Origin of the sequence: Nocardiopsis terrae (assembly GCF_014651695.1) — a bacterium.
Taxonomy (GTDB): Bacteria; Actinomycetota; Actinomycetes; order Streptosporangiales; family Streptosporangiaceae; genus Nocardiopsis; species Nocardiopsis terrae.
In genome coordinates this window covers 432101-547443 of sequence record NZ_BMXJ01000005.1, presented here as the reverse complement: position 1 = coordinate 547443, position 115343 = coordinate 432101, and the positions used below count along the sequence as shown (strand labels likewise).

Here is a 115343-nt window from a genome sequence, read left to right as displayed (position 1 = left end):
TCACCAACTGGATGACCATCAACGAGCCCTGGTGCTCGGCCTTCCTCGGCTACGAGAACGGCCACCACGCCCCCGGCCGCAGGGACGCCGCGGCGGCCCTGGCCGCCACCCACCACCTGCTGCTCGGCCACGGGCTGGCCACCGAGGCGATCCGTTCCACCGGGCACACCGCCACGGTCGGCCTGGCCCACAACCAGGCGGTCATCCGGCCGCACGGGGCCAACGCCGCGGACGCCCGGGCGGCCCGCCGCGCGGACGGTGTGCGCAACCGCATCTTCACCGACCCCCTGTTCAAGGGCGCCTACCCCGCCGACGTGGTGGAGGACCTCGCCGACATCAGCGACTTCTCCTTCGTCCAGGAGGGGGACCTGGCCACGATCAGCGCGCCGATCGACTTCCTGGGCGTCAACTACTACTCGCCCGAGTTCGTCGCGGGCTCCGCCAAGGGGATCGACCCCGCCCTGGTCAGTGGAGAGGGCGAGGCCTGGCTGGGCGCCGGACCCGAGGAGGTGCACGTCTCCCAGGGGCTGCCCGTCACCCACATGGGCTGGGAGATCGACCCCACCGGCCTCTACGACGTCCTCCAGCGCCTGGCGGGGGAGAGCGGCGGCATCGACCTGTACGTGACCGAGAACGGCTGCGCCTTCGAGGACACCGTCAGCGAGGACGGGGCCGTCCACGACCCCGACCGGACCTCCTACTACGAGGGCCACCTGAGGGCCGCCAAGGAGGCCATCCACGCCGGTGTGCCCCTGCGTGGTTACTTCGCCTGGTCGCTTCTGGATAATTTCGAGTGGGCGTGGGGTTACTCCCGCCGGTTCGGGATCGTGCACGTGAACTACGAGACGCAGGAGCGCATCGTCAAGGACACTGGGCACTGGTACGCGGAACTGGCGAGGACCAGCCGCTTCCCAGTGCGGTAGACCACGAGTGCTCGTGGGGCGCCCCGGCGGGGCGCCCCACACGCGTTCGCGGTGAACCCCGCGCGACCGTGTGCACAACCATCCGCCGTCCGGTCAGCCGGCGGCACAACGTCCAAGGAGCCTCGAAGTGGCCAAGAGCGGCGGTCGGCAGCGACCGACCCTGGAGATGGTGGCGGAACGGGCCGGGGTCGGCCGCGGTACCGTCTCCCGGGTGATCAACGGATCGTCCCAGGTCAGTCCACGGACCCGAGAGGCCGTGCACACCGCGATCGAGGAACTGGGCTACAGCCCCAACCAGGCGGCGCGCACCCTGGTCACCCGACGGACCGACACCATCGCGCTGGTCGTCTCCGAGGCCAGGGACCGCCTGTTCGCGGACCCCTTCTTCGCCGACATCATCCGCGGGGTCAGTTCGGTACTGCACGAGCGGGACCTCCAACTCATGCTGACCACCGCCCGGGGGGAGGCCGAGCACAAGCGGGTGGGTGAGTACCTCAGCGGTTCGCACGTCGACGGCGCCCTCCTGGTGTCCCTGCACCGGGACGACCCGCTGACGGCGCGGCTGGCCGAGTCCGGCGTACCGGTGGTGCACGGCGGCCGTCCCTACTCCGAGGCCCAGCCCGCGCCCTTCTGCGTCGACATCGACAACGTCAACGGCGCCCGGGCGGCCACCGCGCACCTGCTGGAGACCGGGCACCGCAGGGTCGCCACCATCACCGGACCCCAGGACATGAACGCCGGCGTCGAGCGGCTCCGCGGCTACCGCGAGAGCATGGCCGCCGCCGGTCGGGAGATCGACGAGCGCCTCGTCGTTCAGGGCGACTTCAGCGTCGAGGGAGGCGCCGGGGCCATGGCCCGCCTGCTGGACCGGGGCGGCGAGCCCGACGCGGTCTTCGTCGCCTCCGACATGATGGCCGTCGGCGCCGTCCGCGTCCTGCGCGAGCGCGGTCTGGCCGTACCCGACGACGTCGCCCTGGTCGGGTTCGACGACACCATGATGGGCAGGCACACCGATCCGCCGCTGACCACCGTCCACCAACCCACCGTCCAGATGGGCCAGGAGATGGCGCGGCTGCTCGTGGACGTGGCGATCCCCCGCACGGCCGACTCCGAGATGGTCCTGCTCCAGACCCACATGGTGGTGCGGGACTCGGGCTGAGGCCGGTACCCGGTACCCGACACATCCGCTGACCCGGACGTTTGCCCCACGGTTACCTCTGGACGCACGTGTGCCGCCTGTGCCAGGCTGGTCGCGATTTCGCGGGAGGCGGTGGGGCGCATGGATCCGACGCGGGAACCGACACACACCAGGTGCGCGATCTCCGCGTGCGGATGGTGCGACCGGGACGGTGTCGACTGCCGGTTCTGTTCCGGGACGGGGTGGTGGCGGCCGGAGCAGCCGCACCGCGACGGCAGCGGGGTGATCGTCTGGCTCCGGGTCGACGAGCCCTGCCGGGGCTGCGCCGGGACCGGTAAGGAGCACAGCCCCGTCGTCGCGTCCTAGAACGCCGCCGGTCACCTTCTGCGCCCGAATCTGCGAAGAGGGAGTAGGAACATTGCGCTGGGTCACCTACCTGTCGCCGAGCGGTGGCGGCACGCGTGTCGGCGCCCTGGACGACGGTGACGTGATGGGCAGCCCCGGAGGGGCGAGCCTCGACGAGCTGTTGGCCGGCGGTCACCGGTCCCTGACCGCCGCGTACGAGCGGGCGGTGGAAGGCGCGATCGAGATCATCGTCGAACCCGAGGCGCGCACGTGCGCTCCGGTCACGCCCTCGACGCCGGTCCCGGTGCGGATGGGGGAGCGGGAGCTCCAGGTCCATCCGGAGCTGGTGTGGGGCGTCGACGACCCGGTACCGCCCGAGGCGAGGACGGCCTGCGTGGGGGTGGCGGCGCTGGCCGGGGGAGAGGGGCCCGCGAGCGCCTACACCCCGGCCTGCCTGTGGCTGGACGAGACAGGCCTGGCCGTCCAGCTGAGCCTGGGCCCCGTGTTGACCACCGCCGACGAGGTGGTCGGACGGACGGTGGAGCTGAGCACCTCGGTGGACGAGAAGGAGAACGGGCGCGGCCTGGCCGACTCCGGCCACGGTTGGCTGCTCTCGGGGCCAGGGAGTGTCCGGGCCCTGCTGCCGGTCGCCACCCCGGTGCTGCAACCCGGGGACGAGCTGTTCGTCGACGCGGGGGAGTTGGGCGCCTTCGAGGTCAGGGTCGGGTCCCAGGTCTGACCGGCCGTCCCGGCCGGCCCCGTCCGGCAACTCGCCGGGTTCAGCGGGTGAACTCCCAGTGCCAGGGCTCGAAGCCGCCCCGAGCCCAGTCGGGGTTGTCCCAGCCGTACGCGGGGCCGTGGTCGAGCATCCACCGGTGCTCGGCCGTGCCGAGCTCGTGCACGCCGCCGCACAGGTCCACTGCGACGCCGAGCCCGTGCGCGCTGGTCCCGGGCCGGGCCGCCATACCGGGCAGCATCTCCTGGAAGAGCCGCACCTGCTCGTGGTAGGGCCGGTAGGAGTCGGTGACACACATCGGCCGGTCGAACTCGGACCGGAAGGCCCCGTCGAGTTCGAGGAAGGCTGCTGCGGCGTCGGCGCGCAGCCGCTCGCCCGGCTGGGGCAGGGGGCACAGCACCGCCTCGGGGAGCCGGCCGTTCGGCAGGCCGCCGAGGTCATCCCGGGCGCAACCGTCGCCCGTGCGCGCCTCGTCCACGTCGGCCGGAGCCTCCTCTGCGCCGGCCCCCTCGGCTTCCGGGGCCGCCCGTGCCGCGTCCGGTGGAGCCGGTTCCGCAGCCCGGTCCTGCTCGGCCGGGGCGGCCGCGCGCGCGTCGGTGAGGGTCTCCTCCAGGCGCTCCTCGTCGAGCTCACGGTCCCGGGCCCCGGCCAGTTCCTCCTCCAGCAGGGTCTGCTGCCGCAGCAGCTCCTCGGCCCGCTCCTCCTGCTCGGCTATGGCCTCCAGCGCCGCCTCGCGGGCGGACTCCGCGGATTCGGCGGCCTCGGCCTGTTGCTGCTCCGCGGTTCCGGCGGCCTCGGCGAGCGTGTCCGTGGCGACCCGTGCGGCCTGCGCCCGGGTGAGGTCGGCCGAACGGTGTTCGCCGAGCAGGAAGAGGTAGGAACCGCGCTCCAGGGCCTCCGCCGGCCCCTCGGGGCCGGTCCAGGCCTGCACCATGCCCAGGTCGGCGCCCTTGTAGGCGCTCGCGGCCTGGCGGGCCGCGCGCAGCCGGCTGCTCTCGTGGTGTTCCCCGGCGCTTCGCGCGCGTGAGTCGGCCTCCTGCCGGGCCTCGGTGAGCTCGTCGAGGCGCTCGTTCTCCTCCTCGTAGTCCCGGATCCGCTCCGCCGCGAGCTCCCGCAGCGCGGTCACCTCCGCGCGTGCCGACGCCAGCTCCACGCGCAGCTCGTCCGGTCCCCGCTCCTCCAGGACCGCGGCGCCCTCCCCGTTCCCGGGGCCGCCTCCGGAGGTGACCCGGGCTGCTCCGGGCGCGGCGTAGGTGAGTACGAACAGCAGCGCGACGCCCAGTGGGATCAGGGTGTTGACCGAAATGCCGGAGACCGTGCCGGGCTTCCGTGAGCTGGGCAGAAGTCCTTCAGTGACAGGAGCGTGGCTTTGTGTAGCCACATCTGGGCGCGGCGAGGTGTACATTTCCGCTTCCCCCTCAGGACCTGCGTGTACGTCGTTTCACGATGTCACGGAGAGTGGGCCTTGAGGGGGAAGCTGGCGGTGTGTCCAAATAGTTACCTCGATGTCTGCCCGGTTTTCGGTCCCCCTGTCTGACCTGGGGGATTGGTCATAATGCGGACAGGGGCGGCATTATGGGCGCGGGCCAACCAAGATGATCTTGCCGATCGGTGCCAAACGCCCGAAGCGAGACCTTCTCGCCCATTGGTACGCTATCCACCGCACGCGCACCTCAACAGTGATCGGTGCGCGGCGCCTCTCCTCCCAGGCGAGTCCGGCGGACAGTCTTTACATCTCCCCACATTCCCACCGCTTCCTGTATCTGGTGGACCACTGTGGTCTATACCGATTTTCGGTCCGGAGCGGTCCGATCCCTGGGTTCAACAGCCGTTCGAGGCGGTGACACGAAAGGTTGCGAGGGTCCGTGTCGACACGAGCGACGAAAAACGGGGCCAGCGCGCAGAGCGAGGCAGCGCAGGCCGATAACGCCGATGCCACGCCCCGGCGCAGAGCCAATTGGTGGCGGCCACGTAACTGGCGGGTGCGCTCCCGACTGGTGGCCCTCATCGTCATCCCCACTGCCGTCGCGCTAGCGCTCGGCGGACTGAGGGTCTACGAGGCCTCGGTCTCCACGGTCACCCACGCCCATATCGAGGACAGAGCCCAAGTCGGCGTCCTCATCGTGGACCTGGCCAACCAACTCGGCCGTGAGCGCACGGCCAGCGCGGTCTACATCTCCGACGACGCGGACCCGGGCAAGCGCTCGGACGACCTCCGCCAGGAGCTGGAGACCGAGCGGGACGCCTCGCGCGACCTGCAGAGCACCCTGACCGCCCGTCTCGACGACATGGGCGAGATGGACGGCGACCTGGCGCAGACCCGTCTGTCCGCGATGCGCAGCCAGCTCGCCACACTCGAGGCACTGCGCACCGAGGTCGACGAGACCCGCATCACGGTCCTGCCCGTGGTCACCAAGTACCGGACGATCGCCCGAGCGCTCTCCGACTTCAACCAGACGATCGCGGACGAGACCGACGACACCCAGCTGCGGGAGGGCGTCCGAGCCCTCACCGCCCTGTCGAACGCTCGTGACCAGCTCTCCTACGAGACCGCGCTGATGGGGCACTCGCTGTCCCGCGACACGATGACCGGCGGTATCTCCGAGGCCATCGACTCCAGCCGGGCCCGCTACGAGAACGAGATCTCGAACTTCATCCAGGCGGCCTCCCCGGAGCAGCGGGCGGTCTTCGACGAGAACTTCACCGGCCTGGAGGTCAGCCAGGTCTCCACCATGCGTATGCGCGTCATGTACCGCGCCGACCGCGATGACGACCTGACCGGGGTGACGCCCAACGACGGCCCCGAGGACTACGCGGCCATCGCCGACGTCGCCCTCGACCGCCTCCAGACGGTCGAGTCGACCCTGGCCGAGGGCATCGCCGACGACGCCAACGAGCTGCGCGCCGAGTCCCTGACCCGTACCGTGATCGACCTCGTCATCGTCGCGGCCCTGCTTCTGGCCGTCTTCGTCCTCACGTCCCTCGTGGTCCGCTCCCTGGTGCGCCCGCTGCGCACCCTGGAGGACGGTGCGCGCCGCGTCGCCGAACGCGACCTCCCCGAGGCGATCAACCGGATGCAGGAGGCCGGAACCGTCCCCGAGTCCGTCCGGGTCAGCCCCATCGAGGTGCACACCCACGACGAGATCGGCGAGGTGGCACGAGCCTTCGACGACGTCCACCGGGTCGCCCTGACCCTGGCCTCCGACGAGGCCGCGCTGCGCAGCAACGTCAACGCGATGTTCGTCAACCTCTCCCGCCGAAGCCAGACCCTGGTGGAACGGCAGCTGCGTCTGATCGACGGTCTGGAGCAGTCCGAGCAGGACGCGGACCGCCTCTCCGACCTCTTCCAGCTGGACCACCTCGCCACGCGTATGCGTCGCAACAACGAGAACCTGCTGGTGCTCTCCGGCCAGGACAACACCCGCAAGTGGGCCCAGCCCGTCCCGCTGGTCGACGTCCTCCGCGGCGCCGTCTCCGAGGTCGAGCAGTACGAGCGCGTCAACGTGCGCGCCCCCTCCCACATCTCGGTGCTCGGACGCCCGGTCAACGACGTCATCCACCTCGTCGCCGAGCTGGTGGAGAACGCCACCTCGTTCTCCCCACACGACACCGAGGTCCAGGTCGGAGCCAAGATCCTGGACAGCGGCGCCGTCCAGGTCGACGTGACCGACAGCGGCATCGGCATGGCCCCGGAGGACCTGGCGGCGGTCAACGCCCGTCTGGCCGCTCCGCCGGTCATCGACGTCGCGGTCTCGCGCCGGATGGGCCTGTTCGTGGTCTCGCGCCTGGCACACCGCCACGGCATCCGGATGAGCCTGAAGGAGGCGCACGGGGGCGGCACCACCGCCAGCGTCGTCTTCCCGCCGGACCTGCTCATCACCCCGGTCGAGGGCCAGCACGCCCTGGGCGGGGTGGACAGCCGGCCCGAGCTCGCCGCAGGGGCCCCGGACACCTTCGCCGAGGCGGAGGCGGCCTTCGCCGCCAGCCCGGCGGCCGACGAGCCGAACGACCCCTGGCAGACCCAGGAGAGCGGCACCGCCGCCAGCGACATGGGCGGCCTGCCCAAGCGCAGGCCGGGGGGCGGCCGCTCGGAGGAGCACCCGCCCAGCGGCCAGGACCTGTGGAACACCACCAGCACCGGTTCGGTCTGGGACCCGCCCAACCGCGCCGAGGGGCTCTCGCCCAACAACGGTGCCGCCGCCAACGGCCCCGGCCCGGTCGTGGACCCCTACGACGTTCCCGAGGAGGACGAGCCGGAGCAGAGCACCGGCCGCAGCCTGTTCGACCCGGCGCCCCGGAAGACCTCCGACACCGGTTCGTTCAGCGCCCCGGACACCGGTGCGTTCCGCCGCCCCTCCGACACGGGGGCGTTCAGCCGACCCGCGTCGGACACCGGGGCCTTCCGTCGGCCCACCGAGGCCGAACACCAGGAGAGGGACTCCTACGACGCGTTCGGTACCGGCACCGGTGCCCCGCGGACCGGGTCCTTCGACAACAGCTCCTTCAACAGCGGCTCTGCCAGCACCGGCTCCGCCAGCACCGGCGCCCAGGAGAGCCAGCCGGCCCCGGCCCGCGGAGACGACAGCACCGAAACCTTCCCGGCCGTCTCCTGGGACACCGGAGCCCAGCAGCCCCAGCAGCCCAACCCCGGCGAAACGGGGAACTGGCGGTCCGGGGGCAACGACTCCCGGGAGGGGTACGGCTCCACGGCCTACCTCTCGCGCCGCTACGGCGGAGCCCAGGGTCCGAACAACACCGTCGTCCCGCCGACCCCGGCGGGTGAGGGCGCCGACTCGCTGCCGATCTTCGACGCGATCGAGTCCAACTGGTTCAAGCGCCGCTCCGGTGGTCCCACCGTGGACACCACCGAGACCGGTCCGATCCAGCAGGTGTCCTCCTCCCAGGGGGCCCAGAGCCCCCGCAGGGAGCCCGTTCAGCAGCCCGACCCGAACCCGCGGTCGGAGCAGGAGTGGGACTCCGCGGCGGACCGCGGATGGCAGGCCGCGCGGACCGCGGCCGAGCCGCTCGCGGGCGGTCTGACGACCTCGGGCTTGCCAAAACGGGTTCCCAAGGCAAACCTTGTTCCAGGGACCGCACCCAAGCCGGAGAACTTCAAGCAGATGCCCACCCGTAGCGCGGACCGTGTCCGGAACCGTTTCTCGGGCTTCCAGAAGGGTGTCCGTGACGGTCGGAACCGGCTTGGCGACAGTTCGACGGAGGAGTGAGCCAAGTGGCCAGTGGTGGGACGGGGTCCCCCTTATTCGCGGAAGCTGGATGCAATAGCATCTACCGAGCTTCTCGGACGCACCACACCCATCGCTTGACGAGAGCGGAACACCAGACTCCCGGCCACCCCCGCGGGCGGGGCCGGGCAGTTCGCAGAGGCAGTGCTGTCACATGCCGTGCCGGCGGTAGCAGTGCCAAAAGATCGACCGGCGAACTTGGACAGGAGATCAGATGAGTCGACAGGTGAATGAACTCAACTGGTTGATCACTGACTTTGCGGACCGGGTCCCCGACGTGGCCCATGCGATCGTCGTCTCCTCTGACGGCCTTCCGTTGGCTTCGTCCGCGGGATTCCCGGCCGACCGGGCCGACCAGTTGGCCGCAATCGCCTCTGGTCTGTCCAGCCTGACTCAGGGCGCGGCCCGGGTGTTCGAGGGTGGAGCGGTCGCCCAGACCGTCGTGGAGATGGAGCGGGGGCTGATGCTCATCATGGCCATCAGTGACGGCTCCTGCCTCGCGGTCCTTGCGGCGGCCGAAAGCGACCTGGGTCTGGTCGCGTACGAGATGACCCTGCTCGTCGAGCGGGCGGGGCGGGCGCTGACACCAACGGCGCGCACCTCGGGAATCCACTGATCCACCACCGACAGGAGGAAGTGGTGGCACCTCACAGTAGAGATGCCGGGAGCGCCTCGTGGTTCGGTCAACAGCCGGGCAACCCCCCCACGGGAGGGATGCCGGCAGTGCCGGGCGGCGGAGATGTTCCTCGACCAATCCAACAACCGTATGACCAACGACCCGCGCCGGGCAGCGCACCCAGTTCGCTGGTGCGTCCCTACGCGGTCACCAAGGGCCGCACCAAGCCGAAGTCTCAGCTTCCCCTGGAAGCGCTGATCTCGGCCACGGCGGCGGCTCGGAACGAGTCAGGGACGCTGACACCTGAATGGCAGGCGATCAGCGACCTGTGCCGGGAATGGCGATCCGTGGCGGAGATCTCCGCGCTGTTGCGGATGCCGCTCGGCGTGGCGCGGGTGCTTGTGGCGGACATGTCCGAGCAGGGACTGGTCCAGATCAGGTCTTCGCTCAACAACGATGCTCGCCCCAACACCAACCTGCTTGAAAGGGTGCTCAGTGGACTTCGCAAGCTCTAGCCCAGCCGAGGAAGGCGGTGCTGGGGGGAACGCGATGACGTCGGTCAAGATCGTCGTCGCCGGGGGCTTCGGTGTCGGGAAGACGACATTCGTTGGCTCTGTCTCCGAGATCGTGCCGCTGACGACCGAGGCGGTCATGACCAGCGCCAGCGTCGGGGTGGACGACCTCGCCAAGACGCCGGACAAGCAGACCACCACCGTCGCGATGGACTTCGGCCGTGTCTCCCTCGACTCCGACCTGATCCTGTACCTGTTCGGTACCCCCGGACAGCACCGGTTCTGGTTCATGTGGGACGACCTGGTCAAGGGTGCCATCGGTGCCGTCGTGCTGGTGGACACACGTCGTCTGGCCGACTGCTTCCCAGCGATCGACTACTTCGAGGAGGCGCGTCTCCCCTTCATCGTCGCGATCAACGGGTTCGACGGCTACTACCCCCACGCCGCCGACGAGGTCCGGGATGCGCTCACGCTCAGCCCGGAGATCCCCATCGTCCAGGTGGACGCCCGTGACAAGGCCTCCACCAAGTCGACGCTCATCACCCTCGTCGAACACGCGATCACGGTGGGGGACCCCGAGGGCGCGGCCGGGCAACAGCCCACCTCAACCGGAGGTCAGAACTCCTGGCGCTGACCAGGACCTGACCCGGGCCGGGGTCCCGCACAGAGCACGGCCCGGTTCCCGCCAAGCGGGAACCGGGCGTCCGTGCTGGCACCGTGCGGGGGCTGGCATCATGGCGGGATGAGCTCTTCCTCCCACGAGATGACCCGACGGTTCCGCGAGGTGGCCGAGCGGGTGCTCGACGCGCTCCTGGCCCAGTCCCCGGAATGGGCCCTGGACCTGGGAGACCCCCGGGGCGCCCACCGGCTGACCGACCACTCGGTGGAGGCCGACGCCCACCGCGTCGCGGTCCTCACCGACGCACTCGGTTCCCTGGACGAGATCGACACCGACCTCATCCCCGCGGACGACCTGGTGGACCTGGAGATGCTCCGGACCAGGGTCAGTGCTGACCTGTGGCACACCACCGAACTGCGCCCGCACACCTGGGACCCGCTCCACCACTCGCCGGGCGAGGCCGTACACGCGCTCCTGGAACGTGACACCCTCCCCGCCCCCGAACGCCTGGAGGCGCTGGCCGCGCGCTGCGCGGCCCTGCCCGCCTACCTGGACACGGCGCGCGCCCGCCTGTCGGAGGGGCCCGGCATGCCCCGCGTGCACGTGGAGACCGCCCTGGGACAGCTCAGGGGCGCCCGTGCCATGCTCACCGACGACCTGCCCGCCCTGGCCGCCCGGCACCCCGAGGCGAGCGCCGGAATCGAACCCGCACGCGAGGCCGCCCTGGCCGCTCTGGACGAATACGCCTCCTGGCTGCGGATCGAGGCCGAGTTCGCCACCGCCGACCCCCGCCTGGGCGCCCGCCGGTTCGCCGCCCAGCTCTGGTACACCCTCGACTCCGAACTCTCGCCGGAAGCCCTGCTGGTACGCGCCGAGAGCGACCTCCTGGCCACGGAGGAGGCGATCGCGGAGACGGCCGCCGAGTACGCGGGAGAACCCCGCCGTGCCGGACAGGTCGCCGAGGTGCTGTCCGGCCTGGCCGACGAGTACGCCCTCGGCGCCGACGGAGTCGCCCCGGCGTGTACCGACTCCCTGGAGCACCTCCGTTCCCGGGTCCGGGAGCTGGACCTGGCCACGGTGTACGACGATCCGGTGCGCGTCATCCCGATGCCCGAGTCCCGCCGCGGCGTGGCGGTCGCCTACTGCGACGCCCCCGGACCGCTCGACCCGAACGCGCCCGACCAGCCCGCCCGTCGCCCACCACCACCCTCAAACGAACACCTCCGGCGTCAGCCACCGCCCGCCCGTCGCCCACCACCACCCTCAAACGAACACCTCTGGCGTCAGCCCACCTTCATCGCGGTGGCCCCGCCACCCGAGGACTGGCCCGCCGAACGCCAGGCCTCCTTCCTACGCGAGTACAACGCGGGCATGCTGCGCAACCTGATGGCCCACGAGGCGATGCCCGGGCACGCCCTCCAGCTCGCCCACGCCGCCCGCCACCGGGGCCGCACCCGGGTGCGTTCGGTGCTCGGCAGCGGCACCTTCGTCGAGGGCTGGGCGGTCCATGCGGAGGAGGTCCTCGCCGGGCACGGATGGACCGGGGACACCGGCCCCGCGGACCGCCGCGCCAACCTGGCGCTGCGCCTGGTCCAGCTCAAGATGCGGCTGCGCGCCATCCTCAACGCCATCCTGGACGTGCGCGTGCACGCCGGAGACCTCACCGAGGCCGAGGCGATCTCCCTGCTGACCGAGCGAGGCCACCAGGAGGAGGGCGAGGCGGCGGGCAAGTGGCGGCGCGCACTGCTCACCAGCGCCCAGCTGTCCTCCTACTACGTCGGTTACGCCGAGGTCTCCGACATCGTCCGTGACCTGGCCCGGGAACGCCCCGGAGAGCCGCTGGGCCGGATCCACGACGCCGTGCTCGCCCACGGCAGCCCCTCCCCGCGCCACCTGCGGACCCTGCTCGGGCTCTGACCCGTCCGCCCCGGGCGGTCGGCGGGGGAGCGCCCGGGGCCTCCGCCACCCCGGCCGACCGTCCTCCGGTGCTTTTCCCACCCGGCGCTTCTATGCTGGGACCCGCAGCACGAAACAGTCATGCGACGAAACGGACGAGCCCATGCGCGGTGCCGACAACGAGTCCGGGAGCGGCACGAACCCTCCCGGACCGGGAACCGGGGAACCCGACGGTTACGAGCGGCTCTGGACCCCGCACCGCATGGCCTACATCAAGGGGGAGGGCAGGCCCACCGGCCCCGGGGCCGGGGACGACTGCCCCTTCTGCCGGGCGCCGGGCCTGACGGACCGGGAAGGGCTCGTGGTCGCCCGCGGCAAGTCGGCCTACGCGGTTCTCAACCTCTACCCCTACAACAGCGGCCACCTGCTGGTGTGCCCCTACCGGCACGCCTGGGAGTACACCTCACTGGACGAGGACGAAACCGCGGAGGTCGCGGCACTCACCCAGGCGGGAATCCGGGCGCTCACCGAGGCGTACCGCCCGCAGGGCTTCAACGTCGGCATGAACCTCGGTACCGTTGCCGGTGCCGGGATCGCCGCCCACCTCCACCAGCACGTCGTGCCCCGGTGGGGCGGCGACGCCAACTTCATGCCCGTGATCGGCCAGACCAAGGTCCTGCCCGAGATGTTGGAGCAGACCCGGGCAAAACTGGTCGAACACTGGCCCGGGGAGTGACGCGGCGCCCCCGACCCACGCCCCGGGGCCGACGCCACCCCCAGAGGGTGCGGCTCTCTCCCCCCACGACCGTCCCCGCCCTACGATCACAAGAAGACATGCTGAGAATCCTTCGCCCCTTGACCTCCCGGGTCACCGCGCCGCTCGGCCGGAGCCTGGCCCGCCTCGGCCTGACACCGAACATCGTCACCCTCATCGGTGCCGCCGGCGTCGTCGTCAGCGCCCTCTACTTCTACCCGCGCGGTCAGCTCTACGCGGGCTCGGTGGTCATCACCGTCTTCGCTCTCTTCGACATGCTCGACGGTGCGGTCGCCCGGGCCAACGACAGCGCCAGCGCCTTCGGCGCCTTCCTCGACTCCAGCCTCGACCGGGTCGCCGACGCCGCCATTCTCGCCGGGCTCATGTGGTGGTTCATGGGCGGGGGCAACGACCCCCTGCTCGCCGGACTCACCCTGTTCTGCCTGATCAGCGGCTTCATGGTCTCCTACATCAAGGCGCGCGCGGAGGGTCTGGGCGTCAACTGCGACGTCGGCGTGGCCGAACGCACCGAACGCCTGATCATCGTGCTGGTGGCGGTCGGGCTGAGTGAGTTCGGAGTGCCCTACATCCTCGCCGGCGGCCTCTGGCTCCTCGCCGGGATGAGCCTGCTGACCGTCCTCCAGCGCCTCGTGGAGACCCGGGCCCGCCTCAACGGCCCCGAACACACCGAGGACGAGGACAAGCGGACCAGCAACGGGGCCTGAGTCCACCGCCGCCGGCACGACAGCACCACCGAGTACGAGGACAGGGACACGAAGTGGACGAACGCATGGCCGACCTGGCCTACTCGGCCGGGTGGACACTGGTCCGCCGCTCACCCGAGAGGGCGGGCCGGGCGGTGTTCCGGCGGCTGGCGGACCGGTCCTGGCGCACCCACGACGGCGGCACCCGGGGGCTGGAGCGCAACCTGCGCAGGCTGCTCGGCCCGCACGCGGGCGACGCCCAGCTGCGCGCCCTGTCCAGGGCCGGGATGCGTTCCTACATGCGTTACTACTACGAGATGTTCCGTCTGCCGGCCATGGGCCGCGAACACGTCCTCGCCAACACCCGCCAGAGCGGCATCGAGGTCCTGGAGGCGCACATCCGCTCCGGGCGCGGGGTCGTGGCGGCCCTGCCGCACATGGGGAACTGGGACCACGCAGGGGCGTGGATCGCGGCCCGCGGCACCCCGCTGACCACCGTCGCCCAGCGCCTGAGCCCCGAAAGCCTCTTCCAACGGTTCACCTCCTACCGGGAGTCCCTGGGCATGGAGGTACTGCCGCTGACCGGCGGTAGCGCCAACACCGTCGGGACCCTGGCCCGGCGGCTGCGCGAGGGCGGGCTGGTCTGCCTGCTCGCCGACCGCGACATCAGCGGCACCGGCCTCGAAGTGGACTTCTTCGGGGAGAAGGCGCGCATGCCCTCCGGCCCCGCGGCACTCGCCCTGAACACCGGGGCCGCCCTGATGCCGGTCTCCCTCTGGTACGACGGCCCGCACTGGAACATCCGCGTTCACGACGAGATCCCCGTCGCCGCCGGTGCCAGCCGCTCCGCGCGGATCCAGGACACCACCCAGGAGCTCGCCCGGGTGTTCGAGGGCGCCATCGCCGAACACCCCGAGGACTGGCACATGCTCCAGGCCGTCTTCAGCGCCGATCACGAGGCCGACCGCGCCCGCCACCGCGAGGCCGAGGCCGCGGAGCGGGAGGCCCGGGAACGGTGACGGCGACACGGAGACCGGGAAGAACCGCGCCGGAGGCGTCCGTTGAGGGTGGCGGCGGGCGACGGGTGGGCATTGTGTGCCCCTACGCCTGGGACGTACCGGGCGGAGTCCAACAGCACGTCGGGGACCTCGCCGAGACGCTGATCCGGATGGGGCACGAGGTCTCGGTGCTGGCCCCGGTCGGCGACCCCGGACACCTGCTTCCCGACTACCTCGTTCCGGCGGGCCGTCCCGTCCCGGTGCCCTACAACGGTTCCGTGGCCAGGCTCAGCTTCGGCCCGCGCACGGCGGCCCGGGTCCGCAGATGGATCGCCGAGGGTGGCTTCGACGTCCTGCACATCCACGAACCCGCCGCTCCCAGCGTGTCCCTGCTGGCGTGCTGGGCGGCGGACGGCCCCCTCGTCGCGACCTTCCACACCTCGAACCCGCGCTCACGCGCCATGTCCGCGACCTCCACCGCCCTGCGGTCGGTCCTGGAGAAGATCAACGCGCGCGTGGCGGTCTCCGAGTCGGCCCGGCGCACCCTGGTCGAACACGTGGGCGGTGACGCCGTACTCATCCCCAACGGCGTGTCCGTCCGACGATTCGAGCGGGCCGAGCCGTTGCCGGGATGGCCGGGCCAGGGGGGTTCGATCGGCTTCCTGGGGCGTCTGGACGAACCCCGCAAGGGGTTGGCCACCCTGCTGGCGGCCTTCACCCGGCTGGCCCCGCACCGGCCCGGGCTGCGTCTGCTCGTCGCCGGGCCGGGCGAACCCGACCTGTCCGGTGTCCCCGAGAGCCTGCGCGAGCGCGTGGTCCTCCTCGGCCGGATCGACGATGCGGACAAGGCCCGCGCCTACCACTCCGCGGACGTCTTCTGCGCACCCAACCTGGGCGGGGAGAGCTTCGGTATCGTGCTGACCGAGGCGATGGCCGCCGGAGCAGCCATCGTCGCCAGCGATATCCCCGCCTTCGCGGCGGTCCTCGCGGGCGGCGGGGCCGGGGACCTCTTCCGCGTCGGCGACCCCGACCACCTCGCGGAGCGCGCCGGAGCCCTGCTCGACGCCCCCGGACGCCGAGCCGAGCTGTCCGAGGCGGCCCGCAAGGCGGTGCGCGCCTACGACTGGGAGACCGTCGCCGCCGACATCGCCCACGTCTACGAGACCGTCCTGATGGGGGACGGCCGGGACGGGGAGCGCCCCGGAGGCGTGCGGGTGGACAGCGGAAGCCGGGCTGCCGCCCTGCTGCGACGGGGTGAACGGCCCTGATCGAGGACGTCCGCTTCGTGGCCCTGGTCGCCGCGATCCTGCTGGTGCTGGTTCTGCTGGGTTTCTACCTGTCCTGGCGGGCCACCAGGCTCGACCGCCTCCACCACCGGGTGGAGACCGCGCGTGCCGCTCTCGACGCGGCCCTCCTGCGCAGGGCCGCGGCCGTCCTGGGCCTGGCGGCGGCCGACGGCCTCGACCCCGCCGTGGCCCGGTCCCTGGCGGCCGCGGCCAACAGCGCGCGCCGCGCGGGGGAGGGGGACCGGGAGCTCGCGGAGAGCGAACTGTCCCGCACCCTGCGCGGTGCCCTGGATGGTGCGGAACCGCCCGACACCCTGGTCCCGCACCTGGACGAGGTGGCGGTCGCCGCACGCGGTGTACACCTGGCCCGCGTCTTCCACAACGACGCCGTCGCCGACACCCGCCGGGCCCGCCGCTCCCGCCTGATCCGCCTTCTGCGCCTGGCCGGAACCGCCGGGCTGCCGGAGTACTTCGAGATGGACGACCGGCCGCCCCGGCGCTGACGGCGGCCCTCCGACGCCAGCCTGGCGCAGGGCGAACAGCCCAAACTCCGATCTGGCCAAACGTTCCCAAAAGGGTGGAACTAGGATAGGAGGCTGGTCGACCAGGGTGCGCGGCGCCGCCGGTGTCCGCGAACCCACGTGCGACGCCACCGAGCCCGCTGCCCGGAACACGAACCAGGCCGTGTTCACGCGGGAGGCAGTACCTCTCCGGAGAACGGGGCCTGGCCCCACACCAGCAGAAGAAACGGGAGCCCACCACCGTGGCCACCAACGCATCGAACACCTCCGACAACGCCGTCGGTACCCAGCGCGTCAAGCGAGGCATGGCCGAGCAGCTCAAGAACGGCGTCATCATGGACGTCGTCACGCCGGAGCAGGCCAAGATCGCCGAGGACGCCGGTGCCGTCGCGGTCATGGCCCTGGAGCGCGTGCCCGCCGACATCCGCAAGGACGGCGGCGTCGCCCGCATGTCCGACCCGGACATGATCGACGGCATCGTCGAGGCCGTCTCCATCCCGGTCATGGCCAAGGTCCGCATCGGCCACTTCGTCGAGGCCCAGGTCCTGGAGTCCCTCGGCGTGGACTTCATCGACGAGTCCGAGGTCCTCACCCCGGCCGACGAGGCCTACCACATCGACAAGTGGGCGTTCACCGTTCCCTTCGTCTGCGGTGCCACCAACCTCGGTGAGGCCCTGCGCCGGATCGCCGAGGGCGCTGCGATGATCCGCTCCAAGGGCGAGGCCGGCACCGGCAACGTCGTCGAGGCCACCCGCCACATGCGCTCCATCAACGGTGAGATCAAGCGCCTGGGCACCCTGGACGAGCCCGAGCTGTTCGGTGCCGCCAAGGAGCTGCGCGCCCCCTACGAGATCGTCAAGGAGGTCGCGGGCCTGGGCAAGCTGCCCGTGCCGCTGTTCTCCGCCGGTGGTGTGGCCACCCCCGCCGACGCCGCGCTGATGCGCCAGCTGGGCGCCCAGAGCGTGTTCGTCGGCTCGGGCATCTTCAAGTCCGGTGACCCGGCCAGGCGCGCCGACGCCATCGTGCAGGCCACCCTGCACTACGAGGACCCCGCCGTGATCGCCCGCGTCTCGCGCGGCCTGGGCGAGGCCATGGTCGGCATCAACCTGGACGAGCTGTCCGAATCCGAGCGCTACGCCGGCCGCGGCTGGTAGCAGCCAGGCAGCCGGCGGTTCGCGACGGGCGGCGGGTCATCAGGTACCCGCCGCCCGCCCGGACCGCCCACCCAGCAGCCAGTCCCACAACGAGTGAGGCCGTACTTGACCGCCAGACCCACCATCGGCGTCCTCGCCCTCCAGGGGGACGTCGCCGAACACACGCACGTCCTGGAGGGCTTGGGCGCGCACACCGTGAAGGTCCTCTCCGTCGACCAGCTCGACGCCGTCGACGGCCTGGTCGTCCCCGGCGGGGAGTCCACCACCATGTCCAAGCTGGCCGTCCGGTACGGCCTGCTGGACCCGCTGCGCAAACATGTCGCGGCAGGTATGCCCGTCTACGGGACGTGCGCGGGAATGATCATGCTGGCCGACCGCGTTCTGGGTGGCACGGCCGACCAGCAGACCGTCGGCGGCATCGACATGACGGTGCGCCGCAACGCCTTCGGGCGCCAGACCGAGTCCTTCGAGGCCGGGGTGCGGATCGACGGTATCGGTACGGACCCGTTCGACGCGGTGTTCATCCGCGCCCCCTGGGTGGAGTCGGTCGGCCCCGGGGTCACGGTCCTCGGGAGCGTCCCCGGCCCTGACGAGGCCGGTAGGATCGTCGCGGTACGACAGGGCGGCCTGATGGCGACGTCCTTCCATCCCGAACTCACCGACGACGCGCGCGTTCACCGCCTCTTCGTCGACATCGTGAAAGGACTCGAATGAGCGGCCACTCCAAGTGGGCCACCACCAAGCACAAGAAAGCCGTCATCGATGCCAAGCGCAGCAAGCTCTTCGCCAAGCTGATCAAGAACGTCGAGGTGGCCGCGCGTACCGGTGGTGGGGACCCCGAAGGGAACCCGACGCTCTTCGACGCCATCCAGAAGGCGAAGAAGAACTCGGTGCCCGCCGACAACATCGAGCGCGCCCGCAAGCGCGGCTCCGGTGAGGAGGCCGGCGGAGCCGAGTGGCAGACCATCATGTACGAGGGCTACGCCCCCGGCGGTGTGGCGCTGCTCGTGGAGTGCCTCACCGACAACCGCAACCGCGCCGCCTCCGAGGTGCGTGTCGCGGTCACCCGCAACGGCGGCAACATGGCCGACGCCGGTTCGGTGTCGTACCTGTTCAACCGCAAGGGCGTCGTGATCGTGCCCAAGGAGGGCACCACCGAGGACGACGTGACCCTCGCGGTCCTGGAGGCCGGCGCCGAAGACGTCGAGGACCTCGGCGAGGTCTTCGAGATCGTCTGCGAGGCCACCGACCTCGTCGAGGTCCGCACCGCCCTCCAGGCGGCCGGGATCGAGTACGACTCCGCGGACTCCAGCTTCCTGCCGACCATGGAGGTCCCGGTCGACGCCGAGGCCGCCAAGAAGGTCATGCGGGTGGTGGACGTGCTGGAGGACTCCGACGACGTCCAGAACGTCTACACCAACGCCGACATCCCCGACGAGGTCATGGCCGAGCTGTAGGGCTCGGTACCCGAACGGGAGCACACGTCGACGCCTGTGGCCGCACCCCGACAGGGGCGCGGCCACAGGCGTGCGTGCCGTTCGGACGGCCGGACGGGTGGATGAGTACAGTACGTGGTGGCTGCCGCCTGTTCCCGGACGGCAGCGCGGACACGTCCGACGAAACCCGGCGATGAGGAAAGTACGGCCATGAGCAACCCCCCGGAATACCCCCAGGACCCCTCGCAGCAGCCCTACGGACAGCAGCCGCAGCAGCCCTACCAGCAGCCCCAGTCCGGCGGCTACCCCGGGGCGGCCTCCGGCGGGCAGTACTACCAGCAGCCCGGGGTCCCGCCCCAGCAGCCCCAGGGCGGCTACGCCCAGCCCGCGTCCACCGGGTTCTTCGGCGCGCTCTTCGACTTCTCCTTCCGCGAGTTCGTCACCACCCGGATCATCAAGATCCTCTTCATCCTGTGGCTGGTCCTGATCGGGTTCTGGTTCATCGGCGGGTTGGTCGCCGCCATCGCGATGATGAGCGAGGCCTTCTTCGCCGGGTTCCTCGCGCTGCTCGGCGTTCTGGTCGGCACCGCGATCTCCGTGCTGCTGAGCCGGGTGGTCCTCGAACTGCTCATCGTGGTCTTCCGTATCAGCGAGGACCTCACCGCCATCCGCCAGCGGGGCGGCATGTAGGACTCCGGGGCGGCGCCGCACCGCCGCCCCGCCACCGGGCGGACCCGTCCGCCGGGGCGGGGCCCGGGCCGGCCGTGTCCGGTTCGTCAGTCGGTCATGTTCATGGCGGCGACCACCCTGGTCGGGCGGAGCCGCACCACGAGCTCGCCCGGGACGCCGTTGCGGCGGCCGAACTCCTCGGCCTGCTCCGGGCCCATGTACCGCCGGGCGATCGCGGTCGCGGTGCGCAGCAGTTCGGCGGGGTCCTCGGAGACCTCGGCCACGCCCTGGACCTGCACGAACCCGAACGGCGGCTCTTCCAGGTCCACCACCAGCGCCAGTCGGGGATCGCGGGCCAGGGCCCGGCCCTTGGCGCTGTCCCCGCCGGTGTTGAACACCAGCCCGTCGTCGTCGATGGTGAACCAGACCGGCGCCACCAGAGGGCGGCCGTCCGCCGCGGTGTAGGCGACCTTGCCCGTGCGTGTGCCGTGGAGCAGGAAGTCGCGGACCTCGGGGTCGGAGAGTGAGCTCATCGCCCCAAACTAGATCGCCCTCCACCGCTGTTCGAGCCCGACACGCTCAGACCGGTGCACCCCGGAGCAGCGCCCCCGCACCGGAGGGGCGGTGTGCCGGGATCTGGGCGTCGGCCCTGGTCGGGCCGGTGAAGACCGCCTCCAGGGGCAGGTCCAGAGCTTCGGCGACGCTCGTGGGGGCCTCACCCGGGACCGGACGCAGTACCGGGTGGGCGGAAGCCAACAGTCCGGCGATCCGTGCCTGGCGGGCCAGGTCGGGGGAGTCCCCCGGGGCGATCCGCAGCGGGGTCCCGTCGGAGAGCTCGTAACCCACGCACCACCGCAGCCCCCGGCCGAGCCGGGCGGGGGCGTCGGCGTGCGTGACCACCAGCGAGTCCACCCCGCCGGTGGCCTCCAGCGCGTACCTGGCCGCGACCAGGTCGAGGTGGCCCACCCGGAACCCGCCCTGCCAGGGGTGGGCGCGGTTGTGCCGGTCGGCCAGCCGTGCGGTGAGGAACGGGTCCTCGGTGACCAGCGGCCCGGCGCCGTGCCGGGTGGTGAAGGTGCGCGTCACCCCGATCCGGCGCGCGTCGCCCGCCGGCCCGGCCTCCGCCAACAGAGCGAGCGGGTTGACGGTGGTCGTCGTGGACCAGGTGGTGTACGGGTGGAAACCGTGCCACTCGTCGAGCAGGACGCCCTGGGCGCCCTCGAACACCACCGGGCCCCGGGCCAGCAGCCGGGGCAGGTACCGCTCGTCCACCAGCCGGACCCGCCCCGCGAAGGCCCGGTAGGCGGCCAGGCACCCCTCCAGCTCGGGGAGGGGGTCACGCTCCGCCGCGTCGGCGCTCCCCGCTCCCTCGGCTCTCCGGGGGGCCTCCTCGGCCAGTACCGACGCCAGCCGGTCGGCCAACAGGCCCAGCTTGCGGCGGAGCAGGTGCGGGCGGGCGCAGTCACCGACGGTGGGCGCGTCCTCCGGGTGTTCCAGGGCGTAGGCCATCGTCTCGCCCACCCCCATTCCGCACGAACCGTGCCGCTCCCGGCCGCGGGCCCGTTCCCGGGCCCGGTTGGCCGCCGCGTGCCACGGCGTGCTGATCAGCGCCCGCCGGTCCACGGTGACCAGGGAGAACGGGTCGGCCACCCCCAGGGCGGCCAGGTGCTGGGCCTCGGCCGCCAGAGCGAGGGGGTCCACCACCATGAAGCGGGACAGGTGCGTGGGCACCGGGCGCCCCGGGGCGAGCGTGCCCGCCCCGAACTGGGCGAACGTGTGGTGCCGGCCGTCCGGTGTGACCACGTTGTGCGCTGCCTGGGCGCCGCCGTTGGCCCGTACCACCGCGCCGAACCCGCCCTGTGCGCACAGCAGGTCCACGGTCACGCCCTTGCCCGCGTCACCGAACCCGAGGTCGACCACGATCGCGTGTTCCCGGGCGCCCCCGGCGGCAGCGGCCGCCCCAGCGGCCCCGGGCGTTCCGGTACGTTCCGGTGCCCGCGCACCCGTCCGTCCGCTCACAGCCGCTCCACCCCCGGGCCGTCACCGGCCAGCCCCTCCACCTCCGAGGACACCGCGACCGTCCCGCGCTCGCGCACCAGCGGCCGGAGCGCCCTGCCGACCACGTCGGCCTGGTCCGAACCGGTGTCGGCCAGGTCCCGCAGCCCCTCCTCCAGGTCGACGGCCTCCTCGCCCAGGCCCACCGTGACCGCGATCGTCTCGCAGACCGCGTCCAGGTCGTCCAGCAGGACGAGGTTCTGGCCCATGTGCCGCTCCCAGAAGTCCCGGACACGGTCGTCGCGGAAGTGGTAGCTGCCGGTCGGCATGATGAAGTACACCTCGAACTTGCGCCGCAGCTCGTCCAGGACCGCCGGGAACGCGATGTTCTCGTCCAGGTCGTCGCCGATCACGTCGCGGACCTCGCGCGCCTTCACCGCGCCGTAGGCCGTCTCGTCGCCCACCACGAACAGGTAGCCGCGCCGTCCCCGCTTCTCCAGGCAGTCCAGGGCGGTGTGCCGGGCCATGAAGTACATCGCCAGTTCGTAGGACTCGGTCATCTGACCGCCGCCCCCGCCCTCCAGCAGGATGTTGCCCAGGTCGTCCTCCAGTTCGTTGCCGGACTCGAACTGGCCGACCTGGAGCGGCACCCGGTCGCAGGTGGCGTCGCCGATCGCGCCGAACAGGATCTGCGGGTCCTCCACGTACCCCTTGCGCAGGAGCAGCCCGAACAGGTCGGGGAGCTTGGACTGGAGGGTGCGCGGCGCCCGCCCCATGGAGCCGGTGACGTCGAAGAGCACCGACACCGCGAGCGAGTTCGGGTGGGCGTCGGAGTCGCGGCTCTCCCGTACGGCCACGCCGTGCGGGTCGAGCGAGTGGTGGGCCTTCCACTCCTTGCGCGGGGACTTGGCGGCGACGTCGTCGTGCTAGCCGAAGCTGCTGATTCCGGCGGAGTTCTGGTAGGCCTGCCGGGCGCGGTAGGCGTCGGTGGACCAACTGCTGCTTCCCATGGTGTCTCCGTGAGTCGTCGGGTGCCCCGTGAGGGGGCGGTCGGGCATCAGGCCGGTCGGGTCCGGTCAGGAAGGCGGAAGGGGCGGAAGCGGCGCGGCCCGAAGCACCGCTCCAGCACCTCGTCCAGTTCGCCGAGCAGCGCGAACGCGTCGCCGGGCCGCCGCTCGGGCGCAGGCAGCGAACAGCCGCGCGCGAAGGCCCGCAACTGTCGCGGGAGTCGTCCGCCGGTCACGAACTCCACGCACCTGGTGGCCATGTACACGTCGGTGGCGGGCACGGCGGGGCGGCGGGCGGTGACCTCGGGCGGATACGTCTCCACGCGGTGCTGCACCATCGCCGGGATGTGCGGTGCGGTACGGGGTTCGGCGAAGGTCACCGAGTAACACCAGTCCACGAGGACCAGCCCGTGCGCCTGCGGATGGATCAGGACGTGTTCGGGGACGACCGCTCCGTGCACGACCCCGGCCCGGTGCGCGTTGCCCAGGGCCACCAGCAGCCGGCGCCACATCCAGGCGGCGTCGCGGGGGTCGATCCCCTCCGGCTGGGCCCGCCGCACCTCGGCCAGGCTGTGGAAGCCGGTCAGCCGGCCCAGCACGTTGCCGCGCCGCTCCACTCCGGTGGCCGCGTCGCGGTGCCGGACCGACTCCACCAGCCCGGGGACGAAGGCGCGGTAGCGTTCGGCCCCGCGTTCCCGGACACGGCGCAGTGCGGTGGCCTCGGCCAGGATCAGGTCGTTGTCGCGCGGAGCGCGGGGCAGTTTGAGTACCCCGTCCCGCCAGGCCCCGCCCGTTCCCGGCCCCCGGGCCCCCTCCCGCCACCGCACCGCGTGCAGGTCCGCGACGTCCCCGCTGGCCAGGGCGCCGTCCCGGCTCACGTGGTAGGTCCGCTCCCGGGTCGTGAACGTGATGTCGTCGAGCCCCGGACCGCCCTCGGCGGCCTGCCGGTAGTGCCGCCACGCCTCGGTGAGTCGTGCGAATCCGGCTTCGGCCTCGGCAGCGCGGTCGGCGGGCGCGGTGTCGGGGTGGAGCAGTCGGGCCAGACGCCGGTACTCGGCGGTGGCGACCGGGGGCACCGTGACGCCGTCGGCGGGCAGGGGGCCGAACAGCGCGGCCGGGTCCGCGGCGAGGCCGAGGGCGTGCAGGGCGGCGTCGAAACCGCCTGGGACGTGCTGCTCGTTACTCATCCGCTCTCCACTGGGGTCGGGGCGCGCTGCTCACCGGGTGACTGCTCATCGTGTGCCTGCCGCCGGGTGCGGGCTACTGGGTGCCGCGCAGCAGCGGCGGGTGGAGCAGGGCCGCGCCGCCCGCCCGGTACAGCCGGGCGCGTCGGCCTCCCCCCGAACCTCCGCGGTCGGCCAGTTCTCCGGTGTCCTCGACGAACCCCGGGGTGGCGAGGATCTTGCGGTGGAAGTTGGCGGCGTGCAGGGTGCGCCCCCACACCGCCTCGTACACCCCGCGCAGCTCGGTGATGGTGAACGCGGGTGGGAGGAAGGCGGTGGCCAGGGCGGTGTACTCCAGTTTGGAGCGGGCGCGTTCGACGGCGTCGCCGAGGACGCGCGTGTGGTCGAAGGCGAGTTCGTGCCCGGTGTCGGCCCCCTCGCCGTAGCCCAGGGCGGTCCAGGGCACCCACGCGGCCTCCGCGGTGTCGCGGCCGGTGCGCGGGTCGGGCAGGTCGGGTGCCAGCACCATGTACGCCACCGAGATCACCCGCATGCGGGGGTCCCGGTCGATCGCGCCGTAGGTGCCGAGCTGCTCCAGGTGTATCTCGGCGGGCAGGGGGGTCTTCTCCGTGAGCACGCGCAGGGCGGCGTCGGGGAGGTCGGGGTCGGCCGGTCCGGCAGCGCTGTCCCGGGCCCGGACGAACCCGCCTGGTAGGGCCCACCGGCCGCGCTGGGGGTGCCGGGCGCGGCGGCCGAGCAGGACGTGGGGGAGTCCGTCGCGGATGGTCAGCGCGACCACGTCCACGGTGACCGCGGCGGGTGCGAACGCGTTCGGGTCGTAGCCGGCCAGGAACCTGTGTTCGTCGGTCGCGTCGTACCCTCCCGCGGCCGGTCGGCCGTCCCCCCGTCGCCCGTCGATCCCTTCGGACACCGCTTCCCCCAGTTGTTCTCATGGTGAGTTTTTCTCTTCCTGAGTTGAACTTAGCACCGGTGTATCCTCCCGTCCACCCCCTCCGGCCAACACGCCTCGCCGGGCGACGGGGCGCGTCGCCACCCACCGCTAGCATGGTGCGAACGAACGTTCGAGAAGAGAGTCGGGTGGCGACGTGCGCGTGCTGGGAATCGATCCGGGGCTGACCCGCTGCGGTGTCGGCGCCGTCGAGGGGGCCATCGGCCGTCCCCTGCGCCTCCTGGCCGCCGACGCCATCCGCACCAGCTCCGACACCGAGCTTCCGCAGCGCCTGGTCGCCGTCGAACGCGGAATCGAGGAGTGGCTGGACGAGTACGACCCCGACGCCGTCGCCGTCGAGCGGGTCTTCGCCCAGCACAACCTCAGCACCGTGATGGGCACCGCCCAGGCCAGCGGTATCGCCCTGGTGTGCGCCGCCCGCCGCGGGCTGCCCGTCGCCACCCACACCCCCAGCGAGGCCAAGGCCGCCATCACCGGCAACGGCCGCGCCGACAAGAAGCAGGTCGGCAGCATGGTGGCGCGTATCCTCGGACTCGACGGGCCGCCGAAACCGGCCGACGCCGCGGACGCTGTGGCCCTGGCCATCTGTCACATCTGGCGGGGCGGGGCCCAGGCCCGGGTCGCCCAGGCCCAACAGGACTTCGCCCGCAAGGTGGAACTGGCCCGCCGAGCGCGCGGCCGCTGATCCCGCCGGACCGGACAGCACGGGAAGAAACAGCCAGCAGTACCGCCCCCAGGAAGGAGACGGGCACCCCTCCCGGTGCCCATACGACATGATCGCGTTCCTCACCGGCCGGGTGGCCGCACGCGGCGCGGGCAGCGCCGTGATCGACGTCGGCGGGGTCGGCATGACCGTCCAGTGCACCCCCTCCGCCCTGTCCCGCCTGCACGTGGGGGAGGAGGGCACCGTGGCCACCAGCCTCGTCGTCCGCGAGGAGTCCCTCACCCTCTTCGGGTTCGCCGACGACGACGAGAAGAACCTCTTCGAGCAGGTCCAGACCGCCTCCGGCATCGGCCCGCGCATCGCCCTGGCGATGCTCGCCGTGCACAGCCCCGACAGTCTGCGCCAGGCCGTGGCCACCGAGGACACCGCGGCCCTGACCAGGGTGCCCGGCATCGGCAAGAAGGGCGCCCAGCGCATCGTCCTGGAACTGCGCGGCAAGCTCGACGCCCCAGCCCTGAACGAGGGCACCCTGCCGCCCGCCGACGCCCCGGACAGCGCCCAGCCCAACGGGGCCTGGCGCGGGCAGGTCGTCTCCGGCCTGGTCAACCTCGGCTGGTCCGCCAAGGACGCGGAGGCCGCCGCGTCCTCCGTCGCAGCCGAGGCCGAGGACACCAGCGACGTCACCGTCCTGCTGCGCAGCGCCCTGCGCAGGCTCAGCCGCGCCTAGACCGCCCAGGACACAGGAAAGGGGTGCCCCGTGTACGAGCGCGACGCCGTCTCACCCGAGGCCGACGTTGAGGAACACCAGATCGAGGGGGCGCTGCGCCCCAAGGCCCTGAGCGAGTTCGTCGGCCAGCACCGGGTGCGCGAACAGCTCTCCCTGGTCCTGCACAGCGCCCAGCGGCGCAACCGCGCCCCGGACCACATCCTCATGTCCGGCGGGCCCGGCCTGGGCAAGACCACCCTGGCCATGATCATCGCCGCCGAACTCGGTGCGCCCCTGCGGATCACCTCCGGGCCCGCGATCGAACGCTCCGGCGACCTGGCCGCCGTGCTCTCCACCCTCCAGGAGGGGGAGGTCCTCTTCCTCGACGAGATCCACCGGATGGCCCGCCCGGCCGAGGAGATGCTCTACGTCGCGATGGAGGACTTCCGGGTCGACGTCATCGTCGGCAAGGGGCCCGGGGCCACCGCGATCCCGCTCGACATCGCCCCGTTCACCCTGGTCGGCGCGACCACCAGGGCCGGCATGCTCCCGGCGCCGCTGCGCGACCGCTTCGGTTTCACCGCGCACATGGACTTCTACGAGCCCGCCGAGCTGGAGCAGATCCTGCACCGTTCCGCCGGGCTCCTCGGGGCGCCGCTGGAGGCGGCGGCCGCCGGCGAGATCGCGGGCCGTTCCCGGGGCACACCCCGTATCGCCAACCGGCTCCTGCGCCGCGTGCGCGACTACGCCGAGGTCCGCGGGGACGGCCGCCTGACGCTGGCCAACGCCCGGGCCGCCCTGGAGCTGTACGAGGTGGACCCCCTGGGTCTGGACCGCCTGGACCGGGCCATCCTGGACGTGCTCCTGAACCGTTTCCGCGGCGGACCGGTCGGCCTGTCCACGCTGGCGGTGTCCGTGGGGGAGGAGGCCGAGACCGTGGAGGTCGTCGCCGAACCCTTCCTGGTCCGCTCCGGCTTCCTCGCCCGCACACCGCGCGGCCGGGTCGCCACGCCGATGGCCTGGACCCACATGGGCCTCACCCCGCCGCCCGACGCCGCCTTCGGGGCCGCCATGGGCGCCTCCGGCAGGAACCCGGGCTCCTCCGCGGGTAACAACGGCGGCCGTGGAAACGGTCGGCAGGCCGACGGGGAGCAGGGCGAGAACAGCCCCTGAACGGGGCGCGGAGCCTTCACAGAGGGCTCCGGCCCGGGCACAATGAAGCGCGTGCGCGTGAACCGGGGCCGAACCGTTAGCCCCCTGATCTCTGCCGGTGGGGTAGTGGTGACCAGCGCCACGTAAACTGTGACGAACACAGCCAAAGCGGGGCAACAGCCTCGTATGGTGTCGTCCGACGCCGGCGGAACGAGTTCGTGCCCCCGCGCGTTGTACCCACCGGGTACGCTTCCGGCCGCCTGGCCGGAGCTGCCTGAGAAGGTGGTCGTCGCGGTGTCCGAGCCGACAGACGTCGGCCACAGGAAACGTCAGGAAGGACGCCCCCGTGCAGGGCACTTACATTCTCGCCGACGCTGCCCAGGGAGAGGGCAGCCTCATCGGCATGATGCTCCCGTTCGTGCTGATCCTCCTGGTCTTCTGGCTCCTGTTCTGGCGCCCGAACCAGAAGCGCCGCCAGCAGGAGACGCAGATGCAGAGCTCCCTGCAGCCCGGGGTCGAGGTCATGACCAAGGCGGGTATCTTCGCCACGGTGGTCGAGATCCACGAGCAGGACGTACTGCTGGAGATCTCCCCCGGCACCCGTATCCGGATGCTCAAGGCCGGCGTCGGGGAGGTCATCACCCCCGCCGCCGACGACACCCCGGTCGAGGACCGTCCCGACTTCGGCGACGACGACAAGCCCAAGGGCTGACCCCGGCCGCCCCCCGGCGCACCACAGACTTCGGTACCGGCCCCCACCCGGGGCCGGTACCGCTGTTCTCGGCCCCGGCCGAACAGCACAGCCGATCGAACCACCAGAAGAAGGCCCCGCCAGCCATGCCCAACGACACCGCGGTCCCGGACGTCCCGGACACCGCCGAGCTCGCCCTCATCGAGGCGAGCATCCGCGACATCCCGGACTTCCCGCAGCCGGGAATCCTGTTCAAGGACATCACGCCGCTGCTCAACGAGCCGGAGGCCCTCGCGGCCACGGTGCGCGGGCTCGCCGCGCCCTTCCGGGGAGCCGGGATCGACCACGTCGTCGGGTTGGAGGCTCGGGGGTTCATCTTCGGAGCACCCGTCGCCATGGCGCTGGGCGCGGGTTTCGTCCCGGCACGCAAAGCCGGGAAACTGCCCTCGGACATCATCGACCAGGCCTATGATCTGGAGTACGGCACCGCGACCGTCGAGATCCACGCCGACGCGATCACCCCGGGCAGCCGTGTGCTCGTCGTCGACGACGTCCTCGCGACCGGCGGCACCGGCAGGGCCGCGGTGGAACTGGTCCGCAAGGCGGGTGGTACGGTCGTGGGATTCTCCGTCCTGATGGAGCTCTCCGCGCTTCAGGGGCGCGGGAAGATGCCCGACGTGGAGCTGCACACCCTCCTTTCGGTCTGAGGCCGAACTCGCCGCGCCTGTCGCACCCCGCGGGGAATACCGCGACAGGCCGTCCTTGTTGACGTACTCCAGCACTCGGTGTGACGTACCTGGTGACCTGTGTCACTGCGTGTACCTCCGAGTCGGTACCAGGGGACACGAGGGGGCCGGATCGCTCCCCGCGCAGGTGGGGGCGGTCCCACTAGACTGGTGGGAGAGGTGACCGCGGCGGCCGCGTCGACGACTGGCCCTGATGACACGCACGTGCACCGGAGGCGAGCCGGACGGTCACGTCGGCTCCACCGGGCGGATCCGCGGGAGGTAGGCATGCCAAGCGAAGTGGTCTCGACCGGGGCGGTGTCCGAGCAGGGGCCGGGCAGCGAGGCCCCCGGGGTTCCGACGGCCGCCGCCTCCCGTGCCGACGGGCCGGGAACCACCGGTGTTCCGGGTACCGGCACGCCTGGAGGGCGCGCGGACGGCCGCGGTGTACCGGCCGGAAAAAGACCACAGCAGGACCGCCCGGAGGGCGCCGCGGACGAAGCGGCGCCCTCCGACGTCTCGGGGCCGGGGGCCCCGGGAGGCCAGGCGGCCTTCACCACACCCTCCACCGTGCGAGTACGCAGAAGGCTCGCCCGACTCGGGGCCCAGCGGGGAGTGACGATGAACCCGGTGCTCGAACCACTGATCAAGACCGTGCGCGCCACCCACCCGAAGGTGGACGTACGGCTGATCGAACGCGCCTACGAGGTCGCGGCCCACCACCACCGTCACCAGAAGCGCAAGAGCGGCGACCCCTACATCACCCACCCGCTCGCCGTCGCCACCATCCTCGCCGAACTGGGCATGCAGGAGGCCACCCTGGCCGCCGCGCTCCTGCACGACACCGTCGAGGACACCGAGTACTCACTCGACGAGCTCCGCGCGGACTTCGGCGACGAGATCGCCGAACTGGTCGACGGCGTCACCAAGCTGGACAAGGTCAAGTACGGCGAGGCCACCCAGGCCGAGACGGTCCGCAAGATGGTCGTGGCGATGGCCCGCGACATCCGCGTCCTGGTCATCAAACTGTGCGACCGCCTGCACAACATGCGGACCCTGCGCTACCTCCCGGCCAAGGCCAAACGGGAGAAGAAGGCCCGCGAGACCCTGGAGATCTTCGCCCCCCTCGCCCACCGCCTGGGTATGAACACCATCAAGTGGGAGCTTGAGGACCTGGCCTTCGCCACCCTCTATCCCAAGCGCTTCGACGAGATCGCCCGCCTGGTCTCCGAGCGCGCCCCCCGCCGCGACGTGTACCTCCAGGAGGTCATCGAGGCGGTCTCCGGCGACCTGCGCGAGTCCAAGCTCAAGGCGACCGTGCGCGGGCGGCCCAAGCACTACTACTCGATCTACCAGAAGATGATCGCCCGCAACGTGGGCTTCGACGACATCTACGACCTCATCGCGGTGCGGGTCCTGGTGGACAGCGTCCGGGACTGCTACGCGGCACTGGGGACGATCCACGCGCGGTGGAACCCGGTGCCCGGCCGGTTCAAGGACTACATCGCGATGCCGAAGTTCAACATGTACCAGTCGTTGCACACGACGGTCATCGGCCCCTCCGGTAACCCGGTCGAGCTGCAGATCCGCACCCGTGCGATGCACCGCCGCGCCGAGTACGGCATCGCCGCGCACTGGAAGTACAAGGAGGACCGCAACACCTCCGCCGGTGAGGCCAAGTCCAAGGGCACCGCCGACATGCAGTGGCTGCGCCAGCTCATCGACTGGCAGCAGGAGACCAAGGATCCGGGCGAGTTCCTGGAGTCGCTGCGCTTCGACCTGTCCGTGCAGGAGGTGTTCGTCTTCACCCCCGGCGGTGACGTCATCTCCCTGCCGCAGGGCGCCACCGCCGTCGACTTCGCCTACGCCGTGCACACCGAGGTCGGCCACCGCACCGTCGGAGCCCGCATCAACGGCCGCCTCGTGCCGTTGGAGAACGAACTCCACAACGGCGAGACCGTCGAGATCCTCACCTCGAAGGACCCCGACGCCGGCCCCAGCCGCGACTGGCTCAACTTCGTCAAGAGCGCACGGGCCCGTAACAAGATCCGGCACTGGTTCACCAAGGAACGCCGCGAGGCCGCGATCGAGCGGGGCAAGGACGAGATCGCCAAGTTCATGCGCAAGCAGGAACTACCGGTCAAGCGCCTGTTCAGCGGCGAGACCATCATCGCCCTCTCCAGGGACCTGCGCTATCCCGATGTCGACTCCCTCTACGCGGCCGTGGGCGAGCGCCAGGTCAGCGCGCAGAGCGTGGTCAGCAAGCTCGTGGACTCCATGGGCGGCCTGGAGAGCCACACCGAGGACATCGCCGAGTCCGCGCTGCCCTCCAAGGTCGCCACCACCAGGCAGCGCTCCGGGAACCCGGGGGTCGTCGTGGCCGGCGGCGACGCCGACGTCTGGGCCCGCCTGTCCAAGTGCTGTACGCCCGTGCCCGGTGACGACATCGTCGGTTTCGTGACCCGGGGCAACGGGGTGTCGGTGCACCGCCAGGACTGTGTGAACGCCGCCAGCCTGGACCGCGAACGCATGGTCGACGTCGAGTGGCGGCCCACCGAGGACTCGATGTTCCTCGTCGCCCTGCACGTGGAGGCCCTGGACCGCTCCCGGTTGCTCTCGGACATCACCCGGGTGCTCTCCGACCAGCACGTCAACATCCTCTCCGCGACGGTGCAGACCAGTCGGGACCGGGTGGCGCAGAGCCGGTTCACCTTCGAGATGGCCGACCCCACCCACCTGGGCAGCGTCCTGCGGTCGGTTCGCGGCGTGGACGGCGTCTACGACGTGTTCCGCGTCCGCAACTGAGGAGGCCGACCGGGTCCCGGTCGCGGTCGTGCAGCAGCCGCGCCCGGCCGCTGACGGCGGAGGCGTCAGCCCTCGGCCCCGGTGAGCAGCCGTCGGGTGCGGTCGGGGACACCCGGCGCGAGGGTGCCGACGACGTCCGCCAGGGTGACCGCGGCCAGGCTGGACCGCCACGCCTGGTGGGCCCGGCGCATCGTCACGGCCAGGACGCACGGTTCCCGGCAGTCCTCCTCGGGCAGGGCCCCGCGTCCCTGCTGCCGGATCTCGCGGCACCGGTACGGGTCGGCGGCGCCGTCGACCGCCTCGATGACGTCGAGCACCGTGATCCGGGAGGCCGGACGGGCGAGCCGGAAGCCGCCCCGCGGCCCCGTGGTCCCGGCCAGCACACCACCGCGGACCAGGTGCGCGAGTTGCTTGGCCAGGTAGGGGGCGGGGACCCCGAAGTGCTCGGCGAGGCGGCGCGTACCGACGGTGTCCTCCGGGGCGAGCTGGGCCAGGGAGGCGGCGCAGTGCAGCGCCCACTCGGAACTCTCGGGAAGTTTCACCTGTCCAGTCTATCCGATTAGCGCTATTGTGGATCCCTGATATCCATAATTGATCGGAAGGTCGGCGTATGCGTGTTGCGGTGGTCGGAGCCACGGGCCGGATCGGGGCCCTGACACTGGCGGCTCTGCGCGGGGGCGGTCACGACGCCGTCGCGATCAGTCGCGGCCACGGCGTGGACGTACTCACCGGGCAGGGGCTGGACGAGGCCCTGACCGGGGTCGACGCGGTGATCGACGTCCTGAACTGCACGTCGGGGGAGGAAGCCGGGAACGTCCGTTTCTTCACGACCGCCACCGAGCGCCTGATGGCCGCGGGACAGCGGGCCGGGGTGGGTCATCACGTCGTGCTGTCGATCGCCGCCGTGGACAGGGTCAAGGGGAACCCCCACTACGCGGGCAAGCGTGCGCAGGAGGCCGCGGTCGAGGCGGGGCCGGTTCCCCACACGATCGTCCCGGCCACCCAGTTCCACGACTTCGCGGCCATGGTCGCCTCCTGGACCGAGACCGACGGTGTCGCCAGGATCGCTCCGCTGCTGGTGCGGCCCATCGCCCCCGAGGACGTCGCGGACATCCTGGTGCGCGTCGCCGCAGGCGAGCCCCTGGGGCGGCACCGGGACGTGACCGGGCCCGGCCCCCAGGACCTGGTCGACATGGCCCGACGCACCCACGCGGTCCGCGGTCACCGGGTCGAACTCGTGCCGACCTGGGAGAACGGGATCTTCGATGCCGCCATGGCCGGCAACGTGCTCCTGCCCGCCGCGGACGCCGAGGTGGCCCCGACCTCGTTCGAGGACTGGCTCGCCGCCCAGGCGGAATGAGCCTCCCGGGCCCGGTCACCGCTCCGGGCCGGTTCTCAGCTCTGCCGGTCGGCCCCCTTCTCGGGTTTCTTCTGCGCCTTGGCCTCCTTGCCCAGCAGGAAGGCCATGGCTGCGAAGACGATTACGCAGGCGATCAGCATCGGAGTCCGCAGGGCCGGGACCGGGTCGACGGCTGAAATGATCGCGACCAGGGCACAGAACAGCCCGGTGACGGCCATGTAGCTGTTGACTCTGCTGTTCTTCTCGGACATGGGGGGCGCACGCTTTCTGTGTGGAGGGCGTTACGCAAGGAAGTTACCACCGTGTCCCGTCGGGGCAGCGTGTGCCGGAAAACCAGTGGTACGCCCGGATCGGTGGCGGTTAGTGTGCGTCTGCCGGGATCCCGAGAGAAGGCAGGTCTCCGTGCTCGAACTCCACCCCCTCCGGGTCAGGGACAGTCGTCCCCTGGAACTGCTCGCCCAACGGCTCTGGCCGCTGAGCCCGCACCCCGGCGGGCTCGGCTGGCAGCTGGCCACCGGGCAGCTCTCATCCGACAACACGCTCCTGGCCCACCGCGGCGGTGAACCCGTGGCCTGGGCCGCGGCCGAGGAGCCCAACGTCCTCTTCCCCCGGAGCCAGATCACCCTCCAGGGCGCCTCCGCCGACCCCGGGGCCGGGTCCGCGCTCCTGGACCGGGCGATGGCCCGGGTCGGTGGCGCCGCCGTGGACCTGCTGGTCCTCGACGGCGACGACGAACTCCGCTCGCTCGCGGAGAGGACCGGTTTCGCCGTGGCGGAGGAGAACGTCTTCGGTGAGTGGATGTGCCGGGCCGCCACCGAGGAGGACGTCGTCCTGCCGGAGGGCTACCGGCTCCGCCCGGTGCGCGAGGGTGAGCATGAGGCCCGGGTGGAGTGCCACCGGACCGCCTGGAAACCCGCCGACCTGCCCTGGCCGGAGCGTGTGGGCCAGGTCGATCCGGACCTGACCAGCCGCTTCAGCCGGGAGCGCTACGACAGCACCCGCGCCGGGCTGCTGTACGACCGTGAACTCGACCTCGTGGTCGAGGCCCCGGACGGCTCACTGGCGGCCTGCTGCGTCGTGTGGTGGGATCCGAGGAACCGCTGTTCCGAGATCGAACCCCTCGGCGTGGTCCCCGAACACCGGCGCAAGGGCCTGGCCAGCGCCATGGCGCTGGAGGCCTGCACCCTGACCGCCCGGCGCGGCGGGGACCGGGTGTTCATCAACACCTCACCCGACGAGGCCTACCCGACCCCGGCCAGGACCTACGCCACGGTCGGCTACGAAACCGTCGAACGCGGCACCGTGTACACCCGGCCGGCCCGCTGACACGGAGGAACGGGACGGGCGGCCCCGGGTCGCCGTCCGGACACACGACAGGGCCCCGGCCCGCGGCGGATTCAAGCGCCCCCCGCGGGGTGAGCCGGGGCCCGTCGTGTATCCGGTTCAGAGGCGGATCGTCGTGGACCGCATGATCTGGAACACCGGGTGCCGGTCGGCCTCGGCCTCGAACGCCTCGTCCGGTGCCTCCGGCGGGGCGTCGAAGTACGGCCCGACCACCGCGGCCCTGGGGTGGTTCAGGTACTCCCTGAGCAGCGGTGCCGCCTCGGCGGAACCCAGTTCGCGCACGCTCACCAGCTCGATCCAGCCGCCCTGGCGCAGCGTCGCGAAACCGTCCTTGCGCAGGTTGCGCACCCAGTCGGCCTCCCCGTAGGGGGAGACCAGGTACCGGCCGCTCTCACTGTCCAGGACACTGAGCGGGATGGTGCGCAGGAAACCGGACTTGCGCCCGCGCGTCGTGAGCAGGTGCAGCTCCGGCGGGCAGGCCCCGTACTTGACGAAGCCGCTGACGAACGCGTTGGCGGTCCGCCGCAGCTTCGTCATCTCGAACCGCTTCGTCGGTTCGTTCACCATCTTCGGCAACTCCCTCACTCGGATGCTCCCATTGTGATGGTTGTCGGCCTTCGATGGCACCCGTGGCGTGCCTCCTCCTACCGGAACGCGGAGATACCCGTCACCGCCTGGCCGATGCTCAGCGCGTGGATCTCCTCGGTGCCCTCGTAGGTGGCCACCGTCTCCAGGTTCACCATGTGCCGCATCACCGGGTACTCCAGCGTGATCCCGTTGGCGCCGTGGATCCCGCGGGCCGTCCGCGCCACCCGCTGCGCCGCCGCCACGTTGGCGAACTTGCCGAAGCTCACGTGGTTGTGGTGGCAGTCCCCCTCGTCCTTCAGCCGACCGATCCGCAGCGCCGCCATGTTGGCGTGGTTGACGTCCACCACCATGTCGGCGAGCTTGCGCTGGGTGAGCTGGAAACCGCCGATGGGCTGTCCGAACTGCTCACGGGTCCGCGCGTAGTCCAGCGCGGCCTCGTAACAGGCGCGCGCCGCACCCGCCGCGCCCCACACGATGCCGTAGCGGGCCTCGTTCAGGCAGGAGAGCGGGGAACCCAGGCCTCCGGAGCCGGGCATCACGGCGTCGGCCGGCAGGCGCACGTCCTCCAGCACCAGCTCCGAGGTGATCGAGGCGCGCAGCGACAGCTTCCGGTGGATGACGTTCGCGGAGAAACCCGGGGTGTCGGTCGGCACCACGAAACCGCGGACGCCGTCCTCGGTGGCGGCCCACACCACGGCGACGTCGGCCACCGAGCCGTTGGTGATCCACATCTTGGTGCCGTTGAGGACCCAGTCCGACCCCTCCCTGCGGGCACGGGTGCGCATCGAGCCCGGGTCCGAGCCGGAGTCGGGCTCGGTCAGGCCGAAGCAGCCGATCGCCTCGCCCGCGGCCATCCTCGGCAGCCACTCGTTCCTGTGCTCCTCGGAACCGAACTTGTGGATCGCCGCCATGGCCAGGGAGCCCTGCACGGAGACGAAGCTGCGCAGCCCCGAGTCCACCGCCTCCAGCTCCCGGCAGGCCAGACCGTAGGCGACCGCGCTGGAGCCGCCGCAACCGTACCCCTCCAGGTGCATGCCGAGAACCCCCAGGTCGCCGAAGGCCTTGGCGAGGCCGCGCGGGTCGGGGATGGTCCCGGCCTCGAACCAGTCGGCGACGTTCGGCAGGAGCTCACGGGAGGAGAACGCGCGGACGGCGTCACGGACGTCGCGTTCGGTGTCGGACAGTTCGGCGTCCACCGCCAGGAAGTCGAGGGGGTCGGGGGCGGCGGCCCTGCGCTGGGAGTCGCTCATGGTGTGTGTCCCTTCGTGGTGCTTCGGTGACGTGTGTGAGGTCTGTGGGGTGCTGGTCCGCCGGACCTAGCGGGTCTCGGAGCTCCGGACGTCGGTCTGCTGTACGGCCCCGCTCCTGAGCAGGTCCTCGATCCGCTCCGCGGTCAGGCCCAGCTCGGCGAGCACCTGCGCGGAGTGCTGTCCCAGCAGCGGGGGAGCGGTCATCGGGGCGGGTGTGTGCTCCATCCGGAAACCCGCCCGTACCTGCTCCAGGAGCCCGGCGGTGGGGTGCTCGACCGTGCGCAGGACGTCGTCCCCGCTGGCGTCGGCGGTGCGCAGCGCGTCCAGCACGCCCCGCACCCGGCCGACCGGGACCCCGGCGCCGACCAGGACCTCCATCCAGTGCTCGGCGGGCCGGGTGCGCAGTGTCGCCGAGAGTTCCCCCACCAGCTCGTCCCGGTGCGCCACCCGGTCCGGGTTGGTGGCGTAACGGGGGTCACCGCCCAGGTCGGGGCGGTCGATGGCGGTACACAGGCGCTGGTACAGGGCGTCGTTCCCCGCGGCGACCACGATCTCCGCGTCCTGGGCGGGGAACGCCTGGTACGGCACGATGGTGGTGTGCGCGTTGCCCACACGGGCGGGTTCGGTGCCGGTGACCAGGGCCTGCTGGGTGAGGTTGACCAGGCTGGACAGGGTGGAGTTGATCAGCGAGACGCTGATGTTCTCGCCCCGCCCCGTCGCCCGGGCCCGCATGAGCGCGCCGAGGATGCCCACGGCGGCGTTCAGCCCGGTGAGGACGTCGGTGAGCGCCACCCCCACCTTGCTGGCCGGGCCGTCGGCGGGACCTGTGGTCGCCATCAGGCCGCTCTCCGCCTGCACGACGATGTCGAAGCCCGGGCGGGTGGCGGGCTGGTGTCCGGGGCCGAAACCGCTCACCGAGCAGTACACCACGGCCGGGTTGCGTCTGCTGATCTCCTCGTAGCCCAGGCCGAGCCGGTCGATCACCCCGGGGCGGAAGTTCTGGATGACCACGTCCGAGGTGGCGCACAGCTCCTGGACGGCGGCCAGCCCCTCGGGGTCCTTGAGGTCCACGGCCAGGCTGCGCTTGTTCCGGTTCACGGACAGGAAGTAGGCGGCCTCGCCGGGGGAGTGGTGTTCCCGGTGCTCCTCGGCCGGTTCGGCGTAGGGCGGCCCCCAGGACCGGGTGTCGTCGCCCCGGCCGGGCTGCTCCACCTTCACCACCTCGGCGCCCATGTCGGCGAGGAGCATGGTCGCGTACGGGCCCGCCAGGACCCGGGACAGGTCGGCCACCCGTACCCCGGCGAGGGGCAGGGGCGGGTCCGGTTCGGGGCCGGTTTCCGGGCTGGTCGCGCTCATGTGGAGGTCACTCCTTGCCGTCGTGGTCGTTGGCGGGGCCGCCGGGCAGCTGGTCGCCGTCCCGCAGCTGGTAATAGGTCTCCAGGCAGCGGCGCAGCGCGGTGGTGAGGGCGGCGCCGGAGTGGCCCGCGTACCGCGTCTGGACCCGCTGGACGATCTCCGCGATGTCCTCGGTCACCGAGGCGCCCTCGACCAGGGCCCGGAAGAAGTCCTTCGCCAGGTCGGTGAGCAGGGTGGTGTCCGCGGCGACGATACGGCCGTCCGCGGAGTCCACCGCGAGTACGACGCCGAGCCGCTGGTACTGGGAATGGCTCGCCACCGAGTCGGGGAGGCGGGCGTAGCCGGAGATGAGGACAACCCTGGGGTTGCGGAAGATCTGCTGAATACGGTCGTCGCCGTACAACGGAAGGCACCTCTCGTCTGCGGGCATGCGAAAACTCCAACGCACTGGAGTCTCGCGCCTGAAGGGCGGCCGGGGGAACCGGACACCCGCGACATGAGGGCAGTTCGGGATCAGTATGGCCCAGCCGTGGCGGCGGGTGTCAAGCGGGGTCGTGGTCCAGGACACAGGGACACGCGGATGCGTCCCGGGCGGACCCTGTGTTAGATTTCGGCACAGGTCACGAGTACCAGCGACAAGCCCCGGCTAGCTGGTCGGCAACCCTCCTTCCGCGGTGGGGTGCCCCGGGTGAGGACCAGGTCCCGACACGACCGTGTCAGACAAGCGCGGACCCCTGAGGTGAAGCCGTCATCCGGCGTACCCCTGTGGGTCCCACGACTCGCAGAAGAGGTGCCCCATGACCACTGTCGTCCCGTTCGACCCCACCCGCTCCAGCCGCTCCGCCGCCCGCACGGCCCACGCCGCCGACCGGGCCGCGGCCCGCGAGTGCTCGATCGTCACCGCCGAGGGCGGGGTCCCGCTGGTCACCGGGGAGTACGCGGAGTACGCCAACTTCGACTACGCGGCCAGCGCCCCCTGCCTGACCAGTGTGGCGGAGGCCCTCTCCGAGGCCCTGCCGTTCTACGCCAGCGTCCACCGCGGAGCCGGACACCACTCACAGGTCAGCACCGACGCCTACGAGCGAGCCCGCCGCAGCGTCGCCCGCTTCCTCGGCGTGCGCACCCAGGCGGACCAGGGCGGTTCCGCCGACGCCGTGGTGTTCGTCCGGGGCACCACCGACGCCGTCAACCTGCTGGCCCGGGCGGTGCCCGAAGGGTGCACCGTGGTGGTCTTCGAGTCCGAGCACCACGCGAGCCTGCTCCCCTGGGAGCACCCGGCCTCACGTGCGGCGAAGGTGGTCCGGCTGCCGCTGCCGGAGAGCCCGGAGGCCGCCGTCGGGGCCGCCCGCGCCGCTCTGGCGGAGGCACCCGAGGGTCCCAGGCTGCTCTGCGTCACCGCGGCCTCCAACGTCACCGGTGAGATCTGGCCGGTGGAGGAACTGGTCGAGGCCGCGCACGCCGAGGGCGCCCGGGTGCTGGTGGACGCCGCCCAGTACGTGCCGCACCTGCCGTTCAGCCTCACCGGGACCGGTGCGGACTACGTGGCCCTGTCCGGGCACAAGCTCTACGCGCCCTTCGGCTCGGGCGTGCTCGCGGGCCGGGCCGACTGGCTGCGCGAGGCCACCCCGTACCTGGCCGGCGGGGGAGCGACGCGGAAGGTCACCGAGCACGACGTCGTCTGGAACGACCTCCCGGCCCGCCACGAGGCGGGGAGCCCGAACGTGCTGGGGGCCGTGGCCCTGGCGGCGGCCTGCGAGACCTTCACCAACCGGACCCTGTCCCTGCAGCACATCCGCGAAGCCGCTCTGTTGGAGCGCCTGCGGGCCGGGCTGGCGGAGATCGACGGTGTGCACGAGCTGACCCTGTGGGGGGCCGAGCACGCGCGGGTCGGGATCGTCTCGTTCGTGGTCGACGGCCTGCCCGCCGACCTGCTCGCCTCGGCGCTTTCCGCGGAGTACGGGATCGGCGTCCGGGACGGCCTGTTCTGCGCCCACCCGCTCACCGGCCACCTGTTGCCCGAGGGGCACACGCAGGCGGTGCGCGCGAGCCTGGGTGTGGGAACCACCGAGGAGCACGTCGACCGTCTGGTGGGCGCCGTCGCCGACCTGGTCGCGAGGGGACCGCGCTGGGAGTACGCCGACTGCGACGGCCGTCTCGCCCCGGTTCCGGACCCGCGCAACGTCCTCTAGCCGAGCCGGTGCCCCACCAGGGCCAGGCCCCAGACCAGGGCGGGCAGGGCGAGGGTGAACAGTGTGACCGTTGACGTCCTCTTCGGGCGGAGGACGAGGTGGCACAGTGCCACCTGGACTCCGAAGCCGAACAGGGCCAGGAACAGCGTGAGCACCACGGTCGACGGACTGGGCTCCCACGACACCAGGGAGATACCGAACAGAGCGTAGAGGACCGTGCTCGGTACGGCCCCGATCACGGGCAGCGTCGGGTGGGTGACCAGGCGCCTGCCCCTGCCCAGGGTTCTCACCACGAGGAGCAGCAGCGCGAACGGCAGCGTGTGGGTCACCAGCACCAGACCGTAGAAGACCGCGACGGGGTGGGGGAGTCCTCCGGTTCCGTCCAGCGCGCTGTCCGCGATGGGGAAGACCAGGAGGAGCACCGCGACGTGCGCCGCCCCGGCTCCGCTGAGGCGAGCCACGGCTGAGGCCGGGCCGAACGCGGGCTCGGGCGCGGAAGGGGGTGGGGGCACCGGTACGACTCCTGAACAGTCGGGGGCTGCTGCTGCGGATCGGTTCTCTCCTCTCCCAGTATCGGTGTGCCCGTTTCGGGGGAGAGTCCGGGGCGCCGCGCGGTGTTCGGAGCGAGAGCCGGGACCTCGGGCTCACAAAAGCTTGCGACGCACGACCCTACATAAGGCGCAATAAGGCACATTTCACCCAGGTGTGTGCTGGGAATCACGTTCACAAGCTGTACTATCAGGCCCTGACGGCAAGGCGCGCCGTCGCCGGACCCGACCGGTCCGCCCCGACGGAGCGTCCTGCCTCCCGCGAGCGAACCGGCTGGGGGAGCGTGATCGTGACGGACGTCCGAGGACCCAAGGCAGGTCCCCTCACGGCCGTGTTCCGAGAACGGAAACCCCCGCACGTACCGGGGCGCAAACCCCGTGTCGTCAACCTCGACGGGAGCTCCTGCGCGCCGCCGGACCCGGACCGGGTCGAGCAGACCCGCCTCCACCAGGCCTTTCTCGGCCGGGTCATCGACTACCTGTGCGCCGACGCCGGCGTCCGCCAGTTCGTGGACTGGGGGTGCTCCGTGCCCGGGACCGCCGAGCGCGTGCACCGGGCCGACGCCGAAGCCGCGGTCGTGCACGTCGCACCGCACGGGACCGCCGGGATACTCGCCGCCGCGGACGACGCGGCCGTCCTGTCCGGTGAGGCTTCCGGTACCGGGGACGGGGCCCTGCTCCGCCGCCTCCACACCAGCGGGCTCGTCGACTTCGACGAGCCCGTCGCCGTACTGATGACCCGCCCCTTCACCGAGGAGGCCCCGCCCACCGGGCTCGCCGCCCTCCACTCGGTGATGCGCGGCGGAGGTTACCTCGCCCTCACCTCCACGGCGCCCCGAACCGTGGCCGAACGGGCCTTCGATCCCTTCCTTCCCGTCGAACCGGTGGTCGCCGATCTCACCTGGTGGCCCTACCCGGATGACGACGTGCCCGCGCCGGGATGTGGAACCCTGGGCGGACTGGGCCGCGCGCCCGAGCGAGGAAGGGGAGTGCGCCGATGGCACTGAACTGGAACGGCGAGATCCTGGCCCAGATGCGGTTCTACTGGGACTTCTCGCTGTGGCCCCGGCTGGAGGGGCTCACCGACGCCGAGTACTACTGGGAGCCGGTCCCGGACAGCTGGACCGTCCGCAGACTGCCGGACGGCCGCCACGCGCCCGACGGCGCCTACCCCGCACCCGAACCCCCTCCGGTCACCACCATCGCCTGGCGCCTCGGCCACATCGTGGTGGACCTGTTCGAGACCCGCATCAACTGGCACTTCGGCGACCGCACGGCCAACCGCGACACCATCGACTGGCCCGGCAGCGCCGCCGAGGCCAGGCAGCGCCTGCGCAACGCCTACCTCACCTGGTCCGACCACGTCCAGGAGCTGGACGACGACGCCCTGGCCGTCCCCGTGGGCGACGCCGAGGCATCCCAGTGGTCCGACTTCCCCCTGGTCGTGCTCATCCTGCACCTGAACCGCGAGTTCATCCACCACGGCGCCGAGATCGCCCTCCTCCGGGACCTCCACCGGGCCCGCTTCGGTGCGGAGCCAACGGACTAGAGCACGTGCAGCGGGTCCACCCGGACCTGGGCCAGGTGCTCGTCCCGGCGTGCGCTGCGCGCCGAGGCCGCCGTCTTCAACGCCCGGGTGAGCTCTCCGACCGACCCGCGCGGCACTCGCAACAGGGCGCGTTCGGTCTGGTCGGTGCTGCTGTCGGTGCGTTCCGGACCGACCGGCACCGGCCCCAGCAGCTCGGCCCGTTCCGGGAGCTCGATCTGGTCCAGCAGCTCGCGCACGTGTTCGGGGGCACCGGTGACCGAGGCCATCGACACCGCAGGGGGGAACCCGAGCTCCCTGCGCTCGGCCAGTTCGCGTTCGGCGAAACCACCCGGATCCCATCGCACCAGTGACTGCACCACTGGCAGTGAGACGTCCGCGGACACCACCACCGCGCCGCCCGGCCGGACCAGAGCGGACGCGTTCAGCCAGCGCCGCAGGGTCTCCTCAGAGGCACGCAGGTCGGCCCGGTTGAGCAGCGCCCACCCGTCCAGCAGCACCGCCGCCGCGTACCCGCCGCCGGTGACCGCCGGCTCGGCTCCGGGGGTGGCCACCACCAGCGACGGTTTGTCCGGGACCTCGGAGAGCACTTCCTCACGGCCGGAGGTACGAACGGTCAGGGAGGGGAAGGCCCGGCCCAGCTCCTCCGCGGTCCGGCGGGCGCCCACCACCACCGCGCGCATCCGGCTCGCCCCGCACCCGGGGCACGCCCACTGCCCCGCCACCCGGCCGCACCAGCCGCACGAGGGCATGGCGTGTGATCCGCGCACTGCCAACGGCCCGTTGCAGGCGTCGCAGCGCGCGGGTTCACGGCAGCCCGCGCAAGCCAGGGTGTTGAGGTAACCCCGGCGCGGAACCTGGAACAGCACCGGACCGCTCTTGGCCGCCTCGCGTGCCGAACGCAGGGCCACGCTCGGCATCCGCGCGGACCGGGCGGCCCCGTCCCGGGCGAGTTCGCGGTCGTCACCGGCGGGTTTGACCAGCGGGGCGCGGCTGCGCAGCGTCGCCCGGTCGGCTACCAGCGGGCGCGCCCACCCGGACTCCACCAGCAACTGGGCGTCGGTGGTACGGGTGTGTCCGCCGATCAGCGCCGCGGCGCCGGCCCGGTGTGCCCGCATCGCCAGAACCGTGCGCGCGTGCAGGTAGGGGGCGTGCGGGTCCACGTGCACGTCATCGCCGTCGTCCCACAGGACCACCAGCCCCAGGTCGCGGACGGGTGCGAAGACGGCGGCCCGGGTGCCCACCACGACCCGCACCTGGCCGCGCAGCACGGACAACCAACTCCGGTACCGTTTCGCGGGTCCCAGGTCGGCTGTGAGCGCCGCGTGGCGGCCCTCGCCCAGGTGCCGGGTGAGCGCCGCGTCCACCGCGGCCACGTCGCGGCCGTCGGGCAGCACCACCACGGTGCCGCGCCCCGCGCCCAGGGCGGCCTCGGCCGCCACCGCGATCGCGTCGGTCCAGTCGCCGCCGGGCAGGGCGTTCCACACCGCGCGGGCCGGGCGTCCCGCGTGCAACGCCCTGATGAAGGCGGGGCCCTCCGGGTAGGCGTCCCAGGGGCCGGGGTCCACCTCCAGTACGGCCGCCTCCACCGTCTCCTGGACGGGGGCGCCGTCCTCGGGCGGGAGCGCGGTCTCGGGGGTCTCGGGAGGATCCTCGTCGGCGGGCTCCACGCCCTCGACGTCCTCCTCCCGGGCCCGCTCCTCGAGCGCGGCCTCCTTCTCCACCCGCGCGTGCCGGGGAGGTACCGCCAACCGCAGGACGTCGCTCAGGGTGCCCGCGTACCGGTCGGCGACGGCCCTGGACAACGACAGGATCTCCGGGGTGAGCACGGGTTCGGGGGAGACCACCGTCTCCAGGTAGGCCAGCTGTCCGGCGAACTCCGAACTCTCCACCCGCTCGGCGAGGAACCCCGCGAGCAGGCGGCCGTTGAAACGCACCTTGACCCTGCACCCGGGCACGGCGGCCTCGTCCATGTCGGCCGGTACCCGGTAGTCGAAGTAGCGGTCCAGGTGCGGCAGCGGGGTGTCGACGATCACGCGCGCCACGGGGAGCCGGTCGGCGGGCCGACGCTTGGCCGGGCGACGGCTCCTCGCTGTGTCGGCCTTTCCCCTGGCCGGTTCCTTCCTCTCCTGTCCGGGCAGGTCGAAGAGGACCTCGTCGGGCTGGCCGGGCTGCGCTGTCATCACTCCTGGTTTACCAGAACCGTCCGACAACACCGCTCTTTCCGGGGGGAGCCCCGGCCGGGACTGGTAGAACAGTGACCCGTAGGCGCAGCGGAGGGGGATCCGAAACATGAAGCTTGTCTTTGCCGGAACACCTGAGGTGGCGGTGCCCTCACTCCGGGCGCTGATCGACTCCGAACACGAGGTCGCGGCCGTGGTCACCCGGCCCGACGCCCGCTCCGGGCGCGGCCGCAGGGTCTCCGCCAGCCCCGTCGGCGCACTCGCCGAGAGCGAGGGCATCGAGGTCCTCAAGCCCGCCAGGGCGGGGGACCCCGAGTTCCTGGAGCGCCTCGCCGAGATCGCCCCCGACTGCTGCCCGGTGGTCGCCTACGGTGCCCTGCTGCCCCAGTCCGCGCTGGACATCCCCGAGCACGGCTGGGTCAACCTGCACTTCTCGCTGCTGCCCGCCTGGCGGGGTGCGGCCCCGGTCCAGCACGCCGTCCTGCACGGGGACGACGTCACCGGCGCCTCCACCTTCCGCATCGTCAAGGAGCTCGACGCCGGGCCGGTCTACGGCACCCTCGCCGAGGCGGTCCGCCCCACCGACACCAGCGGTGAGCTCCTCGAACGCCTCTCCGTCTCCGGGGCCGGGCTCCTGGCCCGCACGATCGACGGCATCGCCTCCGGGGAGCTCAGCCCGGTCCCGCAGCCGAACGCCGACGTGTCCTACGCGGGCAAGCTCACCACCCTGGACGCCGAACTCGACTTCACCGCGCCCGCCCAGCGCGTGGACCGGGTCGCCCGGGCCTGCACGCCCGCGCCCGGCGCCTGGACCACCTTCCGCGGTATGCGTCTGAAGGTCGGCCCGGTCCGGCCGGTGACCGACGCCGACCGCCCCGACCTGGAGCCCGGTCAGCTGCACGCGGACAACAAACGCGTCCTCGTCGGGACCAGCACCCACCCCGTCGAGCTCGACCGGGTCCAGCCCCAGGGCAAGAAGGCCATGGCCGCCGCGGACTGGGCGCGCGGGGTGCGCCCCACCGAAGATGACCGACTGGGCCGTTGAGCTGCCGTACTCTCGGACCTGGCGGGCGTGATCGCGCGCCGGTACATGTCCCCGGTTTGTTGAGGCAGAGCACACGTTGAGCGAGCAGTCCCGGTCCCGGCAGCAGCGTCCGCGAAAGGGCGGCAGGCCCAGGCAGGGCGGTGGCCAGCGGTCCGGGCCGCCCCAACCCCGCGACCCCGCACGCCGGGTCGCCTACGACGTGTTGCGCGCGGTCGAGCAGCGCGACGCCTACGCGAACCTGCTGCTGCCCTCCCTGCTCAACGAGCGCGGTATCCACGGCCGGGACGCGGCGTTGGCCACCGAGCTCACCTACGGGACCCTGCGCCGCCAGGGCACCTACGACGCGATCCTGGAGACCTGCGTCGACCGCTCGCTCTCCTCGGTGGACGAGGAGGTGCTGCCCCTGCTGCGGCTCGGCTCCCACCAGCTGCTGTCCACGAACATTCCGCCTCACGCGGCGGTCAGTGAGACCGTGGACCTGGCCCGCCGTGTGGTGGGCCACCACCGCGGCCGGTTCGTGAACGCGATCCTGCGCAAGGTCAGCGCCCGGGACCTGGAGGCGTGGACCGAGGTCATCGCCCCCGACCGTGAGCGCGACCCCAGCGGTTACCTGTCCGTGGTGCGGAGCCACCCGCGCTGGGTGGTCAAGGAGTTGGCCCGCGCCCTGGGGGAGCGGTCGAAGGACGGTCTGGTCCGGACCGAGGAGCTGTTGATCGCGCACAACGAGCGCCCCAAGGTCACCCTCGTCGCCAAACCGGGCCGGGCCAAGGTCGCGGACCTGGAGGAGTCCGGTGCCGTCCCGGCCCGGTACTCGCCCTTCGCCGCCCACCTGCCCGAGGGCGACCCGGGTGCGATCCGTGAGGTCCGCCAGAACCGGGCCGCCGTCCAGGACGAGGCCAGCCAGCTCGTCGCCCTGGCGCTGTCCCGGGTGGACGCGCACGGCTCCGACGGCCTCTGGCTGGACATGTGCGCGGGCCCCGGCGGCAAGGCCGGCCTGCTGGCCTCACTCGCCGGTCAGGGTACGGCCCGCCTGGTCGCCTCCGAACTCCAGCCCGCCCGTGCGGGCCTGGTGGCGAACGCCGTACGCCGCGCCCCCCGCGACGCCGGCCGCGTCATCGCCGCCGACGGCACCAGGCCCGCCTGGAAGCCGGGTTCGTTCGACCGGGTCCTGGCCGACGTGCCGTGCACCGGTCTGGGAGCTCTGCGCCGGCGCCCCGAGTCCCGTTGGCGGCGCGGTCCCGAGGACGTCGCCCGGCTCGCCCCGCTCCAGCACGAACTGCTCACCCGCGCCGTCGAGGCGGCACGCCCCGGCGGTGTGGTCGCCTACGTGACGTGCTCGCCGCACCTGGACGAGACCGACGTGATCGTCCGGAGGGTCCTGGGTGAACGCGGGGACCTCGAACTCCTGCGCGCTCCCGACTACCTCGACGAGGTCCCCGACCTCGCCGCGGGGCCGGAGGGCAGGTACGTCCAGTTCTGGCCGCACGTGCACGGTACCGACGCGATGTTCCTCGCCCTGTTCCGGAAGAAGTCGGACTAGGTACGTTCCCGCCGGGCACGCCCTGGCTGCACGCACGCCCTCGGGCCGGGAGCTCCCCCAGGGCCGCGGTCAGTTCCGGGTCGACGCGCTGTGCCGTGCGTTCGTGCGCGGGGCCCGGTGGAAGAGCACCCAGAAGGGAAGATTCGGGCAAAAGGGAATCTACTTCGTAAAGGTGGTGGTTATTCGGCGCCGAGCGCGACCACCACGCAGATCATGCAGGAGTTCCCCGCCTCCCTCAGCAGGTAACGGTAGGACTCGGCCCGGAGCTCGGCTCCCGTCCCGTCGAGGTAGGACCAGCGCACGTCCGCCCACACCAGCCTCGACGTGAGCTCCTCCATCCGGCGGATCTCGGGCACCGCGCCGACCACCCCGTGCTCCCGGTACCGCTCGGCCGCCCCCGTGAAAGCCCCCTTGACGTCCGCGGGGGAGGCCACCGGGATGCTCTGTGTGTCCCCCGCGACATAGGCGGGGTAGCTGTGCCGGGCGGCGATCCCGTCGAGGTCCCCGCCCACGAGTTCCCGGCCGTAGGCCTCCAGAAAGTCCTGCAGCCCCTCCTGGTCGAGCATGACGCCTCCCCGTGTCACCTTCCCCCCCCCACCTGCCCAAGGCCCACCCTGGCTACACTGCTGACGTGGCAATTCAGATCTCTCCCAGCATCCTCAGCGCCGACTTCGCGCACCTCGCCGACGAGGCGGCGGCCGTCCCCACCGCGGACTGGCTGCACGTCGACGTCATGGACGGACACTTCGTCCCCAACCTCACCCTGGGCCTGCCCGTGGTGGAGTCCCTCGCCAGGGCGGCCGCCACCCCGCTGGACTGCCACCTGATGATCGAGGACCCCGACCGCTGGGCGCCGGCCTACGCCGAGGCGGGCGCGGGCAGCGTCACCATCCACGCCAAGGCGGCCAGCGCCCCCGTGCGCACCCTGCGCGAGATCCGCAGGCAGGGCGCCCGCGCGGGGCTGGCGCTCAACCCCGCCGAACCGGTCGACCCCTACGCGGACCTGCTCGGCGAGATGGACATGCTGCTGCTGATGACCGTCGAGCCCGGTTTCGGCGGCCAGAAGTTCCTGGACCTGGTGCTGCCCAAGATCCGCAGGGCCCGGGAACTCATGGACGAGCGCGGCGCCGCGGTCTGGCTCCAGGTCGACGGCGGGGTGAGTGACGAGACCATCGAGCGCGCGGCCGAGGCCGGGGCGGACGTCTTCGTCGCCGGTTCCGCCGTCTACGGCGCCCAGGACCCGGCCGGGGCGGTCGACTCCCTGCGCGCCCAGGCCGAGCGGGTCAGCAAGCTCGCCTGATCCGGGCCGCCACGGCCCCGGCGGATAACGATCGCGGTGCGGCATCCCTGTGGGCCTGGTCACAAAGACCCCGTGCGCCCTATGCTGCCCGCTGTAGTCGTTGATTTCCGCTTGGTCGCGGCTCCGTCTTCCCCTGCGCGCGCCGCACGTGCCCGTGTCCGGGGGAGCGGCGCGGCGTGAGCGCGTTGCCAGGCGCGGACCCGTGGAGTACGCGTGAACGCTTGGACCACCGAGCACCTGGCCATGGATGCCCTCCGGGAGACGGAGAGCACCGCCGTCCGCTGGTTTCAGGGGTGGGGCGACTGGCTCGCCCACCCGATGGGAGTCCTCACCCTCCTGGGGTCCCAGGGCCTGATCGTCGTCCTGTTGGCCGCCGTCTTCTGGAGCGTCCACGCGGGCCTGGGGGCACGCCTGTTCGTCGCGGTCGTCGCCTCGGGTGTGGTCAACAACCTGCTCAAGGCGGTGTCCTACACTCCCCGCCCCTACTGGTTCGACGCGCTGGTCACCGGCCACAGCCACCACGGCAGCTTCGGGATGCCCTCCGGGCACACCCAGGCCGCGACGGTGACCTACGGCTACCTCGCGGCGAAGTCCGGGCGCAGAGCCCTGCTGGGGGCGGCCGTCGCGGTGATCGCGCTCGTCGCCCTCTCCCGGATCTACCTGGGTGTGCATTTCCCCAGCGACGTCCTGGCCGGTCTGCTGGTCGGCGGTGCCCTCCTGTGGGCCGTCCTGCGCTGGGAGGACCGCGTGCTGGCCTGGTGGCGCTCGCTGGACACGGTGCGCTGGGTGTCCTACCTGCTGGCCCTCACCCTGGTGCCGTGTGCGGCGGCCACCGCCTGGCAGTTCGGCGTGCGCGGCGACTGGACGGTCCCGGCCGCCGAGTGGATCGGAGCCACCCCCACCGACCCCGCCGGGCACACCCTGGCCGGGCTCTACACGGCCGGCGGCGCTCTCCTGGGCGGGGTCCTCGGGCTCACCCTGCTCCACCGCCGCGGCTGGTACAGCGCTGCGGGCGCGGTCACCGCGAGGGCCGCCCGCTTCGTCCTCGGCATCTCGGTGGTGGTGCTCATCCTGGTCCTGGAACAGGTCCTCTTCCGGGGCCTGTCCGGGTTCCCCGCCGCGCTCGTGGCCTTCGCGGTCTACGGGGTGACGGCGTTCTGGGCCTGCTACGGGGCTCCGGAGATGTTCGTGCGCTCAGGCCTGGCCGGGCGTCCGAGGGACACACCGGAGGAGGTCCCCGCGGAAGGGCCCGAGGACCTCGATCGGACATGAATCAGGTCACACCGACTATGCGGTCGGCCGACCGAGGGGATAGGATCGTGCTCGTTTAGACAACAGTCAAACGCGTGCTCCGGGGTCGGTGAAAGTCCGAACCGGCGGTGACAGTCCGCGACCCGGCCGAGTCCATCGGTCGGTTGAACCGGTGAAATTCCGGTACCGACGGTTAAAGTCCGGATGGGAGGCAGTGCGCGTTGAGGCGGATCTGAGCCTTGTCGACCCTTGGTGTCGGCGCTCAGCGTCGGCCTTGTCGTGGACCCGTTCTCCACACCCCTTTCCCCGGAGCCGCACCAGGCGAAGGGACGTGGGGCGTGTTCACTGGAATCGTGGAAGAACTCGGCGAGGTCATTTCCGTCGAACCGGCCGGTGCCAACGGCGAGGCGGTTCTGCTCACCCTCCGCGGCCCCCTGGTCAGCTCCGACGCCAAGCACGGCGACTCCATCTCGGTCAACGGCGTGTGCCTGACCGTCGTCGGCCGGGGCGAGGGCACCTTCACCGCCGACGTGATGAAGGAGTCCCTGAACCGCTCCTCCCTCGGCGCCCTCGCCCCCGGCTCCCCGGTGAACCTCGAACGCGCGGCCCGCACGGACAGCCGCCTGGGCGGCCACATCGTCCAGGGCCACGTCGACGGCACCGCCACCCTCCTCTCCCGGAATCCCGGTGACAACTGGGACGTTCTACGTTTCGGCATGCCCCCGGAGCTCTCCCCCTACGTGGTGGAGAAGGGTTCCGTCACCGTGGACGGCACCAGCCTCACCGTCTCCGCAGTGAGCGCCCCCGGCGCCGAGGAGGAGTACTTCGAGGTCAGCCTCATCCCGGCCACTCTGGAGGCCACGACCCTGGGCGGACTGGAGGTCGGCGCCACCGTCAACATCGAGGTGGACGTGATCGCCAAGTACGTGGAGCGCATCACCGCGGTCGCCCGGGCCCGCAGCAGCGACAGCGCCCCGGCCCGCACCCGCGCCTAGCGCGCGGCGCTCCGCCGACGCCACCACCCACCGAACCACCCACCACGCACCTTCAGGAGCGGGAATGACCGTCACCGACACCACCCCGGCCGCCGACCCCGAGCAGAACGAGCAGACCGTCGCCCTCGACCGCATCGAGGACGCCATCGCCGAGTTCGCCGCCGGCAAGGCCATCGTGGTCGTGGACGACGAGGACCGCGAGAACGAGGGCGACATCATCTTCGCCGCCGAGCTCGCCACCCCCGAACTGCTGGCGTTCATGATCCGCTACACCTCCGGCGTGGTGTGCGTCCCCATGGAGGGCCGGGACCTGGACCGCCTCGACCTGCCGCTGATGACCGCGCGCAACGAGGAGAGCCTGCGCACCGCCTACACCGTCACCGTCGACGCCCGTGAGGGCGTCAGCACCGGCATCTCGGCCGCCGACCGGGCGCGCACCATCCGCCTGCTCTCCTCCGCCGAGAGCCGCCCCGTCGACTTCGTGCGCCCCGGCCACATCCTGCCGCTGCGCGCCCGCCCGGGCGGTGTCCTGGCCCGCCGCGGCCACACCGAGGCCTCGGTCGACTTCGCCCGCCTGGCCGGTCTGCGCCCCGCCGGCGTGCTGGCCGAGGTGGTCAACGACGACGGCACCATGGCCCGCCTGCCCCGGCTGCGCGAGTTCGCCGACGAGCACGGCCTGAAGCTGGTCTCCGTCGAACAACTGGCCGCGTACCGCGCCGCTCTCGGCCAGACCCTCTCCGAGGAGGAGGCCAACCCCGCGCTGGTCACCCGGATGGTCGAGACCCGTATGCCCAACCAGCACGGGGAATGGCGCGCGATCGGTTTCAAGGGCACCGCGGACGGCGCCGAGCACGTCGCCCTGGTCCACGGCGACCTGACCGACGGCACCGACGTCCTGGCCCGTCTGCACTCGGAGTGCCTGACCGGGGACGCGTTCGGTTCGCACCGCTGTGACTGCGGCGCCCAGTTGGAGGCCGCCATGGCCGACATCGCCGCGGAGGGGCGCGGGGTCGTCGTGTACCTGGGCGGTCACGAGGGCCGGGGGATCGGCCTGTTGCACAAGCTGCGTGCCTACAGCCTGCAGGACCAGGGCGCGGACACCGTCGACGCGAACCTGCGCCTGGGCCTGCCCGCCGACGCGCGTGAGTTCGGTGCGGGCGCGCGGATCCTCACCGACCTGGGGGTGTCCTCGGTGCGGCTGCTGTCCAACAACCCGGCCAAGGCCGAGGGGCTGGAGCGCCACGGGGTCCGGGTCACCGAGCGGGTGGCGATGCCGACCTTCGTCACCGACGACAACCTCTCCTACCTGCTGACCAAGCGCGACCGGATGGGCCACGACCTGGCCGGTGTCGCCAAGTAGCCGGGCTCCCCGCGACCCGCACCCCCACTCCAACCCGTTTCCCGAGAACCTCAGAAAGGCCGGTCATGAGCGGCACAGGACGCCCGGACGAACACCAGGTCGACGCCTCGGGGCTGTCGGTGGGCATCGTCGTCACCCGGTGGAACGAACCCATCGTGGAGCCGATGCTCGCCAACGCGCTCGACGTGGTGAAGGCCTCGGGGGCCGGTGAGCCCGTCGTGGTGAAGGTCGCCGGGGCCGTGGAGATCCCGGTGGTCGCCCAGGAGCTGGCGCGCAAGCACGACGCGGTGATCGCCCTGGGGGCGGTCATCCGCGGCGGTACACCGCACTTCGACTACGTGTGCCAGTCGGTCACGCACGGGCTGACCGAGGTCGCCCTGCGTGAATCCACCCCCGTGGGTAACGGTGTACTCACGTGTGACACCCTGGAACAGGCGCGTGACCGCGCCGGCCTGCCGGGAAGCGTCGAGGACAAGGGCGCCGAGGCTGCGCTGGCCGCCCTGGACACGGCGGTGGCCCTGCGCGGGCTGCGCCGCTGACCCCACCCTCCTGTCGCACGCCCGCTGGAGCAGGACGAGGAGCCGGGAGCGCGCCCGAGCGTGCGAACACGGACGGAGCAGTTGGTGCGGACGAGGGAACAACCTGTGGACGAGGCGTCGGGGAAGCCGGTGCTGCCGAGGACCTGGCGGCCCCGTGCGGTACGGCTGGTCGCCTACGGCCTGGGGGCGCTGATCGTGGCGACCATGGTCGCGCTCGCCGTGAGCCTGCCCGCCGACTGGCGGTTGATGGACCGGGTGCTGGTGGTCGGCCTGGGCCTGGTGGTGGCCGCGGGGCTGCACATGCTCGCCCGTCCCCGGCTGATCGCCACCGGGCGGAAGGTGATCGTGACCAACGGGATCCGCACCCACCACCTTGCGTGGCCGGAGGTCCTGGACATCCGGATGCCGGTCGGGGAACCGTGGCCCTCGCTGGACCTGTCGGACGGTACGTCGCTGCCGGTGATGGGGATCCAGAGCGCCGACGGTGAGCTGGCCCGCCGCAACCTGGCGGAGTTCCGCTCGATGCTGGACCGCGGCGAGGGCGAGGAGCCCGAACACCCGTGAACGGAAACCGGACACCGGTGGGACGGAACCCGCCGCCCCGGATCCGGGGCGGCGCCCGGCACCGCCCCCGTTCGTAGACGAAACCGAATCGAGCCCTCGTTTCCTGGAGGAACGGGGGCTCTTCTGTGTCGTCCGGGGCACATAGGTTGTACCGGGGATCACAGAGCCGGGGCGGCCCGGCCGTAGGGAACTCAGGAAGAGGTGCCGAGTGCGTGATATCCGAGCGACCGTGTCCGAGCTGTACGCCTCGGGGGAGACGTTCGCGGTGGCCACGGTCGTCGACACCTACAGGAGTGCCCCCCGTGACGCGGGCGCGGCCATGCTGGTGACCGCCTCCGGTGAGGTCACCGGCAGCGTATCGGGCGGTTGTGTGGAGGGCGCGGTCTACGAGGAGGCACTGGAGGCCATCCGCACCGGCGCCCCGGTGCGCCGCACCTACGGCGTCAGCGACGAGGACGCCTTCAGCGTCGGACTGACCTGCGGCGGAACCCTGCACATGTTCGTCGAGCCGATCAACCGGGACACCTACGCCCAGCTGGGCGCGGTGATCGGGGCCATCGACGAACACCAGCCCGTGGCGGTGGCCACGATCGTCGCCGACCCCTCGGACTCGGGCCGGGTGGGCCGTCGCCGTGTGGTGTGGCCCGGCAACGCCGAGGGAGACCTGGGGCCGGGCGGCGAGCGCCTGGCCGCGGCCCTGGACGACGACGTGCGCGGCATGCTCGCCCAGGGCAGTACCGGGCTGCTGCACTACGGGGTGGACGGGCAGCGGCGCGGTGACGAGCTGGAGGTGTTCGTCCAGTCGTTCGCCCCGGCTCCCCGCATGCTGGTGTTCGGCGCCATCGACTTCGCGGCCGCTGTGGCGGACCTCGGCTCCTACCTGGGCTACCGGGTGACGGTGTGCGACGCCCGGCCGGTGTTCGCCACCGCGAAGCGGTTCCCCACCGCCGAGGAGGTGGTGGTCAAGTGGCCGCACGTCTTCCTGGACGAGATCGCCGAGGAGATCGACGAGCGCACCGCGGTCTGCGTGCTCACCCACGACCCCAAGTTCGACGTCCCCGTCCTCAAGCGGGCGCTGGCCACCAGTGCCGGGTACATCGGTGCGATGGGTTCCCGGCGTACCCACCAGGACCGCCTGGAACGGCTCCGGGAGGCGGGTGTGGACGAGGCGGCCCTGGAGCGGCTGCACTCGCCGATCGGCCTCGACCTGGGGGCCCGCACCCCGGAGGAGACGGCCGTGTCCATCGCCGCCGAGCTGGTGCAGAGCCGGTGGGGCGGCAGCGGCCGGGCCCTGCGCGAGACCCGGGGCAGGATCCACCGTCACACGCCCGACAGCCCCCTTGTTCCGGCCGGATTCGGTCAGCGTCAAAGGTGAACCGAAACCGGGTCTTCAAGAAAGTGCCAGTTCAGAGCCTTGGTCGTGGTGGCATGCCCCGATTCTTGTGTGCGGGCTGAACCAGGCGGGCCATCCGGGAGACCGGTCCGTGGCATCATCGCGTCATGGGTACTGGGGAGCCGGAGAACAGGGGAGCTGATCGTACGGGCCTGGTTGCGGGTCTGCTGTTGGCGGCCGGTTCGGGGAGCAGACTCGGCCGTCCCAAGGCCCTGGTGGAACTCGGCGGTGAACGCCTCGTGGACCGGGGCGCGCGCATCCTGGGCCAGGGCGGTTGCGCCCCGGTCATGGTCGTGCTGGGTGCCGCGGACACCACCGTGGCCGGCGCCCTCACGGTGAACAACCCCGACTGGTCCACCGGAATGGGCTCCTCGGTCCGTGCCGGGATCGATGCCGTGCCCGACACCGTCGACGCCCTCCTCGTCGCCCTCGCGGACCAGCCGCTGGTCACCGCCGAAGCCGTCCGCCGCCTGGTGGAAGCCTACGAACAGGGTGCCCGCGTCGCCGTGGCCACCTACAACGGCAACGCCCGCAACCCGGTGATGCTGGGACGTGAGCACTGGTCCACGGTTTACTCGATGGCCGAACAGGACGTGGGCGCCCGCCCCTTCCTGCGCGCCTACTCCCACCTGGTCACCACGGTGGCCTGCGACGACGTCGCCAGTCCCGAGGACATCGACACCGTGGAGGACCTCGCCAGGTTGAGCGAGATGCTCAAGGGCGTCTGAAACCGCTCCCGGAGGCGTCGAGTGCCTCGCCCAACACCCGGACGGCCTTGGGGCCGACCCCGTGCATCGCCTTCAGTTCGGCCTCGGTCAGCGCCGCCACCCGGTCGAGGCTGGTGATCCCCGCGTTGACGAGCGCCCGGGTGGCGGGGCCGCCGATGCCCCGGGGCAGGTCCCCGACCTCGCCGGGGACCGCCCTCTGAGCGGCGAGCGCCCTCTCGGCCAGCGACGCGGGGGCGTGCGCCATCCAGGCACGCCGCACCCAGTGGTTGAGCCGTTGGCCGTCGATGTCGGCCAGCGGCACCCGAACCTCCGCTCCCGAGGCCTGCGCCCCCGGCTGGGCGGAGAGGACCTCGGTGGCCTCCGCCTCGGGGAGGCGCAGCAGCACGCCGCCGTCCTCGTCCTTCGTCGCAAAGGCGGTCCCGTTGACGGTGAAGGCGATCACCCCGGGACGGACGGACCGCTCGGCGGTCCCAGGGTGGGACAGGGCCGTCCGCCGAAGCTGGGAAAGGGTCGTCATGGTCCCACTGTGGCATCCACCGGTGACGAACCGAAGGATCCCGGTGCCCTGCCGGGCACGGGAGCGGCGCCCTCCCCGACCTCTCAGAGCTGTTCGGCGAGGATCCCGAAGGCTCGTTCGACGCTCTCTCCAGGGCCCAGGACGAGCAGGTCCCGGCCGCTGTTCAGGGCGTCGGGCGGACAGGTCATGGGTTCGGCGGCCAGGTGGGCGCGGTGGAGCCCGCCGCCCAGGGTGTCCGAGGTGAACAGCTGGAGCCACCCGAAACCCGGGCCGCACCACAGGGACACCCGGTGCCCGGGCCCGCCGAGCCGCACCCAGGCGCACCCGTCGGCGTCCCGTTCGAGGTCGGTGAAGGCGGTGTCCAGCACCGTGCTCCCCAGTTCCCGGGCGGGCGGGCGCAGGTCGAACCCGCTCCCGGCGACCGGTACCGGGTCGCCCGCGGGCAGCAGCCGGGAGTCGGTCGGCTGGTAACTGCCGACGGTGGCCTCCACGGTGACCTCGCCCCGCTCGGCGAGCTCGTGCAGCGGGGTGCCCAGGGTGAGGTAGGGGTGGAAGCCCAGGCCGAACGGGGCCTCGGCGGCGCCGGTGTTGCGCGCCGCGGTGGTGACGGACAGCCCGTCGACGCCCAGCCGGTAGGTGACGGTCAGTTCCAGCGGGAACGGGTAGCCGGAGGTCCCGGCGAAGTCCAGCCGCAGGGTCACCGCCTCCTCGGACTCCTCCAGCGGAACCCACTCCAGGTCGTTAACCAGGCCGTGGATGGCCGAGCCCGTGGCGTCGTCGTTGACGTCCAGCCGGTACCCGGTGCCCTGGAAGGTGTAGCGGCCCGAGCCGACCCGGTTGGGCCAGGGGGCCAGCAGCTGGCCCTGGAAGGCCAGGGGCCCCTCCCCGCGGGTGTAGGGCCAGACCAGGTCGCGTTCACGCCAGGTGAGCTCCTGTAGTCCGGCCCCGATCCGGTCGATGCGCGCCCGGTACTCTCCGGCGCGCAGTGCGAACACTTCGCCCACCTGTTACTCCTCCGCTCGTCGCTGGACCGGGTGATCTTAGCGCGCCCGCGCCCCGCAGGGGCCGATCAGCCGAGCAGACCGTCCAACGGGATGAGCACACCGGAGCCCAGGGCCAGCAGCCCCGTCGAGAACACCACCACGAGCATCAGCAGTGAACCCGCGACCGCCAGACGGAAGGCGCCCAGCCGGCGCCGCGCCTTGACCGTGGACCTGGCAGCGGTGCGGCCCAGCACCAGGAGCAGGACCGCCAGCAGCACCGGGAACCACCAGAGCGCACCGATCCCGCCGGGCAGCAGCCCGGTCAGCGTGGCGGCCCCGTCGGCCACCGGGCTGTCGCTGAACTCCAGGAGCCCCGTGTAGGCGTCGGTGACGAACCCGCTCTCGGGGAAGAAACCGGCCTCGGGCCGCAGCGCCCGGCCCAGACCGTCGACCAGCCCCAGCAGGGCGGCCGGGTAGGCGAAGCGGCGGCACCTGCCCGCCCTCATCGCGCGCTGGATCTGGCCCATGGTCTTCTCCACCCGGCGGGCGGCCCGGTCCTGTCGGCGCCGTTCTCCGGCGGTGACGGGCTCCTGCGGCCGAGTGGGGTCCTCGGACCGCGCCGGGTCGTCGGGCCGGGTGGCCGCGGCCTCCGCGCGCCGCTGTCTGGCGGTGGTCACCTTCTCCCGGGCGCTTCCCCAGCGTTCACGGGCCGAGCCGGCGAGGGAGGCCCACCGGTCCTGTCGGCGCGCCCTGCCGTCGGCGCGCTCGCGTTCGGCGATCGTGCCGCCGATCCGGGCGGCTTCGGGCAGCAGGAGGAGCGCGGTGAGCATCGCGCCCCGGCTGGCCAGTTGGTCGCCGCCGTCACGTAGGGCGGCCCTGCGCTGCTCCAGCCACCAGGGCGCGTTCGGGGCGGCGCTGCGCTGGCTGGGGTGCCAGGACTGGCGGCGCAGCAGTGACCGGTGCCGGGAGGCGGTCTCGGGGACCAGTACCAGCTCCACGGCCCGCGCCCAGGTGGAGTCGAGTTCGTGGGCGGCGGGGCGCCGGGGTGCGTCCGGGCCCGAACCCGCGACGCGCTCCAGGGTCTCGTGCACCCGTGCCATCAGGAGCGGGACCTCGTGCTGGACCCGTTCCAGCAGTGCGCACCGCCCCGAACCCCCGGAGCGGCAGCCGGGGTGCGGACACCAGTGCTGGGAGCCCAGGCCCACCACACCGGACTCCACCGCCTCGCGCACCACCGCGTGGCGGCTGGCCTCGCCGGTGGCCAGGGCCAGTAGGCCGTCCGCGCTGATCTCGTGGCCGCGGAAGCGCGGTGGCATCCCCGGTACGTAGCGGGCGGCCAGGGCGCTGATCGCGACGTGCGCGAGGTCGGGCCGGGCGTCCAGACCGGTGAGGTAGGCCCGGTCGAAGGTGTAGTCGTTGACCTCGCGGTCCAGCCAGGTCCGCAGCTCGGGCCAGTGGCTGCGCAGCCACATCGCGCCGGTGTCGGAACGGTCGATCAGGTCGAAGGCGAGACTGGGCGGGTCCTCGTGGAGGGCACCGGCGAAGTTGATCGGACGCATCCGGTGCGCGGTGCGGATCTGCGGGCGCTCGCCGGCCAGCCAGGCGGCGACCTCCTCGTGGCCCCATCGGGCGGAGGGCGCGAGGGCGAGCAGTCCGCGGGCGAGCAGGCGCCAGCGCTCGTCGGTGATCGCCGAGATGTCCACCTCGGTGTTGCGGGCGGTCAGCCAGTTCCCGCCGCGTTCGGGGCGGCGGCCGGTGACGAGTTCGTGCACCATCACGCCCAGGGACCACCAGGCGGCGGGAGCCTCGCGGCGGCCCTCGATCACCTCGGGGGCGGCGTAGTCCTCGGTGACGGCCTGGCCGCCGTAGACACGGCTCATGGTGGCGCGCACGGCCCCGCCGAAGTCGGTGAGGGCGACCACCGGCGGGTCCAGGGAGCGGACCAGGAGGTTCTCGGGTTTGACGTCGGTGTGGTTGTGCTGGAGTTCGCCCTGCCAGTGGTGCAGGCAGTCGGCGACGGCGCGGACCACGGCCTCGGCCCGTGCGTCGTCCACGGGCGCCTGGTTGATGACCTCGCGCAGGGTGCCCAGGGAGAAGTACTCCTGGGCCTCCCAGGCCAGGTCCTCGCCCCAGGAACTGGCCGCGGTCCCGTACCCGTGGATCGCCGGCGTGTACGGGGAGGCGGTGCCCCGCGCGCGCAGGCGGTCCAGGAGTTCGCGGTTGATGTCGTGGCCGGGCCGGTACACCTTCAGCGCGAGTCTGCGCCCGGGGGAGTCGGTGGGTTCTGCGAGGTAGACGACGGCCTCGCCGCCCGCACCGACGTGGTCCAGGACCTGGTACCGGCGGCGGAGTTCGGCGGGGACCGCGTAGTCGAGGTCGCCCGCGGGTCCCACGACCACGCGTGAGACCAGGCGGGCCATCCAGTCCAGGAGGGGACCGAACAGGACCCGCCACCACGGGGGGCGGGTCCCGGGCGCGCCGTGGTCGGCGGTGGGCCGTGGCGAGGGGCGGCCTCCACCCAACGGTGTGGTGGGCGGGGCGGGCACCCTGGCCCGGGTGCCGTCGGCGGTGTCTCCCGGGAGGACGGTGGTGCGGTCGGCCCCGGGGCCGGTACTCGGGGGGACGACGCGGGTGGGTGCTCCGTCGGGCTGCGCGCCGGGCTGCGGTTCCGGTGGGGAGGCCCCCGGCCGGAGCACACGGGTGACCCAGCGCGTGGCCCCCGCCGCCGGGTTGGCCCGGGTGGCGGGTCGGGCGGGGTCGATCCGTTGGGTCGGTGCGTTCTCGTCACCGGGGTCGGGCGTGACCATCGGGGCCGGGGCCATCCTTCGGATAGGCGGTCGTTTGCGGACGTCCGGGAGCCTGGGGGAAGGGGCGGACCCTTACAGATTAGGTCGTGCGCGTGCCGGATCGGAGTGGTGGAGCCACTCCCGTCCCGGGGCGTCGGCCTATTCCCCTGGTAACCCCTTCAACCGCGTTGGACTCCTCCGGTGCCGCTCTGGTTCCGGTTTCCGTCACCCGGCGTCACCGGCTTCCGTCCGGTGACGTCGGCGGGGCCGCTGCCCTCCCGGGGCGTCTCAGTGCTGTCCGCGCGGGGTGGTTCCGAGTTCGGCGCAGGCCTCCTGGTACATGCGGACGACCTCGGCGCGGATCTGGGCGCGTTCGGTGAGCGGTTCGGCCCAGGGGATGCGCACATGGTGTTCGGTTCCCCCGACGGTGACCGCGTAGTCGCCGCCCTCGCCGTCCAGGCCGGTCATCCGGGCGGCGCTGGCGTCGGGTCGGCCGCCCAGCGCGCGGCAGATGAGCAGGGTGTCCTCGGGGTGGTCGCGGTTCATGTGGGCGGTGACGGCGGTGACGATCTCGGGAGAGAAGGGATTGGACGGCACGGTGGTGCTCTCCTGCGGTTCTCGGCGCACGGGGCTGTCACATGCGCGTGCGGGCGCACGGTTCGGAAACGTGAAACGGGGGAGGGCCGTGTGGACCCTCCCCCGATGACGATATCCGAGGCCTCACATATTTTATGACGGGGTGTCGTCAAAAATCGGGGCGGTGGTCGTTCCCCCCGGGCGGCCACGCTCGGACACCGTCTCCCGCCGAGGTCCTCCCCAGGTCCTCGGAGGTGTCCCGGCCGGGCGGTGGTGGCGCCGCGCCGGGACGATGCGCTGCCTAGTCCTGTCGGGTGAACTCGGCGTCGATCTCGATGTTGATCCTGTCGCCGACGACCACGCCGCCGCCGTCCATCGGCATCTCGATGTCGACGCCGAACTCCTTGCGGCTGATGGTGGTGGCGGCGGAGAACCCGGCGCGGTCCAGGCCGTAGGGGTCCACGGTGGAGCCGTTGAACTCCAGGGCCAGCTCGACCGGGCGGGTGTTCTTCTTGATGGTCAGGTCCCCCTTGAGGACGAAGTCCTCGCCCTTGGCCTCCAGGCCGGTGGAGCGGAAGGTGAACTCCGGGTGGCTGTCGGTCTCGAAGAAGTCGGCGGACCGGATGTGGTTGTCCCGGTCGCCGTTGTCGGTGTTGATCGAGCCGGCGTCGATGGTGGCTTCGACGGAGGCCTTGGTGGGGTCCTCGGGCACGATCAGCGTGGCGTCGAACTTCTCGAAGCGACCACGGACCTTGCTCACCATCATGTGGCGGACGGAGAAGCCGACCACGCTGTGGGCGGCGTCGATCTTCCAGGTGCCGGGCTTGAGTTCCTGAACGGCCATGGTGTCTCTCCCTGTGTGTGGACGGCCCGGATCGCGGGCCAACTCTCTAACTGAGAACAAAGTGCCTTAGAAGTATCTTCCTGGGAAGGAGTTTAGGTCTTCGGGTTCCAGGACGCAAGACCCCCTCGTTAGAATCAGGCCATGGAGAAGGCCTGGCTCGAGCCCGACGAACAGGACGTCTGGCGTGGGTTCCTGCGCATGAACGCCTGGATCTACGACGAACTCGAACGCGACCTGCGCACCCGTGACGGTTTCTCGCTCATCGAGTACGGGATCCTCGCCCACCTCTCCGAGGCACCGCGGCAGCGCATGCGCATGCGGGTCCTCGCCGAGACCGTCATCGTTTCCAGAAGCCGCCTGTCCCACCAGATCGCCCGGCTCGAACGCGAGGGCCACGTGCGGCGGGAGCACTGCGAGGACGACCGGCGCGGACTGTGGGCGGTCCTCACCGAGCGGGGCGCGAGCGCCCTCGACCGGGCGGCGCCGGGCCACGCGGCCCGGGTGCGGTCCCTCATGTTCGACCGGCTCTCCGACAGCCAGGTCGACCAGCTCAGGGGGATCGTCGACACGCTCGGCGGCGGGCGCCCGGAACAGGGCGGGGAACCCGAGTAGCCCGGGCGGGACGGCGACCGCGTTCCTCCGCGGGGCGGGGGCGGGCCCACCGTCCTGTCCGGGAAGCGGTCGCACGGCGGACGCCCGCCCCGGGTAGGCTCGGACCCCGTGAGCAGACCATCGATCATCGGCGCCCAGAACTTCCGCGACGACGACGGCAGTGCCGACCCGGAAGTCGAGGCCCGCCTGCGCGACCACGCGGCGGGCAGGATCGGCGACCGCCAGGTCCTGGCCGCACTGAGCGGATCCCGCGTGCTCGTGCCGGTGGTCGCCGTGGCCACCGAGACCGAGGAGGGCGCGGGCGGGCTCACCAGGGACAAGAACAGTGAGGTGGCCATCCCCGTCATGACCGGTAAGGACGGTCGGCGGGGGGTGTTGGCCTTCACCTCCGTGGACGCCGTCCGGCGCTGGCGCGCGGACGCCCGACCGGTGCCCTTCACCACCCAGGACGCCTGCCGGGCCACCCTGGAGGAGAACGCCGACGCCCTGGTCCTCGACGTGTCCGGGCCGGTGCCGTACACCGTTCAGGGGCGCTTCCTCACCATGTTCGCCGAAGAGGGCGCCGTACCCGAGCCCAAGGACGACCCGCAGGTCCTGGCGCTCATCTACCGGGTGACCCACGCCGAGTTCGGAATCGAACGCGTACGCATCCACCCCTCCGAGCGCGGTGAGATCGGCATCCGCCTGGAACTGGACGAACGGGACGACGAGTCGCTGCGCCGCGTCGCCGAACGACTGAGCACCGAACTCCGGCACGTCCTGCCCGGAGGGGTCGAACTCAGCGCCGTGGTGCGCGCCCGGCGCGACGGGGAGTAAACCCCCGGCGGCCCCGCCCCGTCGGGAGGGGACCGCGGGAGCGGACGCCGGGACCGGGGCGCGGGGCCCGGACCGCGGGGTTGTCCACAGGTGACCGGAAGCACTGTCGCGGAGCGACCCCAAGGGGTAACTTCCGAACATGCCCACCCCCTTGGCCTTCACGCTGTCCCCGCTGTTGTGGGCGGTCCTGGCTGCCGCCGCCCTCGGTGCGCTCGGCATCGTGGTCGGCCGTACCTCCGGCCGTCTCGTCCACCTCTTCGGCCCGGCCCGTCCGCCCGGGGCCGCGAGCACGGTAGAACCGGGGCCGCCCGCCCCCGGGACACCCGGTTCGGGACCCGATTCCGGGCAGGGAACCCCGCCCGACCCGAGGACGGACGGGCGGGACCGGGTTCCGACAGGTGGCGACCCCTCGGCGCAGACCACGCCGGGCCAGGCGTCACGTCGGCTCCACCCCGCTCAGGAGAGTGCCACAGGCGTACGCGCGGACCGGGAAGGCGCGCCTGACACCCCGACCGCCGTCCCCCCGGCCCTGCCCTCCCACACCGCTTTATCCCCTGACCCGGAGGAGGACGAGGACGGGCCGCCGCCGCCCTGCTGCCCGCACTGCCGAGCCGAACTCCCCTTCGTCCGCGGACTCCCGCTCGTCGCGGCCCGCCCCTTCCGCCAGCGCGGCGCCTGCCCCCACTGTGAACAGCGTGTCCGTCCGCACACGGCGGTCGTCCTCACCACTGCCCTGCTCTTCGCGCTGGTCGGAGCCCTCACTCCGTGGCACGTCTGGACGTGGTCGCCCTTCGGCCTGCTGGCGGTGCTCTGGCTCGTCGCGCTCGGAGTCCCCCTGGCCGTCATCGACCTGCGGGTCATGCGCCTGCCCGACGCCCTCGTGGCCCCCGCCTACCCCGCGGCGGCCCTTCTCCTGGCCGCGGCCGTACTCCTCCCGCCCGCCGGCCCCGACACCGAACGCGGCGCCCAGGCCCTCGTCGGCATGGCCCTCATCACGGTCCTGTACTGGTTGATGTGGCGGATCAGACCGGGCGGGCTCGGTTTCGGCGACGTCAAACTGTCCGGGCTCACCGGCCTCTACGCGGGCTGGGCCGCCGGGCCGGTGGGCGCACTGGTCGCTGCCTTCTGGGCCTTCACGGCCTTCTCCCTGATCGGTCTGGCCCTGCTGGCCCTGCGACGGATCACCCGGGCCGAACCCCTGCCGCTGGGTCCGTTCATGCTCTGCGCCGCACTCACCACCGTTCTGGCAGGGCAACCGCTGCTTCCGAACACGTCCTAACCGTGATCCCGGTGGCGACCCCGGGGGCGATCCGTGGGAGTATCGTGCACATGTTGCGTTGGCTGACCGCGGGGGAGTCCCACGGACCTGCACTCGTCGCGATTCTGGAGGGCCTTCCGGCCGGTGTGTCCGTCACCTCTGACGACATCGCCGCCGCACTGCTCCGCCGCCGCGCCGGGTACGGTCGGGGCGCCCGGATGAAGTTCGAGAAGGACCAGGTCTCCGTCATCGGAGGCATCCGGCACGGCATCACCCAGGGTGGGCCGGTCGCGATCGAGGTCGGAAACACCGAGTGGCCCAAATGGGAGAAGGTGATGTCGCCGGACCCGGTTCCCGCCGAGGAACTGGACGGCGTGGCGCGCAACGCGCCGCTCACCCGGCCCCGCCCCGGTCACGCCGACCTCGTCGGCATGCAGAAGTACGGGCACACCGAGTCCCGGCCGATCCTGGAGCGCGCCAGCGCCCGCGAGACCGCGGCCCGGGTCGCGGTCGGCGAGGTCGCCCGGCAGTTCTGCCGCCAGGCGCTCGGCGTCGAGATCCTCAGCCACGTGGTCTCCATGGGGCCCGTCGCGGTTCCGGAGAACGCTCCCGAGCCGCAGCCGCAGGACCTCGCCGCGATCGACGAGGACCCGCTGCGCTGCTTCGACGCCCAGACCAGCGCCCGCATGGTCGAGGAGGTCGACGACACCAGGAAGTCCGGGGACACCCTGGGCGGCGTCGTCGAGGTGCTCGCCTACAACCTGCCGCCCGGACTGGGCAGCCACGTCCACTGGGACCGCCGTCTGGACTCCCGTCTGGCCGGGGCCCTCATGGGCATCCAGGCCATCAAGGGCGTGGAGGTCGGTGACGGCTTCCGCACCGCGGCCCGCCGCGGCTCCGAGGCCCACGACGAGATCGAACCGGGCCCCGACGGCGTGCGCCGCCGCACCAACCGCGCGGGCGGTGTCGAGGGCGGCATGTCCACCGGCGACCCGCTGCGCGTGCGTGCCGCGATGAAGCCCATCGCCACCGTGCCCAAGGCACTGGACACCGTCGACATCGGGACCGGTGAACCCACCAAGGCCAACCACCAGCGCAGCGACGTCACCGCCGTCCCCGCCGCCGGTGTGGTCGCCGAGGCCATGGTCGCCCTGGTCATCGCCGAGGCCGCCATCGAGAAGTTCGGCGGCGACTCGCTCTCCGAGACCGCCCGCAACCTCCGGGGCTACCTGGACTCGCTGGAGATCCGCTAGAACGACCGGCCCGTCCTCTCCGGGGGGCGGGCCGCCCTTCTCCCCGGCCCCCGGGGGCCTCGCTCCGCCGCCGTCCGCCGGTACCCGGCCGACTCCGGGCCGGTGGAGACGGGGTTTCTGCTAGACAGGGGGGCACACGGTAGAGATTTCCTCCCCGCCCCCGTGGGGAGCGGCACCCCCAGAGGTAGGCAGAGCGTGGCAAGAGCGATCGCGGTGCTCATCGGTTCGCCCGGTTCGGGCAAGTCCACCGTCGGTGAGGCACTGGCCCGCCGCCTCGGCGCGGACCTGTTGTGCACCGACACCGAGATCGAGAAACGGGCGGGCAAGCCCATCAGCGACATCTTCATCCAGGACGGCGAGGAACACTTCCGGGCCCTGGAACGCGAGGTGGTCGCCGAGGGACTGCACGCCTGGGAGGGCGTCATCGCGGTCGGCGGCGGCGCGGTCCTGAACGAGGACACCCGCAGGGACCTCGCCGACCACCACGTGGTCTACCTCCAGGTGGAGTTCGGTGAGGCGGCCAAGCGCGTCGGGATGGACGTGGCCCGCCCCCTGCTGTCCGGGAACCCGCGCACCCAGCTGCGCAAGCTCCTCAACGAGCGGCTGCCCGTCTACGAGGGCCTCGCCACGGTGACCGTGCCCACGACGGAGTACCACCCCGAGGAGATCGTCGACAGCATCGTGTCCTCCCTCCCCGAGGGGCCCCAGGCCACTGGAAAGGCCGAGAAGTGACCGCGACCCGGATCGGTGTGGGCGAGCCCACCGGACGCTACGACGTGGTGGTCGGCAGCGGAGTCCTCTCCGAACTGCCCTCCCTGGTCGGCGACGCCGCACAGGTGGCGGTCATCCACCCCGAGGGGCTGGGCGAGATCGCCCGCCCCGTGGTCGGCGCTCTGGAGGAGGCCGGCTACCGGGTGCTGCCCATGCCGGTACCCGACGGCGAGGCCGCCAAGACCGCCGCCGTCGCCGCCGACCTGTGGTCGCGTCTGGGCGGGGCCAACTTCACCCGCAGCGACGCCGTGGTCGGTGTGGGCGGAGGGGCCGCCACCGACCTGGCCGGGTTCGTCGCCGCGACCTGGCTGCGCGGGGTCCGTTCGGTGCTGGTGCCCACCACCCTGTTGGGCATGGTCGACGCCGCGGTCGGCGGCAAGACCGGTATCAACACCCCCGAGGGCAAGAACCTCGTGGGCGCCTTCCACCCTCCGGCCGGGGTGCTCTGCGACCTCGCCACCCTGCCGAGCCTGCCCGGAGCCGACTACATCGGCGGACTGGCCGAGATCATCAAGGCCGGGTTCATCGACGACCCCGCCATCTGTGACCTGGTCGAGGACGACCCCGAGGGCGCCACCCTCCCCGAGGGCAGGCACACACGCGAACTCATCGAACGAGCCGTCCGGGTCAAGGCCGACGTGGTCTCCGGGGACCTTCGGGAGAGCGGCCGCCGTGAGATCCTCAACTACGGCCACACCCTCGGGCACGCCATCGAACGGGCCGAGAACTACACCTTCCGGCACGGCTACGCGGTCTCCATCGGCATGGTCTTCGCCGCCGAACTCGCCCGCCTGGACGGCCGGATCGACAACGCCCTGGTCCAACGGCACCGGTCGTTGCTCACCTCGGTGGGTCTGCCCGTCAGCTACGCCGCCGAGTCCTGGCCCGAGCTGCGCGCCACCATGGCCGTGGACAAGAAGGCCCGCGGAGCCACCCTGCGCTTCGTCGTCCTGGACGGCCTGGCCGCGCCCGCGATCCTCAGCGGGCCCGCACCTGAGCTGCTGGACGAGGCCTACCAGGCGGTCGTGAACGGTTCCTGAGTCCCCGGGACCCACTAGACTGACCGGAGGCGAGGAGTGTCCGGGGCCGTTTTCGGCACAACCGACCGCCCCGGGAACCGCGCCTCGCCCCACTGACCACCGACCGGACCAGCGAGTCCGGTCTCCGACGTGTCACACCCCTTGGAGAGACGACCGAAGTGGCCTCGACGAACGACATCAAGAACGGCACGACCCTGCGGCTCGACGGCGGCGTTCTCTGGAACGTCCTTGAGTTCCAGCACGTCAAGCCGGGCAAGGGCGGCGCGTTCGTCCGCACCAAGCTGAAGAACGTCCTCACGGGCAAGATCGTCGACAAGACCTTCAACGCCGGTGCCAAGGTCGAGTTCGCCAGCGTCGACCGCCGTGACATGGAGTACCTGTACCACGACGGTGACTCCTTCGTCTTCATGGACACCCAGACCTTCGACCAGATCCCGGTCTCCGAGGCCGTGGTCGGCGACGCCAAGGGCTTCCTCCTGGAGAACACCAAGGTCACGGTGGCCATCAACGAGGGCAACCCGCTCTACATCGAAATGCCCGCCGCCGTCGAGCTGGAGATCACCCAGACCGACCCGGGCGTGCAGGGCGACCGCTCCACCGGCGGTACCAAGCCCGCCACCCTCCAGACCGGCGCCACCATCCAGGTGCCCCTGTTCGTCACCACCGGCGAGCGCGTCAAGGTCGACACCCGCACGGGCGACTACCTCGGGCGTGTCAACTGATGAGTGGTGCACGGCGTAAGGCCCGTCGGCGCGCGGTGGAGGTCCTCTACGAGGCCGAGGTGCGCGGCACCTCGGTGGAGGACGTCATCAAGCGACGCCGGGCCCAACCCGAGCCGCCGATCAACGAGTTCACCGAGCGGCTCGCCCGCTCCGTCGACGAACGGCGTGAGCGGATCGACGAGCTCCTGGACAGCTACGCCATCGGATGGACCCTGGAGCGGATGCCGGTCGTCGACCGCAACATCCTCCGAATGGGCGCCTACGAACTACTGTGGGCCGAGGACATCCCCGACGGTGTGGCGATCGCCGAGGCCGTCGGCGTGGCCAAGGAGCTCTCCACCGACGAGTCGCCCAACTTCATCAGCGGACTTCTGTCTAGGCTGATGGAGAACAAGTCGACGCTCTCGCTCTGAGGCCTCGCCGAGGCCGGGGCGTGCGGACCCAGCCCCCTTCGGGGCCGGGCACTAGCTGATTGAGGGAACGCAGGTGACTGACAGGAGCGGCACGTCCGCGACCGCGGCAGGCGGTTTCGGTACGAGCGGTGTGACCGGTCCCGCACGGGTGGCCAACGCCGCTCGGACCGCCGTGGTGTGGGACGCGCTCTCGCAGCTACTGGCCCGCCTCTCCGACGGCGAGCCCCTGGAGATCGTCGACGCGGGCGGCGGCACCGGCGGCGCCGCCGTCCCGCTCGCCGAACTCGGTCACCGCGTGACCGTTGTCGAGCCCAGCCCGGACTCCCTGGCCGCCCTGGAGCGCCGCGCCGCCGAAAGCGGTGTCGCGGTGCGCGGCGTCCAAGGGGAGACCCGGGACCTGGCCTCGCTGTTCCCGGCCGACAGCGCCGACCTCGTGCTGGTGCACAACGTGCTCGAGTATGTTGACGAGCCCGCTGCCGCGCTGGCTGACGTCGCCGGTATCACGCGCCCCGGCGGTGCGGTCAGCCTTCTGGTGACCAACGCCGTCGCCGGTGCCCTGCACCGTGCCCTGGCCGGACACGTCACCGAGGCACAGCACCTGCTCTCGGACCCCGACGGGCGCTGGGGTGAGGCCGACCCCATGCCCCGGCGGCTCACCCGCCAGCAGCTCCTGGACCTGATCAACCACTCCGGTCTGACCGGGGAGAGCGTCCGCGGGGTGCGCGTGTTCGCCGACGTTCTGCCCGGGCACGCCTGGGAGGGCGACGCCCAGGCCGGGCAGCACCTGGTGGAGCTGGAGAAGGCCGCCGCGGACCATCCCGAGCTGATCGGCATCGCCACCCAGTTGCACGCCGTCGCGTTCAAGTCCTAGGTCCCGCGGACCCGGGGCAGGGGTGGCCGGTCCCGGACCCGTTCCGGAGGGCGTGCGGCTCCGGGCAGGACATAACCTGGGCTCATGAGCCGACGTCAACTGGAACGCGGTGCCGCCCTGCGCGGCATGGTCGCCCCGGACGGCATCGCGCCGTTGGGCGCGGACTTTCCGGTGGACGGTTCCGGCCCGGATGAGGACTGCCACATCCTGCACCTGGACATGGACGCGTTCTTCGCGAGCGTGGAACAGCTGCGCCACCCCGAGGCGCGCGGCCGCCCCGTGATCGTGGGCGGCACCGGCCCGCGCAGCGTGGTCTCCTCCGCCGACTACATCGCCCGCCGCCACGGTGTGCACTCGGCGATGCCCATGGCCCAGGCGACGCGGCTGTGCCCGGACGCCCTGGTCTACCCGCCGGACGGAGCCGCCTACCGGCAGGCCTCCGAGGCGGTTATGGACATCCTGCGCTCGGTGACGCCCCTCGTTCAGCCGCTGTCGCTGGACGAGGCGTTCCTGGACGTCTCCGGTTCCCGCCGCCGTCTCGGCGGTCCCGTGCGCATCGCGGCGATGATCCGTGAACGGGTCCGGCGGGAGCAGCGCCTCACCTGCTCGGTCGGGGTCGCCGCCACCCGGTTCGTGGCCAAGCTCGGCTCCACCCACTGCAAACCCGACGGGTTGCTGCTGGTTCCCACAGCCGCGGTGCACGGCTTTCTGGACCCCCTGCCCGTCGGGGCGCTGCCCGGGGTCGGCGACAAGACCGAACGCACACTCGCCCGGCTGGGGTTGCGCACGGTCGGCGCCCTGGCCCGTGCCGACACCCAGCTGCTGCGCATGGAGCTCGGTGAGAAGGCCGGTACCCGCCTGGCCGAGCTCGCCCGGGGCGAGGACCCCAGTCCGGTCCTGCCGGAGACCCAGGACAAGAGCGTCGGCGCGGAGGAGACCTTCGCGGAGGACGTCGTCGACCCGGGTCTGATCGATCGGGAACTGCTGCGTCTGTCCGAGAAGGTGGCGCACCGCCTGCGCGTCTCCGGACAGGTGGGGCGGACGGTGAGCGTGAAACTGCGCAGGGCCGACTTCTCCACGATCACCAGGGCGAGGACCCTCTCCGAGAGCACCGACGTGGCTCGGGAGATCAGCACGGTGGCGCGTGCGCTCTACGCGGCGTCGGGGTTGAAGGGGTCACCGGTGCGCCTGGTGGGGGTTCGGTTGGAGGGGGTCGCCCCTGTGGAGCACGCGTACCGGCAGTTGGCCCTGGGGGAGGAGGACACCGGTTGGCGTGACGTTGAACGGGTTATGGACCGAGTGAAGGCACGTTTCGGTCCAGGCGCGATACAGTCGGCCGTATTGGCCAAGCGTGACGAAAACGACGTATGATGCGGCAACTTCCGGGGGCCTCCGAGCGTTGTCGGAGTAGAACCGGAGTCAGGGTAAGAAGAGAGGCATGGAAGCCGGTGTTTCCGATACAGGGCGAGGGTATCGTGGCCGTAGTGGGTCAGGTACACACGCAGCTTTTCTTTCCACCAGGCGCTAGTGCACCGTATTCTGGGCATACCACTGACCAAGAGACTGTTCATCAGTACCCGTCACCCCAACCGGGGACTGCAGTAGGGAGGCGCCGTGCCGCTCTCTGAACACGAGCAGCGCATGCTCGACCAGATCGAGCAGGCGCTGTATGCCGAGGACCCGAAGTTCGCGAACACTGTTCGGCAGACGAACCCGGGAGTCCATTACAAGCGCTGGATCATCAAGGCCGGAATCGGCTTCGTACTCGGCATGGGACTGCTGCTCCTGGGCCTGCTGTTGAGCAACCCGGACTCGTCGCTGGCGATTCCGGTCACCATCAGTGTCCTCGGGTTCATCTTCATGCTGGCCTCCTTCCTGCTGGGCGCCAACGCCTGGCGCAAGTCCGCAGGCGGCGGTGCGGAGGCGATGCTGGCCGAGGCCGAGGCCGAGCCCAGACACAAGCGCAGGGGCGGCAAGCGCCCGGGCATGATGAACCGCTTCGAGGAGCGGTGGCGTCGCCGCCAGGAGGGCGAGGAGTAGGAGCTCGCCCCTGTCGGGCCCCGGCCCCTGTAGCCAGACGGGTACCGTGAACACTCGTGTGTTCCGTGACGGTGGGGCCCGCACACGATTGCCGTGTGCGGGCCCCACCGTTCTTTCGCGTCAACTTCTCCCGGGCCCTCTTCCGCGTACCCGCACGTCTCGCGCCCCGGGCCTGACCGGGCTCCGTTTCCGGTGCCCTCCGGGCCCGTGTGCTCCACCGGCTCCGGGCGGCCACCGGCCGGAGCTCAGCTGAGCGGCCCGCGAACGCACCGCTGGCAGTACCACCGGCCGACCGGGCCCCGGCCGGGCAGGCCGGGGCCCGGTCAGGGGACGGCGGGAGCGGCCGCGGCCTCGATCCGGGGGCGGCGCCACGGTGCCAGGGAACGGGGGAGGAGGACGGCGCGCCACCGGTCGCCTCCGGCCGCGGCGGCGGCCAGCCCGGACCTGGCCGTACCCAGGTCCTCGGCCAGTCGACCACCGCCCGCGGGGTCGGGAGCGTACCGAGCCGCCTCCTCCGCCAGGGCCAGGCGCCACAGGGCGGCCCGGACGTCGGCCGGGAGCGGGGTCCCGTCCCGCCCCAGGTTGCTCAGGCGCAGGGCGGTCGCCCGCGGGCTTTCCGTGAGCGACCAGTCCACACCCAGGTCGATGCAGGTGTCGCGCAGCTCCCGCCACGCCGTGTGCGCGCCAGGGGCTCCGGGCGAGGCCAGCGCGGACCTGCGCGACCAGCGAACCAGACCCCGGGCCAGGGCCGGGGCGGCCAACAACAGCAGGCCGCCGAGTAGGCCCCCGACCACCGGCTGCCACGGCATTCCGGTGGTGTTTCCGGCGCCGCCCGCCGTGTCGCCGGCCGCCTCGGTGGGTTCCTCCTCGGCGGAGCCGCTCTCCTCGGGGGCGGGCCGGGGCTCCTCCTCGTCCGTCTCGCTCGGCTCGGGCGCGTCGCGTTCCGAGGGCTCGGTGTCGGGGATCGGTGCGGGTTCGACGTCGGCTCCGGAGGTGTACTCGGGGACCGAGGCCGAACCCTGCCCGCGGGAGGAGGAGGGGGTGGGTTCGAAACGCACCCAGCCCGTTCCCTCGAAGTACAGCTCGGGCCAGGCGTGCGCGTCACCGACGGACACGGCCCAGCGGCCGTCGCCCATCTGCTCACCCGCGGTGTAGCCCACCGCGACCCGGGCCGGGATGTCGGCCTGGCGGGCCATGATCGCCATCGCTCCGGCGAACTGCTCGCAGTAGCCGATCCGGTCCTCCATCAGGAAGTGGACCAGGGGGTCGGCGCCGCCGGGGACCGAGGGCGGGCTCAGGTCGTAGGTGAAGGAACCGCCGGTGAAGAAGTCCTGGAGAGCGGTGGCGCGCTGGTAGGCGGAGTCGGCGTTCTCGGTCAGGGAGTCGGTGAGTTCCCGGACGCTCTCGTCCAGGTCCCGGGGGAGGTCCAGGTAGTCGCGGGAAAGGGAGCGGGGTACTCCGGCCCCCGCCAGGGCCTCGGCGTCGGGCTCGGTCCGGGCGGACTCGGCGGTGAAGCTGAACCCCGTCGGGGGTGTGTCGGTGGTGAAGACCATCAGGGTGTCGGAGTCCACGTACCAGTCACCGGACACCTCGACCGAGCGTGTGGGATAGGGCAGGGGCAGGAACTCCATCCGGGGGGCGTCGGACTCCAGGGACACCTGGGTGGTGACCGGGGTTCCGGTGTCCTGCTCCCAGCCCTCGGGGAGGGGGAGGACGTCGTCGAGGCCGGAGTCACGGCCGGCGTAGACCGGGGACATCGTCCAGTTCTCGCCGTCGAACGCGTCCAGGACGTAGGTGCGCAGGTACTCGGGGGAGTCGGAGTCCGAACGGTAGGTCAGCACGGTCCGGTCGGAGGAGGAGGCCAGGTCGCGGCGGAGCGAGACCAGCGGGTGCGTGGTGGTCACGTTGTCGCCCGACCCGAACTGGGTGTCGTCGGCCATCGTGTAGAAGGCGTCGGTCCTCAGGGAGGGCACCGCCAGGGGCAGGACCAGGGCCAGAACGATCGCTGTGGACGCGGCAGCGCCCACGGTGGCCAGCCTGACGGCCCGCGCGTTGAATCGGCTCACGGGATCGGGCCCGTCCGGGACCATCACCCCCCACGAGCGGCTCCGGACCCACATGTCCGTGGCGAGCAGGGCGAGGAAACCGGCGGCGCACGCCCCGGCCTGCACCCAGGTCAGGCCCGCGTCGTCCACGGTGAGCGGAACCACGAGCAGCGCCAGCAGCAGACCGCCGACCATCCCCGGGCAGCGCGCTGTCACGGCCAGGAAGTCCGAGGTCACCGCGAACACCAGGAAGGTCAGGGCGATGATCATCCGCAGGCCCTCGGAGGGCACGACCGGTGCGGCGCTGACGTTGATGTTGTGCACGCCCTGCTCGAACAGGGCCCAGGCGTGCCCGAAGGTGGCCGGGGTGGGCACGACGCCGAGGAAGCCCGTCCCCGGTGCGAACAGCGGGGTGAACAGCAGGGCCGCCGCGAACACCTGGAGGAAGGGCACCGGCAGGGAGTTGCGGCCGCTCAGCCGGTACAGGGCGGACACGGCGGTCGTGGCGGCCATGAGAAGGGCGGCCGGAACCCACCAGTCCCCGCCTCGCACCAGCCCGCCCAGCAGGGGCAGCGCGGCCAGCATCGAGACCAGGGCGGCCAGGGGCATCAGTGCTCTCAACGGGACCCCTCCCAGGGGGCGCGGGCCCCCGCAGGAGCCGGGCGGCCCCCGCCGGTGGGGGAGATCGCGCGGTGCCACAGCGGGGGCAGTTCGGTGGGGTCGGAAACGGGCACCACGCGCCAACCGTTGGCCGCCAGCAGCTCGGAGGTGCGCCGGATGTCCTCGTCCGAGGCCCAGGCGGCCCGGGTGCACAGTACTGCCACGTGCAGCCCGGACCCGTTGGCCCGGGACAGGGCCAGGGCGTCCTCCGCGGAGAGGGCGCCCAGGACCGCGACCACCAGCCGGGCCGAGACGCCCCGGGCCCCCTCCAGAGCGCTGACGCCGCCCTGCAGGCCGACGGTCTCGGAGGACTCCGCGGTCGCCAGCACGTCCAGTACCCCGGAGGTGTTCTCGGTGTGCAGACGACCCCGTTCGGTATGCAGGCGCAGCTCGTGCCCGGTGTCGAGGAGGTTCACCGCGACCGAGGCGGCCACGCTGACCGCGGTCTCCAGGGAGCTCCAGGGTCCCTCGCCGGAATGCGCCCCGTACCGGGTGTCCAGCAGCAGGGTGCTGTGCTCCCGCCAGTGCTGTTCATCCCTGCGCACCATCAGTTCGCCGTGCTTGGCCGTGGAGCGCCAGTGCACCCGGCGCAGTTCGTCGCCGTGGCGGTACTCACGGGGAATGGGGTCCTGCTCGCCGACCCCGGTCACCGAGCGGCGCGGTGTGTTCTCCCCCAGGGAGCCGTCCGAGGCGCTGAGCGGGGCGAGCGCGACCACCGGAGGGGTCACCAGCAGGGGCGTGGGCGCCCCGACCACGCGGGTCACCCGGACACAGCCCAGGGGGTCCAGCACGCTCACCCGCAGGGGCCCCACGGGGTAGCGGCCGCGGACCGCGGGGCGTACCAGGTAGGTGACGTCGCGGACGGCGCGCGGGGGCAGGTGTCCCACCGTGTAGCGCGGTTCGTAGCCGAGCCGGACCGGGAGGGTGTCCTCGATCCGCACCCAACTGACCGGCCAGCTCGGGGAGGAGTTGCCGATCCGGACGAGGACCCGGGTGTCGGTTCCGGCCGGGACGCGCTGCGGGCGCAGGGCCCGGCTGTGCACCACACGGCCGGCAGCGCCCAGCACGGTCAGCGCGGAGACCGGCGGTACCAGGGCCAGGAAGAGGCCCACACCCACCAGTTCCCGTTGGCCGATGACGAAACCGCACACGAGCGCCACCACGCCGAAGAACAGCATCAGGCCGCCGCGGGCGGTGAGGGTTCGGTGCGGGCGCATGACCGTCTCTCGGGGTCGGGGGACTCTTCGGGGCGGCGGGTGGACGCCGGGGAGGGCGGGGTCAGCGGGGTCCGGGCACGGGGAGGCGGGCGACCAGCTTGGCGACGATCTGCTCGGCGCTGAGCCGCTCCATCTGGGCCTCGGGGCCGGGGAGCAGCCGGTGGGCCAGGACGGGCACGGCCAGGGCCTGCACGTCGTCGGGGACCACGTAGTGGCGCCCCTCCAGGGCCGCGTGGGCCCGTGCGGCGCGCACCAGGTGCAGGGTGGCGCGGGGCGAGGCACCCAGTTTGAGCTCGGGGGCGGTCCGGGTGGAGTTGACCAGGTCGACGACGTAGCGGCGCATTCCGGGTGCCACGTGGACGCCCTGGATCCGGTCCACCAGGGAGCGGATCTCGGCCGTGTCGGTGACGGGGGTCAACTGTTCCAGGGGCGACCGGGAGCCGTGGGTGTCGATCATGTCCAGCTCGGCCTGGGGTGAGGGGTAGCCCACGGAGACGCGCGCCATGAACCGGTCCCGCTGCGCTTCGGGCAGGGCGTAGGTGCCCTCCATGTCGGCCGGGTTCTGTGTCGCGACGACCATGAACGGCCGCTCCAGCTCCCGGGTCTGCCCGTCGACGCTGACCTGTCGTTCCTCCATGCACTCCAGGAGGGCCGACTGGGTCTTGGGCGAGGCGCGGTTGATCTCGTCGCCGAGCACGATGTTGGCGAAGACCGGGCCGGGGTTGAACTCGAACTCGCTGCGGTCCTGGTGGTAGACGCTGACCCCGGTGATGTCGCTGGGCAGCAGGTCAGGGGTGAACTGGACGCGCTGTACGGAGCAGTCCACGGCACGGCCCAGCGCCTTGGCCAACATGGTCTTCCCCACACCTGGGACGTCCTCGATGAGGAGGTGGCCCTCGGCGAGAAGGACGGTGAGCGCGATGCGCAGCACCTCGGGTTTGCCCTCGATGACCGTCTCGATCGCGCCGCGGACGCGGTCGGCGACGCTGACGACGTCACCGACGTCCCCCAGGACGCCGCCCCCGTGACCGTCGTGCTGTGTGCCGAGTGACACGAGACCCCTCTCACTCAGTATGTCCCGGTGTATCGATCCGAGGCTAGGGCCAATCAGACCGATTGCAAACCAAAGTGCCGGAATCGGTCTCCGGATGATTCCCCTGGGCATCGATGTGGCGAAAGCTTCGGAACCGTTCCCCTGATCACTGGCGGGAGAGCCGTTCACGATAACGGGACGGATGTGGAGAACCCCCCGATGTCGTCCTCCGAACACCGCGGTTCCGGGTCCTGCCCCGCGCCGGGGCGACGCGGGCTGTTCCGGGCGGGCGGGCAGGTCGGGCCCGGGCTGCGGGCGGCCCCGGTGCGACGCACAGGGGCGCTGGCTGGTCCCATTCGCGCCGTGCCGCTATGACCTGCGCATTTGTCGTTTCTTGGGTTGGTGGGGCCCGATTGAAGCTGTTGACGGTGGGGAGGAGTGGAGTAAGGTGGAGCATCGTGGAGAGGGTGAATTCTCCACTCGGGAGTGAGGGAGGTGAGCGTGTGTTTCTCGGCACCCATACGCCTCGCCTCGACCAGAAGGGACGGCTGTTCCTTCCCGCGAAGTACCGCGACGAACTGTCGGGGGGATTGGTGATCACGAAAGGCCAGGAGCGCTGCCTCTACGTCTTTCCGGTGGCCGAGTTCAGCCGCATCACCGACGCCCTGAGCTCCGCCCCGGTCACTGCCAAGGCGGTCCGCGACTACAGCCGCGTCCTCTTCGCCAGCGCGTCGGACGAGTCCTGTGACAAACAGGGCAGGGTCACGGTCCCGCCGAAGCTGCGCGAGTACGCGGGCCTGGACCGCGACTGCGTCGTCATCGGTGCCAACACGCGCCTGGAGATCTGGGACGCCGCCGCGTGGTCGGAGTACGAGACAGACCAGGAGCAGGCGTTCTCGCAACTCTCAGAGGAGGTGCTGCCCGGGGTGCTGTGAGAGCGGGGCGGTGCCTTCCGCTCCCGTGAACCGGCACAGAATCCATGCAATGCCGGGACCGGCAGAGGTCTCCGGAGACGGTCACACGAGCTGGCGCGACTTCCCCGGTGCCAGACCGTGAGCGAACGCCCACCGAGAAGGTGGACAATAGCGGCCGTGTCCGGAGGCCCGCCGGAACTCCGGACGGGCCACGCGACAGGACACCGTGGAGCGCGCCCAGTGCGCTACACGGACTCAGGGGGAGACCGCGACAGCGTGGAGGAACAGCACCGCATGGGGGACCACCGGCAGCACGAGCGACCCGACGGGCACGGCTCACCGCACAGGAACCACGACGACGCACCGAAGGCGGCCGGATCCGCGCCGCAGGCGCCCGTCGAGGGCGCTTCACACGTCCCGGTCATGCTCGATCGGATCGTGGAGCTGCTCGCCCCGGCGCTCAGCCGCCCCGGGGCGGTGTTCGTCGACGGCACCCTTGGCCTGGGAGGGCACTCCGAGGCCCTGCTCGAGGCCTGCCCGACCATGCGACTGGTCGGTGTCGACCGGGACACCACAGCTCTGGAACGCAGCGCCAGGCGCCTGGCGCCCTACGCTGACCGGACCCACTTCGTGCACGCCGTCTACTCCGACATCCCGCACGCTCTCGACGAGGCCGGCGTGGAGGCGGCCGATGCGGTCCTGCTGGACCTCGGCGTCTCCTCACCGCAGCTGGACGAGACGGACCGGGGCTTCGCCTACGCCCAGGACGCGCCCCTGGACATGCGCATGGACCGCACCCAGGAGCTCAGCGCGGCCGAGGTCGTCAACGACTACCCCGTCGCCGAACTCACCCGGGTCCTGCGTACCTACGGCGAGGAGCGCTTCGCCTCCCGCGTGGCGAGGGCGATCGAGCGCCGCCGCGCACGGGGCCGCATCGACTCCACCCGTGAACTGGCCGAGCTGGTCCGGGAGGCGATCCCCGCGGCCACCCGGCGTACCGGCGGCCACCCCGCCAAGCGCACCTTCCAGGGGCTGCGCATCGAGGTCAACGCCGAACTCTCGATCCTCCGGGAGACCCTGCCCGCCGCGATCTCCCGCCTCGGGCTCGGCGGCCGCATCGCGGTGCTGTCCTACCACTCCCTCGAGGACCGGATGACCAAGAAGGCCCTCGCGGCCCTGGCCACCGACACCACACCCGCCGACCTTCCGGTCCCCCTCCCGGACCGCCAACCGGAACTCCGGCTCCTCACCAGGGGCTCGGAGTCTCCCACGGACGAAGAGAACGAGCGCAACCCGCGCGCACAGTCGGCACGCCTGCGGGCGGCCGAACGTGTGCGCTGGCCGTCGCGGCAGTAGGGAGAGCAGATGGGCACGAAGACGGACACGCGCCGCACCACGAAGGGGCGGGGAACGGGAGCGAGGCGTACCGGGGCCACGGGGCGCCCCGCGGTCCGGCGTTCCCCGCGTCCTGCGGCGACGGCACGGAGCACCCGCTCCGGCGGTGCGGGGACCGCGCCGAGGATCCCCTTCGTCCTGCTGATCCTGTGCCTGCTCGGCGGCACGCTGGTGGCCCTCCTGGTGCTGCGCAGCGTCGTCGCCCAGGAGGCGTACGCCATCACCAGTCTTCAGTCGGAGAACCGCGAGCTCTCCTACAAGGAGCAGCAGATGGAGGACACCGTGGCGCACCTGGAGGCCTCCGAGCGCATCTCGAGGGAGGCCGAGGAGATGGGCATGGAACAGGGCGAGGCCCCGCTCTTCCTGGACCTGGACAACGGTGGGATCACCGGGAACCCCGGGAGCGGTGAGTGAGCAACCCTCGGGACCGAGGTCCCCGTGATCCCCGCAGGCCCGGAGCGGCAGGCCGCTCCGGTTCCCGGCCCAGCAAGCGCCCCCAGCGTGAACCCCGGCGTCCGACCGGCGCCGCGCCTACGCGCGGCGGCGCCGGCACCGGTGCCCGGGGGAGTTCGGCGCGCCAGGTGAGGAGGGGCGGCGAGCGGCCCAGACGCAGGAGCCCGGCACCTCCGCCCCCGCCTCCGCCGCTGCTGCGCCGTACCTTCCGCCCGGGCGAACCGGCCAAGCGCATCAAGGCCGCCGGGGCCATCATCGTCGTCATCATCATGCTCTTCGCCGGGCGGCTCACCCAGATCCAGGGGTTCGAGGCCGAGACCTACGCGGAGGCCGCCGCCAACCTGCGCCTGCAGACCATCGACATCCCGACCCTGCGCGGCCAGATCACCGACGCCGACGGCAGGCCCTTCGCCCTGTCGGTGGAGGTCCGCAACGTCTTCGTCGACCCCCAGGAGGTCGAGGAGGACGAGCGCGACGAGCTCGTGGACGAGCTGGTCACCCGCTTCGACCTGGCAGAGGGGGAGGTCGGGGCCAAGGTCGACGCCACCCCCAGCCGCTACCAGGTGGTGGCCACCGAGGTCACCCCCGCTGACTGGCGGGAGATGCGCGAACTCGGCCTTTCCGGGGTGGGCGCCGAGGTCGACTACAAGCGCGTCTACCCGGACGAGACCGGTGCCGCCGACCTGGTCGGCTTCGTCGGTTCGGAGGGGTACGGCCTGGAGGGGCTCGAGGGCTATCTCGACAGCACCCTCGCGGGGGAGGCGGGAAAACGCCAGGTCGAGGTGGGCCGCGACGGTACCCAGATCCCGATGGCCGGCGGCCTGGTCAGCGAACCCGAGCCGGGCCAGGACGTGCGCCTGACCCTCAACGGCGACCTGCAGTGGTACGCCCAGCGGGCGCTGGCCGAACGGGTCGAGGAACTGGACGCCGAGGGCGGCAGCGTCGTCGTCACCAACACCGACCACGAGATCCTCGCGATGGCGGACTACCCGACCTACGTACAGGGCGACATCTCCGGCAGCGGGCCCGAGGACTGGTCCAACGGGGCGGTCGCCACGACCTTCGAGCCGGGCAGTACGAACAAGGTGATCACCGCGGCGGCCGCCCTGGAGGAGGACCTGACCACCCCGGAGACGGTCTACACCGTGCCCTACGCCCTCCGGTACTACGACCGGACCTTCCGCAACTCCACCAACCACGGCACCCAGCGCCTGACCGTCAACGGCATCATGGCCCAGTCCAGCAACGTCGGCACGATCAAGATCGCCGACCAGGTGGGCCGCGGGGTCCTGCACACCTACCTCACGGACTTCGGACTGGGGCAGCCGACCGGCCTCGAACTACCGGGCGAGGAGGCGGGTGTGCTCACCGACCCCGACGACTGGTGGGGCACCCAGCTGCCGTCGGTGTCCATCGGGCACGGCCTGACGGTGAACGCCACCCAGATGGCGTTGGTCTACGCCACCGTCGCCAACGACGGGGTCCGCGTCGAACCCCGGCTCGTCGCCGGCACGGTCGACCCCGAGGGGGAGTTCACGCCCGCCGACGAACCCGAGCGGACCCGGGTGGTCAGCGAGGAGACCGCCGACCAGCTCGCCCTGATGCTGGAGGCGGTCACCAGTGACGAGGGCACCGCACCGCAGGCCCGGATCGACGGTTACCGGGTGGCGGGCAAGACCGGTACCGCCAACCGGCTCGACCCCGAGACCGGTGCCTACAGCGAGGGCGACTACACCGCGACCTTCGCGGGGTTCGCCCCCGCGGACGACCCCGAGCTGATCGTCCAGGTGGTGCTGCACAACCCGGAGGACACCTACTACGGCGGCGAGGCCGCGGGTCCGGTGTTCAACGACATCATGTCCTTCGCGCTCAAAACGTTGAAGGTCCCGCCGACGGAGACCGAACCCCCGGCGATCCGCCTGTTCGAGGAGGAGGACGCGGGCTGATCCGGACCCGCGGCGCCCGAAACCCGCGCCCCACCCGCGGTGATCTTGCTACCAGGAGCAACTTCGGCGCCGAAGTTGCTCCTGGTAGCAAGATCACCGCGGAAAGAGGGGGCCGGGGTCACCGGGGGAGCGCGTCCACCCGGGCGCGGACGGAACGCACGTGTTCGGGGCCGGTACGGCAGCAGCCGCCCACGAGGACGGCGCCGTCCTCGCACCATCCGGCGGCGGCCTCCCCGAACCCCTCCGCGTCGCCGTTGCCCGTCCAGCTTCGCTCCCGGGCGTCCCAGACCTCACCCGAGTTGGGGTAGGCCACCGAGGGCAGTCCCGCCGCCGCGACCTCGGCCAGCAGTGACGGCACGTTCCGGGGCGGTACGCAGTTCACCCCCACCGCGACCAGCAGCCCCTGCCGGTACAGCGGGGCCAGCTCGGCCGCCACCTCCCGCAGCGGGGTGCCGTCGCTGATCCGGGTGCCGTCCGCGCAGGAGAAGCTGAACCACGCCCGCGCACCCGGGGTCCGGGACAGCAGCCGCGCCAGGGCCCGGGCCTCGGCCAGGGAAGGAAGGGTCTCACACGCCACCAGGTCCGCCCCGGCCCCTGCCAGCACCCGCCACCGCTCCCGGTGCCAGGAGTACAGGCCCTCCTCGTCCAGGTCGTAGGCGCCGGTGTACTCCGAACCGTCCGCGAGCGCGGCGCCGTAGGGGCCCACCCCGGCCGCCACCAGCCCCGAGCCGAACGCGTCCCGCTCCGTGAGCGCCAGCTCCACAGAGCGGGCCAACAGGCCCAGCGCCTCGCTCCGGGAGTACCCCCGCGCGGTGAACGCCTCCACGCTGGCCTGGTACCCGGCGGCGATCGCCACGTCCGCGCCCGCCTCGAAGTAGTCCCGGTGCACCCGCGCGATCAGCTCCGGTTCCTCGGCGAGCAGCCGCGCCGACCACAGCCCGCCACCGAGATCGCGTCCGTAGGCCTCCAAACGCGTCGCCAACCCGCCGTCGAGCACCAGCGGAAGTCCACCCACCGACAAACCCCTCCCCAGACCGTCGCCCACCGGGGCGCCCGGCTCCCAGGCACCCCGGGCCAGGGAATCACCGAAGAACGCAGCGTGGAAATTACCAGCAGGCCCCCCGCAGCGGTTAACCTCCACACGTGCCACCGGTAATGCGACCTGAACACACCAAACTCCGTCCACTGTCCGCCCTCGCAGCGCTGCTCGGGCCGGACACCACACTTCTGCGCCCGGATCTGAGCGCGGACCGTCCAGCCGAGATGCCCGGCCGGGAGGTGCACGTACGCGGCATCACCCACGACTCGCGCAAGGTGCGCCAAGGCGACCTGTACGCCGCACTGCCCGGGAGCCGCGCGCACGGCGCCGACTTCTCGCAGCAGGCCGCCGAGGCCGAGGCAGCGGCCATCCTCACCGACGCCGCGGGGGCCGACCGTGCCGCCGAGACCGGTCTGCCCGTGGTGGTCGTGCCGGACGCGCGGGCCGCGCTCGGCACGGCGGCGGCCTGGGTCTACGACGACCCCGCCAAGGACCTCCTCCTGGTCGGCACCACCGGCACCAGCGGAAAGACCACGATCACCTACCTGATCGAGTCCGGTATGCGCCAGGCCGGGATGAGCACCGGTCTGGTCGGCACCGTGGAGATGAGGGTGGGCGACGAGCGAGTCGCCTCCTCCCTGACCACCCCCGAGGCCACCGACCTGCACGGCCTCTTCTCGGTCATGCGTGAGCGCGGCGTCACCGCAGCCGCCATGGAGGTCTCCAGCCACGCCCTGGCCCTGGGGCGCGTCGGCGGCACCCACTACGACGTCGCCGTCTTCACCAACCTGTCCCAGGACCACCTCGACTTCCACCCGGACCTGCGCGACTACTTCGAGACCAAGGCGCGCCTGTTCACCCCCGAGTACTGCGACATCGCGGTGGTCAACACCGACGACCGCTTCGGCCGCGCGCTCGTGGACATGGTCCAGGGCCGTGGCGACGTCCCGGTGACCACGTTCGCCGTGCAGGGCTGCTCGGACGCGGGCCCAGAGAACGGTATGGAAGCCGACTGGAACGCGGTGGACGTCGAACTGGGCGCTACCGGCAGCACCTTCCGCATCGTCGGTCCGGGCGGGATGGAGGCCCGGGCGTCCGTGGCGCTGCCCGGCCCGTTCAACGTCTCCAACGCCATGGCGGCCATCGTCGGCCTGGTCGAGGCCGGGCTGCCCCTGGAGACCGCCATCGCCGGTGTGGCCGCGGCACCGGGCGTGCCGGGCCGCATGGAGTCGGTGGAGGTCCGCGATCCCGCGGGCGGCCAGGACTTCGCCGCACTGGTGGACTATTCACACAAACCCGGCGCCATCGAGGCCGTGTTGGGCGCCCTCCGGGCCACCACCGAGGGCCGGGTCACCATGGTGGTCGGTTGCGGCGGTGACCGTGACCGGGCCAAACGCCCGCTGATGGGCGAGGCCGCCGCACGCCTGGCCGACCAGTTGATCATCACCAACGACAACCCGCGTACCGAGGACCCCGTCACCATCGCCACCGCGATGCTGGAGGGTGTGGCCAAGGTTCCCGAGGACCAGCGGGCGCGTGTCACCATCGAGTTCGACCGTGCGGATGCCATCGGCCTGGGTGTGCACCGCACCGGACCCGGTGACGTGGTCGTGGTCGCGGGCAAGGGCCACGAGACCGGTCAGTACGTCAAGGGCGAGGTTCTGCCCTTCGACGACCGCGAGGTCCTGCGAGGGGCCATCGAGGACGCTCTGCGCACCCGTGCGAGCGAGCGGCTCGGCAACGCGCTCCAGGACGTTCACAAGACGCCTGAACAGCTCTGATCCCGCGACACGCGGGGACGCGCCGTGTGCGGCGCGGTCCGGTTTCCGGGGCACGGCCGCGAGCCGTGTCCCGGTGGCGCCCGCGCCCACACGCGTACGGGTCATGGGCGGCCGGACCACCGACGATCACGAAGTGGAGCATATTGCTCCACACAGGGCCCCGCCGGGACCCCCGACACCTCAACATGTTCTAAGGTAGGTCCGGCAATCGCAGCCCGACACGTGCCGCCCACAGTGGCGCCCACGGCCCGGTACGAAGCCGGCAACCGTCGCCCGGCGCGGCACCGCGCGCACGGTATCCGCGGTGCCATCCCCTGACCCGAACCCGAGGCCGGGTGGCCAACGCCCCTGGGGCGCCGTGGGCCGGGCCTGACATGAGGAGTGGATTTGATCGCGCTCACGCTCGATCGGATCGCTGAGATCACCCAAACCGCCATCGGCGGATCAGCGCGCCCCGACGCCGTCGTCCACGGCCCCGTCGTCATCGACTCGCGACAGGTGGAGCCAGGAGCGCTCTTCGTCGCCCTGAACGGTGAACGGGTCGACGGACACGACTTCGCCGAGTCCGCCGTCGCCGCCGGTGCGGTGGCGGTTCTGGCCTCGCGCCCGGTCGACGCCCCCCACCTGCTGGTGGACGGCGGCGACGACGAGGTGGTGGCAGCCCTGGCCCGGCTGGCCCGGCACGTGGCCACCGAACTCAGCGACCCCGCGCGCGGGACGGCCAGGACGGAGGTCGTGGGGATCACCGGCTCCTCCGGGAAGACCACCACCAAGGACCTGGTCGCCCAGGTCGTCCAGCGGATGGGCCCCACCGTGGCCCCCGCCGGCTCGTTCAACAACGAGATCGGCCACCCGCTCACGGTGCTCCGCTCCGATACCGGAACCAAGCACCTGGTGCTGGAGGTCGCGGCCCGCGGGATCGGGCACATCGCCCACCTGTGCCGTGTCGCCCCGCCCCGGATCGGCGTCGTCCTCAACGTCGGCAGCGCCCACATGGGCGAGTTCGGCGACCGTGACGCCATCGCCAGGGCCAAGGGTGAGCTCGTCGAGTCCCTGCCGCCCGGTACCGACCGGCGCGGCGAGGGCGGCGTGGCCGTCCTCAACGCCGACGACCCCCGGGTGCGCGCCATGTCCTCGCGCACCACCGCCCGCACGGTGCTCTACGGAACCGCCGAGGACGCACGGGTGCGCGCCACCGACGTCGTCCTGGAAGCCGACGGCGCCCCGTCCTTCACCCTGAACCTGCGCGGCCGCACGGCCCGGGTCCGGTTGGGACTGGTCGGCGCCCACCAGGTCAGCAACGCGCTGGCTGCCGCGGCCGTCGCCGACGAGCTGGGCATGGACATCGAAGACATCGCCGCCGCCCTCGGTGCGGCGACCCCGGTCAGCCGTTGGCGGATGGAGGTCACCGAACACCGCGGTGCCACTCTCGTCAACGACGCCTACAACGCCAACCCCGAGTCGATGCGTGCCGCGCTGACCACCCTGGGCGCGCTCGCCCGGGGCCGTCGGTCCATCGCCGTGCTCGCCCACATGGCGGAGTTGGGCGATGACGGCCGCGCCGAACACGAGAGGGTGGGTGAGCTGGCCGCAGAGACCGGTGTGGCCCACCTGGTCGTGGTGGGCGCGCAGGCCGAGGGGATCGCCGTCGGCGCTGAACGCGCCGCCCAGCAGGGGCGGTGGCGCGGTGAGAGCATCCGGGTTCCCGACGCGGAGGCGGCAGCCGACGCGGTGCGCGAACGGATGCGCACAGGAGACGTCGTCATTGTGAAGGGATCGCGCGTGGCTGCGCTCGAAAGGGTTATCGACCTCATCACCAAGGGTGATGTCCAGTGATCGGCATCACCGTAGCGGCGGGGCTTTCGCTGATTGTCTCCATGCTGCTCATGCCGCCGCTGATCAAGCTGCTGTACCGGTTCAAGTTCGGGCAGGAGGTCCGCGACGACGGCCCCGAGGGCCACAAGACCAAGCAGGGCACGCCCACCATGGGCGGCATCGTCATCATCCTCGGTGCCGTCATCGGCTACTTCGGTTCGCACCTGGCGCTGTGGAGCACCCCCACGGCCTCCGGCCTGCTGGTGATGTTCCTGTTCGTCGGCATGGGCTGTGTCGGCTTCCTGGACGACTTCATCAAGATCTACAAGCGTCGCAGCCTGGGTCTGCGCAGCGGCGCGAAGATGGTGGGCCAGGCCGTCGTCGGCGTGGGCTTCGCCTACGGCGTCACCCAGTTCCCCAACGGGTACGGCTACACCCCGGCAGCCCCCCAGCTGTCCTTCCTCCGCGACTTCGGTCCGCCGCTGATGATCGGCGCGTTCGTCATCTGGGCGCTGTTCCTCATCGTCGGTTTCTCCAACGCGGTGAACCTCACCGACGGCCTGGACGGCCTGGCCACCGGCGCGACCATCCTGTCGCTGTGCGCCTACGTCATCATCGGCAACTGGCAGCTGCGCCAGTCCTGTGTGGAGGCCCTCACCTCCAGCTGCTACACGGTCCGCGACCCCCTGGACCTCGCCGTGGTGGCCTCCGCCGTGCTCGGCGCCTGTATCGGCTTCCTGTGGTTCAACGCCCCGCCCGCCAAGATCTTCATGGGTGACACCGGCTCGCTGGCGCTGGGCGGACTCATCGTGGGTCTGGCCATCACCACCCGCACCCAGCTCCTGCTGCTGCTCATCGGCGGCCTGTTCGTCATCATCACCATGTCCGTGATGGTCCAGATCACCTCGTTCCGCCTCACCGGCAAACGGGTGTTCCGGATGGCCCCGCTCCAGCACCACTTCGAGCTCAAGGGCTGGGCCGAGACCACCATCGTGATCCGTTTCTGGATCATCCAGGGCCTGTTCATGGCGATCGCCATCGGACTGTTCTATCTGGAATGGATGCCAAGGTAGAGGCATGCCGCACCACGACTCTTCCGCCACACCCCGCTCCGCCGGACCCGCAGGTGGCCCCGACCCCTTCGCGGGCGCACGCGTCTGCGTCGCCGGTCTCGGCGTCTCCGGTCCCCCCGTCGCCAGGGCGCTCCTGGCCCGGGGCGCCCGGGTGGTCGTCGTGGACGGACGCGACGACGAGACCACCCGCCCCGTGGCCGCCGCACTGACCGAGGCCGGAGCCGAGGTCGTTCTGGGCGACACCCCGCTGCCCGAGGACTGCGGCCTCGTCGTCACCTCGCCCGGCTGGCGCCCCGACTCCCCGCTGCTCACGAGGGCCGCCGAGGCCGGTATCGAGATCATCGGGGACGTGGAGCTGGCCTGGCGGCTCAAGCCCGCCGACCAGGTGTGGCTCGCCATCACCGGGACCAACGGCAAGACCACCACCGTGCGCATGCTGGAGTCCATCCTGCGCGCGGACGGGCGGGACGCGCTCGCGGTCGGCAACGTCGGGACCCCCGTCGTCGAGGCGGTACTGCCCGACGCCGACGGCCGTGTCCACGACATCCTCGCGGTGGAACTGTCCAGTTTCCAGCTACACTGGTCCAACAGCGTCCGTCCGCACGCGGCCACCGTCCTCAACATCGCCTCCGACCACCTGGACTGGCACGGCGGGCTCGAGCCCTACGCCCGGGCCAAGGGGAGGGTCTTCGCGCGCGGGACCATCCGCGTGGTCAACACCGCCGACGACTGGTCGGTGCGCCTGGCCGAGGAGGAGGGCGACCCGCACACCCCCCTGGTGGGCCTGCGCCTGGACACTCCCAGGGCCGGTGAGCTCGGTGTGGTCGAGGACCTGCTCGTGGACCGCGCCTTCGTGGAGCAGCCGCACAGCAGCGCCGAGGAGCTCGCCACCCTGGGCGACGTGCGTCCGGCCGCGCCGCACAACGTCGCCAACGCCCTGGCCGCCGCCGCTCTGGCCCGCTCGGTGGGGGTCGCACCTGCTTCGGTGCGGGCCGGGCTGGTCGCCTTCGTCCCCGAGCCCCACCGCATCGCGCATGTGGCATCGGTCGGCGGTGTCGACTACGTGGACGACTCCAAGGCCACCAACCCGCACGCCGCGGCAGCCTCCCTCAACTCCTACGCGAGTGTGGTGTGGATCGCGGGCGGCCTCCTCAAGGGCGCCGAGGTCGACGACCTCGTGGCCGGGGCGGCGGGCCGTCTGCGCGGTGCGGTGCTGATCGGTGCCGACCGGGAACGCATCCGTGAGGCCCTGGCCAAACATGCCCCGGACGTGCCGGTGGTGGAGGTCGAAGGACCTGCCGCCGACGCGCCCCCGGAGCGCACTGTCATGGACGCGGTGGTCGCCGAGGCCGTCGCCCTGGCGGAGGAGGGCGACACGGTGCTGCTTGCCCCGGCCGCCGCCTCCATGGACATGTTCACCAACTACCCGGAGCGCGGACGCTTCTTCGCCGAGGCCGTGCACCGGCTCGGTTGAGCGGTCACGGAGGTTGTGGTTCGGACACCGGCGGGTTTTCGCCGGCATCCGGCGTGAACGGCGTGTGACTGATCGGAGCCCGTGCGTCACCAAAGGCGCGCGGGCTTCCCCCTGTCCGCCCACTGTGCCCCTCGCCACGGCCAAAGATGGCCAACACGCGGGAAATGTCCACGGTTCCCGACCCGCCGGTACGCAAGTATTGAGGCGCGAATCGTGCGGAGGGTGTGGATGGCGGCGACGACAGCGGTCGGTGGGCGCGACCGGGTGCTCTGGCGTGAGTGGGCCCGGTCCCTGGACCGTCCCCTCACTTCCTACTACCTGATCCTCGGTACCGGGGTGATGCTCATCGCCCTGGGGCTGGTGATGGTGCTGTCCTCGACGATGGTCAACTCCATCACCGAGACCGGGTCGGCGTTCTCCGTGTTCCAGCGCCAGCTGGTGTCGGCGATGATCGGCCTGCCGCTCATGGTGATCGCCTCCCAGCTGCCCCTGTGGATCTTCCGGATCGTCGGCTACCCGGCGATGATCGTGTCCGTTGCGCTGCTGCTGCTGACCGCCTTCCAGGGCACCGAGGTCAACGGCGCGATCCGCTGGCTGGAGGTCGGCGGTGTCCTCGTGCAGCCCTCCGAGCCCGCCAAACTCGCCTTCGCCCTGTGGGGGGCCAACATCCTCGCCCGCAAGGAGGAACTCAAGGAGCTCACCGAGTGGCGGCACCTGCTCATCCCGCTGCTGCCCGGTTGCGGGCTGCTCACCCTGCTCGTGCTCCTGGGGTCGGATCTGTCCACCACCCTGGTCCTCCTGCTCACCTTCCTGGGGCTGCTCTGGGTGGTGGGCGCTCCGGGCAAGCTCTTCGTGGGCATGTTCTTCCTGGTCCTGGGGCTGGCCGGGATCGTCATCGCCATCGAGCCCTTCCGGATCACCCGCATCACGGCCTTCCTCGACCCGGGGGCGGACCCCCAGGGCGCCGGCTTCCAGTCCCTGCACGGCCTCTACGCCCTGGGCACCGGCGGGATCTTCGGCGTCGGTATCGGCGCCAGCCGGGAGAAGTGGGGCTTTCTGCCCTTCGCCGAGACCGACTTCATCTTCGCCATCATCGGCGAGGAGTTCGGACTCCTCGGCACCCTGCTGGTGCTGGGCCTGTTCGGCATGCTCGGCTACGCCGGGCTGCGCGTGGCCTTCCGGGTCAAGGACCCGTTCTCCCGGCTGGCCGCCTTCGCCATCGTGACCTGGATCCTCGGCCAGGCGATGATCAACATCGCCGCCGTCATCGGCCTGGTCCCCGTCACCGGTATCCCGCTTCCGCTGGTCTCCTACGGAGGCTCCTCGCTCATCCCGACGATGACCGCGCTCGGGGTGCTGCTCGCCATCGCCCGCAACGAGCCCCAGGCGCAGAAAGCCCTGGCGGCCCGGGGTCCCAGTTGGGTCCAAAGGGCTCTAAGCTGGCTTGGCCTGGACAACGTCGTCGCCTCCGTCCACAAGAGGAGCGGTTCGACGGCGTCCAGGCGCACCACCACGCCTCGTGCCCCGGGCAAGCCGGAGGCCCGCGGCACCAAGACAACGGCAAAGCACAAGAGCGGACCGGTCCCGGCGGGTGACCGGCCAAGGAGGAATCGGCGACGATGAGGGTAGCCCTAGCCGGAGGCGGCACGGCCGGGCATATCGAGCCCGCACTCTCCCTTGCGGACGCGCTGCGGCGCATCGACCCCGACACGGAGATCCTCTGCCTGGGAACGGAGCGCGGACTGGAAACCAGGCTGGTCCCCATGCGCGGCTACGAACTGGGCCTGATTCCGGCGGTCCCCCTGCCGCGTCGACTCACCCCGCAGCTGCTCACGGTCCCCGGCAAGCTCGCGGGTGCACTGAGCGCCGCGGGTGAGCACCTGGACAAGCTCCAGGCCGACGTCATCGTCGGTTTCGGCGGCTACGTCGCCACCCCCGGCTACCTGGCGGCCCGGCGCCGGAAGATCCCCATCGTGGTGCACGAGGCCAACCCCCTCCCGGGCCTGGCCAACCGGCTCGGCGCGCGGCTCACACCCCACGTGTTCACCGGTCACCCCCACACCCAGATCCGAAACGGGCGCTTCATCGGCATCCCCCTGCGCCAGCAGATCACCTCGCTGGACCGGCTGGCCATGGGCGACAAGGCCCGCGCCTACTTCGGTCTGCGTCCGGACCTGCCCACCCTCCTGATCTTCGGCGGCTCCCAGGGCGCCCAGCGCCTCAACGAGACCGCCTTCAACGCGGCCGCGGCCTTCCGCGACGCGGGCGTGCAGGTCCTGCACGTCGTCGGCCCGAAGAACGCCGACGAGCCCCAGGACCTCACCCAGGACGGCGTCCCCTACGTCGCCGTCCCCTACGTGGACCGGATGGACATGGCCTACGCCGCAGCCGACGTGGCCATGTGCCGTTCCGGTGCGATGACCTGCGCCGAACTCACCGCGGTGGGTCTGCCCGGTGCCTTCGTGCCACTGGCCATCGGCAACGGGGAACAGGCGCTGAACGCCGAGCCGATCGTCCAGGCGGGCGGCGGCCTGTCGATCGGCAACGCCGACGTCTCGGTCGAGTGGATCACCGGCCAGCTCATCCCGCTGCTCACCGACACCGACCGGGTCGTGGCCATGTCGGAGGCGGCCGCCCGGATGGGCCGCCGCGACGCCGACACGGAACTGGCCCGGGAGGTCATGGCGATCGCCCGGGGCGACAAGCCCACCCCCGAACTCCCGTTGCCCGAGGACGAGGGCGACGACGTTTTCTACGACGACGGTAAGGACGCAAGATGAGCCTGGTCCAGCCGACCGACCCGGTCCCCGTCGACGAGCTCGGCCGCACCCACTTCATCGGCCTGGGCGGCGCCGGCATGTCCGGTATCGCCCGCGTGCTGCTGCAGTCGGGGGTCGAGGTCTCTGGCAGTGACGCCCGCGACAGCGAGACCCTGCGCGAACTCGAACAGATGGGCGCCGAAGTCCATGTGGGCCACGCCGCCGAGAACCTGGGCAAGGCCGAGACGCTCGTGGTCTCCTCCGCCATCCGCGAGGACAACCCCGAACTCGCCGAGGCGCGCAGCCGCGGCATCCGCATCCTGCCCCGTGCCGCGGCCCTGGGCGCCCTCCTGCTGAACCGCGAGGGCATCGCGATCTCCGGCACCCACGGCAAGACCACCACGACCTCCATGGTCACCGTGGTCCTGCAACACCTGGGCGCGGATCCCGGTTACGTGATCGGCGGCAAACTGGTCACCACCGGCCTGGGCGCCGACGCCGGGATCGGTGAGGCCATCGCGGTGGAGGCGGACGAGAGCGACGGGTCCTTCCTGATGCTCTCGCCCAAGATCGCCGTGGTCACCAACGTCGAGGCCGACCACCTGGACAACTACAGCGGCATCGACGAGATCCACGCCAACTTCGCGTCGTTCGTCGACCGGGTCGAGCGCACCCTGATCGTCGGGATCGACGACCCGGGTGCCCGCACCGTCGCCGAGCTCGCCCGTGAACGCGGCAGGAGGGTACTCACCTACGGCGAGGCCGAGGACGCGGACTACCGGATCACCCGGATCCGCGCCCGCGGTTTCACCACCGAGTTCACCCTCCAGACCGCCACCGGTGACCCGATCGACGGCACCCTGGCCGTCCCCGGACTCCACAACGTCCTGAACGCCGCCGCCGCGGTCGCCGTCGCCGACGAACTCGGCCACGACCTGGAGATCGCCGTGGAGGGCATCGCGGACTTCGCCGGGGCCGCCCGCCGCTTCGAACTCAAGGGCGAGGGCAACGGTGTGGGTGTCTACGACAGCTACGCCCACCACCCCACCGAGATCGACGCCGACCTGCGTGCCACGCGCGCCGCGCTGCGGTCGTTCGCCGAGGACGCGGAGGAACAGATCCCGGAAGGCCGGGTCGTCGCCGTGTTCCAGCCGCACCTGTACAGCCGGACCCGTATCTTTGCCGAGGAGTTCGCGCAGGCCCTGAGCCTGGCTGACGAGGTCGTGGTGATGGAGGTCTACGCGGCCCGCGAGGACCCCGAACCCGGGGTCACCGGCGAGCTCATCACCTCCCGTGTGTCCCATGACCGGGTCCGGTACGTGCCGGGCCGGGACGAGGCCGTGCGCCGGGCCGCCGAACTGGCCCGTCCCGGGGACATCGTCCTCACCATGGGCGCGGGCGATGTCACCGAGCTGGGGCCGCGGATCGTGGAGGCGCTCGCGGAGGCGGCAGAAGGCACGGAAACCAGCTAGAGGAGCACACGTGGGCGCTGACCGGACCAGGGCGAGGAACGAGGCCGCGCCGCGCAGGGGGTCGGATCCCTGGAAGGTCGCCTTCGCGGTACTGCTCGTCGTCTCCCTGATCTGCGTGGTCACGTGGGTGCTGCTCGGCTCCCGGCTGCTGGTCGTGCGTGACGTCGCCGTCACCGGCCTGGACCGGGTGCCGAGGGAGGAGGTCGTCGCGGCCGTGGCCGTGGACACGGGGACCCCGTTGATACGGGTGGACCTGGACCGCGGCCGCGAGCGCGCCGAGAGCCTGGACCTGGTCGAGTCCGCGAGGGTGACCCGCGGCTGGCCCGCGACCCTCGACGTGGAGGTAGTCGAGCGCAGACCCCTGCTCGCCGTCCGGGTGGGGGAGGAGTACCGGCTCGTCGACGGCGACGGGGTGCGTATCGAGGACTCGCCGACCCGTCCCGGCACACACCCGCTGGTCCGGGTCACCGGGGAGATCGAGGGGAACGACGCGGTCCGGGCGGCGGCGGACATCGTCGAGGGCGCCCCGGACTCCCTCATCGCCCAGATACAGCTCATCGACGCCACCGACACGGAACAGATCACCGTCGAACTCGGCAACGGATCCCTCGTGGAGTGGGGCCTGGCGCAGGGCGCCGAGGACAAGAGCGAGGTCCTGCGGGTGCTGATGCGCGAACACCCGCCGGAGGAGGGGCGTGTCTACGATGTCGGAACCCCGGACTTGGCCATCGTTCGGTGAAACGTTTCCCAAGGGAGGGGGCGCGGGGGAGAGCCCGGGGCAAGGGGCTGTTGGGGCCACGAGTACGGCCGCGGACCCGCCGACCGACACGCGCCGAGGACATTCCAGACGCGACGCGCCGAGTGCGCACTTCGCTTCCTCGCGTTATACGACGTTAGGCTGAAGCTGTCTTCGGTTGCCCGTACTCGACAGTCCGCTTACTGTCGGGAAGCACAACCACTGTCAACCACGCAGTAAAACACGCTTTTCGGGGTACTCAGGAACCGTTTCGCCCCCGCTTCGCGGAGCGGGCCGTATCCGGACCCTCAGGGTCGTACGGCAGACGCAGGACGGTACCGGTGACCCCGGGTCCTCCACAGGCAGCCGCTCACGCGGCCGCCGGGCGGGAGCACCCGAAACGCACACTGTAGAACCGGATGCCGAACCGCCGGCGCACCCGTTGGCCACCGGTCAGCGGACGCGGAGACGGAACGGCGTATGCGAGCGGAAAGGCCCCTCGTCGTGGCAGCACCGCAGAACTACCTCGCGGTCATCAAAGTCGTCGGCATCGGCGGCGGCGGTGTCAACGCCGTCAACCGAATGATCGAAGAGGGGCTCAAGGGCGTCGAGTTCATCGCGATCAACACCGACGCGCAAGCGCTGCTGATGAGTGACGCGGACGTCAAGCTCGACGTCGGCCGTGAGCTCACCCGTGGCCTGGGCGCAGGCGCCAACCCCGATGTCGGTCGCAAGGCCGCGGAGGATCACCGGGAGGAGATCGAGGAGGTCCTCAAGGGGGCCGACATGGTCTTCGTCACGGCCGGAGAGGGTGGTGGAACCGGCACCGGCGGAGCCCCCGTCGTCGCCAACATCGCCCGTTCCCTCGGCGCGCTCACCATCGGAGTGGTCACCCGCCCCTTCGGTTTCGAGGGCAAGCGCCGGGCGACCCAGGCCGAGTCGGGGATAGCGATGCTCCGCGAGGAGGTCGACACCCTCATCGTCATCCCCAATGACCGCCTGCTGTCCATCTCGGACCGCCAGGTCAGCGTGTTGGACGCCTTCAAGGCGGCCGACCAGGTCCTGCTCTCCGGTGTCCAGGGCATCACCGACCTGATCACCACGCCGGGCCTGATCAACCTGGACTTCGCCGACGTCAAGTCGGTCATGTCGGGGGCAGGGTCGGCGCTGATGGGGATCGGATCGGCACGAGGGGACGACAGGGCCGTCGCAGCGGCCGAACTGGCGATCTCCTCACCGCTCCTCGAAGCCAGCATCGACGGCGCACACGGTGTGCTCCTGTCCATCCAGGGCGGATCCGACCTGGGCCTCTTCGAGATCAACGAGGCCGCGCAGCTGGTCGCCAACTCGGCCGCGCCCGATGCCAACATCATCTTCGGCGCCGTCATCGACGACGCCCTGGGCGACGAGGTGCGGGTCACCGTCATCGCGGCGGGCTTCGACGAACCCGAGGTCACCGGTGCCGTGGTGCGGGAGCGCCAGCCGGTGGACCCTCCTGAGGCCGTCGCCCCCACGGCAGGCATCACGTCCGGTGGGGAGGAGTCGTCGGCCAAGACGGCACCGTCCACCGCGGACGCGAGCGGGGCGCCGGCCACCAGCATGCCGTGGATCACCCCCTCCCGCCCGGCCCAGCCCGCGCAGGAGGCCCCACGGCCCGCCATGCCGCCGGTCCAGCCGCCGGCCGCTCCGGAGCCGGTCCGTCAGGAACCCCAGCGCACCCAGGCTCCGGCCCAGCCCGAGCAGAACCAGAGCAGCGGCTACCAGGTCTCCTACCCCGAGCCCGAGCCGGCCGCTCCGGAGCCGCAGGCCGCCCCCGCCGAGGAGCAGCCCGCACCGGAACCCGCGTCGGAGCCCGAGGCCGAGCAGGAGACCCAGTCGAGCCACATCCACGCGGTCTCGGACGCCTCCGAACGCCGCGGTGAGGTTCCCACGCCCCGGCGCCGAGTGATCTTCGACGACCCCGACGACCTGGACGTGCCGGAGTTCCTGAAGTAGTCCGCCACCATCCCGGTACCATCGACGTGTCAGCGGCCCCGACCCTCGTGGCGGGGCCGTCGCCGCCCCCGGAGGCAGAACCGTCCGGTTCCCCGCGGGGCCGAGGGAAGGACCGCGTCGATCCGATGGGAGACATCATCGACCTGGGACACGGTGTCCGTGCCGCCGTCACCGAACGCAAGGGCGGGGTGAGCCGGCCGCCGTTCGACTCGCTCAACCTCGGGTTGGGTACCGGCGACACCCGGGAGGCGGTCACCGCCAACCGGGCCCGAGCGGCCGAGGACCTCGGGTTCGGCGTCGAGCGGGTCGTGTGGATGAACCAGGTCCACAGCGCCGACGTGCTCGTGGCCACCGAGCCCGGCGGGGTCGGCACCTGCGACGGTGTGGTGACCACCCGCCCGGACCTGGTGCTCGCCTCGATGGCGGCGGACTGCCTGCCCGTTCTGGCCGCCGACGGCGAGGCGGGGGTGCTGGGCGCGGCCCACTCGGGAAGGCTGGGCACCGCGCACGGCGTGGCCGTCAACCTGGTGGACACCATGGTCGCCCAGGGCGCCCGACGTGACCGGATCACCGTCTTCCTCGGGCCGGCCATCTGCGGCCGGTGCTACGAGGTTCCGCCCGACCTCCAGGCCGAGACCGCCGCACGGACCCCGGAGGCGGCCTCGACCACCAGACAGGGCAGCACGGGTGTGGACATGACGGCCGCCGTCACGGCCCAACTGGGCCGAGCCGGGGTCGGGGACGTCCTCGCTGACGGCCGCTGCACCCTGGAGAGCCCGGAACTGTTCTCCCACCGCGGGGACGCGCCCACCGGCCGGTTCGCCTCCTTCCTCTGGCGTGAATGAGGTCTTCGCCACCCCGGCCCGCGGAGGAGCCCTGGGGCCTGAGCCGCGCGGTCCTTCGGCGGGGCCGCAACCGGCCACACCGCAGCCACATCCGGCCACAGCAGTAGGAAGAGAAGGAACACCCGTGTCACATACCGGTCCCGCGCGCACCGAGCAGATCCGCGCCAACATCCGGGCCGCGCGGGCCAGGATCGAGGAGGCCTGCGAGAAGGCCGGCCGCGACCCCTCGGAGGTGTCGCTGATCGGAGTGACGAAGACCTACCCGGCCAGCGATGTGCGCATTCTCGCCTCCCTGGGGGTCACCGACGTCGGGGAGAACCGTGACCAGGAAGCGGCCCCGAAGGCCGCGGAGACTGCCGACCTCGGCCTGAACTGGCACTTCGTCGGCCAGTTGCAGACCAACAAGGCACGTTCCGTGGCCTCCTACGCGAATGTGGTGCACTCGGTCGACCGGGCCAAACTCGCCAGGGCGTTGGGTGACCGGGCCGCGGCGGCGGGTCGGCGTCTGACCTGTCTGGTACAGGTCAACCTGGACACCGATTCCGAGGCCGGGGTCATCGGCCCGCGCGGAGGCGTGGATCCGGGGGACGTGGTTGGGCTCGCGGAGCGGATCGCCGAACACGAGGCGCTCACCCTCGGCGGTGTGATGGCGGTCGCCCCCCGGGACGGAGACCCGGACGCGGCCTTCGCCCGCCTGCAGGAGGTGGCGGGGGTGGTCCGGGATCACTACCCTCGGGCAACGGTGATCTCCGCGGGGATGAGCGGGGACCTGGAGGCCGCGATCGGACGGGGCGCGACACACCTGCGACTCGGTACGGCGTTGCTCGGCTCCCGGGGACCGATCGTGGGGTAATGTCCCCACATAGACCTTGGGGCCTGTCTGTGGCGTTCGCCCGAATGGACGAACACCCCGTGTACGCGGGGCGCAGGGGCCGAAGACGGAGGAGTCGGCTGCGGTGAAGGCCGCGGGGACGACGGAGGACATGAGATGGCCGGCGCGATGCGCAAGATGGCGGTCTACCTCGGCCTCGTGGAGGACGACCGTTACGATCACCGCTATGCGGACGAATATGATGAGTTCGACGATTTCGACGAGGGCGTGGAGGAGCAGCGTGACCGCGACGCTGACACTCCGCGAGGCGAGGAAGTACGAGGCGAGGATGTGCCGGACACCGGCGACTACCTGGGAACGGGTGAGCGACGCGGTGGTACGGCCATGACTGCCTCAACCGCCGACCTGGCTCGGATCACCACGCTCCATCCACGTACCTACAACGAGGCGCGTACGATCGGAGAGCACTTCCGGGAAGGTACGCCGGTGATCATGAACCTGACCGAGATGGTCGACAGCGACGCCAAGCGTCTCGTCGACTTCGCGGCTGGTCTGATCTTCGGTCTCCATGGCAGTATCGAACGCGTGACCAACAAGGTGTTCCTGCTGTCCCCGGCCAACGTCGAGGTGACCGCCGAAGACAAGGCGCGGATCGCCGAGCGAGGGTTCTTCAATCAGAGCTAGATCATCACATTTGTCCAGAGATTGGGTCGGGGAACGACCGTGAGTATCGTCCTGTCCGTGCTGTCCTTCCTGCTGCAGCTGTTTGTCTTCGTGCTGATAGCGAGGGTGGTCCTGGAGATGGTGCAGTCCTTCTCCCGGACGTGGCGGCCCACCGGGTTCGTGCTTGTGCTCGCTGAGATCGTGTACACGATCACCGATCCGCCACTGAGGTTCCTGCGCAGGTTCATCAAGCCGATCCGGCTGGGGAGTATCGCACTCGACCTGAGTGTGCTGGTCCTCTTCTTCGCCGTGATCATCCTCCAGAGCATTCTGGGGAGCCTGATGCTCAGCGTGGGGTAGAGGAGGTCGGGGGCGGAAAAGACAGCCCCTGATTCCGATATGTGGTCTTGGTCATGATCTGGATTGCCGTAAGGTCACGATCAGGTAGCGTCCCTACGGACAGACTCCAAGCGCGCCAAGGAGACGAACATGCCGCTGACACCCGCCGATGTGCGGAACAAGCAGTTCAGTACCACCCGGCTCCGACCCGGGTATGACGAAGAAGAGGTCGACGCCTTTCTCGACGAGGTCGAGTCCGAGCTGGACCGGCTGATCCAGGAGAACGAGGAACTGCGCGGCAAGCTCGCCGAGTGCCTGCGGGGCAAGGTCCCCAACGCCGGCATGCAGGACTTCCAGCAGCCCCAGGAGCAGCAGGCCCCCGAGGCGCCGCAGCAGATGGAGCAGATGCGCCCGGAGCCCGTCCAGGCGCAGCAGCCCGTCGAGCCCCAGCCGCCCGCGCCGCAGCAGCAGATGGCGATGACCGGCGCGAACCTGGCCATGGGTGGCGAGGAGAACATGGACACGGCGGCCCGTGTCCTGGCGCTCGCCCAGCAGACCGCCGACCAGGCGATCTCCGACGCCCGCCGTGAGGCGGACGAGACCCTCGGCCGCGCCCGCCACGAGTCCGAGGACATCCTCGGCAAGGCCCGCCGCCAGGCCGACCAGATCATCGGTGAGGCCCGCGCCCGCTCGGAGAACCTCGACCGGGACGCCCAGGAGCGCCACCGTCAGGTCATGGGCAGCCTGGTTCAGCAGCGCGAGGAGCTCGAGCACAAGGTCAACGTGCTCAAGGACTTCGAGCGCGAGTACCGCAGCCGCCTGAAGGACTACTTCGAGCGCCAGCTGCGCGAGCTCAACGACGAGGGCAAGCCGGTCGAGCCCAACCCGAACACCACGGGCGGCTTCCAGACGATGGCTCCCCAGACCGGCGGGGCACCCGCGCTCCAGCAGCACGGCCCCGGCGGCAACCCGTTCGGCCAGCCCGAGCCCGCCCAGCACGGTGGCTTCCACCCGGGCGAGGTTCCGCACGAGCGCCGCTGACCCGTCAGCGGCCATGCGGCTCCGAACAACTGAAGACTCCGGCTCCACACGTGTAAAGGCCCTGGTCGACCCGTGATCCTTAGCCTCCTCGCCACCGTGGCGGTGTTGGCGGCCATCGCCGTCATCGCAGCTGCCCTGGTCCTCGCCGAGACCACCCTGGTGTACGTCGCCCTGGGACTCGGCGGGCTGAGCGTGCTCCTACTGTTGGGCGCGATCATCCAGGGACGGTTCGGCGGGGCAAGAGCGGACACGGAACGGACGGACGGTTTGGGGAAGGCGTCCGTCCCCGTGGAGGCCGCCACCGCGGTCGGCACGGCCCCGGCCCGAGCGTGGGAACCGGAGGAGTCTCGGCGCGCACCCGCACCGGCTGACCAGCCGGTGCGGGAATCCGCCGTTTCGGAGCAGCCCGTCAGCGACCGGAACCGAACGGTCGCCGACGAGACGGAAGAGGAAGCGGAGTTCGAGATCCCCCGCTGGCAGACCCCCACTGTCGGAAGCTGGCCGGAACCGGCCCTCCGGGACGAGGCGCCGGTCGGGGCCGACACTCCGGCCGATGCGTGGCCGGAGACGGTGGAGAACGGACCCGAGCCCGGCGCGACCCCTGCCGAGGACACCTCTGTCGAGGAGACTCCAGCGCCCGGAGAAACCTCCGCGGACGAGGACCGGGAAGAGGGCCCCGGGGAGGAACCCGCCGCACACGGCGCCGAAGAGACCGGGGACGCCTCCGAACCCGACGACCCGGGTAGGGCGTTCGCCTACCGCATCCCCGCGGCCGTCACCGGCGAGACCGGCCGGGACCACGGGCTGACCCCCGGCGAGGACGGACCTCCCGCCACCGTGGACACGGCCCGGGACATCGAGGCGCTCGCAGAGCGACAGACAGCGGCTCTCCAGGACACGGCCCCCGAAGAGGCCGCGCCTGAGGCAGAGACCACCCACGAGTACTCCGAGCCGGTGGCGGACGCCGAACCGGTGCAGAGCGTCGAGCGAACCGAGCCCGAGCCGGACGGATCCGTCGACGAGCCCCGGGAGACCCCCGCGCGGGACCCCGGCGACGAGGAGCGACCCACCGGGGACGGGGAGACGGCTGAGACCGATCCCGCGGCATCGGCGGACACCACCGCCGATGACCTGGTCCGGACCTCCGAGGACGTGGACCAGGGGCCGCAGGACGCGGAGGAGGGGGCCGACGAGGCCCCCGAGGAACCCGAGAGGACCCCTGAGGGGAACCGAACCGCCGACGGGTCCCCCGCCGATGACGGCGCGGCGGCCGGGGACGGTGACTCGGTCCTGGCCTACGCCGCCATTCTCGACAACGAGGGCGACACCGCCTCGGACACGGACGTCCCGGACGCGGAGGCCTCGGACACGGAGGACCCGGACCCCGCCACCCGGGAGACCGGGGAGGAGACCGCCCCGGAGCGGTCCCGGCCCGGCCGGACCGCGGACGGAACCGGAGAGGGCGCCGACGACACCACCGGCGAGGAGCCGGCCGGCGAGGTCGGCGAGGACCCCAGGAAGCAGCCGGACTCCTCCTGCTCCGGCTGACCTCCCCCAGACAGCCCGAAGGGCCCCGCTCGGCCGAGCGGGGCCCTCCGTCGCCTCCCAGGCGTGTGCGTGCGCTCAGGCGCGGCGGAAGGTGAAGGCCACCCCGAACTCCTCCGACTCCGCGGAGTGCGGGGCGTCCTCGCCCGCCCCGGCCGCGAAGGTGTCGGCCAGGACCTCACCGGCGATCATCCGCCCGTGCTCGGACAGGGTCTGCCTGACGACCTCGTCCTCGGCGGCCCACCACACGCGGATCCGGTCGGACACGTCCAGGCCGCTGTTCTTACGGGCCTCCTGGAGCATCCGGACCATCTCGCGGGCCAGACCGGCCCGGCGCAGCTCCGGGGTCAGCTCCAGGTCCAGGGCCACCGTCTCCCCGGACTCGGAGGCCACCGCCCAACCCTCACGGGGCTGCTCGGTCACCAGGACCTCGTCGGCGCTCACCTCGACCGGCTCGTCCTCGACCCGTACCTGGGCCCAGCCGCTCCCGCGCACCTGCTCGACCAGGGCAGCAGGGTCGGCGGCCTGGATGGCCTTGGCCACCAGCGGCGTGCGCTTGGCGAACCGCTTGCCCAGAGCACGGAAGTTCGGCTTGACCACGTAGTCCACGAGATCGCCGCCGACGGTGGACAGCGCGTCCAGCCGGGCCACGTTGAGCTCGTCGGCCACCTGGGCGCGCAGCTGCTCCGGCAGTTCGGTGAAGCCCGGGGCGCCCACCAGGGCGCGGGCCAGCGGCTGCCGGGTACGCATGGCCGAGTCCACACGGGCGGACCGGCCCAGCTCCACCAGACGACGGGTCAGCGCCATGTTCTTCGACAGAGCGGGGTCGATCAGCTCCTCGCGGACCTCCGGCCAGGACGCCAGGTGGACCGAGTCCGCGCCCTGCGGGCGGCGCAGCGCCGACCACACGTGCTCGGTCAGGAACGGCACGATGGGGGCCATCAGCAGGGTGACGGTCTCCAGCGCCTCGAACAGCGTCGCGAAGGCCGCAGCGCCCTCCGGGGTGTCGGCACCGCCCCAGAACCGGCGCCGGGAGCGGCGCACGTACCAGTTGGACACGTCGTCCACGAACGCGGTCAGACGGCGCCCGGCCCCGGTCGTGTCGAAGGCGTCCATGGCCTCGGTGACGTCGCGGACGACCTCGTTGAGCTCGGACAGCAGCCACCGGTCCAGCAGCGGGCGGTCCTGCGGGGCCGGGGCGTCGGCCAGCTTCGAGTGGTCCCAGCCGCTCCCGGCGTTGGCGTACAGGGTGAAGAACGACGTGGTGCTGTAGTAGGTCAGCAGCACCTTGCGGACGATCTCCTCAAGGGCGGAGTGGCCGACGCGGCGGGCCGTCCACGGCGAGCCGCTGGCCAGCATGAACCAGCGCAGGGCGTCAGCGCCGTGCTGGTCCATCACCGGGATGGGCTCCATGACGTTGCCCAGGTGCTTGCTCATCTTGCGGCCGTCCTCGGCGAGGATGTGGCCGAGTACCACCACGTTCTCGAACGAGTTGCGGCCGAACACCAGGGTGCTCACCGCGAGCAGCGAGTAGAACCAGCCTCGGGTCTGGTCGATCGCCTCGGAGATGTACTGCGCGGGGAAGTTGGCCTCGAAGGTCTCCTCGTCCCGGTGCGGGGCGCCCCACTGGGCGAACGGCATGGAACCGGAGTCGAACCAGGCGTCGATGACCTCGGGCACGCGACGGGCGACCCGCTCCTCCTCGGGGAGTGAGGGATCGGCGTCGGGGTCGGGGATGACGACGTCGTCGACGTAGGGGCGGTGCGGGTCCAGGTTGGACAGGTCCTGGCCGCTGAGCTCGCTCAGCTCCTCCAGGGAGCCCACGCAGATCTGGCGGCCGTCGGGGAACTCCCAGATCGGCAGCGGGGTGCCCCAGTAGCGGTTGCGGGACAGCGCCCAGTCGACGTTGCCGCGCAGCCACTCACCGAAGCGGCCCTCCTTGACGTTCTCCGGCACCCAGTTGGTGAGGTCGTTCTGCGCGAGCAGCTCGTCCTTGACCGCGGTGGTGCGGATGTACCAGGACGGGACCGCGTAGTACAGGAGCGCGGTGTGGCAGCGCCAGCAGTGCGGGTAGGAGTGCTCGTAGTCCAGGTGGCGGAAGAGCAGGCCACGGTCCCTGAGGTCGCGGACCAGCGTCTTGTCGGCCTCCTTGAAGAACACCCCGCCCACGAGCTGGAGCTCGGCCTCGAAGGTGCCGTCGGGGCGGACCGGGTTGACCACCGGCAGGCCGTAGGAGCGGCAGACCGTCATGTCGTCGGCGCCGAAGGCGGGGGACTGGTGGACCAGGCCCGTACCGTCCTCGACGGTCACGTAGTCCGCGAGCACGACGTAGTGCGCGGGTTCGTCGAAGGACACGAGGTCGAAGGGGCGCTGGTAGGTCCAGCGCTCCATCTCGTCGCCCTCGTAGCTCTCGCCGGTGAGCTCCCAGCCCTCGCCGAGCACCTTCTCGAACAGCGGACGGGCGACCAGCAGCCGCTCGTTGCCGTCCGTGGCCACCACGTACTCCACGTCCGGGTGTACGGCCACGGCCGTGTTGGACACCAGCGTCCACGGTGTCGTGGTCCACACCAGCATCGAGGTGGGGTGTTCGGGGGAGGCCAGCGGACCCGAGGTCACCGGGAAGCGCACGTACACCGACGGGTCGGTGACGGTCTCGTAGCCCTGGGCCAGCTCGTGGTCGGAGAGCGTGGTGCCGCAGCGCGGGCAGTAGGGGCTGATCCGGTAGTCGCGGACGAGCAGGTCCTTGTCCCAGATCTGCTTGAGCGCCCACCAGACGGACTCCACGTACTGCGGGTCCATGGTGCGGTAGGCGTCGTCCATGTTCACCCAGTAACCCATGCGCTCGGTCATGGCGGTGAACGCGTCCACGTTGCGCAGGACGGACTCGCGGCAGCGGTCGTTGAACTCGGCGATACCGAAGGCCTCGATGTCCTTCTTGCCGCTCAGGCCCAGTTCCTTCTCCACGGCGACCTCGACGGGCAGGCCGTGGCAGTCCCATCCGGCCTTGCGATCGACGTGGTAGCCGCGCATGGTGCGGAAACGCGGGAAGACGTCCTTGAAGGCGCGGGCCTCGACGTGGTGCACGCCGGGCTGGCCGTTCGCGGTGGGCGGGCCCTCGTAGAAGACCCAGTTCTCGTTGCCGCGGGTCTGGTCGAGCGACCGCTGGAAGACGTTCTCCTTCGACCAGCGGCCGAGGATCTCGCGCTCCGTCGCGGGCAGGTCGATCTGGGCGGGCAGTTGGGGCAGCGCGCGGGATTCGGGCCGGGGGTCGTCGGTCACCGTCGTACCTTTCTCCATCAGGGGTGTTCCTGACGGAGGGACGAGGCGGAGCCCCGCGGTACCACCCTCCTTGGAGCCGCGACCGGATCCGCTGGGCGGATCGGCTGCGGATCCCACTTCGTTGGGTCCGTGCCGGTTCTACTGGGGTGCGCCGTGACGCACGCGGGCACCTGTTCCTCCGGCTGCTCCGGGGTGATCTTCGCGCTGGTCGTTGCCCCCGGGCTCACACCGTCCCCGGGTCGCTTGGCCGGCCCAGCCGCCTCTAGGCTGTGTCCGTCCGGTCGGGGCCAGCGTTACTCGTCCCCATCGACACACCGTCAGGATAACGCAGTGCGGCCAGGTGCGCCGCGGATCAGTTGAGGGAGCGGCCGTGGCGGAGCACACGCGGGGCGCGGTCCTGGTGACCCTGCCCGAACGCGAGGACGCGGAGGAGCTGGCCGAGCAGCTCCTGGAGCAGGGGTACGAGCCCTGCCGGGTACACCGGGACATGCTCGCGGGTGAGGACGACGCCGAGGACGTGGACTGGGTGATCGAGGTGCTGACGGGCCCGCACGGCGGCCCGGCGGTCTTCGACGAGCCCCACCTGCTGCTGCTCGCCGAGGACTACGGCGGCTTCGCCGTCGCCGAGTGACCGTGCGTGCGGGCGCGGCCGCCCGGGGCGGAGCGGCCCACCCCTGGCACCGGGCGGCCCCGACGGTCAGGATGGGTCTCCATGAGGATCCGTGAGGCACACCCCGACGACGCCCCGGCCATCGCCGGCGTGCACGTCCGCTCCTGGCAGGCCGCCTACCGCGGGATGATCCCCGACTACGCGCTGGAGAACCTGGACCCCGGGCGCCTGGCCGGGGTCTGGTCGAGACGGCTCACCGGCGACTTCACCGCTCCCGGGGCCGGGGTGCTGGTCGCGGAGGAGGACCGCGCCGTGGTGGCCTTCGCCGGTTTCGTGCCGGGCCCCGACCCCGAGGACGAGAACCGCTCGGTGGTGGATCTGGAGACCTTCTACTCCGTGCCCGAGGTGTGGGGCTCGGGGACCAACCGGAAGCTGGCCCGCGCCCTGCACGAGGCGATGGCCGACGGCACGGCCGAACAGGCCGTCCTGCGGGTCCTGGTCGCCAACGCCCGTGCCCGGCGCTTCTACGAGCGTCAGGGCTGGTGGGACACCGGCACCGTCGCCGACGAGACGATCCTGCGCGGAACCCTCGTGGTGCCCACGGCCCTGTACCGGCGCGCCCTCTGAGCGCTCCCAGGTCGCCGGGCCGTTCCCCGTCACCTCGGTGGACGCACCGCCGGGATCATTGCCTCCGGGCGGTGGATTGCCTAGGCTTCGCGGCACCACTCACGGCCTTGCCGAGGGGGAGATCCCGCAGATCAGAACGGACGCGGGGGCCGTGGGACGCGTGGAGGGGGAGTGCGATGAAGGCCACCGAGGCGGCGGCGCTGCCGGTCCGGCCGGGGGAGGACCCCTGGACACCGGAGGAGCTTGCGCAGGTCCGGAACCAGTTGCAGAGCGAGATCGCGGCGCAGCGGGAGGAGCTCCGCGAGAGCGAGGACGAACTCGCGGACCGGCTCACCGACCCGGTCGAAGGAGCGGGGGACGACCCCGCGGACGTCGGCGCCAAGACCTTCCAACGCGAACACGATCTGGCGTTGGCCTACAATACTCGTGACCTGCTCGCCAAGAGCGAGCGGGCGATCGAACAGATGGACGCGGGGACCTACGGGGTCTGTGACTCGTGCGGTCAGGCCATCGGAAAGGCACGGCTGCAGGCCTTTCCGCGCGCCACCCTGTGCGTCACCTGCAAACAGCGCGAGGAGCGTCGCTGACTGAGGTAGAGCCCTCCGGGGACAGCAACATGACCACGACCGACAACACCGCCGCCCGGCCGCGCAGGTACCTGATCCTGCTGCTGGTCGCGCTCATCGCGATCGTCGCCGACCTCCTCACCAAGGAGTGGGTGCTGGCCGCCTTCTCCCAGGGCGAGCGCCTCGACATCATCGGCAACTTCGTCCAGTTCACACTGGTGTACAACACCGGGGCCGCGTTCTCGCTCGGCACCGGTTACACCTGGGTGTTCACCGCGATCGCCACTCTCGTGGTCCTCGTGATCGCCTACCTCGGCTGGCGTGTGCGCAGCCTGTGGTGGGGCGTCACGCTCGGGCTGATGATGGGCGGGGCCGCGGGCAACCTCGTCGACCGCTACTTCCGCGGGGAGACACCCGGCACCGGAGCGGTCGTCGACTTCATCAGCGTCGGCAACTTCCCGGTCTTCAACATCGCCGACTCCTGCGTGGTGGTCGGAGCCTGCCTGGTGGTGCTGCTGACCTTCAGGGGTCTCAACCTGGACGGGACGATGGTCGCGGACGAGGAGCCCGCCCGGAAGAAGGACTCCGACACCGGTGGCAACGACGAACAGGGGCAGGGCGCATGAGTGACACGAGGAGCCTCCCCGTCCCAGACGGTCTGGAAGGCGACCGGCTCGATGCCGCGATCGCGCGGATGTTCGGTCTCTCCCGAACCCGGGCCGCGGAGCTGATCGGGGACGGCGGCGTCCTCCTCGACGGTGCCGAGGCGGGAAAGTCCGACCGGGTGCAGGCCGGGGCCTGGCTGGAGGTCACCCTCCCGCCGCCGCCCACCGCCCCGGTGCCTCGCGCCGAGGCCGTTCCCGGCATGCGGATCGTGCACGAGGACACCGACATCATCGTGGTGGACAAGCCGGTCGGCGTGGTCGCGCACCCGACGGTCGGCTGGACCGGACCCAGCGTGCTGGAGGGTCTGTTGGCCTCCGGCGTGCAGTTGGCCACCAGCGGGGCCGCCGAACGCCAGGGCATCGTGCACCGCCTGGACGCCAACACCACCGGCCTGATGGTGGTCGCCAAGAGCGAGACCGCCTACAGCGTGCTCAAGCGGGCGTTCAAGGAGCGCACCGTCGACAAGCGCTACCACACGCTGGTCCAGGGCCACCCGGATCCGCTCCGGGGCACCGTGGACGCCCCCATCGACCGCCACCCCGCGGGGGACGGACGCTGGGCCGTGGTCGCGGGCGGCCGCCCCTCGGTGACGCACTACGACACCCAGGAGGCCTTCCGGGCCGCCAGCCTGCTGGAGATCAAGCTGGAGACGGGTCGGACCCACCAGATCCGGGTGCACATGGCTGCGCTGCGCCACCCCTGTGTGGGTGACCACCTCTACGGTGCCGACCCCACCCTGGCCGAACGGCTGGGCGTGCGCCGCCAGTGGCTGCACGCGGTACGACTGGGCTTCGACCACCCCACCGAGCACCGCCCGGTGGAGTTCTCCAGCCCCTACCCCGACGATCTGGAAGCCGCCGTGGACAAGCTCCGCGAGGACTAGACACCCTCCCGGGCACGATCCCTCCGCCGTCCGCCTCCGACCGGGGCCGGACGGCGGACGCGTAGGACCCCCTGGCACAGGGCCGCGCCCAGGATGATGACGGCCGCGCCCAGCGGCTGGTTCCAGCTCAGGGTCTCGCCGAGCAGGAGGACCCCCGCGGCGACCGCCACCACCGGGACCACGTAGGTGACGGTGGTGGCCACGGTCGCCCCGGCCGCGCGGACGACCGCGTAGTTCAGGATGTAGGCGAACCCGGTGCCGAACACCCCCAACGCGGTCACCGCCAGGGCCGCCCGCCAGGTCAGCTCGGTGGGCAGGCCGGTGGTCAGCGGGGCGACCACGAGCAGGGGAAGGGTGCCGAGCAGCATCTGCAGGGCGCTCAGCTCCAGTGCGGTGTGCGGGCTGCCCGCGACGAACCGGCGCAGGTAGGGGGTGCCGATCCCGTAGCAGACGGTGGCGGCCACCACCAGCAGCATCCCCAGCAGGGCGTCGTCGTCGGCCACGTTCACCTCGGCCAGGGAGTTCCACACCCCGAAGACGGTGAGGACACCGAGGAAGCCGATGCCGAGCCCGAGGACGCGGCCGCGGTCGGGGCGCTCGTCGGACAGGATCAGCATCGCGAACACCACCCCGAACAGCGGGGTCGAGGCGTTGACGATCCCCATCAGCGCGGACGGGATGAGCTGTCCGGCGTACCCGAACAGGGTGAAGGGGACGGTGTTCAGCAGCAGGGCGGCCACGAACACGTGCCCCCACAGCCGGGGCGAGGACGGTAGGCGTCCGCCGCGCAGGAACAGGACCGCGAGCAGGGGCAGGGCGCCGGTGGCCATGCGGCCCAGGGAGAGCTGGACCGGGGCGAGGACCTCGGCGCCGGTCCTGATCAGGACGAAACTCATCCCCCAGATGAGTGCGAGGAGTACGAACTTGGCACGCCAGCCCGGGAACGGAACGCGGTTCGGGGTCGGAGCTGCCGGGGCTGGGGCGGAGGGCGCCGCGGTGTCGGGAAGAGTGGACATGGGATGTTTCTATCCTTGCCCGATGCCTTAGGTCCACTTCGTATTTCTTAAGGTGGATATTAGAGTTGCTTACATGCTCAGTGTCGACCGGCTCCGCGTCCTGCACGCCATCGCCGCCCACGGCTCCCTCAGCGCCGCCTCCCAGGCCCTGCACGTCACCAACTCCGCCGTCTCCCAGCAGCTCGCCAAGCTCGAACGCGAGGTCGGCCAACCCCTGGTCGAACGCAACGGGCGCGGCGTACGCCTCACCGACGCCGCCGAACTCCTCGTCGAACACACTTCGCGGATCCTGTCCCTGGTCCACCGGGCGGAGGCCGACCTGGAGGCCCATCGGGGCGACGTCACCGGTCACCTGCGCCTGTCCGCCACCCCCACGGCGGTACGCGGACTCCTGCCCGCGGCGCTCCCCGCCCTGCGCGAGGCCCACCCGGGTCTGCGCGTCGAACTCCAGGAGGAGGAACCCCACGAGAGCATCCCCGCCATGGTCAACGGAGACGCCGACCTGGCCATGGTCGTGGACTGGATGGGCTCCCCGCTGACCCTGCCCCAGGGGATGACCAGGGCCTCGGTCATGGAGGACGTGGGTGACATCGCCCTGCCCGCGGAACACCCCCTGGCCCACCGCGAACTCCTGGAGCTCGACGAGATCCTCGACCTCCCCTGGATCAGTTGGACCAAGGGGTCGATCTGCGACGACTGGCTGCACGGCATCATCCGGGGCCGGGGGGCCGAGCCCACCGTCGTGCACAACGTCGAGGAACACCAGACCAAGCTGGCCCTCGTCGCCGCCGGGATCGGCGCGGCCGTCATGCCCAGGCTGGGGCGCGGCCCCCTGCCGGAGGGGGTGCGCGTGGTCCCGGTCCAACCCGCGCTGGTCCGCCAGGTCTACGTGTTCTGGCGCAGTGAGGCCTCCCGTAGACCCGCGATCCGTGCCGTCGTGCGCGCCCTGCGCGAAGCCGCGGGGACCTACACGGACGGGCCCGGGCCCGGCTGACCCCGGCGGAGGGGCTGGGACGGGGCGCGCGGCCCGCCCCAGCCCCGGGTCACCCCTGCTCGCCCAACAGGTCCGACAGGGTCGCGGTCGGGCTGATCACCTCGGGGTCGGTGCGCACGTCCACCAGGGTCGGCAGGTCCGAGGCCACCGCCTCGGCCAACGCCTTCACCAGCTCCTCGCGAGTGTGCACGGTGGCTCCGCGCGCCCCCAACGCCCGGGCGTAACCCGCCAGGTCCAGGGGGCCGCTGATCTCGGTACCGGCGATCCGGCCCAGCTCGCGGGCCTGGTGCATGGCGATCGTGCCGTAGAGCCCGTTCTGGAACACCACGACGGTGATCGCCGCGCCGTTGCGCACCGCGGTCTCCAGTTCCTGCCCGGTCATCAGCGCGCCGCCGTCACCAGCCACCGCCACGACCGTCCGCCCGGGCGCGGCGATCTTCGCGGCAACCGCGGCGGGGACGGCGTAGCCCATGGCCCCGCTGGTCGGCGCCAACTGGGTGTCCGGATGCCGGAACCACCAGCCCCGGTGCAGGAAGGAGGCGAAGTTGCCCGCGTCGTTGGTGATCAGGGTGTCCTCGGGCAGGGCCTCGCGCATACCGGCGACCACCGACCACGGATGCATACGGCCGCTCCGGTGCTCGGCCGTCCCGGGCGGAATCGCGGTGCTCTCCACCCACACCCGTCGGGCCCTGCTCCAGTCCCGGTAGGACACCCTGACCGGAGCCCCGGCCAGCGCGCGCAGTGCCTTCCCGGCATCGGCGACCGCCCCGAACCACACGTCCCGACCGGCACCGATCTGCCCGGGGTCGACGTCGATCTGCGCCACCCGGGTGCGCCCGTCGGACTCGGGCAGCCGGTACCCCTGGGTGGTGGTCTCGCTCATCCGGCACCCGACCACCAGGACCGCGTCCGCGTCGGCCAGGGCGCCCAGCACCGCGCTCGGAGCCCCGAGCCCGAGGTGCCCGAGATAGAGGGGGTGGTCGTTGGGGAACACGTCCTGTCGGCGCCAGGCGGCGTACACGCCCGCGCTGTACCGCTCGGCCACGCGGACGAGGTCCTCGCGTGCGGACCGGGCCCCGCCGCCCGCGATGATCACCGGACGCACCGCCCGGGCAAGCCAGTCGGCCAACCGGTCGCGGTCGTCCCCGCCCAACGGGGGCCGGGGCGCCGCCGGGGGGCGCGGTACCGGTCGGCGGTCGACCCGCTGGCCGAACAGGTCGCCCGGCACCGCGATGGACACCGGGCCCGGTCGGCCGGTGGTGGCGATCCGGATCGCCCGCGCGGTGGTCTCCGCCAGCCGGTCGGCCCGGTGCACGGTGGTGGACCACTTGGTGATCGGTGCGTAGAAGGCGGTCAGGTCCACCTCCTGGAAGGCCTCACGTCCCAGCCGATCGGTCTCGGCCTGGCCGAGGAACACGATCATGGGTGTGGAGTCCTGCATGGCGGTGTGCACACCGACCGCCAGGTTGGCCGCGCCCGGGCCCCGTGTGGCCGCTGCGACGGCGGGGACACCGGTGAGCTTGGCCTCGGCCTCGGCCATGAAGGCCGCGCCGCCCTCGTGCCGGGTGGAAACCAGCGCCATCTCCGGGTGCTGGTCGATGGCGTCGGCGAGTTCGAGGAAGCTCTCGCCGGGGACGGTGTAGCACCGTCTGATCCCGGCGGCGGCCAGGACCTCCACCGCCGATCGGGCGGCGGTGTCGGTGGGGGGCTGGGGCCGTTGTGCGGCAGGGGCCATGGAGGCGGGTCCTTCCATCGTCGCAAGGTCCACTCGGCGCGCACCGGAGCCGGGGTGTGCCCGGGCGCATGCGGCTGACTCTCGCAGGCGGCCCATCGCCGGTCAAGAGTGGCCGGAACCGCCTGTGGACAACCCCTCCCAGCCCGTACCTAACCGACTCCCAGCGCGCGCAGGGCCGCAGTCGTACCGGCCGCCGCGACGACCACCACCAGGAACGGGGCGCGCAGCACCAGGGCGAGCAGGGCGGCCCCCACCCCAGCCATGCGGGCGGTGTCCCAGACCAGGGCCTGGCCGTCGCCCAGCGCCTGCACGGCGATCAGCGCGGCCAGCAGGGCCAGGGGGACGGCCGTGGCGAACCTCCGCAGCCACGGATCGTCCAGCAGGCGGCGGGGGGCCGCCAGACCCGCGTACTTGAGCAGGTAGCACCCGGCGGCGGTGGCGATCAGCGCGATCCACAGCGTCATGGCCGTGCCCCCTCGGAGGCGTCGGACCCGTGGGAGCCGTCGGACCGCTCGCAGGGGCCGACCCCCTCGGGCGCTCGACCGCCGACCCCGACGAACGACAACAGCGCGGCGGAGGCGGCCAGCAGCACCGGCACCCCCGGCGGCAGGAACGGGGTCGCGGCCAGGGCCGCTCCCGCGCCCAGGCCCGCGATCAGCCAGGTGCGCGGGCCACCCTCGCGCAGCCGGGGCCACAGCAGCCCCAGGAAGATCGCCGGCCCCACCGCGTCCAGCCCGAACGCGTCGATGTCGCTCACCCGCTCCGTGGCCAGCGCGCCCACCAGGGTCGTGGCCACCCAGAAGCCGCCCAGGACCACGTAGGTCGTCATGAACGCGGTACGGGCGGACTCCCGGTCCGGTTGGACCAGCGTCACCGCGGTCGTCTCGTCGATCACCCCGTGTGCGGCCAGCGCACGGCGCGCGCCCCGGTACCCCAGCACATCGGCCAACCGCAGCCCGTACAGGGTGTTGCGGGCGCCCAGGAGCAGGGCGCCCAGCGCCCCGGCGACGAGGCTCCCGCCCCCCGCGATCACCCCGACCAGGGCGAACTGGGAGGCTCCGGTGAACATGAACAGGCTGAGGAACAGGGCCTGCGCGGGGGACAGCCCGGCGGCCACGGCCGCGGTGCCGAAGGCCAGGCCGGCGGCGCCCACGGCGACGCCGATGCCCAGGCTGTCCCGGACGGCCGGAGAACGTAGTTGCGACAGGAGCTTCACGTTCGCCCACGTTAGGCGGGCACGGGCGACCCGTATTGAACGTTCTTGCACCGTGGTGCCCGCCGCCCCGGGCCGGGGGCCGGCCGGTTCAGGCCCGGTGCAGGGCGCGCTGGTAGGCGACGGGCGGCACGCCCAGATGACGCCGGAAGTGCCGGGTCAGGTGCGGCTGGTCGGCGAACCCGACCTCCGCGGCCACCTCAACGGCCCGTCGCCCCTGAAGCAGAAGGGCCCTGGCCCGGTTCACGCGTATCTGGTTCAGGTAGGCGTGCGGGGGCAGCCCGTAGGCGGCCCGGAAGGCCCGGGACAGTGCGAACGGGCCCATCCCCGCGTACGCCGCCAGCTCCTCCAGGGTCGGCGGGTCCACGAGGCGCTCGGACAGCAGTTCCCGGACCCGGGCCACCTCGGGCCGTGCCGTGTGCGCGCCGTCCTCCGTGCCCCGTTCGCGCCCGTGCGACCGCAGCAGCATCGCGATGCCCTGCCTGGCCAGGGAGGACGCGGTCAGGCGTTCTCCCCGTTCGGCGGCCATGTGCGCCCCCACCAGTACCCGCGAGACCTCGGGCGCGTGGATCCCGGAGGCGGTGAACCCGGGGGCGCCCCGCATCCCCAGCTCACGGCCGATCTCCTCGACCACCTCGGGGGCGGGGTAGAAGACCCGGTACCCCCACCCCTCGGGAACCCCCGCGTGCCCGGTGTGCACCTCGTCCGGACCGACCACGGCCAGCCCGCCCGGCCCCACCCGTGAGCGCCCGCCCGCGTGGGAGTACTCCTCGATGCCGCCGGTGATCATGCCGATGGTGTACGTGGGGTGCGTGTGCCGGGTGAAGGACGTGGTGACGAAACGGGCGGTGAGAAGTTCGGTGTCGGGCAGCCCGGAGAAGCGCCAGTACCGCGCGCGCTCCACACGCGGGTCCTCGACGGTGGGGTGGACTTCGCTGGGCAGTTCCATACGTCCAGGTTAGGGCGGGCGGATCGGGGCGGCGGGGGAGAGGGGCGGACGGCCGGGACCGGGTGCGGGGCCCGTCACCCGCGCGGATATCCTGCGCGGATGAGTAAGCCACAGATTCGCCGGGTCCTGGACGAGCGGGACCGCGCGGCCGTCTTCGTGATCAGGGGCGCCGTGTTCGTCGCCGAGCAGCAGGTGCCCATCGAGGAGGAGTGGGACGAGCGGGACGGTACCGCCGACTTCCTCCTCGCCCTGGCGGACGGGGTGCCGGTGGGCACGGTCCGCCTGGTGGACCAGGGTGACGGTTCCGGGCTCCTGGGCCGGATGGCGGTCCTGCCCCCGGGGCGAGGGAAGGGTACGGGTGCCGCGCTGGTCCGCGCGGCAGAGGACCTGGCGCGCGAGTCCGGGCTGGACCGGGTGGAGTTGCACGCGCAGACCCACGCTCTCGGCTTCTACGAGCGGTTGGGGTACACCGCCCACGGTGCGGAGTTCATGGACGCGGGCATCCCCCACCTGCACATGGAGCACAAACTCGGCTGACCAGGGCGGCCTCCGCCGCGGCCCCGGCGCACTCCCCGTTCCCCGCGGGTGTGACGGGGGGCGCACCGGCCCCCTCCTCTTCCCGGAATACTACCGAGTAGGATTCGGTTTTGACGGTGGCGCCCCCCGGCGTGCCCCCGCGCGCCCCAGCCAGCCGAGAACGAACACCGACCCGACGAGGAACAGATGACGGTCAACACGCAGCCGGTCACCGAGAGCCCCGACGACCCCCGAGCCTTCGGGCTCCCCCTCGTCGACGCCCACTCGCTCCCCGCCGAACTGCGCACGTTGGTCTCCCGCGTCCACGACCTGGTGGACGCCGTCGCCAACACCGAGGTCGACACCGACACCCTCGCCGAGACCGCCGCCACCGTCGAGGGCCTGACCGACCGCCTCAACGTCGCCCGCCGTCAGATCGGCGCCATGGTCCGCCGCGAACTCGGCGACGGCACCACCATGGTCGGCACCATCACCAACATCGTCGAGGGCGAGACCAACCCCGCCGCCCCGCAGCTCTTCCTCGACCGCACCGACGAGGGCCTGCGCGCCGAGGTCACCCTCAACACCATCTACCAGGGCCCTCCCGGCCTCGTGCACGGCGGCTGGATCGCCGCCATGCTCGACCAGGCCGTCGGCAGCGTCTCCGCCGTCGAGACCAGCCCCGGCCTGACCGCGAACCTGGAGATCGACTACCGCCGCCCCACCCCGCTGTTCACCCCGCTGGAGATCACCTCCTGGGTGGAGCGGGTCGAGGGGCGCAAGGTCTTCGTCGCCGGTCGGATCCGCGCCCACGGCCAGGTCACCGCCGAGGCCACGGCCCTGATGATCCGGGTCGAGGCGGACGGGTGACCCGGTACCCGGGGGCGCGCCCGCTCGGCGCGGCCCCCGCCGTTGTAGTAACATCCTTCCCATGACCCACCGCTATTTCGTGTTTAGCAAGCCGACGGACCCGTCGGCCGCTGTCACGTAGGCGGAACCAGGGGAACGTCGGCAACAGAGCACTCGGGCAGCGCCCGGTGCTCTTTCGCTTTTCCGGGCGGCCGACGCCCCGCACCCCCGTGCCCCGGGGACGTACGGCCGCACCGCGCACCCGTACGCACCGAGGAAGGGACCCACCGTGCACGAACGCCACATCCCGCGGCAGACCGACGAACACATCGCCCACCTGCGCGGTCGGATCGACGCACTGGACGCAGAGCTCGCCGGACTCCTCGAACGCCGCGCCCTGGTCGCCGCCGAGGTACAGCGGCTCAAGCCGGTCGGCTACTTCGCCGGACGCGACACCGAACGTGAACGCCGACTGGTCCAGCGGATGGCCGAGTACGCGCCCCGCCTGGGGCCGGACCGCCTCGCCGCCATCATGGACCGGGTGATCAGCGCCGGACTCGACGCCGCCCAACAGGAGGAAGCGCCTACGCCCTGACCGGGCCACGGGCACGGCGACCCGGCCGTCGCGGACCGGCCCGGCACCGGTCCGCGACGTTCTCCGCGGGCTACGCCTACCGGACGACGTCCACCCAGACCAGGCGGTGGTCCGAGCTGGGGAAGGGGTAGTCCCCGGTCAGCCGGAACAGCGGGTCGTCCACCGTCGGCCAGAACACACCCGAACCCCGCGCGGGCAGCGAACGCGACGGCAGCACGTAGTCCACCCGCAGGTTGCCCGGACCGGGGTCGTCAGCGAAGTCCGCGCTGTCCAGCTCCGGAGCGCCCTCGTGCCCCCCGTTGGCACCGTCCTGACGCCCGGCGGCGCCGCGACCGCCCTGGCTGGAGGGGCGCACGTCCACGACGTCCCGGTGCTCCAACAACTGGGCCACGGCCTCCGGGTGCCCGTCCCCGTCGTTCGGGTCGGCGTTCAGGTCACCCGCGATCACGAAACGCGACCCCGGTGCCAGCCCTCCCCGGACGCCTGCGTCGTCGTAGACGTACGAACCCGCGCGCGGCCTCACGTAGTCGGCCCAGAAACGGATCTCGTCGTGGTTGCGGGCCACGTTGCGCTTCTCGGGACCGTCGAAGGCCGGCGGCGTGGGGTGGCTGGCCAGCAGATGCACCGGGCGGCCGCGGCCCGTGTCGATCGGCAGGTCCCAGTGGCTCTTGGAGGACAGCCGCAGCACCTCCAGGGCCTCCTCCGAGTAGTACGGCTCGCCGGTCCCGGGGTCGGTGGGCAGCATCGCGTCAGGCATGTCCGACCAGCGGAAGTTCTGGAAGGTGCGCACCTGGCTGGTGAGGATCGGGTACCGCGAGTACACGACCATCCCGTACTGGCCGGGGAAGAGGCCGTAACCGAAGGCGTCCTCGGCGTACCCCGGAGCGCCCGGCTCGGTCACCGACTCACCGTCGCCGTTCAGGTCCACCCCCGAGGCCACACCCGTGTTGACCGGAGCGGTGTACACGTACGGATACTCGATCGGCTCCGCGCCGTTCTGCCCCACGGACAGGTAGTTGTCCTGGAACCTCCGGGGACCCGCGCCCTCCTCGTCGTAATCGAACTCGTTGACCAGCAGCACGTCGGGGCGCACGTGCTGGATGATCTCGGCGACGTTGCGGGCCTGCTCGCTGTCGGGGGTGGCGAGCTCCTCGGCGAGGGCGCCCTGCTCCGGGCGCTCCAGTGCGGTGTTGAAGGTCGCGAAGCGCACCTCGTGCGCCCCCGGGGGTTGGGGGACCGAAGGGGACACGGCCCCGGAGGCAGGCATCGCCACCAGAGCGGATGCTGCCAGGACGAGGGTGGCGGTGGAAGCGACTCTGCGGGGCACTGCGGTCACGGAGGCGGTCCTCTCAGCAGGGGGCGGGCAGGGCGGTCGTGGCACACCGACCGGCCGGAGGCTAACAGGCGGGTGTGGCCGAACGGTGTACCCCTGTCGTCCGAACCCGAACCCGAACCCGAACCCGCGCACGCCCCCGTACCCCAGCCCAACCGCGATCCGCCCTTCCTCCCGCGGGTCCGGTGCCGTGATCCGGGCCGCCCCTGCCATGATCGGCCCCCGAAGCGCCGTTGCGTGCTCCGGCCGGTTGTCCACAGGCGTCCCCGAGAGTCACCGGAAAGTCGTAGTCTCAGGAGTCAACACCCGTCCGTCTACCCGCCTGGGGGCACCCGCGTCATGGCCGACTCCTTCGCACATCTGCACGTCCACACCGAGTACTCGATGCTCGACGGGGCGGCGAAGCTGAAGCCCCTGTTCAAGGAGGCGGC

General features: G+C 71.7%; 109 protein-coding genes, 1 pseudogene and 2 riboswitches (2 of these 112 running past the window's edge). Of the genes and pseudogenes, 79 read left to right on the top strand and 31 right to left on the bottom strand.

The window, feature by feature from the left end; all coding sequences use genetic code 11:
• The 4 genes from IE195_RS16820 to IE195_RS16810 all read left to right on the top strand — a co-directional run.
• A protein-coding gene (locus IE195_RS16820; RefSeq protein ID WP_191272476.1) for a GH1 family beta-glucosidase crosses the window boundary here: on the top strand, positions 1-923 show its 3' portion. 475 nt of this gene lie to the left of the window's left edge; only the last 923 of its 1398 coding nucleotides appear in the window; its start codon lies off the left edge, out of view; the stop codon is at positions 921-923.
• Between the two features lie 127 nt (positions 924-1050).
• Positions 1051-2082, top strand: a complete 1032-nt coding sequence (locus IE195_RS16815) for a LacI family DNA-binding transcriptional regulator (protein ID WP_191272474.1) — start codon at positions 1051-1053, stop codon at positions 2080-2082.
• Positions 2083-2202: 120 nt separating this feature from the next.
• The gene (locus IE195_RS26255) at positions 2203-2427 is read left to right on the top strand and encodes a hypothetical protein (RefSeq protein WP_192733318.1); all 225 of its coding nucleotides are present in this window, start codon (positions 2203-2205) and stop codon (positions 2425-2427) included.
• 52 nt (positions 2428-2479) lie between these two features.
• Positions 2480-3145 carry a hypothetical protein gene (locus IE195_RS16810; protein WP_191272472.1) on the top strand — a complete coding sequence of 222 codons (666 nt, stop codon included), beginning with the start codon at positions 2480-2482 and terminating at the stop codon, positions 3143-3145.
• A 40-nt stretch (positions 3146-3185) separates the two neighbouring features.
• On the opposite strand, the gene IE195_RS16805 is transcribed toward IE195_RS16810, so the two are convergent.
• Positions 3186-4295, bottom strand: coding sequence for a D-alanyl-D-alanine carboxypeptidase family protein (locus tag IE195_RS16805; protein WP_229826260.1), 1110 nt, complete (start codon positions 4293-4295; stop codon positions 3186-3188).
• 829 nt (positions 4296-5124) lie between these two features.
• Here IE195_RS16805 and IE195_RS16800 point away from each other — a divergent pair.
• The 14 genes from IE195_RS16800 to IE195_RS16735 all read left to right on the top strand — a co-directional run bounded on the left by IE195_RS16800 (position 5125) and on the right by IE195_RS16735 (position 19571).
• Entirely contained in the window at positions 5125-8367 is a 3243-nt protein-coding gene (locus IE195_RS16800; RefSeq protein WP_191272468.1) for a sensor histidine kinase, read from the top strand.
• Positions 8368-8599: 232 nt separating this feature from the next.
• Positions 8600-9001, top strand: a complete 402-nt coding sequence (locus IE195_RS16795) for a roadblock/LC7 domain-containing protein (RefSeq protein WP_014909276.1) — start codon at positions 8600-8602, stop codon at positions 8999-9001.
• A 98-nt stretch (positions 9002-9099) separates the two neighbouring features.
• The gene (locus IE195_RS16790; RefSeq protein ID WP_225942487.1) at positions 9100-9516 is read left to right on the top strand and encodes a DUF742 domain-containing protein; all 417 of its coding nucleotides are present in this window, start codon (positions 9100-9102) and stop codon (positions 9514-9516) included.
• A gap of 34 nt (positions 9517-9550) precedes the next feature.
• Positions 9551-10147 carry a GTP-binding protein gene (locus IE195_RS16785; RefSeq protein WP_191272466.1) on the top strand — a complete coding sequence of 199 codons (597 nt, stop codon included), beginning with the start codon at positions 9551-9553 and terminating at the stop codon, positions 10145-10147.
• A 108-nt stretch (positions 10148-10255) separates the two neighbouring features.
• Positions 10256-12049 carry a DUF885 domain-containing protein gene (locus IE195_RS16780; RefSeq protein WP_191272464.1) on the top strand — a complete coding sequence of 598 codons (1794 nt, stop codon included), beginning with the start codon at positions 10256-10258 and terminating at the stop codon, positions 12047-12049.
• Positions 12050-12191: 142 nt separating this feature from the next.
• Positions 12192-12764, top strand: coding sequence for an HIT family protein (locus IE195_RS16775; protein ID WP_191272463.1), 573 nt, complete (start codon positions 12192-12194; stop codon positions 12762-12764).
• A 119-nt stretch (positions 12765-12883) separates the two neighbouring features.
• Complete coding sequence (gene pgsA / locus IE195_RS16770; RefSeq protein ID WP_191272721.1) at positions 12884-13507, top strand: phosphatidylinositol phosphate synthase; 624 nt, start codon at positions 12884-12886, stop codon at positions 13505-13507.
• Positions 13508-13560: 53 nt separating this feature from the next.
• Positions 13561-14505, top strand: a complete 945-nt coding sequence (locus IE195_RS16765; protein WP_191272461.1) for a phosphatidylinositol mannoside acyltransferase — start codon at positions 13561-13563, stop codon at positions 14503-14505.
• 65 nt (positions 14506-14570) lie between these two features.
• Complete coding sequence (locus IE195_RS16760) at positions 14571-15752, top strand: glycosyltransferase family 4 protein (protein WP_191272459.1); 1182 nt, start codon at positions 14571-14573, stop codon at positions 15750-15752.
• A gap of 17 nt (positions 15753-15769) precedes the next feature.
• Positions 15770-16273 carry a hypothetical protein gene (locus tag IE195_RS16755; protein ID WP_191272457.1) on the top strand — a complete coding sequence of 168 codons (504 nt, stop codon included), beginning with the start codon at positions 15770-15772 and terminating at the stop codon, positions 16271-16273.
• Positions 16274-16533: 260 nt separating this feature from the next.
• A complete protein-coding gene (pdxS, locus tag IE195_RS16750) occupies positions 16534-17445 on the top strand; it encodes a pyridoxal 5'-phosphate synthase lyase subunit PdxS (RefSeq protein ID WP_191272455.1) in 912 nt (303 codons plus the stop codon).
• A gap of 105 nt (positions 17446-17550) precedes the next feature.
• Complete coding sequence (pdxT, locus tag IE195_RS16745) at positions 17551-18159, top strand: pyridoxal 5'-phosphate synthase glutaminase subunit PdxT (protein WP_191272453.1); 609 nt, start codon at positions 17551-17553, stop codon at positions 18157-18159.
• Positions 18156-18902, top strand: a complete 747-nt coding sequence (locus IE195_RS16740) for a YebC/PmpR family DNA-binding transcriptional regulator (protein ID WP_191272451.1) — start codon at positions 18156-18158, stop codon at positions 18900-18902. Before pdxT ends, IE195_RS16740 begins: the two co-directional genes overlap by 4 nt.
• A gap of 189 nt (positions 18903-19091) precedes the next feature.
• Positions 19092-19571 carry a DUF4282 domain-containing protein gene (locus IE195_RS16735; protein WP_191272448.1) on the top strand — a complete coding sequence of 160 codons (480 nt, stop codon included), beginning with the start codon at positions 19092-19094 and terminating at the stop codon, positions 19569-19571.
• Positions 19572-19657: 86 nt separating this feature from the next.
• On the opposite strand, the gene IE195_RS16730 is transcribed toward IE195_RS16735, so the two are convergent.
• The 5 genes and pseudogenes from IE195_RS16730 to IE195_RS16710 all read right to left on the bottom strand — a co-directional run bounded on the left by IE195_RS16730 (position 19658) and on the right by IE195_RS16710 (position 24634).
• Positions 19658-20083, bottom strand: a complete 426-nt coding sequence (locus IE195_RS16730) for a PPOX class F420-dependent oxidoreductase (RefSeq protein ID WP_191272446.1) — start codon at positions 20081-20083, stop codon at positions 19658-19660.
• 46 nt (positions 20084-20129) lie between these two features.
• Positions 20130-21473, bottom strand: a complete 1344-nt coding sequence (locus IE195_RS16725; protein ID WP_229826258.1) for an adenylosuccinate synthetase — start codon at positions 21471-21473, stop codon at positions 20130-20132.
• A 92-nt stretch (positions 21474-21565) separates the two neighbouring features.
• A pseudogene (locus tag IE195_RS16720) lies at positions 21566-22555 on the bottom strand (hypothetical protein).
• Between the two features lie 47 nt (positions 22556-22602).
• Positions 22603-23739, bottom strand: a complete 1137-nt coding sequence (locus tag IE195_RS16715) for a molecular chaperone DnaJ (protein WP_191272442.1) — start codon at positions 23737-23739, stop codon at positions 22603-22605.
• Between the two features lie 73 nt (positions 23740-23812).
• Positions 23813-24634, bottom strand: a complete 822-nt coding sequence (locus IE195_RS16710; protein WP_191272719.1) for an NUDIX hydrolase — start codon at positions 24632-24634, stop codon at positions 23813-23815.
• Positions 24635-24821: 187 nt separating this feature from the next.
• Between IE195_RS16710 and ruvC the strand changes: the two genes are divergently transcribed.
• The 6 genes from ruvC (at position 24822) to IE195_RS16680 (ending at position 31428) form a co-directional block, all read left to right on the top strand.
• Positions 24822-25370, top strand: coding sequence for a crossover junction endodeoxyribonuclease RuvC (gene ruvC / locus IE195_RS16705; protein ID WP_191272440.1), 549 nt, complete (start codon positions 24822-24824; stop codon positions 25368-25370).
• A gap of 88 nt (positions 25371-25458) precedes the next feature.
• The gene (gene ruvA, locus IE195_RS16700) at positions 25459-26076 is read left to right on the top strand and encodes a Holliday junction branch migration protein RuvA (RefSeq protein ID WP_191272438.1); all 618 of its coding nucleotides are present in this window, start codon (positions 25459-25461) and stop codon (positions 26074-26076) included.
• 30 nt (positions 26077-26106) lie between these two features.
• Entirely contained in the window at positions 26107-27228 is a 1122-nt protein-coding gene (ruvB, locus tag IE195_RS16695) for a Holliday junction branch migration DNA helicase RuvB (RefSeq protein WP_191272436.1), read from the top strand.
• A gap of 325 nt (positions 27229-27553) precedes the next feature.
• Entirely contained in the window at positions 27554-27919 is a 366-nt protein-coding gene (gene yajC, locus IE195_RS16690; RefSeq protein ID WP_229826252.1) for a preprotein translocase subunit YajC, read from the top strand.
• A 125-nt stretch (positions 27920-28044) separates the two neighbouring features.
• Complete coding sequence (locus IE195_RS16685; protein WP_191272434.1) at positions 28045-28605, top strand: adenine phosphoribosyltransferase; 561 nt, start codon at positions 28045-28047, stop codon at positions 28603-28605.
• Positions 28606-29244: 639 nt separating this feature from the next.
• Positions 29245-31428: a RelA/SpoT family protein gene (locus IE195_RS16680; protein ID WP_191272714.1), complete on the top strand. Its 2184-nt coding sequence runs from the start codon at positions 29245-29247 to the stop codon at positions 31426-31428.
• Positions 31429-31493: 65 nt separating this feature from the next.
• Here IE195_RS16680 and IE195_RS16675 read toward each other — a convergent pair whose 3' ends face one another.
• Positions 31494-31970, bottom strand: coding sequence for an RrF2 family transcriptional regulator (locus IE195_RS16675; protein ID WP_191272432.1), 477 nt, complete (start codon positions 31968-31970; stop codon positions 31494-31496).
• 68 nt (positions 31971-32038) lie between these two features.
• Here IE195_RS16675 and IE195_RS16670 point away from each other — a divergent pair, with 68 nt between their 5' ends.
• Positions 32039-32788: an SDR family oxidoreductase gene (locus IE195_RS16670; protein ID WP_191272430.1), complete on the top strand. Its 750-nt coding sequence runs from the start codon at positions 32039-32041 to the stop codon at positions 32786-32788.
• Positions 32789-32823: 35 nt separating this feature from the next.
• Here IE195_RS16670 and IE195_RS16665 read toward each other — a convergent pair whose 3' ends face one another.
• Positions 32824-33039 carry a hypothetical protein gene (locus IE195_RS16665; protein WP_191272428.1) on the bottom strand — a complete coding sequence of 72 codons (216 nt, stop codon included), beginning with the start codon at positions 33037-33039 and terminating at the stop codon, positions 32824-32826.
• Between the two features lie 151 nt (positions 33040-33190).
• Here IE195_RS16665 and IE195_RS16660 point away from each other — a divergent pair, with 151 nt between their 5' ends.
• The gene (locus IE195_RS16660) at positions 33191-34114 is read left to right on the top strand and encodes a GNAT family N-acetyltransferase (protein WP_191272425.1); all 924 of its coding nucleotides are present in this window, start codon (positions 33191-33193) and stop codon (positions 34112-34114) included.
• 117 nt (positions 34115-34231) lie between these two features.
• On the opposite strand, the gene IE195_RS16655 is transcribed toward IE195_RS16660, so the two are convergent.
• The 4 genes from IE195_RS16655 to IE195_RS16640 all read right to left on the bottom strand — a co-directional run bounded on the left by IE195_RS16655 (position 34232) and on the right by IE195_RS16640 (position 37729).
• On the bottom strand, positions 34232-34699 hold the full coding sequence (locus tag IE195_RS16655; protein WP_191272423.1) for a nitroreductase/quinone reductase family protein: 468 nt from the start codon (positions 34697-34699) through the stop codon (positions 34232-34234).
• Positions 34700-34776: 77 nt separating this feature from the next.
• On the bottom strand, positions 34777-35970 hold the full coding sequence (locus IE195_RS16650; protein ID WP_191272421.1) for an acyl-CoA dehydrogenase family protein: 1194 nt from the start codon (positions 35968-35970) through the stop codon (positions 34777-34779).
• A 66-nt stretch (positions 35971-36036) separates the two neighbouring features.
• Positions 36037-37326 carry a CaiB/BaiF CoA transferase family protein gene (locus IE195_RS16645; protein ID WP_191272418.1) on the bottom strand — a complete coding sequence of 430 codons (1290 nt, stop codon included), beginning with the start codon at positions 37324-37326 and terminating at the stop codon, positions 36037-36039.
• 7 nt (positions 37327-37333) lie between these two features.
• Complete coding sequence (locus IE195_RS16640) at positions 37334-37729, bottom strand: DUF3870 domain-containing protein (RefSeq protein ID WP_191272712.1); 396 nt, start codon at positions 37727-37729, stop codon at positions 37334-37336.
• A 215-nt stretch (positions 37730-37944) separates the two neighbouring features.
• A riboswitch (SAM riboswitch) is annotated at positions 37945-38059 on the top strand.
• A gap of 64 nt (positions 38060-38123) precedes the next feature.
• Here IE195_RS16640 and IE195_RS16635 point away from each other — a divergent pair.
• Positions 38124-39515, top strand: a complete 1392-nt coding sequence (locus tag IE195_RS16635) for an aminotransferase class V-fold PLP-dependent enzyme (protein WP_191272416.1) — start codon at positions 38124-38126, stop codon at positions 39513-39515.
• Here IE195_RS16635 and IE195_RS16630 read toward each other — a convergent pair.
• Positions 39512-40027, bottom strand: coding sequence for a hypothetical protein (locus IE195_RS16630; protein WP_191272414.1), 516 nt, complete (start codon positions 40025-40027; stop codon positions 39512-39514). The two genes, IE195_RS16635 and IE195_RS16630, sit on opposite strands and share 4 nt — an antisense overlap.
• A gap of 326 nt (positions 40028-40353) precedes the next feature.
• On the opposite strand from IE195_RS16630, the gene IE195_RS16625 reads away from it, so the two are divergent.
• Positions 40354-41070, top strand: a complete 717-nt coding sequence (locus IE195_RS16625) for an SAM-dependent methyltransferase (protein ID WP_191272412.1) — start codon at positions 40354-40356, stop codon at positions 41068-41070.
• The gene (locus tag IE195_RS16620; RefSeq protein ID WP_191272410.1) at positions 41061-41612 is read left to right on the top strand and encodes a DinB family protein; all 552 of its coding nucleotides are present in this window, start codon (positions 41061-41063) and stop codon (positions 41610-41612) included. The genes IE195_RS16625 and IE195_RS16620 overlap by 10 nt, the downstream gene beginning before the upstream one ends.
• Here the strand turns inward: IE195_RS16620 and IE195_RS16615 are convergent.
• Positions 41609-43792 carry a primosomal protein N' gene (locus IE195_RS16615; RefSeq protein WP_191272408.1) on the bottom strand — a complete coding sequence of 728 codons (2184 nt, stop codon included), beginning with the start codon at positions 43790-43792 and terminating at the stop codon, positions 41609-41611. The two genes, IE195_RS16620 and IE195_RS16615, sit on opposite strands and share 4 nt — an antisense overlap.
• Positions 43793-43901: 109 nt before the next feature.
• On the opposite strand from IE195_RS16615, the gene fmt reads away from it, so the two are divergent.
• Positions 43902-44837: a methionyl-tRNA formyltransferase gene (gene fmt, locus IE195_RS16610; RefSeq protein ID WP_191272406.1), complete on the top strand. Its 936-nt coding sequence runs from the start codon at positions 43902-43904 to the stop codon at positions 44835-44837.
• A 76-nt stretch (positions 44838-44913) separates the two neighbouring features.
• Positions 44914-46377 carry an RsmB/NOP family class I SAM-dependent RNA methyltransferase gene (locus IE195_RS16605; protein ID WP_191272404.1) on the top strand — a complete coding sequence of 488 codons (1464 nt, stop codon included), beginning with the start codon at positions 44914-44916 and terminating at the stop codon, positions 46375-46377.
• Positions 46378-46556: 179 nt separating this feature from the next.
• On the opposite strand, the gene IE195_RS16600 is transcribed toward IE195_RS16605, so the two are convergent.
• A complete protein-coding gene (locus IE195_RS16600; RefSeq protein WP_191272402.1) occupies positions 46557-46943 on the bottom strand; it encodes a DUF6841 family protein in 387 nt (128 codons plus the stop codon).
• Between the two features lie 65 nt (positions 46944-47008).
• Between IE195_RS16600 and rpe the strand changes: the two genes are divergently transcribed.
• From rpe to IE195_RS16560, 8 genes are all read left to right on the top strand, one after another.
• Positions 47009-47677 carry a ribulose-phosphate 3-epimerase gene (rpe, locus tag IE195_RS16595; RefSeq protein ID WP_191272400.1) on the top strand — a complete coding sequence of 223 codons (669 nt, stop codon included), beginning with the start codon at positions 47009-47011 and terminating at the stop codon, positions 47675-47677.
• A gap of 243 nt (positions 47678-47920) precedes the next feature.
• Positions 47921-48949: a phosphatase PAP2 family protein gene (locus IE195_RS16590; protein WP_191272709.1), complete on the top strand. Its 1029-nt coding sequence runs from the start codon at positions 47921-47923 to the stop codon at positions 48947-48949.
• Between the two features lie 70 nt (positions 48950-49019).
• Positions 49020-49150, top strand: a riboswitch (FMN riboswitch).
• Between the two features lie 116 nt (positions 49151-49266).
• The gene (locus IE195_RS16585) at positions 49267-49923 is read left to right on the top strand and encodes a riboflavin synthase (RefSeq protein WP_191272398.1); all 657 of its coding nucleotides are present in this window, start codon (positions 49267-49269) and stop codon (positions 49921-49923) included.
• 64 nt (positions 49924-49987) lie between these two features.
• Entirely contained in the window at positions 49988-51283 is a 1296-nt protein-coding gene (locus tag IE195_RS16580; RefSeq protein WP_191272396.1) for a bifunctional 3,4-dihydroxy-2-butanone-4-phosphate synthase/GTP cyclohydrolase II, read from the top strand.
• Between the two features lie 65 nt (positions 51284-51348).
• Positions 51349-51822, top strand: a complete 474-nt coding sequence (ribH, locus tag IE195_RS16575; protein WP_191272394.1) for a 6,7-dimethyl-8-ribityllumazine synthase — start codon at positions 51349-51351, stop codon at positions 51820-51822.
• 105 nt (positions 51823-51927) lie between these two features.
• Positions 51928-52386 (top strand): PH domain-containing protein, encoded by a 459-nt coding sequence (locus tag IE195_RS16570; protein ID WP_191272392.1) that lies wholly within the window; start codon positions 51928-51930, stop codon positions 52384-52386.
• 208 nt (positions 52387-52594) lie between these two features.
• Positions 52595-53761 (top strand): XdhC family protein, encoded by a 1167-nt coding sequence (locus IE195_RS16565; protein WP_191272390.1) that lies wholly within the window; start codon positions 52595-52597, stop codon positions 53759-53761.
• Positions 53762-53886: 125 nt separating this feature from the next.
• On the top strand, positions 53887-54507 hold the full coding sequence (locus IE195_RS16560) for a nucleotidyltransferase family protein (protein WP_191272388.1): 621 nt from the start codon (positions 53887-53889) through the stop codon (positions 54505-54507).
• Here the strand turns inward: IE195_RS16560 and IE195_RS16555 are convergent.
• The 5 genes from IE195_RS16555 to IE195_RS16535 all read right to left on the bottom strand — a co-directional run bounded on the left by IE195_RS16555 (position 54494) and on the right by IE195_RS16535 (position 60213).
• Positions 54494-55024 (bottom strand): helix-hairpin-helix domain-containing protein, encoded by a 531-nt coding sequence (locus IE195_RS16555; RefSeq protein ID WP_191272386.1) that lies wholly within the window; start codon positions 55022-55024, stop codon positions 54494-54496. The genes IE195_RS16560 and IE195_RS16555 overlap by 14 nt on opposite strands.
• A gap of 83 nt (positions 55025-55107) precedes the next feature.
• A complete protein-coding gene (locus IE195_RS16550) occupies positions 55108-56028 on the bottom strand; it encodes an aldose 1-epimerase family protein (RefSeq protein ID WP_191272384.1) in 921 nt (306 codons plus the stop codon).
• A 65-nt stretch (positions 56029-56093) separates the two neighbouring features.
• Positions 56094-58814: a protein kinase domain-containing protein gene (locus IE195_RS16545; protein ID WP_191272382.1), complete on the bottom strand. Its 2721-nt coding sequence runs from the start codon at positions 58812-58814 to the stop codon at positions 56094-56096.
• 267 nt (positions 58815-59081) lie between these two features.
• On the bottom strand, positions 59082-59390 hold the full coding sequence (locus IE195_RS16540) for a DUF2470 domain-containing protein (protein WP_191272380.1): 309 nt from the start codon (positions 59388-59390) through the stop codon (positions 59082-59084).
• Between the two features lie 280 nt (positions 59391-59670).
• Positions 59671-60213 (bottom strand): YceI family protein, encoded by a 543-nt coding sequence (locus tag IE195_RS16535; protein WP_191272377.1) that lies wholly within the window; start codon positions 60211-60213, stop codon positions 59671-59673.
• 141 nt (positions 60214-60354) lie between these two features.
• On the opposite strand from IE195_RS16535, the gene IE195_RS16530 reads away from it, so the two are divergent.
• The 11 genes from IE195_RS16530 (at position 60355) to IE195_RS16480 (ending at position 70009) form a co-directional block, all read left to right on the top strand.
• Positions 60355-60825, top strand: a complete 471-nt coding sequence (locus IE195_RS16530; protein WP_191272375.1) for a MarR family winged helix-turn-helix transcriptional regulator — start codon at positions 60355-60357, stop codon at positions 60823-60825.
• Positions 60826-60933: 108 nt separating this feature from the next.
• A complete protein-coding gene (locus IE195_RS16525; RefSeq protein ID WP_191272373.1) occupies positions 60934-61641 on the top strand; it encodes an SseB family protein in 708 nt (235 codons plus the stop codon).
• 139 nt (positions 61642-61780) lie between these two features.
• Positions 61781-62920, top strand: a complete 1140-nt coding sequence (locus tag IE195_RS16520; protein WP_191272371.1) for a prepilin peptidase — start codon at positions 61781-61783, stop codon at positions 62918-62920.
• Between the two features lie 50 nt (positions 62921-62970).
• Positions 62971-64152 (top strand): chorismate synthase, encoded by a 1182-nt coding sequence (gene aroC, locus IE195_RS16515; protein ID WP_191272369.1) that lies wholly within the window; start codon positions 62971-62973, stop codon positions 64150-64152.
• A gap of 213 nt (positions 64153-64365) precedes the next feature.
• The gene (locus tag IE195_RS16510; RefSeq protein WP_191272707.1) at positions 64366-64884 is read left to right on the top strand and encodes a shikimate kinase; all 519 of its coding nucleotides are present in this window, start codon (positions 64366-64368) and stop codon (positions 64882-64884) included.
• Positions 64881-65963: a 3-dehydroquinate synthase gene (aroB, locus tag IE195_RS16505; protein ID WP_191272367.1), complete on the top strand. Its 1083-nt coding sequence runs from the start codon at positions 64881-64883 to the stop codon at positions 65961-65963. The genes IE195_RS16510 and aroB overlap by 4 nt, the downstream gene beginning before the upstream one ends.
• 158 nt (positions 65964-66121) lie before the next feature.
• Entirely contained in the window at positions 66122-66685 is a 564-nt protein-coding gene (gene efp, locus IE195_RS16500; protein ID WP_191272365.1) for an elongation factor P, read from the top strand.
• A complete protein-coding gene (gene nusB, locus IE195_RS16495; RefSeq protein ID WP_191272362.1) occupies positions 66685-67098 on the top strand; it encodes a transcription antitermination factor NusB in 414 nt (137 codons plus the stop codon). Before efp ends, nusB begins: the two co-directional genes overlap by 1 nt.
• 73 nt (positions 67099-67171) lie before the next feature.
• A complete protein-coding gene (locus tag IE195_RS16490; protein WP_191272360.1) occupies positions 67172-67969 on the top strand; it encodes a methyltransferase domain-containing protein in 798 nt (265 codons plus the stop codon).
• 84 nt (positions 67970-68053) lie between these two features.
• A complete protein-coding gene (gene dinB, locus IE195_RS16485) occupies positions 68054-69340 on the top strand; it encodes a DNA polymerase IV (protein WP_191272358.1) in 1287 nt (428 codons plus the stop codon).
• A 243-nt stretch (positions 69341-69583) separates the two neighbouring features.
• Positions 69584-70009, top strand: coding sequence for an SCO2097 family morphological protein (locus tag IE195_RS16480; RefSeq protein ID WP_191272356.1), 426 nt, complete (start codon positions 69584-69586; stop codon positions 70007-70009).
• 323 nt (positions 70010-70332) lie between these two features.
• Here the strand turns inward: IE195_RS16480 and IE195_RS16475 are convergent, their stop codons facing one another.
• From IE195_RS16475 to IE195_RS16465, 3 genes are all read right to left on the bottom strand, one after another.
• The gene (locus IE195_RS16475) at positions 70333-72663 is read right to left on the bottom strand and encodes a transglutaminase TgpA family protein (RefSeq protein ID WP_191272705.1); all 2331 of its coding nucleotides are present in this window, start codon (positions 72661-72663) and stop codon (positions 70333-70335) included.
• A gap of 8 nt (positions 72664-72671) precedes the next feature.
• A complete protein-coding gene (locus IE195_RS16470; protein ID WP_191272354.1) occupies positions 72672-73931 on the bottom strand; it encodes a DUF58 domain-containing protein in 1260 nt (419 codons plus the stop codon).
• A 61-nt stretch (positions 73932-73992) separates the two neighbouring features.
• Entirely contained in the window at positions 73993-74985 is a 993-nt protein-coding gene (locus tag IE195_RS16465; RefSeq protein ID WP_191272352.1) for an AAA family ATPase, read from the bottom strand.
• A 482-nt stretch (positions 74986-75467) separates the two neighbouring features.
• Here IE195_RS16465 and mraZ point away from each other — a divergent pair, with 482 nt between their 5' ends.
• The 4 genes from mraZ (at position 75468) to IE195_RS16445 (ending at position 79672) form a co-directional block, all read left to right on the top strand.
• Positions 75468-75899: a division/cell wall cluster transcriptional repressor MraZ gene (gene mraZ, locus IE195_RS16460; RefSeq protein WP_191272349.1), complete on the top strand. Its 432-nt coding sequence runs from the start codon at positions 75468-75470 to the stop codon at positions 75897-75899.
• 273 nt (positions 75900-76172) lie between these two features.
• Positions 76173-77234, top strand: coding sequence for a 16S rRNA (cytosine(1402)-N(4))-methyltransferase RsmH (gene rsmH, locus IE195_RS16455; protein ID WP_191272703.1), 1062 nt, complete (start codon positions 76173-76175; stop codon positions 77232-77234).
• A 9-nt stretch (positions 77235-77243) separates the two neighbouring features.
• Positions 77244-77687 carry a cell division protein FtsL gene (ftsL, locus tag IE195_RS16450; RefSeq protein WP_191272347.1) on the top strand — a complete coding sequence of 148 codons (444 nt, stop codon included), beginning with the start codon at positions 77244-77246 and terminating at the stop codon, positions 77685-77687.
• Positions 77684-79672, top strand: coding sequence for a peptidoglycan D,D-transpeptidase FtsI family protein (locus IE195_RS16445; protein ID WP_191272345.1), 1989 nt, complete (start codon positions 77684-77686; stop codon positions 79670-79672). Before ftsL ends, IE195_RS16445 begins: the two co-directional genes overlap by 4 nt.
• Positions 79673-79790: 118 nt before the next feature.
• Here IE195_RS16445 and mmuM read toward each other — a convergent pair whose 3' ends face one another.
• Positions 79791-80687 carry a homocysteine S-methyltransferase gene (mmuM, locus tag IE195_RS16440; protein WP_229826248.1) on the bottom strand — a complete coding sequence of 299 codons (897 nt, stop codon included), beginning with the start codon at positions 80685-80687 and terminating at the stop codon, positions 79791-79793.
• A 140-nt stretch (positions 80688-80827) separates the two neighbouring features.
• On the opposite strand from mmuM, the gene IE195_RS16435 reads away from it, so the two are divergent.
• The 15 genes from IE195_RS16435 to IE195_RS16365 all read left to right on the top strand — a co-directional run bounded on the left by IE195_RS16435 (position 80828) and on the right by IE195_RS16365 (position 99084).
• The gene (locus tag IE195_RS16435) at positions 80828-82492 is read left to right on the top strand and encodes a UDP-N-acetylmuramoyl-L-alanyl-D-glutamate--2,6-diaminopimelate ligase (RefSeq protein ID WP_191272343.1); all 1665 of its coding nucleotides are present in this window, start codon (positions 80828-80830) and stop codon (positions 82490-82492) included.
• 387 nt (positions 82493-82879) lie between these two features.
• The gene (locus IE195_RS16430) at positions 82880-84328 is read left to right on the top strand and encodes a UDP-N-acetylmuramoyl-tripeptide--D-alanyl-D-alanine ligase (protein ID WP_191272341.1); all 1449 of its coding nucleotides are present in this window, start codon (positions 82880-82882) and stop codon (positions 84326-84328) included.
• Positions 84325-85380 carry a phospho-N-acetylmuramoyl-pentapeptide-transferase gene (gene mraY, locus IE195_RS16425; RefSeq protein WP_191272339.1) on the top strand — a complete coding sequence of 352 codons (1056 nt, stop codon included), beginning with the start codon at positions 84325-84327 and terminating at the stop codon, positions 85378-85380. Before IE195_RS16430 ends, mraY begins: the two co-directional genes overlap by 4 nt.
• 4 nt (positions 85381-85384) lie before the next feature.
• Positions 85385-86854, top strand: a complete 1470-nt coding sequence (gene murD, locus IE195_RS16420; protein WP_191272337.1) for a UDP-N-acetylmuramoyl-L-alanine--D-glutamate ligase — start codon at positions 85385-85387, stop codon at positions 86852-86854.
• 228 nt (positions 86855-87082) lie between these two features.
• On the top strand, positions 87083-88477 hold the full coding sequence (ftsW, locus tag IE195_RS16415; RefSeq protein ID WP_191272335.1) for a putative lipid II flippase FtsW: 1395 nt from the start codon (positions 87083-87085) through the stop codon (positions 88475-88477).
• On the top strand, positions 88474-89634 hold the full coding sequence (gene murG, locus IE195_RS16410; protein WP_191272333.1) for an undecaprenyldiphospho-muramoylpentapeptide beta-N-acetylglucosaminyltransferase: 1161 nt from the start codon (positions 88474-88476) through the stop codon (positions 89632-89634). Before ftsW ends, murG begins: the two co-directional genes overlap by 4 nt.
• On the top strand, positions 89631-91085 hold the full coding sequence (gene murC, locus IE195_RS16405) for a UDP-N-acetylmuramate--L-alanine ligase (RefSeq protein WP_191272330.1): 1455 nt from the start codon (positions 89631-89633) through the stop codon (positions 91083-91085). The genes murG and murC overlap by 4 nt, the downstream gene beginning before the upstream one ends.
• 10 nt (positions 91086-91095) lie before the next feature.
• Positions 91096-91824, top strand: coding sequence for a cell division protein FtsQ/DivIB (locus IE195_RS16400; RefSeq protein WP_191272328.1), 729 nt, complete (start codon positions 91096-91098; stop codon positions 91822-91824).
• Positions 91825-92325: 501 nt separating this feature from the next.
• The gene (gene ftsZ / locus IE195_RS16395; protein ID WP_191272698.1) at positions 92326-93816 is read left to right on the top strand and encodes a cell division protein FtsZ; all 1491 of its coding nucleotides are present in this window, start codon (positions 92326-92328) and stop codon (positions 93814-93816) included.
• 125 nt (positions 93817-93941) lie between these two features.
• A complete protein-coding gene (pgeF, locus tag IE195_RS16390; protein ID WP_191272326.1) occupies positions 93942-94661 on the top strand; it encodes a peptidoglycan editing factor PgeF in 720 nt (239 codons plus the stop codon).
• A gap of 124 nt (positions 94662-94785) precedes the next feature.
• Positions 94786-95514, top strand: coding sequence for a YggS family pyridoxal phosphate-dependent enzyme (locus IE195_RS16385; protein WP_191272324.1), 729 nt, complete (start codon positions 94786-94788; stop codon positions 95512-95514).
• 135 nt (positions 95515-95649) lie between these two features.
• Complete coding sequence (locus tag IE195_RS16380) at positions 95650-96177, top strand: cell division protein SepF (protein WP_191272322.1); 528 nt, start codon at positions 95650-95652, stop codon at positions 96175-96177.
• 39 nt (positions 96178-96216) lie between these two features.
• Entirely contained in the window at positions 96217-96516 is a 300-nt protein-coding gene (locus IE195_RS16375) for a YggT family protein (protein WP_191272320.1), read from the top strand.
• A 129-nt stretch (positions 96517-96645) separates the two neighbouring features.
• A complete protein-coding gene (locus IE195_RS16370) occupies positions 96646-97536 on the top strand; it encodes a DivIVA domain-containing protein (RefSeq protein ID WP_191272318.1) in 891 nt (296 codons plus the stop codon).
• 72 nt (positions 97537-97608) lie between these two features.
• Positions 97609-99084, top strand: coding sequence for a hypothetical protein (locus tag IE195_RS16365; RefSeq protein WP_191272316.1), 1476 nt, complete (start codon positions 97609-97611; stop codon positions 99082-99084).
• A gap of 75 nt (positions 99085-99159) precedes the next feature.
• Here the strand turns inward: IE195_RS16365 and ileS are convergent, their stop codons facing one another.
• On the bottom strand, positions 99160-102360 hold the full coding sequence (gene ileS / locus IE195_RS16360; RefSeq protein WP_191272696.1) for an isoleucine--tRNA ligase: 3201 nt from the start codon (positions 102358-102360) through the stop codon (positions 99160-99162).
• 370 nt (positions 102361-102730) lie between these two features.
• Here ileS and IE195_RS16355 point away from each other — a divergent pair, with 370 nt between their 5' ends.
• From IE195_RS16355 to IE195_RS16335, 5 genes are all read left to right on the top strand, one after another.
• Positions 102731-102991, top strand: a complete 261-nt coding sequence (locus IE195_RS16355; RefSeq protein ID WP_191272315.1) for a hypothetical protein — start codon at positions 102731-102733, stop codon at positions 102989-102991.
• Between the two features lie 81 nt (positions 102992-103072).
• Positions 103073-103597 carry a GNAT family N-acetyltransferase gene (locus tag IE195_RS16350; RefSeq protein ID WP_191272314.1) on the top strand — a complete coding sequence of 175 codons (525 nt, stop codon included), beginning with the start codon at positions 103073-103075 and terminating at the stop codon, positions 103595-103597.
• A 176-nt stretch (positions 103598-103773) separates the two neighbouring features.
• Entirely contained in the window at positions 103774-104184 is a 411-nt protein-coding gene (locus IE195_RS16345; protein ID WP_191272313.1) for a TraR/DksA family transcriptional regulator, read from the top strand.
• Positions 104185-104213: 29 nt separating this feature from the next.
• A complete protein-coding gene (gene lspA, locus IE195_RS16340; RefSeq protein ID WP_191272312.1) occupies positions 104214-104789 on the top strand; it encodes a signal peptidase II in 576 nt (191 codons plus the stop codon).
• Entirely contained in the window at positions 104786-105712 is a 927-nt protein-coding gene (locus IE195_RS16335) for an RluA family pseudouridine synthase (protein ID WP_191272311.1), read from the top strand. The genes lspA and IE195_RS16335 overlap by 4 nt, the downstream gene beginning before the upstream one ends.
• Here IE195_RS16335 and IE195_RS16330 read toward each other — a convergent pair.
• Positions 105709-106728, bottom strand: a complete 1020-nt coding sequence (locus IE195_RS16330; protein ID WP_191272310.1) for a DMT family transporter — start codon at positions 106726-106728, stop codon at positions 105709-105711. The genes IE195_RS16335 and IE195_RS16330 overlap by 4 nt on opposite strands.
• A gap of 73 nt (positions 106729-106801) precedes the next feature.
• Between IE195_RS16330 and IE195_RS16325 the strand changes: the two genes are divergently transcribed.
• The gene (locus tag IE195_RS16325) at positions 106802-107722 is read left to right on the top strand and encodes a LysR family transcriptional regulator (protein ID WP_191272308.1); all 921 of its coding nucleotides are present in this window, start codon (positions 106802-106804) and stop codon (positions 107720-107722) included.
• Between the two features lie 49 nt (positions 107723-107771).
• Here the strand turns inward: IE195_RS16325 and IE195_RS16320 are convergent, their stop codons facing one another.
• The 4 genes from IE195_RS16320 to IE195_RS16305 form a co-directional block, all read right to left on the bottom strand.
• Complete coding sequence (locus tag IE195_RS16320; protein WP_191272307.1) at positions 107772-109457, bottom strand: thiamine pyrophosphate-dependent enzyme; 1686 nt, start codon at positions 109455-109457, stop codon at positions 107772-107774.
• Between the two features lie 149 nt (positions 109458-109606).
• Positions 109607-109921 (bottom strand): AzlD domain-containing protein, encoded by a 315-nt coding sequence (locus tag IE195_RS16315; RefSeq protein WP_191272306.1) that lies wholly within the window; start codon positions 109919-109921, stop codon positions 109607-109609.
• On the bottom strand, positions 109918-110673 hold the full coding sequence (locus IE195_RS16310) for an AzlC family ABC transporter permease (RefSeq protein WP_191272305.1): 756 nt from the start codon (positions 110671-110673) through the stop codon (positions 109918-109920). The genes IE195_RS16315 and IE195_RS16310 overlap by 4 nt, the downstream gene beginning before the upstream one ends.
• 88 nt (positions 110674-110761) lie before the next feature.
• On the bottom strand, positions 110762-111619 hold the full coding sequence (locus IE195_RS16305) for an AraC family transcriptional regulator (RefSeq protein ID WP_191272304.1): 858 nt from the start codon (positions 111617-111619) through the stop codon (positions 110762-110764).
• 99 nt (positions 111620-111718) lie between these two features.
• Between IE195_RS16305 and IE195_RS16300 the strand changes: the two genes are divergently transcribed.
• The 3 genes from IE195_RS16300 (at position 111719) to IE195_RS16290 (ending at position 113579) form a co-directional block, all read left to right on the top strand.
• On the top strand, positions 111719-112156 hold the full coding sequence (locus tag IE195_RS16300; protein WP_191272303.1) for a GNAT family N-acetyltransferase: 438 nt from the start codon (positions 111719-111721) through the stop codon (positions 112154-112156).
• 186 nt (positions 112157-112342) lie between these two features.
• Positions 112343-113005 carry a PaaI family thioesterase gene (locus IE195_RS16295; protein ID WP_191272302.1) on the top strand — a complete coding sequence of 221 codons (663 nt, stop codon included), beginning with the start codon at positions 112343-112345 and terminating at the stop codon, positions 113003-113005.
• 268 nt (positions 113006-113273) lie between these two features.
• A complete protein-coding gene (locus tag IE195_RS16290) occupies positions 113274-113579 on the top strand; it encodes a chorismate mutase (protein WP_191272301.1) in 306 nt (101 codons plus the stop codon).
• Between the two features lie 76 nt (positions 113580-113655).
• On the opposite strand, the gene IE195_RS16285 is transcribed toward IE195_RS16290, so the two are convergent.
• The gene (locus IE195_RS16285) at positions 113656-114846 is read right to left on the bottom strand and encodes an endonuclease/exonuclease/phosphatase family protein (protein WP_225943350.1); all 1191 of its coding nucleotides are present in this window, start codon (positions 114844-114846) and stop codon (positions 113656-113658) included.
• Positions 114847-115251: 405 nt separating this feature from the next.
• Between IE195_RS16285 and dnaE the strand changes: the two genes are divergently transcribed.
• Positions 115252-115343, top strand: the 5' portion of a protein-coding gene (dnaE, locus tag IE195_RS16280; protein WP_191272299.1) for a DNA polymerase III subunit alpha. 3472 nt of this gene lie beyond the right edge of the window; the window shows 92 of its 3564 coding nt (coding positions 1-92); it begins with the start codon at positions 115252-115254; its stop codon lies off the right edge, out of view.

Bases quoted from the DNA above. Each gene is read 5' to 3' on its own strand.
- murG (WP_191272333.1), top strand. From the start codon at position 88,474: ATGAGGGTAGCCCTAGCCGGAGGCGGCACGGCCGGGCATATCGAGCCC.
- IE195_RS16535 (WP_191272377.1), bottom strand. From the start codon at position 60,213: ATGGCCGTTCAGGAACTCAAGCCCGGCACCTGGAAGATCGACGCCGCC.
- dinB (WP_191272358.1), top strand. From the start codon at position 68,054: ATGAGCCGACGTCAACTGGAACGCGGTGCCGCCCTGCGCGGCATGGTC.
- IE195_RS16520 (WP_191272371.1), top strand. From the start codon at position 61,781: ATGCCCACCCCCTTGGCCTTCACGCTGTCCCCGCTGTTGTGGGCGGTC.
- ftsW (WP_191272335.1), top strand. From the start codon at position 87,083: ATGGCGGCGACGACAGCGGTCGGTGGGCGCGACCGGGTGCTCTGGCGT.
- IE195_RS16380 (WP_191272322.1), top strand. From the start codon at position 95,650: ATGGCCGGCGCGATGCGCAAGATGGCGGTCTACCTCGGCCTCGTGGAG.
- murD (WP_191272337.1), top strand. From the start codon at position 85,385: ATGCCGCACCACGACTCTTCCGCCACACCCCGCTCCGCCGGACCCGCA.
- lspA (WP_191272312.1), top strand. From the start codon at position 104,214: ATGACCACGACCGACAACACCGCCGCCCGGCCGCGCAGGTACCTGATC.
- IE195_RS16670 (WP_191272430.1), top strand. From the start codon at position 32,039: ATGCGTGTTGCGGTGGTCGGAGCCACGGGCCGGATCGGGGCCCTGACA.
- ftsL (WP_191272347.1), top strand. From the start codon at position 77,244: ATGGGCACGAAGACGGACACGCGCCGCACCACGAAGGGGCGGGGAACG.
- ruvA (WP_191272438.1), top strand. From the start codon at position 25,459: ATGATCGCGTTCCTCACCGGCCGGGTGGCCGCACGCGGCGCGGGCAGC.
- IE195_RS16620 (WP_191272410.1), top strand. From the start codon at position 41,061: ATGGCACTGAACTGGAACGGCGAGATCCTGGCCCAGATGCGGTTCTAC.
- pgeF (WP_191272326.1), top strand. From the start codon at position 93,942: ATGGGAGACATCATCGACCTGGGACACGGTGTCCGTGCCGCCGTCACC.
- IE195_RS16645 (WP_191272418.1), bottom strand. From the start codon at position 37,326: ATGAGCGCGACCAGCCCGGAAACCGGCCCCGAACCGGACCCGCCCCTG.
- IE195_RS16560 (WP_191272388.1), top strand. From the start codon at position 53,887: ATGGGTACTGGGGAGCCGGAGAACAGGGGAGCTGATCGTACGGGCCTG.
- IE195_RS16470 (WP_191272354.1), bottom strand. From the start codon at position 73,931: ATGCGCCCGCACCGAACCCTCACCGCCCGCGGCGGCCTGATGCTGTTC.
- IE195_RS16555 (WP_191272386.1), bottom strand. From the start codon at position 55,024: ATGACGACCCTTTCCCAGCTTCGGCGGACGGCCCTGTCCCACCCTGGG.
- IE195_RS16780 (WP_191272464.1), top strand. From the start codon at position 10,256: ATGAGCTCTTCCTCCCACGAGATGACCCGACGGTTCCGCGAGGTGGCC.
- IE195_RS16775 (WP_191272463.1), top strand. From the start codon at position 12,192: ATGCGCGGTGCCGACAACGAGTCCGGGAGCGGCACGAACCCTCCCGGA.
- IE195_RS16475 (WP_191272705.1), bottom strand. From the start codon at position 72,663: ATGCCCCTGGCCGCCCTGGTCTCGATGCTGGCCGCGCTGCCCCTGCTG.
- IE195_RS16590 (WP_191272709.1), top strand. From the start codon at position 47,921: ATGGATGCCCTCCGGGAGACGGAGAGCACCGCCGTCCGCTGGTTTCAG.
- IE195_RS16785 (WP_191272466.1), top strand. From the start codon at position 9,551: ATGACGTCGGTCAAGATCGTCGTCGCCGGGGGCTTCGGTGTCGGGAAG.
- IE195_RS16735 (WP_191272448.1), top strand. From the start codon at position 19,092: ATGAGCAACCCCCCGGAATACCCCCAGGACCCCTCGCAGCAGCCCTAC.
- IE195_RS16320 (WP_191272307.1), bottom strand. From the start codon at position 109,457: ATGGCCCCTGCCGCACAACGGCCCCAGCCCCCCACCGACACCGCCGCC.
- IE195_RS26255 (WP_192733318.1), top strand. From the start codon at position 2,203: ATGGATCCGACGCGGGAACCGACACACACCAGGTGCGCGATCTCCGCG.
- IE195_RS16790 (WP_225942487.1), top strand. From the start codon at position 9,100: ATGCCGGCAGTGCCGGGCGGCGGAGATGTTCCTCGACCAATCCAACAA.
- IE195_RS16300 (WP_191272303.1), top strand. From the start codon at position 111,719: ATGAGTAAGCCACAGATTCGCCGGGTCCTGGACGAGCGGGACCGCGCG.
- IE195_RS16600 (WP_191272402.1), bottom strand. From the start codon at position 46,943: ATGCTCGACCAGGAGGGGCTGCAGGACTTTCTGGAGGCCTACGGCCGG.
- IE195_RS16685 (WP_191272434.1), top strand. From the start codon at position 28,045: ATGCCCAACGACACCGCGGTCCCGGACGTCCCGGACACCGCCGAGCTC.
- IE195_RS16315 (WP_191272306.1), bottom strand. From the start codon at position 109,921: ATGACGCTGTGGATCGCGCTGATCGCCACCGCCGCCGGGTGCTACCTG.
- IE195_RS16730 (WP_191272446.1), bottom strand. From the start codon at position 20,083: ATGAGCTCACTCTCCGACCCCGAGGTCCGCGACTTCCTGCTCCACGGC.
- IE195_RS16795 (WP_014909276.1), top strand. From the start codon at position 8,600: ATGAGTCGACAGGTGAATGAACTCAACTGGTTGATCACTGACTTTGCG.
- IE195_RS16530 (WP_191272375.1), top strand. From the start codon at position 60,355: ATGGAGAAGGCCTGGCTCGAGCCCGACGAACAGGACGTCTGGCGTGGG.
- IE195_RS16370 (WP_191272318.1), top strand. From the start codon at position 96,646: ATGCCGCTGACACCCGCCGATGTGCGGAACAAGCAGTTCAGTACCACC.
- IE195_RS16615 (WP_191272408.1), bottom strand. From the start codon at position 43,792: ATGACAGCGCAGCCCGGCCAGCCCGACGAGGTCCTCTTCGACCTGCCC.
- IE195_RS16580 (WP_191272396.1), top strand. From the start codon at position 49,988: ATGACCGTCACCGACACCACCCCGGCCGCCGACCCCGAGCAGAACGAG.
- IE195_RS16330 (WP_191272310.1), bottom strand. From the start codon at position 106,728: ATGTCCACTCTTCCCGACACCGCGGCGCCCTCCGCCCCAGCCCCGGCA.
- IE195_RS16285 (WP_225943350.1), bottom strand. From the start codon at position 114,846: ATGCCTGCCTCCGGGGCCGTGTCCCCTTCGGTCCCCCAACCCCCGGGG.
- IE195_RS16345 (WP_191272313.1), top strand. From the start codon at position 103,774: ATGAAGGCCACCGAGGCGGCGGCGCTGCCGGTCCGGCCGGGGGAGGAC.
- IE195_RS16635 (WP_191272416.1), top strand. From the start codon at position 38,124: ATGACCACTGTCGTCCCGTTCGACCCCACCCGCTCCAGCCGCTCCGCC.
- IE195_RS16740 (WP_191272451.1), top strand. From the start codon at position 18,156: ATGAGCGGCCACTCCAAGTGGGCCACCACCAAGCACAAGAAAGCCGTC.
- murC (WP_191272330.1), top strand. From the start codon at position 89,631: ATGAGCCTGGTCCAGCCGACCGACCCGGTCCCCGTCGACGAGCTCGGC.
- aroC (WP_191272369.1), top strand. From the start codon at position 62,971: ATGTTGCGTTGGCTGACCGCGGGGGAGTCCCACGGACCTGCACTCGTC.
- nusB (WP_191272362.1), top strand. From the start codon at position 66,685: ATGAGTGGTGCACGGCGTAAGGCCCGTCGGCGCGCGGTGGAGGTCCTC.
- IE195_RS16655 (WP_191272423.1), bottom strand. From the start codon at position 34,699: ATGGTGAACGAACCGACGAAGCGGTTCGAGATGACGAAGCTGCGGCGG.
- IE195_RS16650 (WP_191272421.1), bottom strand. From the start codon at position 35,970: ATGAGCGACTCCCAGCGCAGGGCCGCCGCCCCCGACCCCCTCGACTTC.
- IE195_RS16545 (WP_191272382.1), bottom strand. From the start codon at position 58,814: ATGGTCACGCCCGACCCCGGTGACGAGAACGCACCGACCCAACGGATC.
- rsmH (WP_191272703.1), top strand. From the start codon at position 76,173: ATGGGGGACCACCGGCAGCACGAGCGACCCGACGGGCACGGCTCACCG.
- IE195_RS16665 (WP_191272428.1), bottom strand. From the start codon at position 33,039: ATGTCCGAGAAGAACAGCAGAGTCAACAGCTACATGGCCGTCACCGGG.
- IE195_RS16305 (WP_191272304.1), bottom strand. From the start codon at position 111,619: ATGGAACTGCCCAGCGAAGTCCACCCCACCGTCGAGGACCCGCGTGTG.
- fmt (WP_191272406.1), top strand. From the start codon at position 43,902: ATGAAGCTTGTCTTTGCCGGAACACCTGAGGTGGCGGTGCCCTCACTC.
- IE195_RS16350 (WP_191272314.1), top strand. From the start codon at position 103,073: ATGAGGATCCGTGAGGCACACCCCGACGACGCCCCGGCCATCGCCGGC.
- IE195_RS16295 (WP_191272302.1), top strand. From the start codon at position 112,343: ATGACGGTCAACACGCAGCCGGTCACCGAGAGCCCCGACGACCCCCGA.
- IE195_RS16435 (WP_191272343.1), top strand. From the start codon at position 80,828: ATGCGACCTGAACACACCAAACTCCGTCCACTGTCCGCCCTCGCAGCG.
- IE195_RS16325 (WP_191272308.1), top strand. From the start codon at position 106,802: ATGCTCAGTGTCGACCGGCTCCGCGTCCTGCACGCCATCGCCGCCCAC.
- IE195_RS16680 (WP_191272714.1), top strand. From the start codon at position 29,245: ATGAACCCGGTGCTCGAACCACTGATCAAGACCGTGCGCGCCACCCAC.
- IE195_RS16715 (WP_191272442.1), bottom strand. From the start codon at position 23,739: ATGAGTAACGAGCAGCACGTCCCAGGCGGTTTCGACGCCGCCCTGCAC.
- ribH (WP_191272394.1), top strand. From the start codon at position 51,349: ATGAGCGGCACAGGACGCCCGGACGAACACCAGGTCGACGCCTCGGGG.
- IE195_RS16335 (WP_191272311.1), top strand. From the start codon at position 104,786: ATGAGTGACACGAGGAGCCTCCCCGTCCCAGACGGTCTGGAAGGCGAC.